Genomic DNA, 106,902 nt, shown 5'->3' on the forward strand with positions numbered 1-106,902 from the left:
ACCAATCGCTGCCGACCTACGGCGTGGGCGGGGAATACAGCCGCAACGAATGGCAGGCGGTGTTCCGGCAGATGATGGGCCATGACCTCGTGCGCCCGGATGCCGAGCGCCACGGCGCGCTGCGCATGACCGACGCGGCCCTGCCGATCCTGCGTGGCGAGGCCAGCATCAACCTGCGCCGCGACACGATCAAGGCGGCGGCGGCCAACCGGCGGCCTGCGGTCAAGGCGATGGTCAGCGACGAGGATGCGCCGCTCCTCTCGGCGCTCAAGGCCAAGCGCCGCGCACTAGCCGAGGCGGCGCGCGTGCCCGCCTATATCATCTTCACCGACCGGACATTGATCGAGATGGCCGAGGCGCGCCCGCAAAACCTCGACGCCATGGCGCGGATCGGCGGCGTGGGGGCCAAGAAGCTGGAAAATTACGGTGCGGCCTTCCTCGAAGTCATCAACGGCGAGGCGCAGCCGATGCATAAGGCGCGGCGCAAGCTGGCGGGGCGCGAGGCGGGCAATGTCTATGACCAGCTGTTGCAGGTGCAGGCCGATCTGGCGCGCGGCGAACAGGGGACCGAAAAGCCGCTGAGCTGTTCTGCCGCGATGCTTGCGAAAGTGGCCCAACTGCGCAGCGCCGACCCTTCGGCCATTGAACGATTGCTCGGCGATAAACGCGCTGAACGCTTTGGTCCGGCCTTTCTGGACGTTCTGCGCGACGCGGGCTAGATCACCCCGAAACGCCCCCAAGGAGACTGCCATGCTCGTCGTTATTTCCCCTGCCAAACGCCTTGATTGGGCCGCGCGCGATGTCGCCGTCACCCAGCCTGATTTTCAGGAAGACGCCGTGCGGCTGGCGACGACCGCGCGCAATCTCAGCTTGGGCGATCTCAAAAGCCTGATGGGGCTGAGCGACGATCTGGCGCGGCTCAACCGTGACCGCTTTCAGGCGTTTGAGGCGGAACCCACAGCCGAGGTCACCCGCCCCGCCGCGCTGGCCTTTGCGGGCGATACCTATCAGGGGTTGGAGGCCGCGAGCCTTGATGCCGATGAGATGACCTATGCCCAAGATCACCTGCGCATCCTTTCGGGTCTCTACGGTGTGCTGCGCCCGCTGGACGCGATCCAAGCCTACCGGCTAGAGATGGGCAGCAAGCTGAAAACCCGCCGCGGCGGCAACCTTTATGACTATTGGCGCGACAGCCTGTCAAAGGCGTTGAACGCACAGGCCGAGGCGACCGGCAGCGATGTTCTGGTGAACTGCGCCAGTCAGGAATACTTTGGCGCGGTGGACCTCAAGGCGCTGAAACTGCGGGTGATCACCCCGCAGTTCATGGAAGATAAGGGCGATGGCAAGGGGCCGAAGATCGTCAGCTTCTTCGCCAAGAAGGCGCGGGGTGCCATGGCCCGCTACATCGTGCAGCACCGGGTGAACGACCCGGAAAGCTTGCAGGATTTCGACAGCGGCGGCTATGCCTATCAGCCCGATGCCTCGACGCCCGAGCGTCCGGTCTTTGTCCGGCCCTACCCGTCGAACTGACCCACAGGCGGGGCGGCGATGCGCGCCTTCCCGCCTTGCGCCGCCCGCCGGGCGATTGCCGCGCTTGGCGAAGGGGCGTAGACCTAGCGCCATGAAATACCCGCTCGTCATCGCCGCTGTCATCGCCTGCGCCACGCCGCTTGGCGCGCATCCGCATATCTTCGTCGATACCGGGTTCGAAGTGATCGTCGATGCCGAGGGGCGGTTGACCCATCTGCGGATCACATGGGCCTATGACGAATTCTACTCTCTCTTGGTGACAGAGGATCGCGGCCTCGACCCCGATTACGATGGCGTGCTGACGCCGGCGGAAGTCGCCTCTCTCAACGGATTCGACATGCAGTGGATCGAAGGGTTCAACGGCGATACGGTCTTGCTGGAGGGGGGCGAAGAGGTCGCGCTCTCGGGTCCGCAGGACGTGGAAACCCGCTTTGCCGACGGTCGGATCATCACCAGCCATCTGCGCGCGGTCGAAGGCCCGGCGCAGGATGCCGATGGATTGGTCATCAAACCCTATGATCCGACCTATTACACCGCCTATGAGGTGACCCAGAAAGTGACCATCCAAGGCAGTGAAACCTGCCGCGCGCGGGTCAAGATGCCGGATATGAATGCCGATCTGCGCGCCCTTCAGCAGGACTTGAGCACGCTGGACGCCAATACCGATCCAAGCGATGTGGGTCTGCCGGAGATCGGCGAAGCCTTGGCCAATGAAGTGGTGATCACATGCGACGCATCATAGCGCTGGCGGCATTGGCGACCCTTTTGGCGCTTGCGGCACTGTGGTGGTCGGGCGGGTTCAACGCCCTTGCCCATTGGGCCGCGGGGCAGCAGCGCGGGTTTCAAAACAGCATCGCCAGCGGGCTGCGCGCCACGCGGGGCGGCGATGCGGCGGCGTTCTGGACGGTGCTTTTGGCGTCTTTTGCCTATGGCGTCGTCCATGCGGCGGGGCCGGGGCACGGCAAGATCGTGATCGGCGGCTACGGGCTGGCGCGCGCGGTGCCGGTGCTGCGGCTCTCGCTGATCGCGCTCGCGGCATCTTTGGGCCAAGCGGTGACCGCCGTGGTCTTGGTCTATGCGGGGATCCTGCTCTTGGGCCTTGGGCGGGAGGCGCTGGTCGGCGTGACCGAAGACATCATGGCCCCGGCAAGCTATGGCGCGATTGCCCTCATCGGGCTTTGGCTGATCTGGCGCGGGTTGCGCCATGCGCGGCAGGACAGATCGGCGCATTCCGGTGAAGTATGCAGCCATTGCGGCCATGCCCATGGGCCCAGTCTGGCGCAGGTTCAGCGCGCGGGCAGACTGCGAGATGCGCTGCTTTTGATCGGTGGGATCGCCATACGGCCCTGCACCGGCGCGCTTTTCGTGTTGGTGATCACTTGGCATATGGGGATCGGCGGGGTCGGCATCTTGGGGGCCTTTGCCATGGCGCTCGGCACCGGCTTGATCACCATCGCCACCGGCTTGGCCGCAACGGGGCTGCGCGCCGGGGTCTTGGGCGGGCTGGCCGGATCGCCGAGGCTGGCCCAAGCCGCAGCGGTGGCCGAGTTGACGGCGGGCTTGGTCGTGGTGACGCTGGCGGGCGGCTTGCTGCTGCGGGCGCTTTAGCGGCGGCCCTCGCGCAGCCATGCGGCGGTGATGAAGAGCGCCGAAAGCAAGAGCACCAGCCACCCCGGCAGCAGCGGCGTTTGTCGCACATCGCGCGTTTCGTAAGCGCCGCGCGGGGTCAGCCCCAGCCAGCCGCGCCCGGCGGCAGGGCGGCCAAGGCGCACGTCGCGCAGACGGGGGAGCCCATCCTCCACCCGTGCCACCCCACCGCGCAGGCTGTCGATCGCCGGGCGCAGGGCCGCGTCGCTGGCGATGGTCTCGACAAACTCGCGCGGGGCGGCGGGGCCGAGGCCGATGACGGTGACCTCATCGCCGTTCTCCAGCCGGTAGAGGCCGATCTCTTCGCCGGTATATTCCGCCTCGAACCGGCCCGGCCCGGCGGGGGCGAGGGGCAGTTCGGTCGTGCTGCCATCGGGGGCGGTGATCGTGACGGGGGGCACGGTCTCGTCCAAGGTGCGGCGGGTGATGCGCATGGTCCGGCCTTGGGCAGAGGCCATCAGCGCCTCTTCCTCAAGCTCGGGTTCCTTCATCATCCAATGGGCCAGACGACGCAGCAATTCCAACTGCGGGCCGCCGCCCTCATAGCCGCGGTTCCACAGCCATGCGTGGTCAGAGGCGAGCAGCGCCACGCGCCCCTCATCCATGCGGTCCAGCACCAGAAGCGGGCGGTCGTCCGCCCCGGTCATCACCACGTCGCCGCTGTCAGCAGTCACGTCGATCTGGCGCAGCCAGCGGCCCCAGTCGCCCTTGCCGGGCAGGTCTGAGGTGACGGGATGGCGCTGGCCGATGTCGGTGACGACCGGGGGGAAGGCTTCCTCCAACACCCGCGCGGTGGGGGTGGCGGGCAGCACCGTGCCGAGCGGCGACCGGTAGAGGCTGTCAGCACTGGCAAAATCCGGCCCGGCGGCGACCAGCACCGCACCGCCCTTGCGCACATATTGCGCCACATTATCAAGGTAAAGCGCAGGCAGGATGCCGCGCCGTTGGTAGCGGTCAAAGATGATGAGATCGAAGTCGTCGATCTTTTCCATGAACAATTCGCGCGTCGGAAAGGCGATGAGCGACAGTTCGTTCACCGGCACCCCGTCCTGTTTGTCGGGCGGGCGCAGAATGGTGAAATGCACCAGATCGACCGCGCTGTCGGACTTCAGCAGGTTGCGCCAGGTCCGCCCGCCGGGATGCGGCTCGCCTGAGACCAAGAGCACGCTGAGCCGGTCGCGCACGCCGTTCATCTGGATCAGCGCGGCATTGTTGCGGTCGGTCAACTCCCCCTCGGCTTCGGGCAGGGAGAAGCGGATCACGTTGCGCCCGCCGTGGGGCAGGGCGACGGGCAGTTCGAGGTCTTGGCCAATCGGTACGTTGAAGCTTTGCGGTTCTTCCCCGTCGACAGAGATATCAAGCTGGGTCAGCCCGCCGCCCTCGGGCGCGGCGCCCAGATCGTCGATGCGCAGGGTCAGGGTCACCGGCTCTCCGATGATGGCAAAGGCCGGGGCGTTGCGCACGGTCAGGCGGCGGTCCCAATCCTCGGCCCGGCCGGTTTGTAGCAGATGCAGCGGCGCGGGCAGGTCAAGCGGCAGATCGGCGTCATGCACCCGGCCATCGCTGAGCGCCAGAATGCCCGCGATCCGCGCGCGTGGCTCTTCGGCCAGCGCATCGGCCAGCGTGGTCATCAGCCGGGTGCCGGCATCCTCGGCCCCATCGGGGACGGTGATCCGGCGCAGTTCGGTATTGGGGCGGGCGGCGATGCGGGTAGAGAGCGCCTCTGCCGCCGCGTCGGTCTGTGCGGCGCGGTCGGAGAGCCGCTGGCTGGCGCTTTCGTCTTCCAAGAGCAACACGATGTCCGACAGCGGCGCGCGGTCTTCGGTCTGGTAGGACGGCCCGGCGAGCGCGGCCAGAACCACCGCCGCCGCCAAGCCCCGCAGGGCCCAGCCCGACAGGCCGCGCCACAGCGCCAGCAGAAGGCCGAGCGCGGCCAGCACCGCAAGGCCGATCAGCAGCGGCAGGGGGATTAGCGGGTCGAAAAGCACGGTTCCGGTCATTGGCCCAACCTATCCAGCAGCGCAGGCACATGGACCTGATCGGATTTGTAGTTGCCGGTCAGCACATGCATGACAAGGTTCACGCCAAAGCGATAGGCCAGTTCGCGCTGCCGCTCTCCGGCAAAGCCGCGCCCGATGGGCAAAAGCGGCGCGCCATCGCGGCGCACAGCCCAAGCCGCAGCCCAGTCGTTGCCCCCGATCACCACCGGCGTCACCCCGTCATTGAGGTTGCGAAAGGGCATCCCCTCAATCCGTTCGGCATCGGGCGGCGCGGCCTCGACCCAGACATCGCGGCTGCTGTAGCGGCCCGGGTAGTCTTGCAGCAGATAGAAGGTGCGCGTCAGCACATGGTCGCCGGGCAGCGGCTCAAGCGGTGGGATGTCGAGCGGCGCGGCCAGTTCCTGCAACTTGCGCCCATTCGGGCTGGCGGCACCGTAGCTGGCGATATCCGCGTCCCGCGTATCGAACAGGATCAGCCCGCCCGAGCGGAGGTAGTCGTTCAGCTTGCCATAAGCCTCGGACGAGGGCTGCGGTTGGTCGGGGGTCACCGGCCAATAGAGGATCGGAAAGAAGGCCAGTTCGTCCTGCTCAAGGTCGACGCCGGTGGGCAGGTCGGGCTCCACCGTGGTGCGGAAATAGAGCGTGTCCGACAGGCCGATCAGCCCGGCGCGGGCGATCTCGTCAACGTCGCTGTTGCCGGTCAGCACATGGGCCAGCGTCACCTCCGAGGCCGAGCGTATGGCAAAGCTTTCGGGGTCATTCTCTTGCGCGTCGCCCATTTGCGGGGCGATGGCCAGCCCCAAAGCCAGCGCCAAGCTGCCGGTGGAGCGGCGCAGCAGCAGCCCCGAAAGGGCGAGGGAAGCCAGTACATCGGCCACCAACAGCAGGATAGCGAGGCTCAGAAGCGCCCCGGCGAGTGGTTGTTCTGGTGGCAGAGCGAGACCGCGCAGTGGCACATCGGCGGGCCATGTGGCGGGGGTAAGGGCAGTCTCGGTGGTCAGCACATTGCGCGCAAGCCGCCGATCTTCGGCGCCGTAGATTCCGGGCGGCAGGGCGGGGCCTGCGGGGGCCGAGATCAGGTCAGGCCCCGCGACTCCGGGCAGATTGCCCGCGTCCGACAGGCTGCCGAAACCGTCCATCACCCGCAACGGGGTCCATGTGGTGCCCTCAAGGCTCTCGGCTTCGGGGGCGCTGGCGCCAGAGGAAACGGCCAGCCGTTCCATCATCTGCACGAAAAGACCCGAGAGCGGCAGGGTCGACCATTCCGCCGTGGCGGTGACGTGGAACAGTACGATCTGCCCCTGACCCACGGATTTGCGCGTGACCAGCGGGGTGCCATCGCTCAGCGCGGCGATCACCCGGTCGGCCAGTGTCGGGTCGGGCTGAGCCACGACCTGGGCGGAGACGGTCACGTCATCGGGCACCGTCAGCCCGAAGAAAGGCGACCCGTTGCGGAAGGAGGCAAGCGCCTTGGGCTCCCCCCAAGACATCGCGCCGCCGACGCTGCGGCCCCCGACGCGCAGGCGCACGGGCATCAGCGGGTCTTCGTCGATGCGGCTGACATCGCTCGCCGCCACGCGCGGCCCGGCGAAACGGATGAGCATGCCGCCAGCGTCGATCCACTCTTGCAGCGGCTCGGCCTCGGCGGGGGCGAGGGTGGCCACATCCGCCAGCACGATCACATCAGGGTTCGCGGGCAGCACCTCGGTCAGGGTGCCGTCGATCAGATCGGCGCTCGGGGCCAGCGCCTGTTCGATGTAATGCAGCGGCGAGAGCAGTTGCAGCCCCTCCTGCGCCCCGCGCCCCCGGATTAGCGCGACTTCGCGGCGGCGCAGCCCGTCATCGACCAAGCTGCGCGCCCCGGCGGAGCGTTGGCCCGCGATGTCGAAAGAGGTGAGCCGCGCGCGCATTTCGGCGGGCAGCGAGAGGGATGTGCCGGCCTCGGTTGCGCCCGCCTCGAACGTCGCATTGGCGGTGGCGAGCACGCGGGCGTTGCCCGCCGGATCGCGGCCATGGGCCTGCACCACCGCCGCGCGTTCCGGCCCGGGCGCGGCGCGGCGCAGGGTCAGGTCGATCGCGCCGTCTTGGTAGACTGCGGGCGCGATGCCGATGACATTGCCCGCGGATTGGTGCACCTCGACCGCGCCTTTGGATTGCAGCGCGGTCAAGAGGTCTGCGCGGCCCGGATAGTCCAGCCCGTCGCTGAACCACAGCGTATCAAAGGCGGGCAGCGCCTCCATGATCTCGGTCGCGCGGGCGATCTCTGCCGGGGCGGGTTGCCACGGGGCGGGGCTCAGCCCCGCCAAACGGCTGCGCCACGCATCGGCGGATTGGAAGGTCGGCACCTGCGGGTCGGTGAGGCTGAGGATACCCACCGTCCGCTCGGCCCGTCCGGCGCGGGTGAGTTGCGCGTCAACGGCGGCCATCTGTCCGTCCCAGCCGCTGGCCCCGGCCCATGAGCCGTCGAGCAGAATCAGCAAGGGGCCGCTGCCCTCTTCCGCCTCGGCCTGCGGGTTCAGCACCGGCCCGGCAAGGCCAATGATGATCGCGGCCACGGCCAGCATCCGCAGCAAAAGCAGCCACCACGGGGTGCGGTCGCTGGTGCTGTCGTCATCCGCCAACCCCAAGAGCAGTGCCACACCGGGAAAGCGGCGGCGGACCGGGGCGGGCGGCACGGCCCGCAGGATCAGCCAAAGGATCGGCAGCGCCAGAAGGGCCAGCAGCAGCCAAGGCGCGGTGAAACCGATGCCGCCGAAAACGCTCATGCCGCACTCCCCTGCCGCGCGTCCAAAGCGCCATAGAGCCAGAGCAGCGCCGACTGCGCCGTGGCGTCGGTGTGGTGCAGCCCATAGCGCCAGCCGGTCCGGGCGCAGAGTTGCTGCAAGGCGTCTTTGCGCGCCGCCAGCCGATCGAGGTAGCGGTCGCGCAGGTCATTCGCTTTGAGCGTCTCATGCCGCAGACTGCCGCCGACGCTTTCGAAAATGGTTCGACCCGCGAAGGGGAAAGCCTCCTCCGCCGGGTCTAGCAGGTGATAGAGCACGCCGCGCACGCCACGGTCGGCGGCCTTGGTCAGCGCGGTCTGTACCGGGTCGAGATCGCCCATGAAGTCCGAGATGAAAACCGCCCGCGCATGGGGGATCATGCCGCGATGTTCGGGCGGGGCGTAGTCTTGGCCATCGTCTTGGCAGAGCAATTCGGCCAGTCGCAGCACCTGCGGATTGCCGCGCCGTGGGGGCAGGGCGGTGCCGGTCAGGCCCACACGCTCCCCCCCGCGCAGCAGCAAGATCGCCAGCGCAAGGCCCAAAAGGCGGGCGCGGTCGGCCTTGTCAGGCAGCGCCTTGTCCGAGGCAAAGCGCATCGAGGCCCCCTGATCGACCCAGAGCATGACGGACTGCGCGATCTGCCATTCGCGCTCGCGCACGAACTCCTGATCGCCGCGGGCCGAGCGGCGGTGGTCGACCATGCGGCGGCTGTCACCGATCTGCGCCGGGCGGTATTGCCAGAAATCATCCCCCGTCCCTGCGCGGCGGCGGCCATGGGCACCGGGCAGAACGGCACCGGCCAAATGCTCGGCCCGCGCCAGCAGGGCGGGCAGCCGGGCCGCTTCGCCCTCGGCGCTGGCTCTGAGGGACAGGGGGCTATGGGTCACGCGGCGGCCTTTTTCCCGATCAATTGACCGGCGGTGGCGTCGATCAGCCCTTGCAGGCTTTCGCCGCGCGCGCGGGCGGCGAAGTTCAGCGCCATCCGGTGGCTCAGCACCGGGCGGGCCATGGCGAGCACATCTTCGGCAGAGGGGGCCAACCGCCCATCCAGCAGCGCACGGGCGCGCACGGTCAGCATCAACGCCTGCGCGGCACGGGGGCCGGGGCCCCAAGCGACGCTGTCGCGCACGGGCTGTGTGGCCTCAGGCTCATCGGGGCGGAAGGCGCGGACAAGATCAAGGATCAGTTCCACCACGCTGTCGCCCACCGGCATCCGCCGCAGCAGGGTCTGGGCAGAAAGCAGATCTTCGGTGGTGAAGACCGGGCGCACCGTGCCCTCTTCGACACCGGTGGTGGCCAGCAGAATGTCCCGCTCCGTCGCGCGGTCGGGGTAGGCCACGTCGATCTGCACGAGGAAACGGTCAAGCTGCGCTTCAGGCAGGGGGTAGGTGCCTTCTTGCTCAATCGGGTTTTGGGTGGCGAGAACATGGAAGGGCTGGCCAAGCGCGCGGTCCTGCCCCGCGACGGTCACGGTCTTCTCTTGCATCGCCTGCAACAAGGCGGATTGCGTGCGCGGGCTGGCGCGGTTGATCTCATCGGCCATCAGAAGTTGGCAAAAGATCGGCCCTTCGACAAAGCGAAAGGCGCGGCTGCCATCAGGCGCGGTATCAAGCACTTCGGAGCCCAAGATGTCAGCGGGCATCAGATCGGGGGTGAATTGCACGCGGTTGCCGTGCAGGCCCATGACCGTGCTCAATGTCTCAACCAGCCGCGTCTTGCCCAAGCCCGGCAGGCCGATCAGCAGGCCGTGCCCGCCGCAGAGCAGCGCTGTCAACGCAAGGTCGACGACCTGCTCTTGCCCGACGAACCGCCCGGTGATCGACTGTTTCGCCACGGCGAGCTTTTTGGTCAGCGCTTCGATTTGCGCGATCAGATCATCCGCTTCGGCCATGACATTTCTTTCCCCGGAGTTATATCTTTCAGGTGTAAGTGTATCGCGACCAAAAGGAATGGCAAAACCAATGAGCGGACAAAATACCGTGACCCCCACGGCAGAGAGTTTGATCGAAGCCGCCAAGGCCGCAAAGGCGCGCGGAACCCCGCCGCTTGAGAAGTGGAACCCGGAATTTTGCGGCGATCTGGACATGCAGATCAAACGCGACGGGACGTGGTTCTACCAAGGCACACCCATTGGTCGGATCGAAATGGTCAAATTGTTCGCATCGATTCTCTGGCGCGAGGGGGATGACTATTTCCTCAAAACTCCGGTGGAGAAGGTGGGCATCACCGTCGAAGACGTACCATTCGTCGCCGTGGATTTCGAGGCCGAGGGCGCAGGCGAGGCGCAGCAGTTGCGGTTTTTGACCAATCTGGGCGATGTGGCCGAGGCAGGCGCGGCGCATCCGATCCGCGTGGTCCGCGATGAAGAGACGGGCGAGCCTGCACCCTATGTGCTGGTGCGCCGCAATTTGGAGGCGTTGATCGACCGCAAGAGCTTTTACCGCTTGGTCGATCTGGGCCAGCACCGCGATGGTTGGTTTGGTGTCTGGTCGGGTGGGGAATTCTTTGGCATCATCCCTTCGGAAGACCTGCCGTAAGTTCACCGAAAGACCCGAATGCCGATCACCCCTGCCGCCAATCTGTCGCTGCTTTGGTCCGAACTGCCCTATCTGGACCGGTTCGATGCGGCGGCGGAGGCGGGGTTTGGCGCGGTCGAGGTCTTGTTCCCCTATGCCATGCCCGCGAAAGAGACGCAGCGCGCTTTGCTGCGCAATGGCTTAACGCTCGCCCTGATTAACGCGCCGCCGCCGAATTACACCGGCGGTCCGCCCGGTTTCGCCGCCCTGCCGGGAGGCGAGGCGCGTTTCGCCCATGATATGCGCCGGGTCTGGCGCTATGTAGAGGCGCTGCGGCCCAGAATGGTGCATGTCATGGCCGGGGAGGGCGAAGGGCGAGCGGCGGCAAAGGCTTTCGTGGCGAACCTGCGCCATGCCGCAGCAGAGGCGCCGCCAGGGGTCACGCTAATGATCGAACCGCTCTGCGCGCAGGCCAAACCGGGGTATTTCTTGAACGACTACGCGCAGGCGGCGGAACTGCTGGCGGCGGTGGATGCGCCCAATGTAGCGCTGCAATTCGACAGTTTTCACGCGCAGATGATCCATGGCGATGCCGTGGCGGTTTTCGAGGAATATCGCCCCCTGATCCGCCATGTGCAGCTAGGTGACACGCCAGAGCGCGGCGCGCCGGGCAGCGGTGATGTCGATTTCGACGGGCTCTTTGCCGCGCTGCGGGCGGGCTATGACGGTTTTGTCAGCGGGGAGTATATTCCGGGCGGCCCGACAGAGCAGTCCTTGGGGTGGGTGTCCGCCTTAGGGGAATGACACCGGCGCATCTCCGGGCTGCCACTGGGGGTATTTATCCATCACGCTTTCAAAGCGGGGCGACGCGAGGAAGCGGTCGAGCCAGCCGCGCAGCGCGGGCCAGTCCTGCGCGTCGAACCAAGCGCGGTCGATAAAGGCGAACTGCCGCACGAAGGGCAGGATCGCGTAATCCGCCAGCGTGGGACGGTCAAAGATCCAGACCCCCAGTTGCGCGTCGAGGTCATGGAGGAAGGTTGCCGCCTTGGCGCGTTGCTCTTCGGGGTCCGCCTCGGGGTAGCGGGTGGCGTATTTGGTGCGGTCCAGCGCGTCTTTGAACGGGCCGTCGGCGCGGGCGATCCAGTCGTGGCCTTCGGACGGCATGTCGCACCAACCTTCAGGATCGTTCTGGGCCAGCGCCCATTTCATGATGTCGAGGCTTTCGTCGATGGGGCCGGTTTCGGTGACGAGGCAGGGCACGGTGGCGGTAGGCGAGGCGTCAAGGAAGGCTTGCGGTTTGTCGCGCAGGACGACTTCGCGCAGGTGGACAGGTGTTTGCGCGGCCGCGAGGGCGAGACGCGCGCGCATGGCGTAGGGGCAGCGGCGGAAGGAGTAGAGGATCGGGGTCATGCTGCATGATCTAGCGCATGGGGGACGCGTGTACAAAGGGCCATCGCCCGAGAATGGGGCCAGCCCGGAATCAAGCCGCAGGCGCCGGGCCATCGCCTGCCCGCCCCACCGGGTAGGCGATTTGGTGGGGCTGGGCGTAACCTTGAGGCCGCACATCATGGCTGAGAGATAAAGTGGCAGGAACTGATCTTGGATCGCCGACCCGCGGGCAGGCGATGGCCCTCCACCCTACTGAAACGGCGTCGGCGGCAGCCCCTTACCCGCAAAGCGCGCCACGTCATCCACCCGCTTTGACCGCGCCGTCGTGGTCCGGGCCGCGTCAATCCAAGCCAGCGCATCGGTGCGCAATTCGGCACTGTAGCTGTCCCAACCCGCCTGCGCGCCGGTCTCTTCCAACGCTTGGGCAAGGTCTGCGGGAAGGGCCGCGTCTTCCATCAATGCGCCTCCGCCCAATTGGCACCCACACCGGCGTCGACGATCAGCTTCACGTCAAGCTTCACCACCGGATCATTGGCATTCTCCATCACCTCACGCGCGGCGGCGATCAGCGCGTCTTCGGCACCCTTTTCGACCTCGAAGAGCAGTTCATCGTGCACCTGCAACAGCATGGTCGCGGGTAGATCGGCGATCGCCTCGGGCATCCGCACCATGGCGCGGCGGATCACGTCGGCGGCGGTGCCTTGGATCGGCGCGTTGATCGCGGCGCGGGCGGCGAAACCGGCCTGCGGCCCCTTGGCGCCGATGTTGGGCGTGTTGATCTTGCGGCCAAACAGCGTCTGCACGTAGCCATGCTCTTTCGCAAAGGCCTTGGTCTCGTCCATGTAGGTCCGGATGCCGGGGAAACGCTCGAAATAGCGGTCGATGAAGCCCTGCGCCTCGGCCCGCGGGATGCGCAGGTTGCGCGCAAGGCCGAAGCCCGAGATGCCGTAGATTACGCCGAAGTTGATCGCCTTGGCGTTGCGGCGAATCTCAGGCGTCATCTGATCCATCGGCACGTCAAACATCTCGGACGCCGTCATGGCGTGGATGTCGTCGCCGCGGTGGAAGGCTTCCTTAAGCGCGTCGATCTGGGCGATATGCGCCAGAATCCGCAGCTCGATCTGGCTGTAGTCCAGCGCCACCAGCACCTTCCCCTCGGGGGCGACGAAAGCCTCGCGGATGCGGCGGCCCTCCTCGGAACGGATCGGGATGTTCTGCAAATTCGGATCGGTCGAGGCGAGCCGCCCGGTCGCCGCCCCGGCGATGGAATAGCAGGTGTGCACGCGGCCCGTCTCGGCGTTCACATGGTCTTGCAGCGCATCAGTATAAGTCGATTTCAGCTTGGACAGCTGCCGCCAGTCCAGCACCCGGCGGGCGAGGTCATGTTCGGTCGCCAAGTCTTCCAGCACATCCGCGCCGGTAGAGTATTTCCCGGTCTTGCCCTTCTTGCCGCCCGGCAGCCCCATTTTGCCAAAGAGGATTTCGCCAAGCTGGGCGGGGGAGCCGACGTTGAAACTCTCGCCCGCCAACTCGTGAATATCCGCCTCCAGCCCGGCCATTTTCTGGGCAAAGGCGTTGGACATTCGGCTGAGCGTATCGCGGTCGACCTCGATGCCAGACCGCTCCATCTGCGCCAAGACCGGCACCAGCGGGCGCTCTAGCGTTTCGTAGACCTTGGTGACCTCAGCGCGGTGCAGTTGTGGCTTGAAAAGCTGCCACAGGCGCAGGGTGACATCGGCATCTTCGGCGGCATAGGGGACGGCATCGGCCAGCGGTACCTTGTCGAAGGTCACGGCGGATTTGCCGCTGCCCAAAAGCGGTTTGATCGGCATCGGTGTGTGACCGAGGTAGCGTTCCGACAGCGTGTCCATCCCATGCCCGTGCAGACCCGCGTGCATCGCGTAGGACATCAGCATGGTGTCGTCGATGGGCGCGACCGCGATGCCCAGTTGAGCGAAAATCTTGCTGTCGTATTTCATGTTCTGCCCGATCTTGAGGATCGCGGGATCCTCAAGCATCGGGGTCAGCAGTTGCAGCGCCTCTTCGACCGGCATCTGACCGGGGGCCAGCCCCTCTCCGCCGAAGAGGTCATCGTCGCGGCTGGCTTTGTGGGTCAGCGGGATGTAGCAGGCCTGCCCGGGCTCCACGGCCAGCGAAACGCCGACCAGTTCCGCGGTCATCTCATTGAGGCCGGTGGTCTCGGTGTCCACCGCGACATAGCCCCGCTCGTAAATCCGGTTGAGCCAGACGCGCAGCGCCTCGGCGTCGCCGACCTGTTCGTATTTGCTGTGGTCAAAGGCCACATCGGCCACCTGCGGCGCATCGGCCACGGCGGGGGCGGGCGCTTCGGGGATGGCCGGGGCCTCGCGGCCCAGCACCTCGGCCACGCGTTTCGACAGGGTGCGGAACTCCATCTCGGACAGGAACCCCAGCAGGCGGTCCGCATCGGGGTCACGCACTTCGAGATCGTCGATGGTGAAGTCGAGCGGCGTGTTCTCATCCAGCAGGACAAGATTGCGGCTCAGGCGGATTTGCTCGGCATGGTCGATCAGGGTCTGGCGGCGCTTGGGCTGTTTGATCTCGCCCGCCCGTTCAAGCAGCGCATCCAGATCGCCGTATTCATTGATCAAAAGCGCCGCCGTCTTGATCCCGATACCGGGCGCGCCGGGCACGTTGTCGACCGAATCGCCCGCCAGCGCTTGCACGTCGACCACGCGTTCGGGGTAGACGCCGAACTTCTCGAACACCCCATCGCGGTCGATAGTCTTGTTCTTCATCGCGTCGAGCATTTCCACCCCGTCGCCCACAAGCTGCATCAGGTCCTTGTCGGAGCTGATGATGGTGCAACGCCCCCCGGCGGCGCGGGCCTGCACGGCGAGGGTGGCGATGATGTCATCGGCCTCATAGCCCTCAAGCTCTTTGCAGGCGATGTTGAAGGCTTCGGTCGCGGTGCGGGTCAGCGGGATCTGCGGGCGCAGGTCTTCGGGCATCGCATCGCGGTTGGCCTTGTACTGGTCGTACATGTCGTTGCGGAAGGTGTGGCTGCCCTTGTCGAAGATCACGGCGACATGGGTAGGCGCGTTGGGGCCGGTGTTGCCCTCTACATAGCGGTGCAGCATGTTGCAGAAGCCCGCCACGGCGCCGATGGGCAAGCCATCGGATTTGCGCGTCAGCGGCGGCAGGGCGTGATAGGCGCGAAAGATGAAGGCAGAGCCGTCGATCAGATGCAGGTGGTGGCCTTTGCCGAATGTCATAGGAATGCTCCGCTGGGTTGGCGACCCTTTTGCCACGAAGCATGGCCCACGGCCAGACGCCAATGCGCCGCGCGGGCAGGTTCGTGCCGTCGGTTCAGATGTTCAGATGGGGGCCGGGAAGGCTCAGACTTTGCCTTCGAAATCCGCATGGACGAATTTGCAGTCGCAATAGCCGCATTCGACCCAGCCGCGATCCTGGGGAATTTGCAGCCAGACGCGCGGGTGGCCAAGCGCGCCTTCGCTGCCGTCGCAGGCCACGCGCCAAGTGTTCACGATGCGGGTTTCGGGCGCTTGCAGGGTCATGGAGTTGGTCCTCGGCTCAGGCGAAAGTTGCCACTCGTTATGACCAAAGCAGCCGCGCGGGGCAAGGGCTCTGCGCGGGAATGGGGGGCTTGTGCACAAAGTGGTTCAAGTGCCAGCCCACAAGGGGTAAAAGGCGCTGAACAGCCACCAAGCCGGAGCAACAGTCTGATGAGCGCCCCCAAACCTGTCGTATTGTGCATCCTTGACGGTTGGGGCCTCAGCGAGGTGCCTGAGGGCAACGCGCCCCTGCTGGCCAAGACGCCGAATTTCGACCGGATCATGCAAGCAGGACCAAAGGCGCAGTTGATCACCCACGGCCCCGACGTGGGCCTGCCGCGCGGGCAGATGGGCAATTCCGAGGTTGGGCACACCAATATCGGCGCGGGCCGGGTGGTGGCGATGGATCTGGGGCAGATCGATCTGGCCATCGAAGAGGGCAGCTTTGCCGAGAATGAGCGCCTGCAAGATTTCATCGCCAAGCTCAAGGAAACCGGCGGCACGGCGCATCTGATGGGCGTCGTCTCGGACGGGGGGGTGCATGGCCATCTCAGCCATATGATCGCCGCCGCCCGCGCGCTGGATGCGGCGGGGCTGCCGGTGGTGATCCATGCGGTGACCGATGGGCGCGACGTGGCGCCGTCCTCAGCCCTTGGCTATTTCGAGACGCTGGAGGCGGCGCTGCCCGAGGCCGTGAAGATCGTCACCGTGACGGGGCGCTATTTCGCGATGGACCGCGACAACCGTTGGGACCGGGTCGGCAAGGCTTCGGCGGCGATCCTGCATGGCGAAGGGGAGGGGTACTCCGATCCCCGCGCGGCGGTACAGGCGGCCTATGGGCGGGGCGAGACGGATGAATTCATCACCGCCAGCGTGATCGAGGGCTACGCGGGGGCGGCTTCTGGCGACGGGTTCTTCTGCCTCAACTTCCGCGCCGACCGCGCGCGGGAAATCATGGCGGCTTTGGGCGATCCGGGCTTTGACGCCTATGACACCGGCCCGCGCCCCGAATGGGCGGCGCTGATGGGCATGGCGGAATATTCCAAGGACCACGCCGCCTATATGACCACGATGTATCCCAAGCCGGACATCAAGAACACGCTGGGCGATTGGGTGGCGCAGCAGGGGCTGCGGCAGTTCCGGCTGGCCGAGACCGAGAAATATCCCCATGTGACCTTCTTCCTCAACGGCGGGGTTGAGACTCCGGCCACCGGGGAGGACCGCAACATGCCCAAATCGCCCAATGTGGCGACCTATGACATGCAGCCCGAGATGTCTTCCGCCGAGGTGACGGATCAATTCGTGCAGGCGATCGAGGCGGGTTATGACCTGATCGTGGTGAACTACGCCAACCCCGATATGGTCGGCCATACCGGCGATCTTGAGGCGGCGATTGCTGCTTGTGAGGCGGTGGATGCGGGGCTGGGCCGGGTGCTCAAGGCGCTGGAGGCCGCAGGCGGCGCGATGATCGTCACCGCGGATCACGGCAATTGCGAGATGATGATCGACCCAGAGACCGGCGGCGCGCATACGGCCCATACGCTCAACCCCGTGCCGGTGGTGGCGGTGGGCGCGCCCGAAGGGGCGGTGCTGCGCGACGGGCGGTTGGCCGATCTGGCGCCCACGGTGCTTGATTTGATGGGCCTGCCGCAGCCCGAAGAAATGACCGGGAAAAGCCTGCTTTCATGAAACATCTTGCCGCGGCTGTCCTTTTTGCCTGTCTGCCCCTGATGGCACAGGCGCAGGCCGATGAGGCCGCCGCGGAGGCCCGCGCGGCCGCAACCGCCTTGGAGGCGGCATCGGCGCGGTTGGACCAAGCCGATGGCGCGCGCGACCGGGTGAAGGCGCTGACCGAGACGATTCAGGCGTTTGAGGCAGGTCTCGCGGCGATGCGGGCTGGGCTGCGCCAGGCCGCGATCAACGAGGCGCAGCTCAGCCGCAAGCTACAGGCGCGCGAGGGTGAGGTGGCGCAGTTCTTAGGCGTCTTGCAAAGCATCGGCGGCGATCCCTCGCCCGTGGTGCTGCTGCACCCCGACGGCCCGATGGGCACCGCCCGCGCAGGCATGTTGCTGGCTGAATTGACGCCTGCGCTCAACGCCCGCGCCGATGCGCTGCGGCAGGATTACGAAGACATCAAGACCTTACGCGCATTGCAAACCGATGCGGCGCAGCGTCTGCAAGACGGGCTGACCGAGCTTCAGGCCGCGCGCACCGCGCTCAATCAGGCCATGGCCAACCGTACCGATCTGCCCATGCGCTTTACCGAGGACCCGGTGCGCACCGCGATCCTCATCGCCTCGACCGAGACGCTGGACGGCTTTGCCAGCGGCCTGTCCGAGATCACCACCGGCGCGGTTGAGCCTGCGCCGGTGAACCTTGACGGGCAGGTGGGCGATCTGCCCTTGCCCGCGCAGGGGCTGGTGATCCGCAAGGCTGGCGAGACGGATTCGGCGGGCGTAACGCGACCGGGCATGATCCTTGCCACCCGCCCGCGTGCCATCGTGACCAGCCCCTCGGCGGCGACGATCCGCTATGTTGGGCCGCTGCTTGATCTGGGCAATGTCGTGATCCTTGAGCCGCAGGTCGACACGCTTTTCGTGCTGGCGGGGCTCGATGTGGTTTACGGCCAAGCCGGGCAGGTGATTGCCGGTGGCACCCCCATCGGGTTGATGGGCGGGCCGGAAAGCGGCACAACTTCACAGATGTCACCAAATGGTGAAGCCACTGGCACTGACCGGACGGAAACGCTCTATATAGAAGTCAGGCAAGACAACACACCTCAGGATCCAGCAGACTGGTTCCGCACCGACAAGGATGGATAGCAGATGAAGAAATTCGTGATGGCAGCCGTTGCAGGCACGGTGGCGGGGGTGGTCGCCACCACTCAGATCGCCGGGCCGCTGCTGGCGCAAGAGGCCGAGAAGACGACCAATGTTTACGAACAGCTTGATCTTTTCGGTGATATTTTCGAACGCATCCGCGCCCAATATGTCGAAGATGTCGATCCCGGCGACCTGATCGAAGCCGCGATCAACGGCATGCTCACCTCGCTTGATCCGCATTCGTCCTACCTCTCGCCGAAAGACGCCGAGAAGATGCGCGAACAGACGCGCGGTGAGTTTGGCGGACTTGGCATCGAAGTCACCCAAGAGGAGGGTTTTGTCAAAGTCGTCTCGCCCATCGACGGCACGCCTGCCGCCGAAGCGGGGATCGAAGCGGGGGATTTCATCACCCATGTCGATGGTGAAAGCCTGCTGGGGCTTGGCCTCGATGACGCGGTCGAGATGATGCGCGGGCCGGTGGGGTCCGAGATCCTGATCACCGTAGTGCGGGAAGGGGAGCCTGAGCCCTTTGATGTCTCCATCGTGCGCGACACGATCCAATTGACCGCTGTGCGGGCCCGCACTGTGGGCGATACCGCCGTGCTGCGCCTGACCACCTTCAATGAGCAGACCTATCCGAAGATGAAGGAAGGGCTCGAGCAGCAGATCGAAGAGGCGGGCGGCATCGAGAACCTTAACGGCATCGTCATCGACATGCGCAACAATCCCGGTGGTCTGCTCAATCAGGCGATTGCCGTGTCGGATGCCTTTCTTGAGGAAGGCGAGATCGTCAGTACCCGGGGCCGGGATATCGAAGACGGTGACCGGGTGAACGCCACGCCGGGTGATCTGGCAATGGGCAAGCCGATCGTCGTGCTAATCAACGGCGGTTCGGCCTCGGCTTCCGAGATTGTCGCCGGCGCTTTGCAGGACCACCGCCGCGCCATCGTCATCGGCACCAAGAGCTTTGGCAAAGGCTCGGTCCAGACCGTGATGCCGTTGCGCGGGGACGGGGCCATGCGCCTGACCACGGCGCGCTATTACACGCCCTCGGGCCGGTCGATCCAAGCGCTTGGCGTATCGCCCGATATCGTCGTGGCCCAGCCTCCGGTCACGCCAGAGACCGAGGAAGACGACGACGCATTGTCGGCACGCCCCCTCCGCTCCGAAGCCGATCTGCGGGGCCGGTTGAACAATGACAGCCTGACCGACGATCAGATCAAACAGATCGAAGACGACCGCGAAAAGGCCCGCAAAGCGGCAGAGCTGCGCGAAGAGGATTACCAACTGGCCTATGCCATCGACATCCTCAAAGGTCTGTCGGCTCTGGGTCCGAACGAGTGATCTCTTTCACATAGATGCACAAAGCCCCGCTGGAGACAGCGGGGCTTTTTGTTGGGCGCAGCCCTGCGGGACGGCGTTTCGCTTATTCCGTCTCGCGGCAATGCCGCCGAAAGGCGCGTTTCAGCATGTCGAGTTCGGCGCGCAGCAGGTCCATCTCAGCCCGTATGTCATCGCCGAGCGCTTCATCCGCGATCAGGGTCACATGACCCAAGAGCGCCCCGCCGGCCATTTCGGTGATGACGAGGGTCTGGACCCCATCGGCAATCGCCTCTGCCGGGACCGGGAAGGAGATATGCCAGCGCCCCCCGGACCCTTCGGTCTCCAGCGTAACTTCCGCTATGTCCTTGCCTTCATGGGTCACGTTGATCTGCGGCGTGTCTGCGCCCTCTTCGGCGGTCAGCACGCCGTGCCAGACGCCTTGGCGCAGCACGGTTTTTGTGAGGTCATATCGGCTCATCACGGGGTCCTAGATCTGGGCGCGGGGGGAGCGGGAAAAAGTGAGGTCGCGCAGCACGACTTGGTTCATCTCCGGCCCTTCAAAGATCAGGTCGACCCATGCCGCCTCGATCCGCTTCTCGTTGAGCTTGCTATAGGCCAGATCGAATTCGACGCTAATGCTTTCCTGACCGATAGGCAGTTCGCGGACGATCTGTTCGGTGTTCGGCCCGTGGCGGATGTTGAGCCGGGCAAAGATCTCTAGCGGGTGCTCCAATTCCACAATCGTGTCCATGCGGAACAGGTGGCGGCGTTTCAATCCGGTGATGGACTGGGTCGGCAGATCGACCACCAGCGACAGGAATGACCCGTCGAATTTGAACACGTCGAGTTGCAGGCCAAAGGGGGCTAGGTCGGCCTCGCGCAGGTTGCGCGATTGGCGCAGGGTCAGTTCCGACTGCGCGCAATCGTGGAACAGGGTCACCTCTTCGCCCAGTTTGGATTTGGTCGCGACCGAGGACAGCCCCGGCGTGGCAAGCGGGCCGCGCCACAACTCGGGCCGCCATGCCCAATCGGCGTTATGTGGTTTCGGGAAGCCGCTGGCCCCGATGGCAGGCAGGGCAAGGCGGTCTTCGGCGCGGTGGATCAGCCGGTTTAGTTCGGCACGCAGCAGCCGGGCGCGGCTGCGTTGGCGGCGCAGGGTGGCAAGGTCAGCCGTGGCCGCTTTGCGGGCCGCAACCGCCCAGCGTTGCAGCGCGCGGGCAAAGAGCTTGCCCTCAAGATAACCGCTGCGGAAGTTGACCATGGACCTGCGCCTCTCGTTTGCTCGCAGTCTATGCAAGGCGGGGATTTCGTTCAAATGAATAGCCCCCGTGATTGTTTCCGGCCCCGGGCAGTGTTGCCGATTTGGAAACAAAGGCCGGTCAGCTGCCGGGGGCGGCGGGCGTTGCGCTTTTGCTGCGGCTTTGCTGGATCAGCTCTGCCACCAGCGCGCGGCCCTCTTCGGAAATGGCGCGGCTTTGCGGCGCGCCGTAGAGGGTGACGCTGGCCACATGGCCGCCGATCCGCGCCATGCCGCGCCAGTGGCGGGGCGACATGCCTTCGGCGGGCGCCGGCCCTTGGGCGACAAAGATCGACGCGCCCTCGACGCTACCGGCCTCTTGCAACTGGCTCAGCCCTGCCGCTTCGGCCACCTGTTGCGGCGTGGGCAGGGGCGCGTCGGCCTCGGCTTCGATCAGCGCGAGGGTGAGAATGCCGCGCGGCGCGGCGCTGACCACACCAGGCAAGCCAAGCGCATCGCAACGCGCCATCAGCGCAAAGCGACGTTTGAGGCTTTTGGGGTCGATGCAATAGCCTTGCGGCGGCACAACCTGCACCGCGCCCCCGGCCAAAGCGGTTTGCAGGAGCGGTTTCTCGGGCGTGGCGGGCCTGCCGCCAAAGGAAAAACCCTGACCGCCTTCGCAGGCGGACAGGGTGAGCATCGCAAGCGCCGCAATCGGGCTTTTAGAGGTCCATGTAATCATGGGTCTCCGCCTTGGCGCCGGGATGTGTTACCGCGCCAAGGTAGGTGGGGCCGACGAGTTTCGCGTATTTCCACAGCGCGCCGCTTTCGTAGTTGGTGGCACGCGGGCCAGCCCAAGCCTTGCGGCGCTCGGCCAGCTCCTCGTCCGACAGATCCACGGTGATGCTGCCCTTGACCGCGTCGAGGGTGATCATGTCGCCGTTCTTCAGCAGCGCGATCGGGCCGCCATGCGCCGCTTCGGGGCCGACGTGGCCAACGCAGAAACCGCGGGTCGCGCCGGAGAAGCGCCCGTCGGTGATCAGCGCCACCTTCTTGCCCATGCCCTGACCCGAGAGCGCCGCCGTTGTCGCCAGCATCTCGCGCATGCCGGGGCCGCCCGCGGGGCCTTCGTTGCGGATCACGAAGACATCGCCTTCCTTATAGGCGCGGTTCTGCACCGCCTCGAAGGCGTCCTGTTCGCATTCGAACACCAGCGCCGGCCCGGTGAAGACGATGTCTTCCTCGGCCATGCCCGCGATTTTCACGATGGCGCCTTCAGGGGCGAGGTTGCCTTTCAGGCCCACGACGCCGCCGGTCTTGCTGATCGGGGTGGCGACCGAGTGGATCACCTTGCCGTCGGCCTCGCGGTCGATGCGGTCCAGTTCTTCGCCGATGGAGCGACCGGTGGCGGTCAGACAGTCGGTGTGCAGCAGGCCCGCCTTGCGCAGCTCCTTCATCACCACCGGCACGCCGCCCGCGTCATAGAGGTCTTTGGCCACATAGGCGCCGCCCGGTTTCATGTCGACGAAGTACGGCGTGTCGCGGAAGATTTCGCAAACGTCTTCGAGGAAGAAGTCGATCCCGGCCTCATGGGCCATCGCCGGAAGGTGCAGGCCCGCGTTGGTCGACCCGCCGGTGCAGGCCACGATGCGCGCGGCGTTCTCGAAGGCTTCGCGGGTGCAGATGTCGCGCGCGCGGATGTTCTTCTCGATCAGGTTCATCACCGCAGCGCCCGAGGCCTCGGCATAGGCGTCGCGGCTTTCGTAGGGCGCGGGCATGCCCGAGGAGTTCGGCAGCGCGAGGCCGATGGCTTCGGAGACGCAGGCCATGGTGTTGGCGGTGAACTGGCCGCCGCAGGCCCCGGCAGAGGGGCAAGCGACGCGCTCGAGCACGTCGAGTGCTGCCTGCGACATGGAGCCGTTCTGGAAGCGGCCCACGGCCTCGAACATGTCCTGCACGGTCAGGTCGCGGGTGGCGAAATCTTCCGGCACATCGGCGCCCGCAGGCGCCTTGCCCGGCAGGATCGACCCGCCGTAGAGGAAGACCGACGGCACGTTCAGCCGCAACATCGCCATCATCATCCCCGGCAGCGACTTGTCGCAGCCCGCCAGCCCGACAATGGCGTCATAGCAATGGCCGCGCATGGTCAGTTCCACCGTGTCGGCAATCGCCTCACGCGAGGCCAGCGAGGAGCGCATGCCCTCATGCCCCATGGCGATGCCGTCTGTGACGGTGATGGTGGTGAACTCGCGCGGGGTGCCCTGTTCGGAATGCACGCCGACCTTCACCGCCTGCGCCTGACGGTTCAGCGCGATGTTGCAGGGGGCAGCTTCGTTCCAGCAGGTGGCGACGCCCACCAGCGGCTGGTGAATCTCTTCTTCGGTCATGCCCATGGCATAGTAGTAGGACCGGTGCGGCGCGCGGGCCGGGCCTTCGGTCACATGGCGGCTGGGCAGCCGGGATTTGTCGAAGCGGGGCGTGGTGGACATCGGTGGGCTCCTTGAAACGTCGTGAATGGAATAGTCGGGCGGCGGCTATGCTGCAAGGCTTTGGCGCGTATGAGGCGGGGGAACTGTTGTATTGCAGCGTGTTAGGGCATAGGTTCTGACCTTCTGGCGCGGTCGGTTGGACCGGCCCGGTAAGCGTGAAGGCCCGGCATATGCTCTGCAAGCACCACCTCCGATTTGAACGGCGCCGCTGATGAACTGGCGGCCCGATTACAGCGCCCACGCGGCCTTTGTCGCGCCCGCGCGCAGCACCTCGGCACTGTGGCGGTTTTTTCTGGGGCTGTTCGTGGCGGTGGTGGCCTATGTCGCGCTGAACGAGCTTTACTTTCAAACGGTCTATGGGTTGGCGGGATCGGCGGCCCCGTCGCTGCATGGCGATCTTCTGAAAGGGGCCACGCCGCAGGCGATGTATCTGCTGCTGTTCAGCTTTGGCACCATGGCGATGGCCGTCGCCGTGACCGTGCGGATCGTGCACCGGCGCAGCGCGGGGAGCCTTTTTGGCCTGCCGGGGCGGCTCTGGCCCAGTTTTCGCGCGGTTTCCGGGGCGATGTTGCTGCTGGGCGTTGCGCTTGCGGTCCTGCCGCCGTGGAGCATGGGCGGTGAGTTGACGCCGAACCTGCCCCTAAGCCGTTGGTTGCTGCTTCTGCCGCTGTCGCTGCTGGCCGTGCTGGTGCAGGTCAGCGCCGAAGAGATCGTCTTTCGCGGCTATGTGCAGCAGCAACTCGCGGCGCGGTTCAACGCGCCGCTGATCTGGATGGTGCTGCCGTCGGCGCTGTTCGCAGCGGGGCACTACCTGCCTGCCGAGGCGGGGGAAAACGCGCTGATGGTGGCGCTTTGGGCTGGGGTTTTCGGTATCCTGATGGCGGACCTCACCGCGCGCTCCGGCTCGCTTGGGCCTGCCATCGCGGTGCATCTGTGGAACAACGTCTCGGCCATTCTCATTGTCTCTCTGCCGGATGATCTTTCGGGGCTGGCGCTCTATCTTACGCCCTTTTCGATGGATGACGCGGCGGCGTTGCGCTCATGGTTGCCGGTTGATTTCGCCTTGATGCTGGTCTCATGGCTGGCGGCGCGGCTGGCGATACGCCGCTGATTGCAATTTCCCCATGCGGGGATTATCTGGGACGGAACCACAGCAGAGGCCTGCCAATGAACTGGATCACGAACTACGTCCGCCCGCGAATCAACTCGATCTTCTCGCGCCGCGAGACGCCGGACAATCTGTGGACCAAGTGCAACGAATGCGGCACCATGCTGTTTCACCGCGAATTGGCGGACAATCTGAACGTCTGTACCAACTGCGGCCATCACATGCACATCAGCCCCCGCGCGCGCTTCAAAGCGCTGTTCGACGGTGGCATCTTTACCGAGGTGAAGGTCCCGGCGCCCACGCCCGACCCGCTGCATTTCAAAGACCAGAAGCGCTATCCCGACCGGATGAAGGCCGCGCAAAAGCAGACCGGTGAGCATGAGGCGATGCTGGTCGTGACCGGCGATATTGGTCGCACGCCGATCGTCGCCTGCGCGCAGGACTTCTCTTTCATGGGCGGCTCCATGGGCATGTATGTTGGCAATGCGATCATTGCCGCCGCGGAGGAAGCCGTGAAGCTGAAGCGCCCGCTGGTGCTGTTCTCCGCCGCCGGTGGCGCGCGCATGCAGGAGGGCATCCTGAGCCTGATGCAGATGCCGCGCACCACCGTCGCCGTGCAAATGCTGAAAGAGGCGGGGCTTCCTTACATCGTCGTGCTGACCCATCCCACCACCGGGGGCGTCACCGCGTCCTACGCAATGCTGGGCGATGTGCAGATCGCCGAGCCGAACGCGCTGATCTGTTTTGCCGGGCCGCGCGTGATCGAACAGACCATCCGTGAGAAACTGCCCGAAGGGTTCCAGCGGGCGGAATATCTGCTCGACCACGGGATGCTTGACCGGGTGACCAAGCGGACCGAGATGCGCGATGAGCTGATCACCATCATCCGTATGCTGATGGGCCTGCCGCCTGCCGTGCGCGGTGATCTGCCCGCCCCGGAAGAGGCCGAGGTGGCCGAGGCCGCTGCCGCCGTTCAGGCAGCGGCGGACCTGCCCGCCGACACGCCAGAGAAAAAATGAGCACGCCGTCATCCGACGTCATCCTTGAACGGATGATGGCGCTGCATCCCAAGATCATCGATCTTACGCTCGACCGGATGTGGCGGCTGCTGGCGGCTTTGGGCAATCCGCAAAACGACCTGCCGCCGGTGATCCATATTGCGGGCACCAATGGCAAAGGCTCGACCCAAGCGATGATCCGCGCAGGCCTGGAGGCTGCGGGCAAAACGGTGCACGCTTATACCTCGCCGCATTTGGCGCGGTTTCATGAGCGCATCCGGGTCGCGGGGGCGTTGATCTCGGAGCCCGACCTCGCTGCCGTGCTGGACGAATGCTATGCCGCTAATGGCGGCGAAGAGATCACCTATTTTGAGATCACGACCTGCGCCGCGATCCTCGCCTTTTCCCGGGTGCCTGCCGATTACACGCTTCTTGAGGTGGGGCTTGGCGGACGGCTTGATGCGACGAATGTGGTCGATCCCGCCCTGACCGTGATCACCCCGGTGTCGGTCGATCATCAGCAATATCTGGGCGAAACACTGGCCGAGATCGCAGGGGAAAAGGCGGGTATCATCAAGCGGCTTGTCTCTTGCGTGGTCGGCCCGCAGGAAGAGCCTGCGCTTGAGGTGATCGAAGACCGCGCTGCGAAACTTGGCGCACCGCTCTTGGCCTATGGTCAGCAGTGGCATGTCGCACCCGAAGCCGGGCGCATGGTCTATCAGGATGAGCGCGGCCTGCTTGATCTGCCGCGTCCCAATCTGCCCGGCGACCACCAGATCATGAACGCCGGGGCCGCGTTGGCCGCGCTGCGCCAACTTGGCGTCGATGCAGAGGCCTGTGAGGCTGCTGTAACGCAGGCGCAATGGCCCGCGCGGATGCAGCGGCTGTCAGATGGGCCGCTTGCCCGGATGGCGCCCGAAGGCGAGTTGTGGCTTGATGGCGGTCATAACCCGGCGGCGGGGTCGGCATTGGCGGCCACACTGGCCACCCTGCCGAAGCGCCCCACGCATCTGATATGCGGCATGTTGAACACCAAGGACATCGCCGGATACCTGCGCCCGTTGGCGGCAGAGGCGGCTAGCCTCACCGCCGTGTCGATCCCCGGCGAGGCGGCGACCCTGCCTGCCGAGGCGACAGCGAAGGTGGCGCGCGATGTAGGGTTCGAGACCGCCGAGGCCGAGACCGTCACCGCGGCGCTCAAGACGATCATCGCCCGCGAACCCCATGCGCGTGTGCTGATCTGCGGCTCGCTCTACCTTGCCGGTAGCGTGTTGCGTGAAAACGTCTGATTAACCATATTTGGGTGTACCGCTGCTGCGAGGTGCAGATGTGGTATATCTTGGTCCATGGAAGTCTCCCCTTTCGAATTTGACCGAGGTGTCCCCATGCGCAATTTCAGCCGGTCCGCGCGTCACGATCAGGACGATGCACGGAAATATCAATTTATCTTCATGGCCGTAGGTCTCGCCATTATCGCGGGCGGCCTGTGGTGGCTTTATGAGGTCGAACGGCCCTACCACCCTTTCCTGCAGGGCAATGACCTGCATATGCAGCCGGTCAGTGATTCCTGATCGGTTGGCCGGGGGCGTTCAGCGCCCCCAGTCTTCCCCCTGCATCTCCCGCAGGCGGGAGGCTGTACGCTCAAATTCGAAAGTGCCTTCACCTTCGAGATAGAGCATTTCCGGGGCGGCGGCGGCGGAACAGATCAGCCGCACCTTCGCCTCATAAAGCGCGTCGATCAGGGTGACGAAACGCTTCGCCTCGTTAAAATTCGACCGGCCAAGGGTGGGGATGTTGTCCAGCAGCAGCACGCGCACAGCCTGCGCCAGCGCGAGGTAATCCGCCGCGCCCAAGGGCTGGCCGCAAAGCGCGTGAAAACCGGCGCGGGCCATGCCGTTGTGATATCGCGGAATGGTCACTTCGCGGCCCTTGACGTGTAGGGTCAGCGGTTCGCCCTCGGCCCCTGCAAGATCGTCCCAGACCGCGTCCATCGCGGCGCGGCTTTCGGCGTTGACGGGGGTGAAATAGACCTGCGACCCTGCCAGCCGGTCTTGGCGGTAATCGGTCGGGCTGGCCAGTTCATGGACCACCATCCGCTCTTTGATGAGGTCGATGAAGGGCACGAAAACCTCGCGGTTGATGCCGTTTTTGTAGAGGTCATCGGGCAGGCGGTTCGAGGTGGTGACCACCACGACGCCCGCGGCGAAGAGTGCTTCGAACAGGCGGCCTACGATCATCGCGTCGGTGATGTCGGTGATCTGCATTTCGTCGAAGGCGAGCAGGCGGACGCTTTCCGCCACGTCGCGGGCCACGGGCGCAATGGCGTCATCCACGCCGGTCTTGCGGACCTCATGCATGGCGTTGTGGATTTCCTGCATGAAGGCGTGGAAATGCACGCGCCGCGCAGGCACGTCTGGCAGATGCGCCACGAACATGTCCATCAGCATGGACTTGCCGCGCCCGACACCACCCCAGAGGTACAGACCCTTAGGCGGCTCGGGGGCTTTGCGGAAAAAGCTTTTCTTCGGCGGGTTGGTCAGCGCATCGCGGATGCGGTCGAACTCGGCCATGACGGTTTCTTGGGCCGGGTCGGCCTGTAGTTTGCCCTCGGCGACAAGCCGGGCGTAGGTTTCGCGCATGTTGCTCATGGCGGGAGAGATAGCGTGCTGGTGGGGGAGAGGAAAGGTGGTCTTGTGAGAGTGCCAGCGCCTGCCCGCGGGTCGGCGATCAGACGGTATGGCGTTGCCGCTTTATGGCTCAACCATGATGTTTGTTCGCAAGTTCGTACCCAGCCTCGCCCAATCGCCTACCCGAGGGCGGGCAGGCGATGGCCCGGCGCCTACGGCTTGATTCCGGGCCAGGTGGCAGTCGCGACTGTTACCAGTCCGCCGGCCCCTTCTCGGCAAACTCATGCACCAGAAAGTCGATGAACGCCCGCACTTTGGGCTGGGTGAACCGGCCCGGCGGATAGACGGCATAGATGCCCTGCGTCTCCAGCGGCAGGTCGGGGATCGCGTCCTCGACCAGACCTTTCTCCATCGCCTCGGCGTAGAGGAAGCTTGGCAGATAGGCGATGCCCAGCCCCGAGATCGCGGCGTTCAAAAGGCTCTGCCCGTCATTGACCGAAAGCCAACCGGCGGTGCGCACCTGCCGTTTCTCGCCCGAGGGGGCGGTCAGTTTCCACACGTTGCCTGACGACTGGTTCGAGTAATGCAGCAGCTTGTGATTGTTCAGGTCGTCGATCTTTTCCGGCCGCCCGTATTGCTCGAAATACTTCGGGCTGGCGATCATGCGTTTGGTGGTCTCGGTCAATTTGCGCGCGCGCAGGGTGCTGTCTTCCAGCTCCCCGATCCGCACGGCCATGTCGAAGCCTTCCGAGATCAGCTCGACGTAGCGGTTGTTTAGCACCATGTTCACGGTGATATCGGGAAAATCCTGCAGGAATTCCGACAGGGCGGGCGAGAGATGGTTCACCCCAAAGTCCGTCGCGACCGAGATCCGCAGCAGCCCCGAAGGCGCCGATTGCATCGAGGTGACCAAGGCATCGGCCTCGCCCGCGTCGTTCAGCACGCGACGGGCGCGGTCGTAGTAAGCAAGGCCAATCTCGGTGGGCGAGACGCGGCGGGTGGTGCGGTTCAGCAATCGTGCGCCCAAGCGCGCCTCAAGCGAGGAGACATGCTTTGAAACGGCGGATTTCGAGATCCCCATCTTCTTGGCAGCATCTGTAAAGCCGCCTTGATCCACCACAGTGGCAAACGCTTCCATTTCCGTAAGGCGGTCCATTGCCTGTCCCTTCGCATTGATCTTGTTGGGGTCAGGTATGGGCGGCAATTCGGGCAGGATCGGGGCGGAGGCAAGACAGTCCCGTGGTCTTTGCGGGGATCGTTCATGGCATGGAAACGGCAGAACAATCCGTTTCCCCGCCTGTCACAGCCAGCGCAGCCATTTCAGCACGGCCAGCATGATGGCGGCGAGGCCGACCATGGCAAGGCAAAGGATCGCGAAGGCGCGCGGATCATCCACGCCCGGCATCCCGCCCACGTTCACGCCGAAAAGCCCCGTCAGGAACCCTAGCGGCAAGAAGACCGCGGCGGCGATGGACAGCATGTAGCTGTGCCGCGCCTGTCGCTGCGCGACCTGGTTGTCGTGTTCGTCCTGCACCGTGACGATGCGTTCCTGTAGGGCGTCCAATTCCTCGACCACGATGGCGGTCCGGTTGGCCAGTTCGCGCAGCTTCATCGCGTCCACGTCCGGCACCAGCGGCAGGTCCAGCGTGGCCAGCCGCTCCAGCGCGTGGCGCTGCGGGGCGAGGTAGCGCTCCAGCCGGATCGCGCTGCGGCGGGTCACCGGCAGTTCCTTCGGCGGCGGTGTGCTGTGGTCTTCTAGATCGGCCTCGTAGAAGGCCGTCCGATCCGCCAGCCGCGCCACTTCGACCTGCACCCGCGCGGTCAGCCGAGACACCAGCGCCTCGACAAAGGCCGAAGGCCGGGGTGGCGCGTTGTTCTCGGCAGCCAGCGCGCGCAGCTCATCTATGGCAAAGACCCGGCGCATCCGCACGGTGATCACCACCGCATCCGTCACCCACATCCGGACCGAAACCATTTGGTCGGCCTGTTGACCTTCGTTGAGGTTGATGCCGCGCAGGTTCAGGATCAGCCCGTCGTCATATTCGTCACAGCGCGGGCGGGTTTCGGGCTGTAGCAATGCGCCCGCCGGGATCTCGGGCAGGTGTTTGGCCAGCCACGGCGCCAGCGCCGGATCGGCCATGTCGTAGTGCCACCAGCGGTAGCGCCCCGGCCCGGTGAGGTTGTCGTCGGAGGGCACCTGCGCGGTGCCGTCCTCATAGATGTCGAAGACGCAGAGGGGCATGGAGACCTTGGACCGTTTTGGCAATCCTGCGGCGATCTAGGGCGGGGCGCAAGGGGGCCAAGCGCCCGCCCGTCACTTACAGCCCGGCGGCCAGACGTGTGCCTTGGTTGATGGCACGTTTCGCGTCCAGTTCCGCCGCCACATCCGCGCCGCCGATCACGTGGCAGGTCTGCCCCCGCGCCTCCAGTGCATCGGCGAGGCTGCGCTCGGACAATTGCCCGGCGCAGAGCACGATGGTGTCGGCCTCGATCACCGTGGGGTTCTCGCGCGCTTCGCCAAAGGAGATATGCAGGCCCGCGTCGTCGATCTGCTCGTAGTTCACCCCCGCAATCATCTTCACGTCGCGCATGGTGAGCGAGGCGCGGTGAATCCAGCCCGTGGTCTTGCCCAAACCCTTACCGGGCTTGCTCGTCTTGCGTTGCAGCATGGTGATCTGGCGCGCGGGCGCCGGGGGCTGCGGGCCTTCTGGGGCGAGGCCGCTGCGGTGTTCGCCCGGATCCGTGACGCCCCATTCGCGCATCCATTCGGGCAGGTTCATCGTGCTGCTCTCGCCATCGTGGACCAGATGCTCCGACACGTCGAAGCCGATGCCGCCCGCGCCGATCACGGCGACCCGATGGCCGACCTTCGCGCTGCCGTTCAGCACGTCGATGTAGCTCACCACGTTGTCGCGTTTCTGGCCGGGAATCTCCGGGTCGCGCGGCACGACGCCGGTGGCGATGATGACCTCGTCGAAGCCTGAAAGCGCCTCGCTCGTGGCTTCGGTCTCAAGCTGCACGGTCACGCCGTGCACGTCCAGCATGGTGCGGTACCAGTCGACGAGGCCCCAGAACTCCTCCTTGCCGGCTACCTGTTTGGCGAGGTTGAGTTGCCCGCCGATCTCGCTTGCGCGGTCCATGAGCGTCACCTTGTGGCCGCGCTCCGCCGCCGTGATGGCCGCCGAGAGACCGGCGGGCCCCGCGCCGACAACGGCAATTGTTTTCGGGCTTGCGGCGGGTTCGATCCGCAATTCCGTCTCGTAGCAGGCGCGCGGGTTCACGAGGCAGGTGGAGATCTTGCCGCCGAAGGTATGGTCGAGGCAGGCTTGGTTGCAGGCGATACAGGGGGCGATGCGCTCGGTCTGACCGGCCTTGGCCTTGGCGAGGAAATCGGCATCTGCCAGCATTGGACGCGCGAGGCTGACCATGTCGGCGCAGCCCTCCGCCAGCACCTCTTCGGCCACTTGCGGCGTGTTGATCCGGTTCGAGGTGATCAGAGGGATACCCACCTTGCCCATCAGCTTTTTCGTGACCCATGCAAAGGCCGCGCGCGGCACCGAGGTGGCGATCGTGGGGATGCGCGCCTCGTGCCAGCCGATGCCGGTGTTAATGATATTTGCACCCGCCTTCTCGACCTCTTGCGCCAGTTGCACGACCTCTTCGAAGGTCGAGCCGTTGGGCACGAGGTCGATCATCGACAGGCGGTAGATCAGGATGAAATCCTCGCCCACCGTTTCGCGCACGCGGCGCACGACCTCTAGCGGCAGGCGCATGCGGTTTTCGTAAGACCCGCCCCAGCGGTCTTCGCGCTTGTTGGTGTGGGTGACGAGGAACTGATTCAGGAAATACCCCTCCGACCCCATGATCTCGACCCCGTCATAGCCCGCCTCGCGGGCGCGCAGGGCGCAGGCGGCGATGTCACTGATCTGTTTCTCGATGCCTTCCTCGTCCAACTCCTTGGGCGCGAACATCGAGATCGGGGATTTCACCGCGCTCGGGGCCACGCATTCCGGGGTGAAAGCATAGCGGCCCGCGTGCAGGATCTGCATGGCGATCTTGCCGCCCGCCTCATGCACCCGCTGGGTGATGATGCTGTGGTTGTCCACGTCCTTCTGGCTGACCATCATCGCCGCGCCATGGGCCACGGCGCCCTCGCGGTTCGGCCCGATGCCGCCCGTGACCATCAGCCCCACGTCGCCCCGCGCCCGTGCCGCATAGAACTCCGCCACGCGGTTCCAGTCGCCTGTCTCCTCCAACCCGGTGTGCATCGAGCCCATCAGCAGCCGGTTCTTCAGCGTAGTGAAACCAAGGTCGAGCGGGGCAAGCAGGTGGGGATAGTCGGACATGGCTTTACCTTTCTGGGTGGGCTGGGTCACTGTGACACCATCGGAAACGGCAGGGCAAGTCACGCGAAACGCCGCGTCATCTGCCCGGCTCACGGCAGGTCAAGACGGGGTGCGGGATGGCGCGGGCAGAGGTGGCGTTGCGTGATGCGGTGATGGCGGATCATGATGCTTTGGGGCGGGTGATGTTCGACGCGATCCACCATGGGACAAGCGCCTATAGCGCGGCGGAGCGTGCCGCGTGGCTCCCTGCTCCACTACGGGGGCCGCAGTGGACGGCCAAGTTGGGCAGGCAGCAGGTGGTGCTGGCCGAACGGGCGGGGCAGGTGATCGGTTTCATGACGCGGGAGCGGGGCTATATCGATCTGGCCTTCATCGCCGCGGCGGCGCAGGGGCAGGGTGTCTTTCGCGCGCTTTATGAGCGGGTCGAACAGGCAGCGGTCGCCGCAGGCGAGAGCCGGTTGCACACCGATGCCAGCGTGATGGCGCGGGCCGCCTTTGAGGCTATGGGCTTTCGTGTTATCGCGACAGAGCGCATCGCACGGTCGGGTGAATATCTGGACCGCTTTGAAATGGAGAAGATACTGACATGACCCCCGAAGAGATTGCCAAACTGCCCTACCGCCCTTGCGTCGGCGTGATGCTGGTGAATGCCGAGGGCGAGGTCTTTGTCGGCCAGCGGCGCGACCGGGATCAGGACGCTTGGCAGATGCCCCAAGGCGGGGTTGACAAGGGCGAGGCCGCCCGCGATGCGGCCCTGCGCGAGTTGGAGGAGGAAACCGGCATCCCCAGCAATCTGGTGCGGATTGAAGCCGAGACGACAAGCTGGCTGCCCTATGATCTGCCCCATGAACTGGTGCCCAACATCTGGAAGGGCCGCTACCGGGGGCAGGAACAGAAGTGGTTCCTCATGCGTTTTCTGGGGCAGGACGATCAGGTCAACATCCAGACGGCTGAGCCTGAATTCTCGGAATGGCGCTGGATGCCCGCAGATCAACTGGTCGCGCATATCGTGCCGTTCAAACGCGCGGTCTATGCGGCGGTTCTTGAAGAGTTTGAGGAGAAGTTATGACACGGATCATCGCCTGCGCTCTCGCCACTTTGGCCCCGCTGCCCGCGCTTGCGCTCAGTTGCCTGCCCCATTCGGTTGAGGCGACTTATCAACGCGCGGCCAAGGCCGAGGAAAGTTATGTCGTGGTGCAGGGGCGTCTGACCTTTGACGCCAGCGCCCTGCCGAAGGGTGGCACCATCGGGATCAACCCACCCGAAGAGACGCCGATCCGGGCGCAGATCAGCGGCAAGGCGCTATCCGAAGGGGGCTTTGACGTGCCCTTTGACCAGCCCTTGACGCTCAACGTTCAGTGTTTCGGCCCTTGGTGCGGCTCCGCCGAAGAGGGGGATGTTCTGGCCTTCCTCGAACGCAAACCGGATGGGGCCTATGCGCTGGAAAGCAACCCCTGCGGGGGCGACCTCTTCGGCTCTCCGAAGCCTGCCATGGTCGATAAAGTAATCGCCTGTTTCCAAGGGGCGGAGTGCACGCCGGTTCGATGATCCGGCGGCGGTCCTATGCCTCGATAAGCGGCACTTGCGGTGCCGCATCGCGCGGCAGCAGCCCTGTGAGACGCGGATCGTCGTCGATCTCGACCTGACGGCGCACCGGGATGAAGCCTGACCGCACATAAAAGCCAAGCGCCTGTGGGCTGTCGTTGGTGCAGGTATGCAGATGCAGCCGGGTGATTGGCTTTTCCCATGCCAGCGTGATCGCTTGGTTGATCAGATACCGCCCCGAACCGCTGCCGATCAGCGCAGAGGTCAGCCCGAAATAGGCCAGCTCGCAGCTGCCATCTTCGGGGAAGTTCAACTCAAGCAGCGCCTCGTCCTTGCCATCGCGGGTCAGCGTATAAAAGTCCCGCGCCGGGTCTTGCAGCAGCGCAGAGAGGGCCGCGCCCTCCAGTTTGAGCCGCCCGTACCAGAGCCAATCCATCCCGACACGCCGGAAAATGTCCCGAAACCAGTCGGGCGTCGGTGTGACCTTCCGAAAGGTGACACCCTCGGGCAGGGGCACCTCCCGCAAGCTGGGTTTGGCGTCCATCTCAAGGTGGGTTACCACCACAGCCAGTTTGCCGGGCGGAACATCGTGAAAACCGTTTTCGATCATGCTCAGACCAGCCCTTCGGCCTTGAACAGTGCCATGATGTCGGTCTGGGGGCGGGGGCCGATGTGACGGATCACTTCGCCCGCGCAGATGTTGCCCATGCGGCCACAGGTCTCCAGATCGCGGCCCGTGGCAAGACCATAAAGGAAGCCCGCCGCGAATTGATCGCCCGCGCCCGTGGCATCCACCGGCACGACCTTTTCGACCGGCACGTCGACCCGTTCCGCACCCCGGACCAGCGTGACCCCGTCGCCCGAGCGGGTGCAGACCACCAGCGGGCAAATCTCAGCGGTTTTGGCCAGTGCGGCTTCGGTGTCGTCGGTTTCCCAAAGGGCGCGAATCTCGGCCTCATTGCCGATGACATAGCCCAGATCGTTTTCGATCAGCGCAAGGAAGTCATCGCGGTGGCGCTCCACGCAGAAGGGGTCGGAAATGGCGATGCCTGCCATGCCGCCGCCCGCCGTCGCCGCCCGCGCCGCCTCGCGAAAGGCGGTTTTGCCGGCGTCATGGTCAAAGAGGTAGCCCTCAAGGAACATCAGCTTGGCCTTCTCCGTCACCGCCTGCGGCACGTCAGCCGAGGTCAGCCCGGTCGAAATGCCGAGGTATGTGTTCAGCGACCGTTCCCCATCCGGGGTGACGAAGATCATGCAACGCGAGGTCGGGTTCTCTCCCTCCGCCACGGGGGCGTTGACAAAATCGATGCCGATATCGGTCATCGCTTTGGCATAGAACTGGCCCAGTTCATCATCGCGCACCCGCCCGATAAAGGCGGTCTTGAGGCCCAGCGCGCCCGCGCCCGCGACGGTATTGGCGACCGAGCCACCCGGCGTCTGCACCCGGTCTTGCATTGCGGCATAGAGGTCTTCGGCGCGGTCACGCTCGATCAACTGCATGATGCCTTTCTCGATACCGTTGTCGGCAAGGAAACTGTCATCGGCATGGGAGATCACGTCGACGACGGCGTTGCCGATGCCAACCACTTCGTATTGGGTCATTCTGTCTTGTCCTCGTATTGGCACAGGTCACGGATGATGCAGGTGCGGCACAGGGGTTTGCGGGCTTTGCAGTGATAGCGGCCATGCAGGATAAGCCAGTGATGGGCATGGCGCTGGAAATCGGCGGGAATGTTGTCTTCGATGGCGCGCTCTACCGCGTCGACCGTCTTGCCCGGTGCGATGCCAGTGCGGTTGCCGACGCGGAAGATATGCGTGTCCACCGCCTGCGCAGGCTGGCCCCACCACATATTGAGCACCACATTCGCGGTCTTGCGCCCCACCCCCGGCAGCGATTGCAGCGCGGCGCGGGAATTGGGCACCTCGCCGTCGTAATCGTCGACAAGGATTTGGCTCAGCTTGATGACGTTCTTGGCCTTCTGACGGTAGAGGCCGATGGTCTTGATATGGTCGATCAGCCCTTCAAGCCCCAGATCGAGCATCTTTTGCGGCGTGTCGGCGATCTTGAACAGCTCGCGCGTTGCCTTATTGACGCCCGCGTCGGTCGATTGCGCGCTCAGCGCCACGGCGACGACAAGCGTATAGACATTCACATGCTCCAACTCGCCCTCGGGCTCAGGCTCTGCCTGTTGGAAGCGGGCGAAGATCTCGCGGATGGTATGATAATCAAGTTGGCGGGCCATGGCTCAGGGTATGCGATGAATGGCGCGGCAGGGCAAGCGGGGGCGGGGCGTGGGGTGCGATGGCGCAAGAAACGGGTCGCACGGGGGCAAGGGCGCGGCTAATCTGGTGGCATGACACAGATCGCACAGCTCTCTCCCGCGCCCGAAGATCAGGGGTACCACTATCAGGTGATGCGCCGCGCCATCGCCCTGATTGACGAGGCCGAAGACCCCAAGCAATTGGATTGGATCGCGGGCGAGATGGGCATGTCCGCCGCGCATTTCCAGCGGCTGTTCTCACGCTGGGTGGGGGTCTCGCCGAAGCGATACCAGCAGTATCTGATGCTGGATCAGGCCAAGGTCATGCTGCGCGATCGTTTCACCACGCTGGCGGCGGCGCATGAATTGGGGCTGTCGGGCAGCGGACGGTTGCATGACCTTTTCCTGCGCTGGGAGGCGATGAGCCCCGGTGAGTTTGCCCGCAAGGGCGCGGGGCTGACGATCTACTGGGGTTGGTTTGACAGCCCCTTCGGCCCGACACTGGTGATGGGCACCGACAAGGGCATCTGCGGGCTCGCCCTGTCGTCGGAAGTGGGGGAGGATGCGGCGATGGCGGATCTTTGTGGCCGCTGGCCGCTCGCCGATTTCGTGGAGGCCCCCGCGCGGTTGCAGGCATGGGTCGACGCGGCCTTTGGGAGACGGAAGGAGCCCGAGGCGAAGGCGCCGCTCTACCTCATCGGTGCGCCCTTTCAGATCAAGGTCTGGGAGGCGCTGCTGAGCATCCCTTCGGGGCAGGTGACCACCTATTCCGAAATCGCACAGAGCATCGGCAGCCCCCGTGCCGTGCGTGCCGTGGGCACAGCAGTAGGGCGCAATCCGGTGAGTTGGCTGATCCCCTGTCACCGGGCGCTGCGCAAAAGCGGGGGCTTGGGCGGCTACCACTGGGGGCTGCCGGTGAAACGCGCAATGCTCGCCTTCGAGGCGGCACGGGCAGAGGCGCAAACAGCCCCCTCTGGGCGGGTTTCTGCCGAATAGCGGTTATATGTAATGTTTTTGGGAACTTTGCGTGCCTATATTGCGTTCACGTCAAGATGCCCCGCCCGAACGGGGCCGCAAACATGAAGGCAGTAGACATGATTTCTTCGAAGATGACTTTGGCCGCCGCTCTGGCCGGCGCGATGACACTGGGTGCCTGTACGCAGCCGATGCAGCCGGGCAATGGCGATCCCAACCAACGGACCAAGAATGGCGCTTTGATCGGTGCGGGCGTCGGGGCCCTTGCCGGTGCGATTTCCGAAGGTGACGGCAAAGGCGCGCTGAAAGGCGCTTTGATCGGCGGCACGATTGGCGCGGGCGTCGGCTATTCGCTCGATAAGCAAGAGGCCGAGCTGCGCGCCGCGATGGACAGCCGTGTGGTGATCACCAACACCGGCGACCGTCTGATCGTGACACTGCCGCAAGACATCCTCTTTGCGACCGACAGCACCAGCGTATCGCCCGCCCTGCGTGACGATCTGGCCGCGCTGGCGCAGAACGTGAACATCTATCAGAACTCCACCCTGCAAGTCGTGGGCCACACCGACAGCGATGGCGAAGCGGCCTATAACCAGCAGCTTTCCGAGCGTCGCGCGCAGGCCGTGGGCAACATCCTTCTGTCCAACGGTGTGCCGCAGCAGCGTTTGCAGACATTCGGCCGTGGCGAAAGCCAGCCTGTGGCAAGCAACCTGAGCGCCGCTGGCAAAGCGCAGAACCGCCGGGTCGAGATCGTGATCCTGCCCAACGCGCGCTAAACGGCAGGTTGAAAGTGACAGAGAACCCCGGCCAGTGGCCGGGGTTTTTTGTTGGTCTAGAGGTTGTCCTCGACCCTGAAACCCTTGGGGATGGCATCGCGGCCTTCGAGCAGAAGATCGGTCATGACCTCTGCCACTTTGGGGGCCATGCCGAAGCCGATTTTGAAGCCGCCGTTGGCGATGTAATGCCCCGGTCTGCCCGGCCACGGGCCCAGCATCGGCGCGCGGCTACGGCTGCGCGGACGCAGCCCGGCCCAGCGTTCGACGACCGGCGCGTATTGCAATGCGGCCACCGCCGCGCGGGCCTTGGCGATCACCGCGTCGAGCTGTGCATCGGTGCTGTCGGGGCTGTCATATTCTCGCTCAGTGGTGCCGCCCACAGCCACCGTGCCATCCAGATGCGGGATCACATGGACCCCATCGGCAAAAAGCTGCGCTGCGCCGCCCCGGTCCAACCGCAAGAGCGCGGCCTGCCCTTTGATGCCCGCGCCAACCAAACGCGGATGGCCCGCATTCAGCGCCTCCAGCCCCGCAACCCCAGTGGCCCAGAGGGTCAGACCCATATCGGGGGCCTCGGCCACGATCTCAACGCCTTTGGCCGCCAGCGCTGCGACCAGTGCCGCGCAGGCGTGGCGCGGGTGGACGAGGGCGCTTAGCGTGTCGCGGATCAGCCAGCCGGTGGGGCTCTGCGGGGCCCAATCGCGGCTCTCGGCGCGGATCAACTCCCACCGGGCGCGGCCTTGCCAAAGCGCGGCTGCCGTGTCCTGCCGTTGCCGCGCCAGCGCGAGGGCCGCGTCATCCGCGACCGGCTGCAACCGCCCGCTGCGGATATAACCGGGCGCGCGACCGCCCGCAGCCTCGACCTCGGCCCAGAAGGCTTCGGCGCTGAGCAGGCTCTCAAGCTGAAAGGCTTTCTTGGCGTTCCAATTCTCTGGCACATGCGGCGCCAGCGCGCCCACGATCCCGCCCGAAGCCCCCGCCGCCGGTCCTGCCGGATCGACCACACGGACCACCGCCCCGCGCCGGACGCAGGCCCAAGCCACCGACAGGCCAAAAATCCCGGCCCCTCTTACGGTTACATCCACCATTGCCATTCCCCGCCAGCTTGCGCAGTGTCTGCGCGACTTCTTTCCCCCTCTAGCAGGACGTGCCGTGCCAGACCAGAATGCCCAGATCACTTGGCGCGCGGGCCAAGTGCCCGTCTCGACCCAGTTCGATGACCCCTACTTCAGCTTGGAGGATGGCGCGGCTGAGACGGCCTATGTCTTTCTGGCGGGCAATGACCTGCCCGAGAGGTTCCGCCCCGGCTTTCACATCGCCGAGCTTGGCTTTGGCACCGGGCTGAACCTGTTGCTGGCATGGGATGCTTGGATGCGGGTGGGCCATGACGGGCCGCTGCATTTCACCAGTTTCGAAGCCTACCCGATGCACCCCGAGGATATGGCGCAGGCCCATGCGGCCTTTCCCGCGCTCGACGGGCGGCGCGATGCGCTGACAGCGGCGTGGGATGGCGCGGGTGGCGTGTTGGAACTGCCCGGCCTGCGGGCGGAGATCATCATTGGGGACGCGCGCGAAACCCTGCCCGCATGGCAGGGGCAGGCCGATGCTTGGTTTCTCGATGGGTTTTCACCGGCCAAGAACCCCGAGCTTTGGGGCGATGATCTGATGGCCGAGGTGGCACGCCATACCGCACCGGGCGGCAGTGCTGCGACCTATACCGCCGCGGGCTTCGTGCGCCGTGCGCTTGCCGCGGGCGGTTTCGAGGTTGCCCGCATCCCCGGCTATGGCCGCAAACGCCATATGACCCGCGCGCGGATGCCCGCATGAGCCAGTCCAACAACATCCCGCTCGGCATCATGCTGATGATCGCCACGACGATGGTCTTTGCCGCCCAAGACGGGCTGTCGCGCCATCTGGCCGAGAACTACAATGTGCTGATGGTGGTGATGATCCGCTATTGGTTTTTCGCGGCCTTCGTGATTGCGCTGGCATTGCGCAAGGCGGGCGGCATCCGCCGCGCCGCCGCCACGACACAGCCCGCGGTGCAAATCCTGCGGGGCGTGCTGCTCTCGGCGCAGATTTGCACGATGGTGCTGGGCTTCACCATTCTGGGGTTGGTGGAGAGCCATGCGGTCTTTACCTGCTACCCGCTTTTGGTGGCAGCGCTCTCCGGTCCGATCTTGGGTGAGAAAGTCGGCTGGCGGCGGTGGGCCGCGATTGGTGTGGGCTTTGTCGGGGTGCTGGTGATCTTGCAACCCGGGCTTCGCGTGGTGGACCCTGCCGCCGCGATCCCGCTGGCAGGGGCGGCGATGTTTGCGGTCTATGGCCTGCTGACCCGCTATGTCGCGCGGCGCGACACGACGGCGACGAGTTTCTTTTGGACGGGCGTGACCGGTGCGGTTGTCATGACGGCGGTCGGCGTCTGGTTTTGGGAGCCTATGACGCCGGGCAACTGGCTGCTGATGGGCACGCTCTGCATCACCGGGGTTACGGGCCACTGGCTGTTGATCCGCTGTTACGAGGTCGCCGAGGCGAGCGCGGTGCAGCCCTTTGCCTATACCCAGTTGATCTTTACCGTGATCATCGGCCTGTCGGTCTTTAACGAGGTGCTGCGCCCCAGCGTGGTGCTGGGCGCGGGCATGATCGTGGCGGCGGGGCTGTTCACCCTATGGCGCGAACGCCTTCAACGTCGACCCGGTTAACTCTTCGCTAAAGGGGATTGGCAGCGGGTCTTTTCCCAGACGGGCGCGATAGACGGGCAGGCTTTCGGTCACCCGCATGACGTAGTTCTGCGTCTCACGAAAGGGGATCATCTCGATCCAATCGACGATGTCGATCTCGCCCTTGCGCGGGTCGCCATAGGTCGCCATCCAGCGCCGCGGTCGGCTGGGGCCCGCGTTATAGGCCGCCGACATCATGGAGACATTGCCGTCGAAAAGCCCCGCCATTTGTGACAGATAGGTCGCGCCAAGCCGCGCGTTGTAATCGGGGTCGGCGGTCAGGCGGTCCGTCGTGTGTTGGCCTGAGATGCCCAGATCGCGCGCCACGTCCCGCGCCGTGGCGGGCATGATCTGCATCAAGCCCCGCGCGCCGACGCCGCTTTGCACATTGGGGTCAAACTCGCTTTCACGCCGCGCGATGGCGAGGGTCATCTCGGTCGCCATCGGCAGGTCTTTTTCCACCAGACTGTGCAGCGCGTAATAGGGGGCGGGCACCTCCAGCCCCCGCTGCGCCGCGCGTTTGCCGATCATCACCGCGATATGCGGCTGGCCCACGTCGATGGCGGCTTGCCCCAGCAGGGCGATGTCTTCGGGGACGAGCTGTTCGGCCAAATGGGTCCAGAACCGCTCGGCGGTGGAAAGCTCGCCCGAGGCTTGCAGCAGCAACCCGGCCTCGAACAGCGGCGCACGGGCCAGTGGAGAGCTGCGCCAGTCTTGCTCAGGTGCCGCGCCTGCGAGCTTTTCGTCAAAGGGGAGGCCGCCCCGTTCGGCGGCCAGCAGCCCGTAGAAGGAGGTTTGGTATTCCGCCCCCATGGCATAGGCTTTCGCCGCGCTTTCGGCATCGCCCATCGCCTCTAACGCGCGGCCTTGCCAATAGCCCGCGCGGCCTTGGCTGATGGGGGATTCCACGGCGTTGTCATGGTTCTGGAAATGGCCCAAAGCGGTGGTGGGATCGTCCAAGAACCGCAGCGCGATATAGCCCGAAAGCCATTCGAGATCGGCATAGTTCGAGCCATCGGTCAGAAAATGCTGCGACGCCAGCCGGTAGGCCCTTTGCGCGTCACCATTGCGCATTTCATCCCGCGCCAAGGCGCGACGGCGGTTGGCCCATCTGGGGGCCTGGCCGAGAGCCACAGCCGAGGTTGAGCGCGCCAGCATCAAATCCTTGGCATCCTCGCGCAGCCCCTTGCGGATACGCCATTCAAAGCGGTCATGCGCCAGCCCCGGCGCATCGGATTTGGAGGCGGGGAGTGCGTCGATCTTGGCGTTCACGTCGCTTTCCAGCTTTTGCAGGGCGATGCGGGTTTCCGCCAGCGCCCTATCGGCGCTTGAGACCAGATCGAACATCTGCCGCGCTTCGGAATGTTCGCGCTGCCAGAGCATCTCTTCCAGCCGGGCCGCGTGATGCGGGGCCAGAAGGTTCCCATGGGCTTCGGTGAAAAGGGCCTGACTGCTGGCGTTCATCGGCATGGTGCGCCACGCCAGAACGAGGTTTGCCTCAGCCTCACCGCGCTGGCCGCTGTTGATCAGCGCCTCGGCATGGGCCAGCACGCCGCGTGGGGTCTGCGGGGCCATGGCCGAGAAGAAATCCAGTATCTCGCTCTCACCCTGTTTGATGACCGCCGCTTCGCTCTGCCTGCGCAGATACGCCTCACCGGGCCAGTCGGGTCTGCGGTTCAGGAAATCGCGCGTGTCGGCATAGGAGCCGCGCCCGGCGCGCAGCCGGTGCCATTCGATCACATCGGCGGCGACCTGCCCGTCGCGGGCAGCCAGCGCCGCGGCGGCGTCCCAATTGCCGCTGCGCATCGCATCCATCGCCCAGCCCAAAGGCCGTGGCCGCTGCGCCTCCGCAGGCACGGTCAGGACAAAAACACTCATGAGGATCGCCATCAGGCGCGTCATCGCTTGCATTTCCCACGTCTCCGAGGCTAGAGCCTTGCAACATATGGCTCGGGCACCGTTTATCAAACCGTAGCGCCCGCAAAAGCCCTCATCCAGTCCGGTTTTCCGCCGGCCAGCACTTAAGGAGCGTGCACATGTTCAAAGGCTCTCTGCCTGCCCTCGTCACGCCGTTTCGCAACGGCGCGCTGGATCTGGATACGCTTAAGAAACTTATCGAATGGCACATCGGCGAAGGGTCGAGCGGGCTCGTCCCCGTCGGCACCACTGGCGAATCCCCCACGCTGAGCCATGCCGAGCATGAGACCGTCGTCGAAGAGGTGGTCAAAGCCGTCGCGGGCCGCATCCCGGTCATCGCGGGCGCCGGGTCGAACAACACGGTCGAAAGCATCCGCCTCGCCCGTCACGCCGAAAAGGTCGGCGCGGATGCGCTGCTGGTGGTGACACCCTATTACAACAAGCCCACGCAGCGCGGGCTGGTGGCGCATTTCACCGCCGTGCATGACTGCTGTGAGTTGCCGATCATCATCTACAACATCCCCGGCCGTTCGGTGGTGGATATGATGCCCGAAACGATGGGCGAACTGGCCGAGCTGCCGCGCATCGTCGGCGTCAAGGACGCCACCGGCGATCTGGCGCGCGTCTGCGATCAGCGCATTACCTGCGGACCGGATTTCTGCCAGCTCTCCGGCGAAGACGCCACGGCGCATGGGTTCAACGCTCAAGGCGGCGTCGGCTGTATCTCGGTCACCGCCAATGTCGCGCCGCGCCTTGTGGCGCAGATGCAGGCCGCCTGTCTTGAGGGCGATTATGCCAAGGCGCTGGAGTTGCAGGACCGTTTGATGCCTCTGCACAAGGCGATCTTTACCGAACCGGGGCTTGTGGGTGTGAAATACGCCATGTCGCGGCTCGACCTCTGCTCGGACGAGGTGCGTCTGCCGCTCACGGAACTGACCGACCCGACCAAAGAACTGGTCGATGCGGCCCTGCGCCATGCGGGCCTGATGAACTAAGCCTACTGTAAACAGGTTGGCCGATACGAAGAGGGGGTGGAGACACCCCCTCTTTTGCGTTCAGCGTTTGCCGTAATAGAGGCCGACCACATGTTCGGCTTGGGCAAAGAACAGCCAGCGCGCGGTCAGCACCCCTGCCGCATGGCTGAGCACCGCGAGACCGGCGGCAAGGTGGTGGAACACGGGCGACAAGAGCAACAGCAGCGGCAGCAGCACTATCAGCGCAATCGCGATCACCCGCAGTTTCAGCGCATGTTTGCGCCCGATCTGATAGACGAATTCCCGTAGCAGATAGTTGCTGCCAGTATGGGGCGGCTCAAAGGCGCGGACGCTGCCCTGCGGCCCCAACCGCGTCGCGCTCGCGATATCGCTGCTTGAGGCGGCAAGCGCCCGATCCCCGCGCCACCATGTGGCGATCTGCACCGCCCCGGCCAGCGCCAGCAGGATCATCGCCGCCGTCACCTGCCCCGCCAGTAGGGCACCGCCAGCGATGCTGAGCGACAGGAAATTCAGCGGCGTCATCACGCTGTGCCAGCGCGGCACGGTTTTCATCTGGGTATAGATCATCGCCGTGGTCAGCACCGTGAGCAGCGACAGCGCCGCACCGATCACCCCCAAGGGCCAAAGCCGCGTGTCGTAAAACACCAACCCCGCGCCATAGGCGGCCATGACCAGCAGCGCCGCAACCGAGGCCCAAGCCTCCCGGCTGAGCCAAGAGCTGCGCCATTGGGTGAAGGCTTTGAGCGCACGCTCCGGGTGGCCGAGGTGGAAGGTCGAGGCGATGAGCCCGCCCACGGCCAAGAGATAGGCCAGCGCGAAGAAGACGAAAGCGACCCAGCCGGTCACCGCAGGCAGGCCGATCCCGAGCCATGCAAGCAGGCCAAATCCCATGCCCGACAGGCTGCTGAACAGAATAACGGAAGGCGCCGGATGCATCAGAGCTTCTCCAAAGTGCGGTCGAGCCAGCCGAGAAAGCCCTTCGGGCCCTCGTCCACCGGAGCGAGGAAGGGGGCCAGCACGTCGATCTCGCCCTCGGGAGGACCAAGCGTGTCGCGCGGGCGCGGCGGCAGGTATTTGTTGACCGGTTTGGTGCCCTGTTCGGGCATCAGGTCCACGCCGCCACGCTCGGCCACAAGTTGGCTGACCGCGCTGTCGGGATCGCCCAGATCGCCGAAATGACGCGCGCCCGCGGGGCAGGTGCGCACGCAGGCGGGCTGGCGGTCCTCTTCGGGCAGGTTCTCGTTGTAGATCCGGTCGACGCAGAGGGTGCATTTCTTCATCACGCCGGCCGCCTGATCCATCTCGCGCGCGCCGTAGGGACAGGCCCAAGCGCAGAGGCCGCAGCCGATGCAGTCGCTTTCGTTGACCAGCACGATGCCGTCCTCGACCCGCTTGTAGCTCGCCCCCGTCGGACAGACGGTGACGCAGGGCGCGTCTTCGCAATGCAGGCAGGATTTGGGGAAATGGACCAGTTGCGCCGCGCCCGCCTCGGGCTGGACCTCGTAGCTGTGCACCCGGTTGAGGAAGGTGCCCGACGGGTCGCCGCCATAGGCGTCTTGGTCCGACAGCGGCGCGCCGTAGTTCTCGGTGTTCCAGCCCTTGCAGGAGATCACGCAGGCATGGCAGCCGACGCAGGTGTCGAGGTCGATCACGAGGCCGAGTTTGCGCTCGGTTTGGTCGGGAAGGGTGGTCATGTCTGGCGGTCCTGAAGGGTCGTTCTCGCGGCGCGGGGGGCGAAGGGGGTCATTTGCCCACCTTCCACGCGATGTCGCGCGGCGCGGGCGGGATAGGCGAGCGTTGCGGCGGGATCTCCGGTTGTGCCTCGGCAGGGGCCGCGGTCTTTTCGATATGGACCTTGAGGTCGAACCAGGCAGCCTGTCCGGTGATCGGGTCGGAGTTGGACCAGCGCAGGCCGTCGCCCTTGGGCGGCAGAAGCTCGTGGATCAGGTGGTTCAGCAGAAAACCCTTCGTCGCCTCCGGGGCATCCTTGTCCAGCGCCCATGCGCCTTTGCGTTTGCCGATGGCGTTCCACGTCCAGACGGTATGGGGGTTTAGCGCGGCCATCTCCATCACCGGCACGGTAATCCCGCCATGGGGCGAGGTCACGCGCGCCCAATCGCCGTCCTTCAGACCCTTTGCCCGCATGATCGCGGTGGGCAGGTAGAGCGGGTTGTGCCCGTGCAACTGCCGCAGCCAAGCGTTCTGGCTTCCCCAAGAATGGTACATCGCCATCGGACGTTGGGTGAGGGCGTGAACATCGTAGCCCTGCCCGCCCTCGGGGTCGCTTTCGTACCAATGCGGCAGCGGCGTCATGAACTGCTTGATGCGCTCGCGCAGATGGTCCGGGGGCTGGCGGTCGCCGTGGCCCTCGGCGGCCAGTTGGAAGCGGCGCAGCGGCTCCACGTAGAGCGAGAAGAGATAGGGTTGGGGCGCGTCGTAAATCCCCATGCCCACGGCCCAGTCCTGATAGGCGGCGTTCCACGGCTTGTAGTATTGCGCCTCGGCGGGAATGTGATGGGCCGAGAAGCCGCCGTTTTCAATGTAGCGGTCGATCTGGTCAGGGTTCGGGGCGCCGCGGCCGCTTTGGGTGCCGTCTTCACCGCGAAAACCGGCCAGCGGGCCGATGCCGGGGCGGCGTTCGTGGTTGATGATGTAATCGGCGTAGTCGCGGTACTTTTGACTGCCATCCTCGTTCACGAACCCGGGCAGGTCCAGCCGCGCGCCGAGATCGCAGAGCACCGATTGGAAGCCGCGCACGTCGCGGTTGGGCTCCACCACAGGCCAGCGGATCGCGTCGGCGGCGGCGTCGGCCTCGCTGATCGGACGGTCGAGGAGCGAGATGCAATCGTGACGCTCCAGATAGGTCGTATCGGGCAGGATCAGATCGGCATAGGCCACCATCTCCGAGGAATAGGCGTCGGAGTAGATGATACGCGGGATGACATAGTCGCCGTTCTCGTCGGTGTCGGTCAGCATCTCCATCACCCCGCTGGGGTTCATGGAGGAGTTCCACGACATGTTGGCCATATAAAGAAACAGCGTGTCGATCTTGTAGGGATCGCCCGCATGGGCGTTTGAGATCACCATATGCATCAGCCCATGGGCCGACATCGGGTTTTCCCAAGTAAACGCCTTGTCGATCCGCGCGGGGCTGCCATCGGGGCACAGCGCCAGATCGTCGGGGCCTTGCACGAAACCCAGATGCGGCCCGTCGAGCGGCCCGCCGGGCGTGGCCTTGCAATGCGGTTTGGGATGCGCCGTGGCGGGCTTGGGGTAGGGTGGTTTGAAGCGGAAGCCCCCCGGCACCTCCACGGTGCCGAGGATGATCTGCAACACATGCAGCGCGCGGCAGGTCTGGAAGCCGTTGGCATGGGCCGAGATGCCGCGCATGGCGTGGAAGGACACCGGGCGGCCGGTCATCTTCTCGTGACGCTCGCCGCGGAAATCGGTCCAAGGCTGGTCGATCTCAAATGCCTCGTCGAAGGCCACGCGCGCCAGTTCGGCGGCGATGGCGCGGATGCGCGGCGCCGAGATGCCGCAGCGTTCCGCCACGGCCTCGGGGGTGTAGTCCTCGCCAAGGTACTCTTCGGCCATCTTGTGGAACACCGGGCGGTGTGTGATCCCGCCCGCGCGGTAGGTCGCGGAGAGGTCGGGGCGGACGCCGGGTTGGTCGAAGGGGGTGAGCTTGCGGGTCTTGCGGTCGATCACCAGCGCCTTGCCGTCCGCGTCGCGCAGTTGCAGGCCGAATTCGGGCGACTTCGGGTCGCCGTTCAGCAGCACCGGCGCGTCGGTATAGCGCGCGAGGTAGTCGAGATCGATGCGTCCGGCCTTCATCAGGCAGTGAATCAGCGACAGGATGAACAGCCCGTCGGTGCCCGGCGTGATGCCGACCCAATCGTCGGCGATGGCATTGTAGCCGGTGCGAATGGGGTTCACCCCGATCACCCGCGCGCCGCGTTTCTTAAGCTTGCCCAGCCCCATCTTGATCGGGTTGCTGTCATGATCCTCGGCCACGCCGAAAAGCATGAAGAGCTTGGTGTGGTCCCAGTCGGGCTGGCCGAACTCCCAGAACGCGCCGCCCATGGTATAGATCCCCGCCGTCGCCATGTTGACCGAGCAGAAGCCGCCATGCGCCGCATAATTCGGCGTGCCAAAGGCCTGCGCCCAGAGCGAGGTGAAGCTCTGCGACTGGTCGCGCCCGGTGAAAAAGGCGAGTTTCTCTGGCGCCTCATTGCGTAGCGGCTCCAGCCAGCCGGTGGCGATCTGGAGCGCCTCGGCCCAGCTGATGTCCTCGAACTCGCCCGAGCCGCGGGGGCCCACGCGTTTCATCGGGTTGCGCAGACGCGCGGGGGAATTGTGCTGCATGATCCCCGCCGAGCCCTTGGCGCAGAGCACGCCGCGATTCACCGGGTGGTCGCGGTTGCCCTCGATATAGGCGACCTTGCCTTTCTTCATGTGCACGTTGATGCCGCAGCGGCAGGCGCACATGTAGCAGGTCGTGCGGCGGACCTCGTCCGAGACCTTGGGCGACAGATCAAGCGGCGGCTGGGAATGCGTCATGAGGGGGCGGGGGCTTTCAGCAGGGCAAGCGCTTGGCGCGCGATATGTTTCTCTTCGGCGGCGGGGATGACCCACGAGGGAATATTTCCCGCCCAGCGGAGGTTTGCAAGAACCTTTTCCCTCACCTCGGAATCGTTCTCGCCAATCCCGCCGGTGAAGGCGATGCCGTCGATCCCGCCCATCGCGGCGATCATCGACCCGGCCTGACGGGTGATCCAGTAGCAAAAGTGGACGCGGGCAAAGCGGGCGCTCTCGCTATCGCTTTCCGCCAATTGCCGCATATCGGCGGTCTGACCCGACAGGCCGAGCAACCCGCTTTCGTGGTGCAGCAATCTCTGCGCGGCTTCCAGTCCAAGATCGCCCACAAGATGCAGCACCGCGCCTGCGTCGATCTCTCCCGCGCGGGTGCCCATCGTCAGCCCGCCCAAGGGTGAGAATCCCATGGTGGTGGCGACCGAGCGGCCCTCGCGGATCGCGCAGAGGGAGGCGCCGTTGCCCAGATGCAGCGCCAAGAGGCGCGGGGGCAGGTCCGCGCCGGTTTGGGCGGTGAAATTCCGCACGAGGCTCTCGTAGCTGATCCCGTGGAAACCGTAGCGGCGGAGGGCGGCGGTCTGGGGCTTTTCGGGCAGCGCGTAGCGGCGCGCTACGTCCGGGTTGGTGCGGTGAAAGCCGGTGTCGAAAGCGGCGAATTGCGGCAGCTCCGGCATCAGTGCGACAAGGGCTTCGATGGCGCTGAGGTGATGCGGATTGTGCAGCGGGGCCAACGGTTGCGCCGCGGCGATGGCGGCGCGCACGGCGGGGGTGACTTCCGTTGTCTCGGCTAAATCCGGGCCGCCGTGCACCACGCGATGCGCCGCGGCGCTGAGGTCAGCGGTCGCGATCCCCGCGTCATGCAGCCCCGCCAGAATGGCGGTGAAGGCGGTGCGGTGGTCTGGCAGGGCTAGGGGCCGTGCCGGAGCCTTTCCTACACGCAGGGCGCCAGTCTGGCCGATGCCCTGCGCCTCAATCCGCAGGGTTTCAGACAGCCCGCCGTCAAAGACCGCCGCCTTGATCGACGACGAGCCTGCGTTGACGACGAGCACCAGCGGCATGGCTCAGGCCCGTTGCGGGCGCATGTCATCCCGGCTGATCCCGGCAACGGAGACCGGTTTCTTCATCGCGTCGCGGCGGAAGGGCTCGCCCAGTTCCTGATTGAGCAGCACCTCGATGAAGGTGGTCTTACCGTCATTCATCTGCGCCTTGATCGCGCGGTCCAACGCCTCGGTCAGTTCCTCCATGGTCGAGACCTGCACCCCCTCGACGCCGCAGGCTTTTGCGATCCCGGCGTAGCTTACTTCCTGCGCCAGTTCGGTCCCGACGAAGTTGTCGTCGAACCAAAGCGTCGTGTTGCGCTTTTCCGCGCCCCATTGGTAGTTGCGGAAGATTACCATGGTCACGGCGGGCCAGTCGTCGCGGTTCACGCTCACCATCTCATTCATGGAAATGCCGAAGGCGCCGTCGCCGGCGAAACCCACGACGGGCGTGTCCGAGCAGGCGATCTTAGCGCCGCAGATCGCCGGGAAGCCGTAACCGCAGGGGCCGAAAAGGCCGGGGGCGAGGTATTTGCGCCCCGCCTCGAACGTCGGGTAGGCATTGCCGATGGCGCAGTTATTGCCAATGTCGGAACTGATGATCGCCTCAGTGGGCAGCGCCTTCTGGATCGCGCGCCATGCCATGCGCGGCGACATTTTTTCCGGCTCGCGGCTGCGGGCGCGCTCGTTCCACGTGGTGCCGGGGTCGTCGTCTTCGTGGTCCATCGAGGTCAGTTCCTGCGCCCATGCCGATTTGGTCTGGGCGATCAGGTTGCGGCGTTCCTCGCGGCCCGCGTCACCGGCGCTCTCGCTCAGCCGGTCGAGGAGGCTGCGCGCCACCTTGCCCGCATCGCCCACGATGCCGACGCTCACCGGTTTGGTCAGGCCGATGCGGTCGGGGTTGATGTCGACCTGAATGATCTTGGCCTCTCGCGGCCAATAGTCGATGCCGTAGCCCGGCAGGGTCGAGAAGGGGTTGAGCCGCGTGCCGAGCGCCAGCACCACATCGGCCTTGGCGATCAGCTCCATCGCCGCCTTGGAGCCGTTGTAACCCAGCGGCCCGACCGAAAGCGGGTGTGAGCCGGGGAAGGCGTCATTGTGCTGATAACCGCAGCAGACCGGCGCATCGAGTCGCTCGGCCAGTTGGCGCGCGTCGTCGATGGCGCCACCGATCACCACGCCTGCGCCGTTCAGGATCACCGGGAATTTCGCGTTTGAAAGCAACTCAGCCGCTTCGGCGATGGCCGTCTCGCCGCCCGAGGGGCGCTCGAACTCGACGATGGCGGGCAGGTCGATGTCGATTTCCTGTGTCCAGAAATCGCGGGGGATGTTGATCTGCGCCGGGGCGGAGTGGCGCTTGGCCTGAAGGATCACGCGGTTCAGCGTCTCGGCGATGCGCGTGGGATCGCGGACCTCTTCTTGATAGGCGACCATATCGCGAAAGAGCGCCATCTGCTCGACTTCCTGAAAACCGCCCTGGCCGATGGTCTTGTTCGCCGCCTGCGGGGTTACCAGCAAAAGCGGCGTGTGGTTCCAGTAGGCGGTCTTTACCGGCGTCACGAAATTGGTGATGCCCGGCCCGTTCTGGGCCACCATCATCGACATCCGCCCCGAGGCGCGGGTGTAGCCATCGGCCATCATGCCCGAATTGCACTCATGCGCGCCGTCATAAAAGGTGATCCCGGCAGCGGGGAAGAGGTCGGAAATCGGCATCATGGCCGAGCCGATAATGCCAAAGGCCGTGTCGATCCCATGCATCTGAAGGGTTTTGACGAAGGCTTCTTCGGTGGTCATTTTCATCGCGCGATCCTTTGGGCATGGGGCAAAGCTATCGGCAAATTACGGGCAGGTGCAGGTCGGGGTTAGGGCCAGAAATGCGCCAGCCCTAAGGCCAGATCAGCGCAGGTGGTCAATCTCTTGCGCGATCAGCCCGACGCCCTCTTCGATCCGCGCGGCGGGGATCGAAGAATAGGCCAGCCGGTAGTAATTCGTGGCCTTCTCAGCCCCGGCGAAAAAGGCATGTCCCGGCTCCAGCAGCACATCCTTCGCGCGCAGGTTTTCGGCCAGTTCCGCCGTCTCCACGCCCTCCGGCGCGCGCATCCAAAAGGACGACCCGCCATAGGCCCCCCGGCCCGACACGCGCAGGCCATGGGTCTCTAGCGCCTCGTCCATGACGCGGCGGCGTTCGTGCAGCGCCAGCCCCATCCGGCGGATCTGGGCGTCGTAATGGCCAAGCGACAGGAAATAGGCGGCGGTGCGCTGGATATGCCCCGGCGGGTGCCGCAGGACCGAGGCGCGCAGCGCGCGGGCCTCACGGATGAAGGGTTCGGACCCCACCAGATACCCCAGCCGCAGCCCTGGAAAGAGCGATTTGGAAAAGCTGCCGACATAGATCACCCGCCCCTCGTCATCGAGCGATTTGAGCGCGGGCGAGGCGGGTTTGAGAAAGGACATCTCGAACTCATAGTCGTCCTCGACGATCAGCGCCTCCAGCGCGCGGGCGCGGGACAGCAGCGCGCGGCGGCGGTCCATCGGCATGGTGGCGTTGGTCGGGCATTGGTGGCTGGGGGTTGCGAAAATCACATCCGTATCGGGGGGGATCGCCTCGGGCGGGAGGCCGTCTTGATCCACCCGCACGGGCGTGATGTGGCAGCGGGATTGGCTGAGAATGCCGCTCAGCGCCGGATAGCACGGGTCTTCGAGCACGGCGCGGCGACGTTGGGTCAGCAGCACCTGCGCGGTCAGCCAAAGCGCGTTCTGCGCGCCAAGGGTGATGAGGATCTGCTCGGGCCGGGCCGAGACGCCGCGCCGGGGCAGGATATGGCGGGCAATGAACTCGATCAGTTGCGGGTCGTCCTGATCGTAGTAATCGGTCGTCATCGAGGTGAAATCGCGCTGGCCAAGGGCTTGCAGGGCGCAAAGCCGCCAGTTGGCATGATCAAAGAGCGTCGGGTCGGCTTGGCCATAGATGAACGGGTAGCGGTAGCTGGCCCAATCCTGCGGTTTGGCGGCCAGCCCATTGGCGCTGAACCGCTGCCCGATGGCACGGGTCCAGTCGATGGCGTCATCCGCCTCGGCCCGGGGGGCGAAAGCGGGCGGGGCGGGCGCGTTGTCCGAGACGAAATACCCCGACCGCCCGCGCGAGGTGAGATAGTCATTCGCCAAAAGCTCGGTATAGGCGATGGTCACGGTGATCCGGCTGACGCCGAGATGCGCGGCGAGTCTGCGGGTCGAGGGCAGCTTCTCCCCCCGCTGGAACCGGCCTGAGAGGATGCCTTGGGCGATCATCTGCTGGATCTGCTGTTGCAGGGTGCCTTGCGCATCGGGGCGCAGGAAAAAGGTTTCGACGGGCAGGGCCATGGGGCGAAGGTTAGGCTGGCCCTAGGGGGAGTTCAATCTGGCATTACGGCTGGCCGAATTTATCCTCGGGGCCGCGCCCGCACTTCCGTTCGCCCGGCCCCTCGCCTAGAACGATCGCATGAGCATTACCGCCCCCCTTTTGATCGCCGTGGACGGCGGTGGCACCGGCTGCCGCGCGGCCATTGGCACGCAGCGTGATGGTATCCTTGGTCAGGCTTCCGGCGGGCGGGCGAATATCGGCAGTGATCCCGACCGGGCGCTTGTGAATATCCGCGCCGCGGTCGAAGCGGCGGCGGCCTCGGCTGGGCTGCCGGCCGCCGCGCTTGCCGGTGCCACTGCCTTTCTCGGCCTCGCCGGTATGAACGTCGTCCGCGACGCAGCGCGGCTGCGCGCGGCGCTGCCCTATGGCCGGATCATCGCGGAGGATGACCGCCCCGCCTGCGTGGTCGGCGCGCTTGGCGAAGGCGCGACGGGCTGGGTCTTGGCCATCGGCACCGGCACGATCGTGGCCGCCACGGATGGCGCGGCGTTCCGCTATGTCGGCAGTTGGGGGTTCCATCTGGCGGATCAGGGATCGGGCGCTTGGCTGGGGCGCGGGGCACTGGATCTGGCGTTGCAATGTCATGATGGGGTGTTGCCCCACAGTGACCTGACCCGCGCTTTGTTGGCGGATTTCGGAGCCGATCCTGAGGCTTTCGTGGCCTTCAGCCTGACGGCGCAGCCGGGGGATTACGCGGCATTCGCGCCCAAGGTCATCGCAGCGGCTGAGGCCGGGGACCATCACGGGCAGGCGTTGATGCGGGAGGGCGCGGCCTATTACACCCGCGCGTTGAAGGCGCTGGATTTCGCGCCCGGCGATCCGCTCTGTCTGCTCGGCGGGATCGGCCCGCATTATGCGCCGTACCTGCCAGAAGACCATCTGGCAGGCCGGATCGTGGCGCGGGGCACGGCGCTGGACGGGGCGTTTCATCTGGCCTGCAAGGCCGCGGCGGAAGAGGTTCTGTGATGAGCGAGATCGCGAAGGTTTTCGTCGGGGCGCAGATCCACGACGGCACGCGGTTGCACCGCGGCATGGTGCTGGCGCAGATGCAGGACGGCAGCCGCTGCATCCTCACCGCCGAAGAGGTGCCGCAGGGCATCGTGGCGGAGCCTATGGCGGGCGGCGTGCTTTGCCCCGGTTTCGTCGATCTTCAGGTCAACGGTGGCGGCGGGGTGATGTTCAACGACAGCCCCGATGTGGCGACCCTGCGGCGCATGGCTGAGGCGCATCGCAGCACCGGTGTCGCGGCGCTGCTGCCCACATTGATCACCGACACGCCCGAGAAGACCGAAGCCGCCATCGAGGCCGCTGTCGACGCCATCGCCGAAGGGGTGCCGGGCATCATCGGGCTGCATCTGGAAGGCCCGCATCTGGCGCTTTCGCGCAAGGGCGCGCATGACGGGGCGCTGATCCGCCCGATGCGTGAGGCGGACCTCGCCCTGATCCTACGCGCCGCCGGGCGTCTGCCGAATCTCATGGTCACCGTCGCGCCAGAGAACACCAGCACCGCCCAGATCGCCGCGATGGCCGAGGCGGGGGTCGTGGTCTCGCTCGGCCATAGCGATGCGGATTACGAGACCTGTATGGCGGCCTTCGACGCGGGCGCGACCTGCGTCACCCATTTGTTCAACGCGATGAGCCAGATGGGCAACCGCGCGCCGGGGCTGGTCGGAGCGACGTTGGCGCGAGAGGGGGTGCATGCCGGGCTGATCGCCGATGGCATCCATGTGCATCCCGCCTCTATGCGCAACGCGCTGGCGGCCAAGCCCGAGGGTATCTTCCTCGTGAGCGATGCCATGGCGACGGCGGGGTCGGATATCACGGGCTTCACCCTCAACGGGCGGAAGGTTTACCGCGCCGAGGGGCGGTTGACCTTGGCGGATGGCACGCTGGCGGGGGCGGATCTGGAAATGGGCCGCGCGGTGCATACGCTGACCCATGCGGTGGGGGAGCGGCTGGAGGTGGCCCTCGCGCGGGCGATCTCGGGGCCGGTTGCGCTGTTGCGCGAGGACATGGGGCTGGGCCGGATCGAAAGCGCGGACCACCCCTTGGTGCATTTCGATCCTGAAACCGGCGCGGCGCGGGTGGTGGACTAGCCCGCCACGAGCCGCCAGAAAAACACCGCGCTCATGCCGAAACCGATGGCGGCGATCAGCCAGCGTACGGTCTCTTTCGGCAAGGCTCGCGCCAAGGGCGCCCCGGCATAGCCGCCCGCCGTGGCCGCCAGCATCATCAACAGCGCCTGCGGCCATGCGACCAGACCGGCCAAGGCAAAGACCGCTACGGAGATTGAGGAAAGCACGAAGCTCAGCCCGTTCTTGAGGCCGTTCATCCCGTGCAGGTCGGTCATCCCCCAAAGCGCGAATAGGGCCAGCAGAACGATGCCCAAGCCCCCATTGAAATAGCCACCATAAACGCTGACCGCAAAGAGGCCGAGCGCGCCTTGGGGCGTCACGGCGCGGGCATGGGAGGCGGCGAAGGCACGGATACGGTCGCCGAGTAAAAACGCCAGCGTCGCCGCGAGCAGCAGGAAGGGCACCACGATGGAAAACGCCGCGTTGGAAGAGATCAGAAGCAAACCCGAACCGACCACACCGCCCGCCAGCGTGATAAGGCACAGCCGCAGCAAGGCGCGGCGGTCGAAGCGGCCAAGCTCGTTGTGAAAGCCAAGAACGCCTGCAAGGTAGCCCGGAAACACCGCCACGGCGCTGGTCGCATTGGCGGCCACGGGGGGCATGCCGGTAAAGACCAACGCGGGAAAGGTCAGAAAGGTGCCGCCCCCGGCGATGGTGTTCAACACCCCCGCGCCGAAGGCCGCGATCAGCAAGATCGCGATATCGCTTATTGTGGTCATGGTTCCTCCCCGCGCCCTTGGGGCGCTTGATCCCTGTTAGGATCAAATCATGTCGGTGCCAAGGTGAGGGGAGAAGCGGAAACGAAAAAGGGCTCCGACCGATGGTCGAAGCTCCGATAACGCGAAATCGCGCGATGTCAGCCGTTTACGGGCAAGCCGCGACGTAGCGCTGGCCGTTGGCGTTCTGGTACACGCATTTGCCGGACTGGGTCTGGCCGATGTAGTTGCCAGCCGCCGCACCTGCGAGACCGCCAATGATTGCGCCTTGAACCTTGTCGTCACCGCCTGAAACGGCAGCACCGGTGGCAGCTCCGAGAGCCGCGCCAGTCAGAGCACCTTGGTTGGAGGTGGTGCCGTCACAAGCGGCGAGGCCGGCGATCATCGGAATTGCGATAAGAAACTTCTTCATGTCTTTCTCCCAGTTTACTCATTTGCCAACGCGGGGGGATTGGAAGAGGTTCCCGCGAAGGCGCTACATTTTCAGAAAAATCCCGCGGGTTTCGATCTGCGGCGATCTTTCGGTGCGATGTCATGTTCGGGCAAGACAGGGGTTTAGATAGACGAAGGCGGCACCGGGTCAACCGATGCCGCCTGTCGCATGCCGCAAGACGCGGTTTTACGCCGACGTGAAGACCCGGCCCAAGGCACCATCGACCGTCGTGATGATCTCATCAATATCATCGCGGGTGGCGATCAGTGCGGGCGAGAAACACAGCGTGTTGTTCTTGCCGGGCAGGGAGCGGTTGGTGGCGCCGATGATCACCCCTTGGGCCATGCAATCGCCCACCACGGCCTGAATGCGCTTTTCCTCAACAGGGGCGCGGCTGTCGCGGTCGGTCACCAGTTCGGCCCCCAGAAACAGCCCCTTGCCGCGCACATCACCGATCACCTTGTGCTTGTCGGCCAGCGCGTGAAGCTGCTCTAGCATGTAGTGGCCCATGTTGGTGGTGTTCTCCAACAGGTTCTCACGCTCGATGATGTTCATGTTTTCGATGCCCGCGGTCGGCCCCGCGGTGCAGCCGCCAAAAGTCGAGATGTCGCGGAAATAGTTCAGCGGATCGCTGGCATCGTCCTTGAACATGTCAAAGACTGCATCGGTCGTGACCAGACAGGCGATTGCGGCATAGCCCGAGGCGACGCCCTTGGCCATGGTCACCATGTCGGGCTGGATGCCGTAGTGCTGATAGCCGAACCATGTGCCGGTGCGGCCCACGCCGCAGACGACCTCATCGATGTGCAGCAGGATGTCGTATTTGCGGCAAATCTCTTGCACGCGCTCCCAATAGCCCTCGGGCGGGCAGATCACGCCGCCGCCCGCTGTGACCGGTTCGAGGCAGAGCGCGCCCACGGTTTCGGGGCCTTCGGCGAGGATCACCTTTTCGATCTGGTCGGCGGCCCAGACACCGTAGTTCTCCTGCGGCGCGCCGTCCTGTTCGAAGCTGCGGTATTCAAGGCAATGCGGTACCCGCACGAAGCCCGGTGCGAAGGGGCCGTATTGCGCGTTGCGCTCGTCCTGACCGCCCGCCGAGAGGCAGCCAAGCGTGGTGCCATGGTAGTCGCGGTCGCGGTAGAGGATCTTGTGCTTTTTGCCGCCGTAGCGCTTGTGCGCGATCTGGCGGACCATTTTGAAGGCTTTCTCATTCGCCTCGGAGCCGGAGTTGCAATAGTAGACGCGGTCGAGCCCGGGCATCTTGTCGAGCAGTTTCTCGGCGAAATGGGAGCCGGGGATCGAGCCTGCGGAGCCTGCGAAATAGTTCAGCTTGATCAATTGGTCGCGCACCGCATTGGCGATGCTTTCGCGGCCATAGCCAACGTTGACAGTCCAGACACCGCCCGAGACGGCGTCGAGGTGCTCTTTGCCCTTTTGGTCCCAGACCCGGATTCCCTTGCCTTCGACGATGATGCGCGGGTCGGTGGTTTCATAGGGTTTGTGCTGGCTCAGGTGGTGCCAGATATGCGCGCGGTCGGCTTCGACAACGCGGGAGATGTCGTTCTCGTTGAAATTGCCGTCCATGGGGCAAACCTTTCTTTACGGGTGGGCGAGCCCACGAATGAAGCCCGCGCAAAGGCGGGATAAACTGTTCCAAGAACACCGCGAATAGGCAAGATCCAGTAGTGCCAGTTTATCCCCTTCGGTGAGGCCAGAGGGGGCGATTTCATTAAAGAAATGGCGCCGGATGCAAAAACGCCGGGGTGAGGCCCCGGCGTTTGGTCTTACTTCGATTTCGGGCCACCCTTGCCGCCCTGTTTGCCGATCTTATTCGGCGGGGTGAAGCGTTTGGACGGGTCGGAGGCCCGTTTGTAGGACTTCTCTCCGCCCGGCGTGGTGGCCGAGGTGGTTGGTTTGCCCTTGCCCTTGCGCGGGGCGTCGCCCGCGGGCTTTTCCTTTTTCCAAACGGCCTTTGCCTTGGGCTTGCCGCTCGTGTCGCCGCCCGATTTGGGCTTGGGCGTCGCGCCGGGTTTCATTGGGCTACGCTCGGTCTTATGCGACTTCGGCGGGCGCTCGCCCTTGGGCGCGCGGGGTTTGTCGAATTTCGGCTTGTCGAAAGACGCAGCACCGGGGCCGTCGCTGGATTTCGCGCGGGGTTTGCGCGGGGCAGGGGCGGCATCCGGGTCGTAATCGCCGCGCGGTTTGCGCGGGCCGCGGTCGCCTTTGAAACCGCCGGGTTTCGGGCCACGTTTGCCGCCGGGCTTGGGGCCGCGCGGCAGGTCCGGGGCCTTGTCCAACTTGGTCAGCACCACGCCGTCTTCCAGCGTCATTTCGCCGCCGAGCGTGTCGAGCAGGCCGGGCACCGAGGCTTCGGCCACCTCCACGAAACTATGGCTATCTTGCACGCGGATCGCGCCGATGTCGTCCTTGGTCAGGTCGCCGCGGCGGCAGAGCATCGGCAATAGCATGCGCGGCTCGGCCCCGTCTTTGCGCCCGGTGGAGACCGAGAACCAGACCGATGGGCCAAAGTCGCGGCGCGGCTTGTCCTCGCCCGGCGCGCCGGGGTCGCTCAGCTCTTCCGGGGCGGACTGGCGCTTGCGGTAGAGGTTGACGAAAGCGGTGGCCAATTGCTCGGCGCTGAATTTCTCGACCAGCGAGGTGACGAATTCCGCCGCATCCTCGGGCGCAGGCTCCACCCATGCGGAATCGGCCAGCAGGCGGGCCTCATCGGCGGCGTTGACCTCGGCGGCGGAGGGCGGTGCGGCCCATTCCACTTTCAGCTTGGCCCAGCCCAGAAGCCGGTTTGCCTTGCTGCGCATCTTGGGCGGCACGATCAGCGCCGAGACCCCCTTGCGCCCGGCGCGGCCCGTGCGGCCCGAACGGTGCAGCAGCGTGTCGGAGTTGCTGGGCAGGTCGGCGTGGATCACCAGTTCGAGGTTCGGCAGGTCGATGCCGCGTGCGGCCACATCCGTCGCGATACAGACCCGCGCGCGCCCGTCGCGCAGCGCCTGCAGCGCGTTGGTGCGCTCGGATTGCGTCAGCTCACCCGAAAGCGCCACGACCGAAAAGCCGCGGTTGGTGAACCGCGTGGTTAGCCGCGCCACGGCGGCGCGGGTGTTGCAGAAGACGATGGCGTTCTTGGCCTCATAGAAACGCAGCACGTTGATGATCGCGTTCTCGGTGTCGCGCGGATGCACGTTCAGCGCGCGGTATTCGATGTCGCTGTGCTGCTTGGCCTCGCCCACAGTGGTGATGCGCTGCGCATCGCGCTGGTAGGATTGCGCGAGCTTGGCGATGGCCGCGGGTACGGTGGCCGAGAACAAGAGCGTGCGGCGTTCCTCGGGGGATTCCGACAGGATGAACTCAAGATCTTCGCGAAAGCCGAGGTCGAGCATCTCGTCAGCCTCGTCCAGCACCACGGCGCGCAGGGAATCTAGGTCGATGTTGTTGCGCTTGATGTGGTCACACAGACGCCCCGGCGTGGCGACGACGATATGCGCGCCCCGGTCCAGCGCCCGGCGCTCGGTCCGGGTGTCCATGCCGCCGACGCAGGTGGTGACCACCGCGCCCGCTTTGCCGTAAAGCCAGGTCAACTCGCGGCTGACCTGCATGGCCAATTCGCGCGTCGGCGCGATGATCAGCGCCAGCGGAGCGCCCGCTTGGCCGAAATGCGTGTCCTCGCCCAGAAGCGTCGGCGCGATGGCAAGGCCGAAGCCCACCGTCTTGCCCGACCCGGTTTGGGCCGAAACCAGAAGGTCTTGATCGTTCAGCGCAGGGTCTGTGACGGCCTCCTGTACGGCGGTAAGTGTTTCATAACCCTGTTGGGCAAGGGCATCGGCAATAGTCTGGATCACGAAGGCTGTCCTGTCTTGAACGTTGTGCGGGGGGCGGGCACGTGGGGTGCTACCAGCCACGGCAAAGGAATCCGACCGTCGGTAGAGGGTCGGGGATGGAATGTACATGGGGGTTTTGTGGCGAATTGTCACCCTTTTTACCGGTTTGGCGGCTTTCCGGGCCTGAATGGGCGGGGAAGCGCCATTTCCGCTCTGATCCGGCCCGCTCACATCTCGGTCAGGCCGATGGCGCGGGCGGGCGGCTTGGGGTAGCTATGACCCAAAGCGGAAAGAGAGAGTGAGGCAATCTGGTGCAAAGCGATCTGCCCCTGACGCGGGATCTGGTGCTGGTGGGGGGCGGGCACGCCCATGCGCTGGTGCTGCGCAAATGGGGGATGGGCCCACTGCCCGGCGCACGGCTGACAGTGATCAACCCCGGCCCCACCGCGCCCTATACCGGCATGCTGCCCGGTCATATCGCCGGGCATTACGACCGCGATGCATTGGAGATCGACCTGATGCGCCTTTGCCGCCACACCGGGGCGCGGTTGATCCTTGGGGCGGCGACGGGGATCGACCGCGCGGCGCGGGAAATCACGGTCGCAGGGCGCGGGGCCGTGGCCTATGATGTGGCGTCAATCGACATAGGCATCACGGCCAAGATGGATCTCCCGGGGTTTGCCGAGCACGCGGTCGGGGCCAAGCCGCTCGATCTCTATGCCGCGCGTTGGCGGGAGTTTCTCGCGGCGGTCAAGGCGGGGGCGCAGCCGCCCGAGGTGGCGGTGATCGGTGGCGGTGTGGCGGGCTGCGAGCTTGCCATGGCGATGGCCTTTGCCCTGCGCGACGCGGGGGGGCAGCCAGCGGTGACGGTGGTGGAACATGGGCCGCAGCTTTCCGGCATGTCCCCCCGGACCGAGACGGTGGTGCGGCGGCAGATGGCGGAGCTTGGGGTGACCGTGGCGCTTGATGCTAAGGTCACGCAGATCACCGACCGGCAGGTGCTCTTGGCGGATGGTGCGCCGATCTCTGCGGCGCTTTGCGTGGGGGCGGTGGGGGCGGTGCCGCAGGGCTGGCTTGCCCAGACCGATCTGCCGCTGCACGCGGGGTTCATCCGCGTCGGGGCCGATCTGGGGGTGGTAGATGATGACAGGCTCTTCGCCGTTGGTGATTGCGCGCATATGGAGGCCAGCCCGCGCCCCAAGGCCGGTGTCTTTGCCGTGCGGGCGGCGCCGGTGCTGCACGACAACCTGCGCGCGGCGCTCAGCGGCGGGGCACGGCGGGCGTTCAAACCGCAGCGGCATTATCTCAAGCTGATCTCACTCGGTGGGAAATCTGCCGTGGCGGAGCGGAATGGGCTGGCCCTTGGCGGTGCGCTGCTGTGGCGGTGGAAGGATCGGATCGACCGGAAGTTCATGGACGGGCTCGATGACCTGCCCGCGATGAAGACCGACGCGCCGACGGGCCCGGTGGCCTCGGGCGTGCAGGAGGCGCTGGCGGGCAAACCGCTTTGTGGTGGATGCGGGGCCAAGGTGGGCGGCGCGGTGCTGGCCGATCTCTTGGCCGAGGTGCAGCCGCCCGTCTCGGGCGATGTGCTCACCGGGGCGGGCGATGATGCGGCGGTGCTGCGCCAACCCGGTGGCGGCTTTCAGGTGATGAGCACGGATCATTTGCGCGGCTTCATCGAAGACCCGTCCCTGATGACGCGGGTCGCGGCGGTGCATGCTTTGGGCGACATCTGGGCGATGGGGGCCAAACCGCAGGCGGCACTGAGTTCGATCATCCTGCCGCGCATGTCGCCCGAATTGCAGGCCCGGACGCTGCGAGAGATCGCGGCGGCCGCACAAGACGTGATGGGGGCAGCAGGGGCGCAGATCGTGGGCGGCCATACGACCATGGGTGCGGAACTGACAATCGGCTTTACGGTGACCGGCACGCGCGACGACATGCCGATTGGCGTCGGCGGCGCGCAGCCGGGGGATGTTTTGATGTTGACCCGGCCCATCGGATCGGGGGTGATCCTTGCAGGACATATGGCAGGGACCGCGCCGGGGCGGGTGGTGGCCGAAGCGCTCGACGTCATGGCCACCCCGCAGGCGCGGGAGGCTGAGATTTTGAGCAAGGCCCATGCGATGACGGATGTAACGGGCTTTGGCCTTGCCGGACATGTGCAAGCGATTTGCCGCGCCTCGGGATTGGCGGCGGAGCTTTGGGGGGAGGCGGTGCCGATTTACCCCGGCGCGCAGACGCTGTCGGATCAGGGGGTGGCCTCTTCTCTGCTGGCGGTCAATCAGGCGGATGCTCCGATTGCGGCGGCAGGCCCGGTGAACCCGCTCTTCCACGATCCGCAAACCGCCGGGGGGCTGCTGGCAGCCCTGCCCGAGGATGCGGCGAAAGCGGCGCAGGCGCGGTTAAAGGCCGAAGGCTTGGCGGGCCATATCATCGGGCGGCTTGAGGCGGGGGTGCCCTCTATCCGCCTGCGGTGAAACGGCTGTGCAGCGTGGCGGCGGTCTCGGCCAATGTGCTGTCATCAAGCCGGTCGAGCGTCAGCCGGGCGCGCGGGGCGGGGTTGCGGCTGGCGGCCTTGGCATAGCGCGGATCGTAGTGTTGGCCGATCAGCCCTTCGGCGAGGCTGGCCCAATCACCCGCGCGGGCTTGGGTCTGCCACTGGGTGATCGTCTCTCCGCTATGATAGGGCCGCAGCTTGTCGATGCGGTTTTCGAGCATGGCGGGGTCGGTGGTCAGGTCATCATAGGCCCGGCACAGAAAATCCGCCCGCGCGGCCAAGGGGGCGGCGATCTCAACCCGCGCGGCGTCGCGCATCGCGGCCCAAAGCGCAGGCGGAAGGGTGATGTCGCCGATCTTGCTGCTCTCGGCTTCGACCCATGTCACCTGCGCGGGGTCGAACGGCAATAGCGCTCGGGCAAGCCGGGATTCGAACATCTTTTGATGCGGCTGCCCGCCGTCCACCGCACCGAAAAGCGAGCCGCGGTGCTGCGCCAGCCCTTCGAGGTCAAGCACCTGCGCGCCTGCCTTGGCCAGATGGTGCAACAGCCGTGTCTTGGCCGTGCCGGTGCCGCCTTCGATCAGCATCAGCCGATGCGGCAGGGGCGTGTCGTAGAGCGCCGCGACCACCAAGCGCCGGTAGCTGCGATAGCCGCCGCGCAGCAGTTGCACGCGCCAACCGACCTGATCGAGGATCGTCGAGAACGCCCCCGACCGCTGCCCGCCGCGCCAGCAATAGACCAGCGGTTGCCAGCTGCCGTCTTTATCCGCCAGTGCCGTTTGCAAATGGTGGCCCGTGTTCTGCGCCACCAGCGCCCCGCCGATCTTGCGCGCGTCGAAGGGGCTGACCTGCTTGTAGATCGTGCCCACTTCGGCGCGCTCCGCGTCCGACAGCACGGGCAGGTTAATGGCACCGGGCAGATGATCCTCGGCAAACTCCATTGGCGCGCGCACGTCGATGATCGTATCGACGCGGAGCTGGGCGAGGTCCGACAGGGCGGTGAGGGTGCAGGGGGTCATCTGGGGTTCCGGCAAAGCCCCGCGCCCCGTGACAGGGCGCGAGGGCAATGGCTCAGGCTTTGGCGGCAATCACCAGCACTTCGACCAGATACTCCGGCGTGGCCAGTTTGGATTCGCCGCAGGCGCGGGCGGGGGCGTGGCCCTCGGGCACCCATGCGTCCCAGACGGCGTTCATCGCGGCGAAATCGGCCATGTCGGCCAGCCAGATTGTCGATTGCAGGATGCGGGTCTTGTCGCTGCCGACCTCGGCCAGCAGGGCGTCGACCTTATCAAGGCAATCTTGGGTCTGTTGGGCCACATCCGCCCCCGCCGTACCGACCTGACCGGCAAGGTAGATCACATCGCCATGCTCGACGATCTGGCTCATACGGGTGTTGGTGTGGTGGCGTTTGATCTCGGTCATTCTGTCTCTCCTTTGACGTTGCAAAACTTGTGGCAGCTTTACGTGGGGGAGGCCAGATCAAAGCCTGCGCTTCAGGACCTCTCGATCGGGCCGCCCGCTTTTTCCCAGCCGCCGAAACCGTCCTTCAGATGGGCCGCGTCAAACCCCATGTCTTGCAGCGTCGCGACCGAGATGGCCGAGCGCCAGCCAGAGGCGCAGTGAAAGACGAACTTCTTGTCTTGGGCAAAGACCTCTTTGAAATAGGGGCTCTCGGGGTCGACCCAGAACTCCAACATACCGCGTGGGCAGTGGAAGGCACCGGGGATGAACCCGGTGCGTTCGCGTTCGCGGGGGTCACGCAGGTCGACGAATTGCACGTTTTCGTCCTCCAGCATGGCGATGGCCTCAGTGCTGTCGATCTCTTCGATCCGGGCGCGGGCTTCGGCGACCATTTGCGCAGCGGTTTTCTTGAGGGCCATCGGTCTTCTCCTTACAGTTTGTTCAGCAACTCAGGCGTGGGCCAGCCATCGACGGGCATGCCGAGACGTTCTTGTTCGGCCCGCACCGCACCGCGGGTGCCAGAGCCGAGGATGCCATCCACATCGCCCACGTCATAGCCCTTGGCTTGGAGTTTGCGTTGCAGCGTTTTCATCGCCTCGCCGCCCAGACCGGGGGCCGGGTTGCCCGCGTCATAGACCTGCGCGCCTTCCAGCCGTGTGGCGAAATAGGCGGCGGTCATGACGTAGGTAAAGCTCTGGTTCCACTCGAAATAAACGCGGAAGTTCGGATAGGCGATGAAAGCAGGCCCGCCGCGCCCCTGCGGCAGCAGGACGGAGGCGGTCAGCCCCTCGGCCAACGGGCCGTTGCGGGGGGAGACACCCATCGCCTGCCATTCGCTGACGGGTTTTGTGGTCTCCAGCCCGGTTTGCGACCAGTCGAAATCCTGCGGCAGGGTGACCTCGGCCAACCAAGGCTCGCCCGCGCGCCAGCCGAGGCTTTGCAGCATCTTGGCACCCGACAGCAGCGCATCGGGGGCGGAGGTCTTGAGCGAGACCGCGCCGTCGCCGTCGCCATCCACCCCGTTCTCAAGGATGTCGCGCGGCAGCATTTGCACCATGCCGATCTCACCAGCCCAAGCGCCAGTGGTGGTGGCCGGGTCGAACTCACCGCGCTCGAAAAGCTCCAGCGCCGCGAAAAGCTGCGGGCGGAACAGTTCGGGGCGGCGGCAGTCATGGGAAAGGGTCGCCAGCGCGTTGGCGGTGTTGAAGTCGCCTTGGATTGCGCCGTAATCCGTCTCGAACGCCCAGAAAGCCAAGAGCACCCCACGGCTGACGCCGTATTCCGCCTCGATCCGGTCGAAGATGGTGTCGTATTTCTCGGCCATGGCGCGGCCCCGGTTGATCCGGTTTTCCGAGATCAGGCGGCGCGAGAATTCGATGAAGGGCTTTTGAAACACCCCTTGCGCCTGATCGGCGCGCAGCACGGCGGGGTCTTGGCGCAGGCCGGCAAAGAAACGCTCGGCCTTGGCGGGATCGGCGCCGTTCGCCACGGCCTCGGCCTTGGCATCGGCGACGAAACTGGAGAAATCCCCGCCGCAGGTGGCTTGCGCAAAGGCGCTGGCGGGAAGGGTGAGCGCCGCGAGTGCGGCGGCGAGAAACGTGGGGCGCATGGATACCTCTTTGTCACAGACAGGCCAGAACTAGGGCGATTGCCCACATCACCAACCATGCCTGCCAGAGGCGGGTGATGGCCGCATCGATCTCCAAAGGTCCGATGACGCGCGCCCCCGCGCCATGCACCCAAGGAAACTGCTGCACCTGCCCATTATAACTGCGCGGACCGGCGAGGGCCACACCTATGGCCCGCGCCATGGCGGCTTCCGGCCAACCGGCATTGGGCGAGCGGTGCAGCGCCGCGTCGGCTTTGATGTCGCGCCAGCGGTGCAGCACCCCACCGGGCAGGGCGATCAGCAGGGCGGTGAGCCGTGCGGGGGCGAGGTTCAGAAGGTCATCCATCCGCGCCGCGGCCCAGCCGAAATCGGCATAGCGCGGGGTGCGGTAGCCGATCATACTGTCGGCGGTATTGACGATTTTATAGACCAGCAGCCCCGGCAGACCGCCCAGCAGGAACCAAAAGGCGGGGGCGATGATCCCGTCGCTGAGGTTCTCCGCCCCGCTTTCGATGGCGGAGCGGGCGACGGCGTCTGCGGGCATCGCGGCAGTGTCGCGGCTGACGATCATCGCCACGGCGCGGCGCCCTGCGGGCAGGGACTGGCGCAGGCCATCTGCCACGGCGCGCAGGTGCTCAACGAGGGAACGTTGCGCCAGCAGGATGGCGGCGAGGATGATCTCGATGAGGGGGCCAAACAGGTTGAGCGCCCAGCCGAGCAGCGCGGCCCCGATCATCAGGGCCAGCAGCAACGCCACGCCCTTGGCGCGGCGGGCTTGGCCGCGGTTCAACCGACGGTCCCCCCAGCCGATCACCCGCCCCATCAGCACCGCCGGATGCGGCAGGCGACGCCAGAGCCAATCCGGCTCTCCAAGCGCGGCGTCCAGCAGCATGGCCAGCGCGAGGATCGCCGCCATGCTCATGCCAGGGCCTGCTCCAACCGCGCCCAACCTATCGAGGGCGGCAGGCCAAGGCGCAGCCAGCGCGGGTTGTAGGGGAAGACGCGGCTCCAGATCTGGTGCTGGGCGAGGCGGGTTTGCCAAGCCTGCGCGTCTTCGACCTCATAGAGCCGGAAAAGCGGGGTGCCGCCGACGATCTCTGCGCCTGCTGTGGTCATTAGCCCGTCGAGGCGCGTGGCCTCGGCCCCCAGCCGCGCCCGCGTGGCCTCGGCCCATGGTTGATCCCGCAGCGCCGCTGCGCCGATATGCAGCGCGGGGCCGCTGACCGGCCACGGCCCAAGCATCTGGTCAAGCCGCGCCAGTAAGTCCGGATCGCCGATCACGAACCCCAGCCGCAGCCCGGCCAGCCCCCAGAATTTGCCAAAGCTCTTGAGGATCAGCGTGCCGGGCACCGTGGCCTGCGCCATCAGGGTGGCGTCGGGCGTGATGTCGCAAAAGCTCTCATCAATGATGCTAAGCGGGGCTGTGGTCTCTGCCAAGGGCCACAGGCGCCCGTCGGGGTTGTTGGGATGGACGTGAACGGCGGCTTCGGCCTCGCCCGTCTCGACCACTTGCCAGCCGTTCTCGGCGAAGCTGGCGGCATGTTCGTTGTAGGTCGGCCCGGGGATGCGCACGCGGCCTTTCGGGGCCAGCGCCGGGATTCGCGCGATGGCCGAGGAGGCCCCCGGCACGGCGAGGATCGCGGCCCCTTCGGGCACCTTCCAAAAGCCGCGGGCGGCGGCCAGCAGCGCGTCTTGCGCCGCGGCGTCGGGGAGGGCAGACCATGCGCCCGCAGGCAGGGCAGGTATTGGGTAGGGCGCGGGGTTGATCCCAGTGGAAAGGTCGATCCAATCCGACCGCTCTCCGCCGAAACGCGCCGCTGCCGCATCGACACCGCCGCCGTGGTCGCGCTGGTCTGGCTTTTGCATGATCGTCCCCCTGCCGTCGTCGCTGCGGTGAAAGCGCAAAAGCGCTGCACGATCAAGCGTCTTCCACGGGGCAGGGGGAGGAGAGGTCAGCCGCGCCCGTGCGGCGCGTCGAAGTCCAGCACCGGATTGATCGGGATGATGCGGTGCGGGTTAATCGTATCATGGCTGTAGTGATAGTGCCGCACGATATGGTCGAAGTTCACCGTCTCGGCCACGCCCGGCACCTGATAGAGCTCGCGCGTATAGGCCCAGATGTTCGGGTAATCGACGATCCGGTGGCGGTTACATTTGAAGTGCAGGTGATAAACCTTGTCGAAGCGCACCAACGTGGTGAAAAGCCGCCAGTCCGCCTCGGTCATCCGGTCGCCCGCGAGGTAGCGGTTCTGCGACAGGATGTCTTCGATCCAATCCAGCGTGTCGAAGAGCGGATGCACAGCGGCGTCATAGGCCTCTTGCGTGGTGGCGAAGCCAGCTTTGTAGACGCCATTGTTCAGCGTGTCATAAACGCGGGCGTTCACCTTTTCGATGCGGTCGTGCAGCTGCGCGGGGTAATAGTCATCGTTGATGCCGGTGATCGCGTTGAAGGCGCTGTTGAACATGCGGATGATCTCGGCGCTCTCATTGCTGACGATGGTCTCGCGCTCTTTGTCCCAGAGGATCGGCACGGTGACGCGGCCTGTGAAATTGGGATTGGCACGGGTGTAGATGTCGCGGGCATAGGGCAGGCCGAAAAGCGTGTCGCCCGTGGCACCGGGGAAATCCGTGTCAAAGGTCCAGCCCTCGCCCAGCATATCGGGATGTACGACAGAGACGCCGATGTGATCCTCAAGCCCCTTCAACTGGCGGAAGATCAGCGCGCGATGCGCCCATGGGCAGGCATAGCTGACGTAGAGGTGGTAGCGGCCCGATTCTGCCTTGAACCCGCCTTCGCCGCTTGGTCCGGCGCTGCCATCGGCGGTCACCCAGTTGCGAAACTTGGCCTCGCTGCGCTCAAACTTGCCGCCCGAGGATTTGGTGTCATACCATTTGTCTTGCCATTTACCGTCGACCAATAGGCCCATCTTGTTCTCCTTTCCGCGTTTGAGGGTATATCTAGGGCAGGGCGCGGGGGCCGCCCATCTTCATAGGCGCGCAGCCGCTCTGCGCTGATGCAGACTGCCCAAACGTCACCAATTCTTAACTTGAATTTTCTACGCTTTCCGCCAGCTTAGAGGCATCAGCGGGGGGATTGCGCATGGAAGAATTTCTGTCGAAAGAAATACAGGCGGGGCTGGATGCCGCGCGTATGGCAAGCCTGCGCAAGGGCGCGCGCCTACGGCTTGAGGCGGGCGGTGATGTCTACCGCGTACTGCGCATGTGGAAGACCGGTTTCTCCGTCGATGCACAGGATGCGCCGAAGCTGCGCGGGCTGGTCGATCTCTATGACGGCAGCCTGCATCTGTTCCAATGTCTGATCGTGGCGAGTGAGGAAGAAGCGGGCGAGATGCGCTATGAGTTCAAACGCGCGACTGCCGTGGCAGACCGTCCGCCGCTTGATTTCGAACGCCCCGCCGATGCGCCGCTGGGTCTGATCGAAGACGGCCGCGCCTGAAAGGGCGGCACGGCGGGGCTGCCCCGCCGCGCCGTTTCGTTACTGCAAATCACTGAATGCTTTGGTGAGCCGCTCGCAGGCTTCCTCGACCCGTGCGCGCGGGGTGGCGAGGTTGAAGCGCATGAAGCTTTCGCCCCCCGTGCCAAAGGTGGCGCCGTGGTTGGCGGCAATGGCGGCGCTTTTCTCGACACGGTCCTGAAACTCTGCAGGCGCCATGCCGGTGCCCGAAAAGTCCACCCAAGCCAGATAGGTCGATTCCAGCGGCATCGAGCTTAGCCCCGGGATCGCGTTCACCGCCTCGTCGAAGAGCTGCCGGTTGCCGTCGAGATAGGCGGTCAACTCATCCACCCAAGCGGCCCCTTCGGGCGAATAGGCGGCGGTCGCCATGATCAGCCCGAAGGAGTTTGCCGAAACGCCCAAGGCCGCCATGCGCCGGGCAAAGCGCTCGCGCAGCTTAGGATCGTGGATGATGACGTTTCCGGTATGGCCGCCCGCGATGTTGAAGGTCTTGGTCGTGGCGGTCATCATCACCAGTCGGTCTTCGATCCCGTCGATCTGGGCCATGGGGATATGCTTGTGCCCCGGCATCACCAGATCGTGGTGGATCTCATCCGAGACCAGCACCAGATCGTGCCGCTTGGCGAAGTCGGCCACGCCTTGCAGTTCTTCACGGCTCCAGACCCGCCCGCCGGGGTTATGCGGCGAGCAGAGGATCACCATCTTCTCATCCCCGGTCATCAGGGCGTCATAGGCATCGAAATCCATCTCGTAACGGCCTGAGGCATTGGTCAGCGGGCATTCCACTACCCGACGCTCGGCGGCGTTAATCACGCGGGCGAAGGCGTGATAGACCGGCGTGAACAGCACAACGCCATCGCCGGGCTGGGTAAAGGCGTCGACGCACATGGCGGTGCCGTTCACCAAACCATGCGTGGTAAAGATCGCCTCGGCGTCGACCTTCCAGCCGTGGCGGTTTTCCATCCACCATTGGATCGCGGCAAGGTATTTGCTGTCATCGCCGAAATACCCGTGCACCCCGTGATCAATCTGGGCCTGAAGCGCGTCCTGCACCACTTGCGGGGGGCGGAAATCCATGTCGGCCACCCACATGGCGATGCCGGTATCCGCGGGCACGCCATAGATCGCTTCCATCTTGTCCCATTTCGCACAATGGGTGCCGCGCCGGTCGATGATGTCGTCAAAGCTCATGCTGGTCTCTCCTGATATTGCGGCCAAGCTAACGGCTGCCGCAGGCGCTGCAAGCCCCCGGTTGCGCGATGCACGGGCATGGCCTAAATGAGCGGGATGAAACGCCCGATCCTTTTGCACCCCGATCCACGGCTCAAGAAAGCCGCAGCCCCCGTCGCCGATCTCAGCGACGAGCTGCGCGTGCTGGGCGATGATATGTTGACCACCATGTATGATGCGCCCGGCATCGGCCTTGCCGCGCCGCAGATCGGCGTGTCGAGCCGGGTGATCGTGCTGGATTGCGTCAAGGAAGAGGGCGAAGCGCCCCGGCCCTTGCTGATGTTCAACCCCGAAATCGTGGCCTCTTCGGACGCGCTCAACACCTATGAAGAAGGCTGTCTCAGCATCCCCGACCAATATTCCGAGGTGACCCGCCCGGCGGAGGTTGAGGTGCGCTGGCTCGACCGCGACGGAAACGAGCAGCAGGAGGCCTTTGACGGGCTTTGGGCGACCTGCGTCCAGCATGAGATCGACCACCTCGACGGCAAGCTTTTCATCGACTACCTCAAGCCGCTGAAACGCCAGATGATCACCCGCAAGATGGTCAAGCTCAAACGCGAGCTGGCGCGCGGATGAGCGTGCTGGAGGTTCTCTGCTGGCCCGACCCGCGTCTGGCCGAGATCTGCGCCCCGGTCGAAGAGATCACGCCGGAGATCGAACGCCTCGCCGCCGATATGTTGGAAACGATGTATGCCGCCCCGGGGCGTGGCCTTGCCGGGCCGCAGGTGGGCGCGATGCTGCGGATCTTCGTGATGGATGCGGGCTGGAAAGAGGATAAGTCCGACCCGCTGGTCTGCATCAACCCGATGTTTCAAGAGATCGGCGAAGAGCGGGTGACCAATACCGAAGGCTGTCTTAGCATCCCCGGCATCAGCACCGACATCTCGCGCCCTGCGCAGGTGCAGATGGTCTGGACCGGTCTGAACGGGGGCCGCTATGTGCAGAGCATGGAAGGCGCCGCCGCGCTGATCGCGCAGCATGAGATGGATCACCTTGATGGCGTGGTGACCTTCGATCACCTCGACGCGGAGACCCGTGCGGCCAAGATTGCGGAGTTCAACGTACAATGACCCTACGCCGCTATGTTCCATGGCCTGACAAACGCCTGCGCAGCCCCGCCGAACCGATTGAGGCGGTGACGGATGAAATCCGGACCCTCTGGGACGACATGATCGAGACGATGGACGCCATGCCCGGCGTCGGCCTTGCCGCGCCGCAGATCGGGGTGATGTTGCAGGTGGCGGTGGTCGATGCCTCGGAAGCGCGCAACAAACGCATCCGGCTGGCGAACCCGGTGATCGTCGATGCCTCTGCCGTGTTGCATCCTTACGAGGAGGCCAGCCCGAACCTGCCCGGTCTCAGCGCCGTGATCCGCCGCCCGCGTGGGGTGAAGGTACGGTTCCTTGACGAGACGGGAGCCGAGGTGGAGCGTGATTTCGTCGGGCTGGAAGCGGTGAGCGTGCAGCACCAGATCGACCATCTGGCGGGCAAGATGTATTTCGACAACCTCAGCAAAACCAAGCGCGACATGCTGTTGCGCAAGGCACGCAAACTGAACGGCTGACGGCGCTCTCCAAGGCGCTGTCCGGCAGGAGTGAACAGATGCGACTGATCTTCATGGGCACGCCCGATTTCTCGGTGCCGATCCTCGATGCGCTGGTGCAGGCCGGGCATGAGATCTCTGCGGTCTATTGCCAGCCGCCCCGCCCCGCCGGGCGCGGCAAGAAACCCCGCCCCAGCCCGGTACAGCAACGCGCCGAAGCGCTTGGTCTGCTGGTGCGGCATCCGGTCTCGCTCAAACATCCCGAGCCGCAGGAAGAATTCGCGGCGCTTGAGGCCGATGCGGCGGTGGTCGTGGCCTACGGTCTGATCCTGCCGCAGCCCATTCTCGACGCGCCGAAACATGGCTGCCTCAACATCCACGCCAGCCTGCTGCCGCGCTGGCGCGGCGCGGCGCCCATTCACCGTGCGATCATGGCGGGCGACGAGAAGACCGGCGTGTGCATCATGCAGATGGAAGCGGGGCTGGATACCGGGCCGGTGCTGCTGTGCGAAGAGACCGAGATCGGCAGCGATGAGACGACGGCACAATTGCATGACCGGCTGAGCGCCATGGGCGCGGTGGCGATCAACAAGGCGCTGTCGCAACTCACCGATCTGACGCCGCAGCCCCAGCCCGAAGAGGGCGCCACCTATGCCGCCAAGATCGACAAGGCCGAAGCGCGCATCGACTGGACCCGCCCCGCGGTTGAGGTGGACCGGCTGATCCGGGGCTTGTCGCCTTTCCCCGGCGCGTGGTTCGAGATTGACGGCCAGCGGGTGAAAGTCCTCGGCTCGGTGCTGGACGAGGGTACCGGCGCGCCGGGTGAGGTGCTGTCGGACGTGCTGCGCATCGCCTGTGGCGACGGAGCGGTGCGGCTGACGCGGCTACAGCGCGCGGGCAAAGGTGTGCAGGAGGCGGATGTGTTTCAACGCGGTGCGCAGATCGCAATGGGTGCGCGTCTTAGCTGAGGCTGAGCGTTCAGCTTTTGGGCGGGGTGCTTTTGTAGACCGGCAGGTGCCAGCCGAAATAAAGCGACCCGGCACGCAGCACCCAAGTCGTCACGGCGCAGGCCAGCAGCGGGTAGAGCGTGCCATCGAAATAGGGCGCCAGCAGCACGGCAACGGCGGCACCTGAGAGCGCTGCGGTGGCGTAAAGCTCGCCTTGGGTCAGCACCAGCGGCAGCTGCCCGACCACCACATCACGCATCAGCCCGCCCATACAGCCGGTGATCATGCCCATGACGATGATGATTGGCGCGGATTGCTCTTGCGCCATCGCCACACCAACCCCTGCCGCGACCGCGACGGCAAGCGCCAGACTGTCGAGCCAGATCAGAGTGCGAAAGCGGCTTTCCAGCAGGTGGGCTGTGAAAAACACCACCAAAGCGGCCAGGATGGCCACGCCCAACATGCTGGGGGTCTCGATCCAGAAGATCGGGTTGCGGTCGAGCAGAAGGTCACGGATCGTGCCGCCGCCCACGGCGGTCAGGCAGGCGATAAATGCAAAGCCCACGATATCAAGCTGCGCCCGGCTGGCGACAAGCGCGCCGGTGATGGCAAAGACCAGCACGGCGGCATAGTCTAGCAGGGCCAGCAGGGTCACTTCTTGCCGCCCGTTTTGAAGGGGGCCATGCCCGCGCGGGCCAGTTCATCGGCGCGCTCGTTCTCGGGGTGGCCGGCGTGGCCCTTGACCCATTTCCACGTTACATTGTGCCGCGCATTCGCGGCGTCCAGCCGTTGCCAAAGCTCGGCATTCTTGACCGGCTTTTTGGCCGCGTTCTTCCAACCGTTCTTTTTCCAGCCGAAGATCCAACCGGTGATGCCGTTCTTGACGTAGTTGCTATCAGTCACCAGCGTGATCTCGGTCGGGCGGCTGAGTGATTCCAAGGCCGAGATCGCGGCCATCAACTCCATGCGGTTGTTGGTGGTCTGCGCCTCGCCGCCTTTCAACTCGCGTTCCTTGACGATTTTGTCGCCGTCCATCGCGCGCATCAGCACGCCCCAGCCGCCGGGGCCGGGATTGCCCGAACAGGCACCGTCAGTATAGGCGTAGAGGTCAGGCATGGGTATCTCCGGCAGTTTCCAGCGCGGTTTAGGCGGCTGGCGCGCGGCGGTCAATCAGGCGGGTTGGCGCAGAACGCGCGGCACTTTGAATTCCACGTTCTCCTGCGCGGTTTCGACCAGATCGGTGGTCACGTCATAGCGCGCTTTGAAGGCGTCGATCACCTCATTGATCAGCACTTCGGGGGCCGATGCGCCCGCCGTGATGCCGATGCTGCCGATGCCCTCTAGCGCGCGCCAGTCGATGTCATCGGCGCGCTGCACCAGTTGCGCATAGGCGCAGCCCGCGCGGGCGCCGACTTCGACCAGCCGTTTGGAGTTCGAGGAATTCGGCGCGCCCACCACCAGCATCGCGTCGCATTTCGGCGCCATGGCTTTGACCGCTTCCTGACGGTTGGTCGTGGCATAGCAAATGTCTTCTTTATGCGGGCCGATGATGGCGGGGAAGCGCGCCTGTAGGGCGGCCACGATATCGGCGGTGTCATCGACGCTGAGCGTGGTCTGGGTGACATAGGCCAAATGCGCGTCATCGCGCACGGCGACCTCGGCCACATCTTCGGGCGTTTCAACGAGCAGCACACCGCCTTCGGGCAATTGACCCATGGTGCCGATCGTTTCAGGGTGGCCCGCATGGCCGATCATAATGATCTGAAGGCCCGCATCCGCATGGCGCTGCGCCTCGATATGCACCTTGGAGACCAGCGGGCAGGTGGCATCGACATAGATCATGTTGCGCGCCTGCGCCGCCGAGGGCACGGATTTCGGCACGCCATGGGCGGAAAAGATCACCGGGCGGTCGTCGGGGCATTCGGAGAGTTCCTCGACAAAGACCGCGCCCTTGTCGCGCAGCCCGTCGACGACGAATTTATTGTGCACGATCTCATGGCGCACATAGACCGGCGCGCCCCATTTCTCGATCGCCATTTCGACGATCTTGATCGCCCGGTCCACGCCCGCACAGAATCCGCGCGGCGCGGCGAGGTAGAGGGTAAGAGGCGGTTTGGTCATGGCGAAATCTCCGGACGGTTGGCGCAGAGGTAAGGGCTTGGGCCCGCTTCGTCCAGCCCGTCAGTCCGACTTGGGCGCAGGCTCGCCCGCCGTGGCGTGCACCAGCGCAGCCGCCTGCGCCCGGTTCCGGATGCCGAGCTTGCGGTAGCCGGATTTCGCATAGTCCGACACGGTATGGATAGAGAGGTTGCAGCGGTGCGCGGTCTGCTGGCGGGTATAGCCGTGGGCCAGCAGGTTCACCACTTCGGCTTCGCGCGGGCTGAGTTTGTCGAAAGCCGAAGGGTTTTCGGGCAGGGGCAGCGGCGCGGTGCCGGTCAGGTCTTCGATCCGGCGGTGCATCAGCAGGCAGAAGAGGCGCAGATCCTCGGCGATGTCACTGAAGGCGCGCTCGAACTCTTCGGCCTCCATCCCGTTGCCGACGATGAAACCGCCAAAACGTTCGGAGCCCTTCAGCCGCATCGGCACGGCAAAGGCAGCATGCAGACCTTCGCGCCCCGCGCGGGCGATCAGCGAATGCTCGGACGGGGTGACATCGGGGTAGAGGTGTACGAAGGCTTGGCCGATCGTCAGCACATCATAACTGTTGCACGAGTGGTGCAGGAATGGGTCATCCTCGGGCGGGAGGTCATCGTAAAGGTCGGGTATGGTCGACAGAAACTGAGCGTCTTTGAAATCCGCACCCACGCTGATGTGGATGGCGTGGGTAAAGCCGGTCTTTCGAAATGTCTTTACAATCCCATCCCAAAGCGCGCTAACATCTTGCAGCTTTTCCAAACGTACAGCGGCATCGAACAGCATCTTCCCTCACTTTTACCCCCCTTTTTCGGGGGGTCGTCTACTTCTACGGGAGCAGGTAGTGTGGGATCAAGGGGAACGCATGGGTTCATGTGCTGTATTGTATCTTCCCTGGGGTATTTTAGAAATTTCACAGGCCAGTGACGCCACAGTCGCTGGCCTGGTATTCGTTTGCCCATCATCCAGGCGCCACGCGCAGTAAGGCCGCTGCCGCACGGGGCGGCATGGTTCTGCGCGAAACGGAGATGCGTCTTTTATTCGTGCGGTGCGGGGTCGCGCGGCGGGCGGCCGATAACGTCACGCAGGTCATCAAGCTCGATAAAGTTGTCGGCTTGGCGGCGCAGATCGTCCGAGATCATCGGCGGCTGGCTGCGGATCGTGGAGACGACGGAGACGCGCACGCCTTGGCGCTGCAGGCTTTCCACCAGCGGGCGGAAATCACCATCGCCAGAGAAGATCACGATATGATCGACACGCGGGGCCAGTTCCATCGCATCGACGGCCAGCTCGATGTCCATGTCGCCTTTGACTTTGCGGCGGCCCATGCTGTCGGTGTATTCCTTGGCCGGTTTGGTGACCATGGAAAAGCCGTTGTAGTTCAACCAGTCGACAAGCGGGCGGATCGGCGAATATTCATCGTTTTCCAAAAGCGCGGTATAGTAGAAGGCGCGCAGCAGCTTGCCGCGGCGCATGAACTCTTGCCGCAGCAGCTTGTAGTCGATGTCGAAGCCCAGCGTCTTTGCCGCGGCGTAGAGGTTGGAGCCATCTATAAAAAGCGCCAACCGCTCATCTTTGTAGAACATTAAACTATCCTTTCGGCAGGCTTCGCCGTATTCCCGGTTTGAACTGTAATCGCCGCGGATTAATAAATCCGTGACCTCTGGCGATGCCCCCACATCAGGGTGCATAACTAAGGCTTTTTAACGATGTCGCAAGACCCCGAGGGTATGGAATTAAGCAGTAGAGGCCCTATACGAAAGTATAGTCTTCTGGTTGCGCTCGGCGGTAACCTTGCATCTTCTGTGGGTAAGCCTCAGGAAACGCTAAAATCGGCTTTAAAGCTATTGCAGACGTCCGGCGCGGTGATTCGCGCCACAAGTGCATTCTATCACACTCCGGCCTTTCCCGCAGGGGCAGGGCCAGACTATGTAAATGCCGCCGCCTGGCTCGAAGCGCCGTGGGATCCGCAGACCGCTCTTGGCGTCTTGCACCGGATCGAGGCGCAGATGGGCCGCGAGCGGGTGCAACGCTGGGGGCAGCGGACCTTAGATTTGGATCTTTTGGCCTGTGATGATATCGTGTTGCCAGACCGCCAGACCCACAAGATATGGCGCGAGTTGCCTTTGGAAGCACAGATTGGGCGCACGCCGGAGCAATTGATCCTGCCGCATCCCCGGCTACAGGATCGCGCCTTCGTCTTGGTGCCGCTGGCCGATGTGGCCCCCAATTGGGTGCATCCGCTGATTGGAAAGCCCGTGCGCGCCCTGCTCGAAGCCCTGCCTGAGCGGGATCGTGCCGAGGTGCGGCGGCTGCAATAACGGCTTGTAAATCTGCCCGAGGCGGCTTAAATACGGCACTTCTGGCAGCAAATGAGATATTGGAGGCTTCATGGCCCGCGTCACCGTCGAAGATTGTGTGGATAAGGTTCCGAACCGTTTCGAACTCGTCATGCTGGCCGCACATCGTGCCCGCGAGATCTCTGCCGGATCGCAGTTGACCGTTGACCGTGACAACGACAAGAACCCCGTCGTGTCCTTGCGTGAAATCGCCGAAGAGACACAGTCGGCCGATGATCTGCGCGAGCGTCTGATCGAAAGCAACCAGAGCCAGATCGAAGTCGACGAGCCCGAAGAAGACGCCATGGCGCTTTTGATGGGTGCCGAAGAGGACAAGCCCGAAGAAGACAGCATGTCCGAAGAAATGTTGCTGCGCCAGTTGATGGCCGCACAGGGGCAGGGCTAACCCCCGCGCCCCGGCCGGGGCTATGAGGCAGATGGCATGAACAGCGCCGACATCACTGCCGACGACCTGATCGCTCTCGTTCAAGGCTACAATCCGCGTACCAACGAACCCCTGATCCGCACCGCTTTCGACTATGGGGCGCGGATGCATGAGGGGCAGTTTCGCCATTCCGGTGAGCCATATTTCACCCACCCCGTCGCCGTCGCTGCGATCCTCACGGAGCAGCAGCTTGACGACGCGACGATCATCACCGCCCTTCTGCACGACACGATCGAAGACACCAAAGCGTCTTATGCCGAGGTGCAAAGCCTCTTTGGCGGAGAAGTCGCGGAATTGGTCGATGGTGTTACCAAGCTGACCAACCTTCAGCTGAACTCGACCGAGACCAAACAGGCCGAGAATTTCCGCAAGCTTTTCATGGCGATGTCCAAGGACTTGCGCGTCATCCTCGTCAAGCTCGCCGACCGTCTGCACAACATGCGCACGATTAAATCCATGCGCCCGGACAAGCAGATCAAAAAAGCGCGAGAGACGATGGATATCTACGCGCCTCTGGCGGGCCGCATGGGCATGCAGTGGATGCGCGAAGAGCTTGAAGACCTCGCCTTTCGGGTCCTCAACCCCGAGGCGCGCGCCTCGATCATTCGCCGCTTCATCACCCTGCAACGCGACACTGGCGATGTGATCCAGCGCATCACCGGCGATATGCGGGTAGAGTTGGAAAAGGCGGATATCGAAGCCGAAGTCTTTGGCCGGGCCAAGAAACCCTATTCGATCTGGCGCAAGATGGAGGAGAAGGAGCAAAGCTTCTCCCGCCTGTCCGACATCTACGGCTTTCGCGTCATCACCGCCTCTGAGGAAGACTGCTACCGCACCCTCGGGGCGATCCATCGCCGCTGGCGCGCGGTGCCGGGGCGGTTCAAGGATTACATCAGCCAGCCCAAGACCAACGGTTACCGGTCAATCCACACAACCGTCTCGGGCCGCGATGGCAAACGGGTGGAGGTGCAGATCCGCACCCGTCAGATGCATGACGTGGCCGAGACCGGCGTTGCCGCCCATTGGTCCTACCGCGACGGCGTGCGCAGCCGGAACCCCTTTGCCGTTGATCCCGCCAAATGGATCAGCCAGTTGACCGAACAGTTCGACGCTGAGACTGACCACGAAGATTTCCTCGAAGCGGTGAAGCTCGAGATGTACGCCGATCAGGTCTTTTGCTTCACGCCCAAAGGCGATGTGGTGAAGCTGCCGCGCGGGGCGACGCCGATTGATTTTGCCTATGCGATCCACACCCGGATCGGCAATGCCTGCGTTGGCGCCAAGGTCGACGGGATGCGTGTGCCGCTCTGGACGCGGATCAAAAACGGTCAGTCGATTGAGATCACCACCGCGCAGGGGCAAACACCGCAGGTCACATGGCTCGATATCGCCACCACTGGCAAGGCCAAGTCGGCAATCCGGCGGTCCCTGCGGGAGGTCGACCGCGAGCGCTTTATCAAACTGGGCCGCGAATTGGCCCGCTCGGCCTTTGCGCAGGTGGGCAAAAAGGCCACCGACAAGGTGCTGCATACCGTGGCCAAGAACATGCGGCTGAATGGCCCCGATGAGGTGCTCGCCCGGCTTGGCAGTTCGGAGCTCACGGGCCGCGAAGTGGTGGAATGCGTCTATCCCGACCTTGCCCCGCAAAAGGGCGAACAGATCGACGTGCGCCGCGCGGTCGTGGGGCTAGAGCCGGGGCAGAGCTTTGACCGCGCGCCCTGCTGCACCCCGCTGCCCGGTGAGCGGATCGTCGGCATCACCTTCCGGGGCAAGGGCGTGACTGTCCATGCCATCGACTGTGACCGCCTCTCGGAATATGAGGATCAGCCCGAACGCTGGCTCGATCTGCGTTGGCATGACGGCAGCCATCCAGCGGTCTATACCTGCGCGCTGGACATCACCATCGGCAATGGCGCGGGCGTTCTGGGGCGGGTCTGCACCTTGATCGGCGAAGCCTCGGCCAATATTTCGGATCTGGAGTTTGTGGAGCGCAAGCCTGACTTTTACCGGCTGGTGGTCTATGTGGATCTCCGAGACGTGAGTCACCTGCATTCGCTGATGTCCACGCTCGAAGCCGAAAGTGAGGTCGCCGATGTCAGCAGGCACCGCAATATGAGCATGGGAAAGACCGTCGAAAAGACCACCTGACCCCGCGCAGACGAAACGCCGATACTGGACCTGAGACTTGATTTTCAAACGCCGCGATCCGAAACCGACCCTGCGCGCGCTGGCCGAGTTTCTGTGGCCGCGCGGTGGTTGGACGCGTGCGTTTCACTATGTCAAACACCGGATGCGGCGGCTGCCCGACAGCCCCGAGCGCATCGCGCGCGGCATTTGGGCCGGGGTCTTTACCACCTTTACGCCCTTCTATGGTCTGCATTTCATCGTGGCCGCGCTGATCGGGCGGGTGATGCGGGCGAATATCCTTGCTGCGCTGATGGCGACCTTCTTTGGCAATCCGCTGACCTATGTGCCCATCGGCATCGCGGCCCTGCAAACCGGGCATTGGATCCTCGGCGCGCCCGTGGCGCCGACGGCGCACCGCTCTTTCGGGGGTAAGTTTCTCGACGCTGGGCGCGATCTGAAAGAGAATTTCGTCGCGATCTTTACCGATACCCAGATGGATTGGACCGGGCTGACGGTGTTTTTCCATCAGGTCTTCTACCCCTATCTGATCGGGGGCATCCTGCCTGGGATGATCTGCGCCTCTATCGCCTATTACATCTCGGTCCCGGTGCTGCGCGCCTATCAAAAGCGGCGGCGCGGCATGATCAAAGCCAAGTTCGAGGCGCTCAAACATAAGGCGGCGCAAAAGGCCGACGCCAAGCGCCACGCAGACTGATCCTGTCGCGCCATCAATTTTCGGGAAAAATCGCTTCTCCCTATGGGGTTGGCGAAAGTTCCGACCTATGGTCGGGGCAAGTGATGCAAGGGGAATCGAGATGGCGGATCAACCAAAGCTGAGATTGGGCGTGAACATTGACCATGTGGCGACGGTGCGCAACGCACGGGGCGGCGCCTATCCCGACCCGCTGCGCGCGGCCAAGATCGCGGAAAAGGCCGGGGCCGATGGCATCACCGCGCATCTGCGCGAAGACCGGCGGCATATCTCGGATGCCGATATCGAAGGGTTGATGGAGGTGCTGTCGGTCCCGCTCAACTTCGAGATGGCCGCGACGGATGAGATGCAAAAGATCGCACTGCGCCACAAGCCCCACGCGGTCTGCATTGTGCCCGAAAAGCGTGAAGAGCGGACCACCGAAGGCGGGCTGGAAGTCGCGAGGGAAGAGAACAAATTGGCCCATTTCATCGCGCCCCTGCGCGAGGCGGGCAGCCGGGTGTCGATCTTCATCGCGGCAGAACGCGCACAGATCGAAGCCGCCAACCGCATCGGCGCAGAGGTGATCGAATTGCACACCGGTGCCTATTGCGATGCCTTCGCCGAGGGCCGTTGGGATGAGGCGGATGTCGAACTCAACAAGCTGCGCGAGATGTCGCGTTTCGCCGACACTCTCGGGCTTGAGGTGCACGCGGGCCACGGGCTGACCTATGACACCGTCACCCCGATCGCCGCTTTCCCCGAGGTGCGGGAACTTAACATCGGGCACTTCCTGATTGGAGAGGCGATCTTCCTCGGGTTGGAACCCGCGATTGCCGAGATGCGCCGCCTGATGGATGAGGCCCGCGAGGGCTGAACCTGCCGCCCGCCGGTGGCGGAAAATCTCTCAAAGCGTGCCTCCCTCCGGACCTAAAGCGGCCTTGGCCGCGTTGGGTCGCCAGACTGGTTAACAAACCTAAGGAGGCACCAATGAGCGACCATATCGACACGCTGAAGAAACTGCACACCCGCCTGATCGACAGCCGCGACGGCTATCGTGAATCCCGCAAGCAGGTCTCGGATGAAGCGGCATTTGTCGGCTTCTTCGACCAGCGCATCGCGGAACGTGAGAAGTTCCACACAGAACTGCACCGCCAGCTTGGCGTCGACGGCGTGGATGTATCCGAAGAAGGCTCTGCCGCCGCATCGGCTCACCGCGGTTGGCTGAAGCTGCGCGACGCGGTGACCGGCGACAACGAAGCTGTCTATGACGAGATCATCAACGGCGAATCCGCATTGGTCGAAAACTACGACGATGCGATCAAAGCCACTGCTGGCCACCCCGGCTATGAATTCCTGACCGAACAACGCGCCGCCGTTCAGCGCGCCATCGACGAGGCGAAAGCCGAGAAGGCCCGCCACGTCGCAGCCTAAGCGCCGCGCCCTGTGGTAAATTCAACGCCGTCCCGTTCCCGCGGGGCGGCGTTTTCGGGTCGGATTGCCGCTTTTCCTCGCTTTCGCCGCGTGATCTATTGAGGGCAAAGGGCCACCGGCCCCGTCACGCGGCAAGAATGGCACTCAATGATCCTCGGCATCGGCACTGATCTGGCAAATATCGAGCGTATCCAAGGCACGCTCGACCGTTTCGGCGACCGGTTTCGCAACCGGGTGTTCACCGAGGTCGAGCAACGCAAGGCCGAGCGGCGCCATGACGTGGCGGGCACCTATGCCAAACGTTGGGCCGCGAAAGAGGCTTGTTCAAAGGCGCTTGGCACCGGGCTGCGCATGGGCATCGCTTGGCGCGACATGGCGGTGAGCAATCTGCGCAGCGGTCAGCCGGTGATGGAGGTGACGGGCTGGGCCGCCGACCGGTTGGCCGCGATGACCCCGCCGGGGCATGAGGCGATCATCCATGTGACCCTGACCGACGATCACCCTTGGGCGCAGGCTTTCGTGGTGATCGAAGCGCGCCCTCTTGCCGATTAGGCTGCATAGGCTGGCGCGCCCCGCCGTTTCGCGTCATATGCACGCGGGGCAGGCCGATCCGGCTTCGCTTTACTTGACTTGGCCCGCACGGCCCCGCATGTAACCCCAAACCGATATGTCAGGAGCGCCGCATGGCCGCTAAGGAAAAAACCGGCAACGCCTTTGTCGAAACCATCAAGACAATCTTTTGGGCGCTGCTGATCGCCGGTGTCTTTCGGACTCTCTTCTTCCAGCCCTTCTGGATCCCCTCCGGCTCCATGAAAGAGACGCTGCTGATTGGTGATTTCCTCTTCGTGAACAAGATGGCCTACGGCTATTCCTATGCGTCCTGCCCCAGCTTGATGCTGCCCGGTGTCGGGATCGAGATTGACGCCAAGGATGTCTGCGGCGTCTTTGACGGCGATAACGAGCGTCTTTTCGGCTCCGAGCCTGAGCGCGGCGATGTGGTCGTCTTCCGTCATCCTGTCTCGGGCCGCGACTATATCAAGCGCCTGATTGGCCTGCCGGGGGACAAGGTGCAGATCAAAAACGGTGTCATCAGCCTGAACGGCACCCCGGTCGAGGTCGAAGATGCGGGCACTTTTGAAGAGGTCATGGCCCCCCAAGGCCCGCAACAACTGCGCCCGCGCTGCGAAAACGGCCCCGTGGGCCAAGGGGCGACCTGCGAAAAGAGCCGCCAGATCGAAACCCTGCCCAATGGCGTGTCCTACCCGACTCTGAACATCACCAATCAGCAGTCGGACAACACGGGCGTCTATACCGTGCCCGAGGGGCATTACTTCTTCATGGGCGACAACCGCGACAACTCTGCCGACAGCCGTCTGGCGCAGCGCGCCGGGGGCGTGGGGTTCGTGCCCTTTGAAAACCTCATTGGCCGCGCGGATCGCATCATGTTCAGCTCTGCCGGGCGTTCGATGCTGTTCTTCTGGACATGGCGCGGCGACCGCTTCTTCGAAGCTGTCAGATGAAACTAAGCGGAGACCTCAAAGCCTTCGAGACCCGGATTGGCCATCACTTTGCCAAGCCGGAGCTGCTGGTGCGCGCGGTGACCCATGCCTCCATGTCCTCGGCCAACCGCGATGACAACCAGCGGTTGGAGTTTCTGGGCGACCGGGTGCTGGGCCTTGTCATGGCCGAAGCGCTGCTGGCGCTTGATCCCGGCGCCAGCGAAGGCCAGTTGGCCCCGCGCTTCAACGCATTGGTGCGCAAGGAAACCTGCGCCGATGTGGCGCGTGAGATTGATCTGGGCAAGGTGCTCAAGCTCGGTCGGTCCGAGATGATCTCGGGCGGGCGGCGCAAGCAGGCGCTTTTGGGCGATGCGATCGAGGCGGTGATCGCCGCGGTCTATCTGGACGGTGGTTTTGACGCCGCCAAAGACCTCGTGCTGCGGCTTTGGGGCGACCGCCTCAAAACCGTCAAGGAAGACGCCCGCGACGCCAAGACCGCTTTGCAGGAATGGGCGCAGGCGCGCGGGTTGAACCCGCCGCGCTATGTGCAGACAGGCCGCAGCGGCCCGGATCACGCGCCCGTCTTTACCATTACAGCGCGGCTCGACAACGGTGCCGAAGCCGCTGCCACCGCACCCTCGAAACGCGCCGCCGAACAGGCCGCCGCCACCACGTTGCTGCGGCAATTGGAGAGTAACTCATGACCACCCGCGCCGGATTCGTCGCCCTGATCGGAGAGCCCAATGCGGGCAAATCCACCCTGCTAAACCGCATGGTCGGGGCCAAGGTCTCGATCGTGACGCACAAGGTTCAGACCACCCGTGCCCGCATTCGCGGCGTGGCGATGGAGGGCGATGCGCAACTGGTCTTCGTCGACACGCCGGGGCTCTTCCAGCCGCGCCGTAGGCTGGACCGCGCCATGGTCGCCGCCGCTTGGGGCGGGGCCGCGGATGCTGATGTGATCGTGCTGCTGATCGAGGCGCACCGCGGCGTGACCGAGGGCGTGGAACGCATCCTCGAAGAGCTCGGCAACATCGCCAAGGGCCGCCGCGTGGCGCTGGCGATCAACAAGATCGACCGCGTCGAGGCGCCGGTGCTGCTGGGGCTGGCCGAGAAGATGAACGAGCGGTTCGCGTTTGCCGAGACTTTCATGATCTCCGCCGAACGCGGCCACGGCACCGACACCCTGCGCGAATGGCTGGCGGGCGAGGTGCCGGAAGGCCCGTGGCTCTATCCCGAAGACCAGATCGCCGACCTGCCGATGCGCAACATCGCGGCCGAGATCACCCGCGAGAAATTGACCCTGCGCCTGCATCAGGAACTGCCCTACCAGCTGACGGTCGAGACCGAGAACTGGGAAGAGCGCAAGGACGGTTCCGCCCGGATCGACCAGTTGGTCTATGTCGTGCGTGACGGCCACAAGGGCATCGTGCTGGGCAACAAGGGCGAGACGATCAAGGCCGTGGGCAAGGCCGCGCGCGAGGAACTCGAAGAGTTCCTTGGCCGCAAGGTGCATTTGTTCTTGCAGGTAAAAGTCCGCGCCAACTGGCTGGAAGAGGCCGAGCGCTATTCCGAGATGGGCCTGGATTTCAAAGATGGCAATGACTGACGCCAGAGGTCTGCCATGGCCCGCCTGACCGCGCGCTTCTGGGTCGATGCCTATCTCGCGCGGTTGCGCCTGCAGGACATTCCGGCTTTCGTTGTGGCCCATGGCGATGACACCGGCGGCGCGGTGCTGGTGAAGCTGGCAACGCTCGATGGCCGCGCGGTGCTGTTCCAGCGTTCCTTCGATCTGATGAGCGGCGAACGTAAGTGGGTCGAACTGGCCGCGGGCGACGAGGGGGAGGTCGATGCCACCGTCTCGCGCCAGCGTAGCTTCGATCCCGACCTCTGGGTGATCGAGGTCGAGGACCGCGCCGGGCGGCACCTTTTGGACGAGCCGGGGTTGGCCTGATGGAATGGCGCGATCAGGGCATCCTGCTGAGCGCGCGGCGACATGGCGAGACCTCCGCCATCATTGAGGTCTTCACCCCCGCCCAAGGCCGCCACGCCGGCATCGTTCGCGGCGGCACCAGCCGCAAGATCGCGCCCAGCCTGCAGCCCGGTGCGCAGCTTGACGTGGCATGGCGCGCGCGGCTTGAAGACCATATCGGCGCTTTCACCGTCGAGCCGCTGCGCAGCCGCGCCGCCGTGGCCATGCAGGACCGTCTGGCGCTGGCGGGGCTGAACGCGGTCACCGGGCTCTTGGCCTTCTGCCTGCCCGAACGCGAGCCGCATCCGGCGCTTTACCAGCGGACTGAGGCGCTACTGGATATGCTGGGGCAGGGCGATGTCTGGCCGCTGGCTTACCTCAAATGGGAACTGCGCCTTTTGGAGGAAATGGGCTATGCGCTCGACCTCGACGCCTGCGCGGTGACCGGCGCGACCGAAGGGCTGATCTATGTCTCCCCCAAGACTGGGCGCGCAGTCTCGGCCAAGGGGGCGGGGGAGTGGGCGGATCGGCTCCTGCCCCTGCCGCCCGTGCTGCGCGGCGGCGCGGGCAATGATGCTGAGGTGGCGCAGGGGCTGCGGACGACGGGGCATTTCCTGACCGTGCATCTGGCGCGGGACTTGGGCGGCAAACCCCTGCCGGAAGCCCGCGCGCGCTTTGTCGATGCCTTTAGTCGGCGGCTTTGAAAACCAAACGTTCGCCGCTGTCGTCCGATAGGATCAGCGTGTCGCCCAGCACGTCTGAGATGGTCACCTCTGTCAGCGCATCCAGGAACGCCGTCTCGCCCGCAAGGTCGGGGCAAGCGCGGCGGGTGACGGCGATATGGCCGGTGTCGAACCACGGGTAGGGCACCGTCATCGCGGCGCTATAGGCGTTGCAGGGGGCCTGCCCGGCGATCTTGCCGGTCTCTGGGAAGGTTAGGGTCGCGCGAGCATCGAAGGGCTCGCCGTCCAACTCCACCAGATGCCAGGTCTTGTCGCCCGCGCCATAGGCTCGGACGGTTTCATCGCCTTGGCATTGCGGCAGGGCGCTGAGGGCGGCGAGGATCAGAAAGCTGCGCATGGGCTGTCCTTTGGGTTGAAGCGCCGCCTATGTCTCTGACATCGGCAGCGCTTGCAACCCCGGTGGATCACCCCAGAAGGCGGCGGGCGATAACCTGCGCCTGAATCTCGGCAGCGCCCTCAAAAATGTTGAGGATTCGCGCATCGCAAAGCACCCGGCTGATCTTGTACTCCAGCGCGAAACCGTTGCCGCCGTGGATTTGCAAGCCATTGTCGGCTGCCGCCCAAGCGACACGGGCGCCGAGCAGTTTTGCCATCCCCGCCTCCACGTCACAGCGGCGTCCCGCGTCCTTCTCGAAAGCGCTGTAGTAGGTCAGTTGCCGCGCTACCATCAGCTCCACCGCCATCATCGCCAGCTTGCCCGAGACGCGGGGGAAGTTGATCAGTGATTTGCCGAACTGCTTGCGGTCTTGGGCGTATTGCATCGAGATATCGAGCGCCGATTGCGCCACGCCGATGGCGCGGGCGGCGGTCTGGATGCGGGCGCTCTCGAAGGTCTCCATCAGCTGTTTAAAGCCGCGCCCCTCTTCGCCGCCGAGGAGGTTCTCGCCCTTCACCTCAAAACCGTCGAAGCCAAGCTCGTATTCCTTCATCCCGCGGTAGCCCAGTACCTCGATCTCACCGCCAGTCATGCCGGGGGTGGGGAAGGGATTGGCATCATCACCGGGCGTTTTCTCGGCGAGGAACATCGACAACCCGCGGTGATCGCTGGTTTCGGGATCAGTGCGCGCCAGCAGGGTCATCACATGGGTGCGCGCGGCATGGGTGATCCATGTCTTGTTGCCGGTCACCTTGTAGTCATCCCCGTCCTTAACAGCGCGGGTGCGCAGACTGCCGAGGTCGGAGCCGGTGTTCGGCTCGGTAAAGACCGCCGTCGGCAGGGTCTCGGCGCTGGCGATGCGGGGCAGCCATTTCTCTTTCTGCGCCTCGGTGCCGCCGCAGAGGATCAGTTCGGCGGCGATTTCCGAGCGGGTGCCCAGCGAGCCGACCCCGATGTAGCCGCGCGACAGCTCTTCGCTGACCACGCACATCGACGCTTTGGTCAGGCCCAGCCCGCCGTATTCTTCGGGGATGGTCAGGCCGAAAACGCCCATCTCGGCCAGTTCCTCGATCACCTCCATCGGGATCAGCTCATCCTTGAGGTGCCAGTCATGGGCGTGCGGCTCGACCTTTTCCACCGCGTAGCGGCGGAATTGGTCGCGGATCATCTCAAGCTCTTCGTCCAGACCGCTGACGCCAAAGGTCACATCGGCGCTACGTTCTTGCATCAGTTCGACCAGCCGGCTGCGCGCGGCTTGGGTGTTGCCCGCGCGGGTAAGACTGGTGATCGCGGGGTCGTTGAGCGCGGCCTCATCCTCGGCGCTCAACCCCAGATCTTGCAGGCGCAGCATTTCGCCTTGGTTCATCTGGATGCCGCCGCTGATCTGGCAAAGGTATTCGCCAAAGGCGATCTGGTGCAGCAGCTGCTCCACCTCGCCAAAGCGGCCTTCGCCTTGCAGACGTTCGGCCCAAAGCTGCATTTGCCGCAGGGCTTGGACATAGGTGGCGAGCCAAGCAAGCCCGTGGGCGGCGGTCTGATTGGCCTCGATCAGCTTGGCCGAAACCCGGTCGCCATCGCTCACCTGCGCGCGGACCGCGGCGGTGGCGGTTTCGAGCAACTGGTCGAGCGGCGGCAGGGCCGCGCCGGTCTGCCCGATCAGATCGTCGAGAATTACGCGATGCATCGTCATGTCCTGACCGTCATGTGCCATGGGCTGTCCTTTCTTGCTTGGGACAGGCATAGACCCTTCGCAGTCGCAGCACAACAAAGATACGTTTTGCTGCGGCATTTTGTTCTAATCTTGCGCAGTCATTTTTGACGTGCGGCCCCGGAGGAGGGTGCTATGTAACGGTATGAACAGTATTTTCCCCTTTCTCACCCCGTTCGAATTTTATGCTGCACTTGCAATCGGTCTTTGCGGTGGCTTCGTCAAAGGCGTGGTGGGCTTTGCCCTGCCGCTGGTGCTGATTTCCGGTCTCACGACCTTCATGGCGCCCGATCTGGCCTTGGCGGGGTTGATTCTGCCCACGGTGCTGGCCAACGCTTTCCAAGCGCTGCGGCAGGGGCCGCAGGCCGCGCTGCGGTCGATCAAGCTGTTTTGGGTGTTTCTGCTCTGCGGTGGCGTGATGCTGGTGCTCTCCGCCCAGATGGTGCGGCTGGTGCCGGCGACCGTGATGCTGCTGATGATCGGCGTGCCGGTGGTGCTCTTTGCGCTGCTGCAACTGTCGAAACATCAGTTTCATCTGGCCCAGCGGTCGACGAAGGTCGAGGCGCTGGTGGGCGGGTTTGCCGGGGCCGTCGGGGGGATTTCCGGCATCTGGGGGCCGCCTACGGTGGCCTATCTCACCGCGCTCGGGACCGCGAAACATGATCAGATGCGGATCCAAGGGGTGATCTACGGGCTGGGCGCGGTGGCGCTTCTCGTCGCGCATATCGGCTCGGGCGTTCTGAACGCGCAGACCTGGCCCTTCTCGGCGCTGTTGATTCTGCCGGTGATGCTGGGGGTTTGGCTCGGCAGCAAGGTGATGGACCGTGTTGATCCGGTGCTGTTTCGCAAGATGACTTTGGTGGTCTTGATGGTGGCGGGGTTGAACCTGATCCGGCGGGCGATTTTTTAATCGGTTGAAGTTGCCCCCCGGGCCCGGAAGCCGGCCGCAGGCACCGGGCCATCGCTTGCACGCGGGAAGGCGATGACCCTCAGGAAACGATCGCGACGCATCGTATGCAGCTAGGCGCTAGCATTGTCCGATTTTGAGTAGGGTGGGTTTGCGCTCTCATCGCTTCTTCGAAGCGACTGCCGCGCGTCACACCTTACTTCGTAAGGTGTTTGGTGGAGCCTAGCGGGATCGAACCGCTGACTCAGAGTAGCCGCGCAGCGGATGCGCGTCAGTCAGCCCATCTATCGGGCGACGCATAGCAAAATCGAAGCGGAGGGTGATGGTGGAGCCTAGCGGGATCGAACCGCTGACCTCCTGCATGCCATGCAGGCGCTCTCCCAGCTGAGCTAAGGCCCCATCGTGGATCGTGATCGTGTGATCCGGGTCGTTCTGTGGCGCTGTCTAGGCGCTGGCGGAGGCGGGATCAAGCGGAAAATTGACCCCGCCGCCGATTAATTAATCTTCGTCGTCCGACGCCACATCGGCGAGGTCGTCGAGCGGTACTGTATCGTCATCATCGTCGTCATCGTCGAGGATGTCGTCGTCCAGATCCACATCGACCGCGTCATCGTCATCCACCAGGGATTCTTCATCAGCCTTGTCGCCCTTCTTGGCTTTGGCTGTGACTGCATCCTCGGCGTCCGCCGCGATCATGCGCGACTTGGAATTGTCGACCTCGACCTCTTCGCCCGTGTAGGGGCTGATGATCGGATTCTTGTTGAGGTCATAGAAGCGCTTGCCCGTAGTGGGGCACAGGCGCTTGGTTCCCCATTCTTCGTTGGGCATGAAACACCCCTTTATAATATTGCTGTTGCGTGTAGATGATTCCGGCCAAGTGCCATATGAGGGGGGCACTGTCAAAGGCTTTGGCCTCTATCTAGGGACGTTGCTCCGGTAATGAAAGACCCTGTGCTGCCCGGCAACCCGCCGATTCCGCTGATCCTGCGCCGTTCGGCGCGCGCGCGGCGCATCTCACTGCGCATCTCGCAACTGGACGGGCGGGTGACCCTGACGATGCCGAAACGGCTGGCGGAGCGTGAGGCGCTGGCCTTTGCCGAAAGCAAGCAAGACTGGATTCGCCAACACCTCGCCGCGCGGGGTGAGGATGTGATCGTGGCCCCCGGGGCAGAGCTTCCGGTGGGCGGCAAGCTGCTGCGCGTCCGCGGCGGGCAGGGGAGGGGTGTGCGGATTGGCCCCGAAGAGATCCTCGTGCCCGGCCCGGAGGAAAGCCTGGGCAAACGTCTGGCCGCACACCTGCGCGAGGTGGCGCGGGACCGCCTCGCTGGGGCCTGCGATGATTACGCCGCGCTACTGGGCAAGCCCTATGCCCGCATCACCCTGCGCGATACGCGCTCCCGCTGGGGGTCTTGTTCCAGCGACGGGGCGCTGATGTTCTCTTGGCGGCTGATCATGACCCCGCCCGAGGTGCTGGACTATGTCGCCGCGCATGAGGTCGCGCATCTGGCACAGATGAACCACTCCCCCGCCTTCTGGGCCGCGGTCACGCGGATCTACGGCGATTATCAGGCGCCGCGCCAATGGCTGCGCGACCACGGCGGCGGGCTGCACCGCTATCGCTTCTAGGCCAGCGTGGCGAAACGCGCCTTCAGCAGCGCTTCGGCATATTCATCCTCGGCCGTGCTGTCGTGCACCACGCCGCCGCCCACGTTCAGCCGCAGCCGCCCCTCTGGGTGACAGGTCGCCGTGCGGATCGCCACGTTGAACTGCATCGCACCCGTGGGGGCGACCCAGCCCACTGCCCCGCAATAGGCATCGCGCGGGGCCGGCTCCAAGGCGCGCAGGATCTGCATCGCCCGGATCTTGGGGGCGCCGGTGATCGAGCCGCAGGGAAAAAGCGCGTGAAAAAGGTCGGTCAACCGCTTTCCCGGCAAGACCTGCGCCGTGATGCGCGAGGTCATCTGATGCAGGGTCTCATAGGTCTCGATCTCGAACAGTTTCGGCACCTCGACACTGCCCGCCTCGGCGATCCGGCTGATGTCGTTGCGCAAAAGGTCCACGATCATCAGGTTCTCGGCCATGTTCTTTTCCGAAGCCGCAAGGTCGGCGCACAGCTTCGCGTCCTCCGCAGCATCCCGCCCGCGCCGCGCCGTGCCCTTCATCGGACGGGCGGTGAGCTGTCCCTCGGCGGTGAGCGCAAAGAACAACTCCGGCGAGCGTGACAAAAGCACAGGGCCGCCAAGATCGACGAAAGCCCCATGTGCCACGCTTTGCCGCTGGCGCAGCCGGGCATAAAGCGCCGCTGGCGTCCCGGTATAGCGCCCCTCCATCCCGAAGGTCAGATTGGCCTGATAGATGTCCCCCGCGCTGATGAAGTCCTGCACCTCGGCAAAGGCGGCCTGATACTGCGCAAAATCCCAATCCGGCGTGAGCGCCGATAGGCTGGCATCACCCGCATCTTCGGCAAAACCATAAGCCTCAGGCGCATCAAAAACGCCGAAGCGCAGCAGGGGCAGCCCGCGCGCCGCGGTCATCAACTCACGTAGCTTGTGCGAGCCGAGATAGCCCAATTCATAACTCGCATAGCCCGCCAACCACGCGCCGCTTTCCTGCGCCGCTTCAAGTGCTGCAAAGGCCGCAGGCACCTCAGCCGGGGTATCGGCACTGATGATCCGCCGCGGCGCGGTGAAGGCCGTGCCGTGCCCCAGCGGGCCAGTGTCGAAAAGAACGCAAGGGCCAGCCATGGCGCGCCTTAAAAGTCCGCAGGCACGCGCATATCGCGCAGGGGCCGCACGATATCGATGGATTCTTGGTAAATCGGATGCGCCTTATAGGCGGCCAGCGCCTCGGCATCCGGGAATTCGGCATAGACGACCACATCCACATCCCCCGACAGCGCATCAACACGGGTGTTTTCGCAGATCTCGAAAGTCGTCGAATGCGGAATGTCGGCCAATTTCCAAAGCCCCGCCACGATCGTCGGAATGTCCTTGGGGTCTTTGGCCGAGAAAAAGACCACATGACGGATGAAGTTTCGTTTGGTCACGGCGCGTCTCCTTAAGGCAGTTTGACCTCCGATAAATCGCCGCAAGGCCCGCGACAACGGGTGATCGCGTCTTGGCTGCAAAATGCCGCGCTTGACGGGTGGCTGGTTTGTGATCACAACCGCATCATGAACCTGACCCCACGCCCTGTCGAGGCCACGCCGCTGGCCCATGATCGTGTCTACCGCCGCCTGCGCGCGCGGATCATGCATGGCGATCTGCCGCCCGGCCACGCGCTGACCCTGCGCGGCATCGGTAAGGAATATGAGGTCTCGATGACCCCGGCCCGCGAAGCGGTGCGGCGGCTGGCGGCAGAGGGGGCGCTGACCATGTCGACCTCCGGGCGCATCTCCACCCCCGAGCTCAGTAACGAGCGGATCGAGGAATTGGCCGCCCTCCGCGCGCTCTTGGAGGTCGAGCTTGCCTCACGCGCCCTGCCACGCGCCCATATGGCGCTGATCGAGCGGATGCAGACGATCAACACCAATATCGCCGAGGCCGTGGCCCATCGCGATGCCGTCAGCTACATCCGCACCAATCTCGAATTTCACCGCACGCTCTACCTGCGTGCCCAAGCGCCCGCTATGCTCGCCATGGCAGAAACGGTCTGGCTGCAACTCGGCCCCACCATGCGCGCGCTCTATGGCCGCCTGCGCCGGACCGAGCCGCCGCATTTCCACCGTCTGATCATCGCCGCCCTGCGCGCGGGCGATGAGCCGGGGCTGCGGCTGGCGGTGCGTTCGGATGTGACCCAAGGGCTGCGCATGCTGGCCAGCTGATCCCGCCCATGGCTTGACAGCCGGGCAGCAGCGGCGCATCAAAGGCATATGGAAAAGACCAGCTTCACATCTGTCTATTACCCCCGCTCCTGACCGGCGCGGCACCCTTTCCATATCCACAAGCCGCCACAGCGCGGCTTATCCTGTCTCCCTGTGGCCTCACAGAAAGAGACGACATGCCCCCCATTCGACCCGCCGCAAAATCCGACCTGCCGATGGTGCTCGATCTGGCCCACGCGCTGGCCGCCTACCACGGTGACACCGCCACCGTGACGCGCGCCGCGTTGGAACGTGACTGCTTCGGCCCCACACCCTGGGTGACCCTTCTGGTGGCCGAAGGCGCCACCGGCCTGCATGGCTATGCCGCGCTCTGCCCGCAGATGCAGTTGCAATTCGGCGCAAGAGGGATGGACCTGCACCACCTCTTCGTCTGCGACACGGCCCGCGGTCGCGGCATTGGCCGCGCGCTGGTCGAAGCGGCGCTGGACCACGCCCAGAGCCAAGGATGCAGCTATGTAACCGTGGGCACGGATACAAAAAGCCGGCGCGCGCAGGGTTTCTACCGCGCCGCCGGTTTCGATCAAATCACGCCCGATCCGCGTTTTCGGCGGCGGCTGGCTTAGGCTGCCAGCCCCTTGCGCCCCATCTCAAGGAACTTGGTCCGGCGTTCCTGAACCAGCGTCTTGCCGTCCTTGCCGTCAAGCTCCTTGAGCATCGCTTCGATCGACTTGCCCACGGCCTTGATCGATTCCTCGGCATGGCGATGCGCACCCCCCATCGGCTCAGGGATGATCTGGTCGATCACGCCAAGCGTCTTGAGCTCATCCGCTGTTAGACGCATCTGCTCGGCGGCCTCGCGCATCTTCTCGCTGTCTTTCCACAGGATCGAGGCACAGCCTTCGGGCGTAATCACCGAATAAACCGAATGCTCCAACATCGCGACACGGTTCGCCGTGGCGAATGCCACCGCCCCGCCAGAGCCGCCTTCGCCTACAATCACGCTGACCAAAGGCACGCCGATCTGCAGACATTTCTCGGTCGAACGGGCAATCGCCTCGGACTGGCCGCGCTCTTCGGCACCCTTGCCGGGATAGGCGCCGGGCGTGTCGACGATGGTAACCACCGGCAGGTTGAACTTGTCGGCCAGTTCCATCAAGCGCACCGCCTTGCGATAGCCCTCAGGCCGCGCCATGCCGAAATTACGCTCAATCCGGCTCTTGGTGTCATTGCCCTTCTCATGGCCAATCACCACGACAGGCGTATCATTGAACCGCGCCAACCCGCCCATGACGGCCAGATCATCGGCAAAGTTCCGATCCCCCGCCAAAGGCGTAAACTCGGTGAACAGCGCCTCGATATAATCCTTGCAATGGGGCCGCTCCGGATGACGCGCCACCTGACATTTCCGCCAAGGCGTCAAAGAGCCATAAAGGTCTTCGAGCATCCCGGCGGCTTTCTTATCCAGCGCGCGGGCCTCATCGGTGATGTCCATCTCTTCATTGGACCGGGCCAACGCCCGCAGCTCTTCCGCCTTGCCTTCGATCTCGGCCAGGGGTTTTTCGAAATCCAGATATTGGGTCATTGCATGCTCCGGCTTGTTGCCTGTGTATATGGAGCGCCGCGCGCCGGTTTGCAACGCGGGTTTGCAAGGCAGGCAAGCCCACGCCCCTCCCTCTTCATCCTTTTTCAAATACCCTCGGGGGTCCGGGGGCAGGGCCCCCGGCGGCTCGCCAAAAGCGCTTAGCTCCCGGCGATCATCTCGGACTGGCGTACGATCACCTCCGCCTGTTTGATGCTGGCGATATCCACCAAACGCCCCTTATAAACGGTGGCCCCTTCGCCCTTGGCCTTGGCCTCTTCCATCGCCGCGAGGATTTCGCGCGCCTCGGCCACGGCCTCTTGCGATGGGGTGAACACCTCGTTGCTCAGCGCCACCTGCTTGGGGTGGATCGCCCATTTGCCGACCATGCCCAAGGTGGCCGAGCGGCGCGCCTGTGCGCGGAAACCCTCGTCGTCCGAGAAATCGCCGAAAGGCCCATCAACTGGCAGCACACCATGGGTCCGACATGCCGCGACGATCGCCGCCTGTGCCCAATGCCACGGGTCCGACCAATGCTTCTGGTCGCCGCGCTGCATATAATAGTTCTCCTGCGTGCCCCCGATGCCGGTGGTCTGCATGCCCATCGACGCAGCGAAATCCGCGGCCCCGAGCGACATCGCCTGCAATCGCGGCGAAGAGGCGGCAATTTCTTCGACATGGGCGATGCCTGCCGCGCTTTCGATGATGACCTCGAAACTGATCTTCTTGCTGCGCCCCTTGGCTGTCTCGATCGCCGTTACCAGCGCGTCGACGGCATAGACGTCCGCCGCGCAGCCGACTTTCGGGATCATGATCTGGTCAAGCCGTTCGCCGGCCTGTTCCAGCAATTCCACCATGTCCCGGTACCAATAGGGCGTGTCGAGCCCGTTGATCCGCACCGACAGCGTCTTGTTGCCCCAGTCGACGTCAGAGATCGCGGCAATCACATTCGCGCGCGCACTGTCCTTGTCCGACGGCGCCACGCTGTCTTCAAGGTCGAGGTTGATCACATCGGCATCCGACGCTGCCATCTTTTCAAAGATCGCCGGGCGGGAGCCGGGGCCGAACAATTGGCAGCGGTTCGGGCGGGCAGGGGCGGCAGGCTGAATGCGGAAGCTCATGGGGCACCTATGGGTAATATTGTTTCATCGCGTGTCTTCATTCTGGTATGAAATTACGTCGCCAATCGCAAGGAGGTTTTCGCAGTTGCAGCATTACGAGAGGTTCGCCCCTCGGCGAATGCCGCGCACGAATTTTGCGCAGCCAAGGGTAATTTGCGGGAAATACAGCGCATTTGCATGCAGATGCGTCGACAACGCCACGCACTTGCGTATTCTCGCGCGCAATATGCGGACAAATTCAATGCCGGAGGCTTGCCATGATCAAAACCCCCTATCTGCTCTTTCTGGGCGACGCGCCTGACTCTCTGTCCGCCAAGGTCGCACAAGGCATCAAGGATTGGCGGCCCGACAATGCGGTCGGCCAGTTCCGCATGGCGGGCTGCAAGGCCGATCTCGGTCTGCAAGACATGACGCTGGCCGAAGCGCGTGAGGCGGGGGCCGAGACATTGGTCATCGGTGTCGCCAACCGTGGCGGTAAAATCAGCGCGGCATGGAAAGAGGTGCTGATTGAGGCGCTGAACATGGGCTTTGACATCGCCTCGGGCCTGCACAATCTGTTGCGCAACGAAGCCGATCTGGTGACGGCTGCCGAGGCCAACGGCACCACATTGCATGACGTGCGCGTGCCCAGCGTCGAATACCCCATTGCCGACGGCAAGAAACGCAGCGGCAAGCGGGTTCTGGCCGTGGGCACCGATTGCTCGGTCGGGAAAATGTACACCGCCCTCGCGCTGGACGAGGCAATGCGCGAGAAGGGCATGAAAAGCACCTTCCGCGCCACCGGCCAGACCGGCATCCTGATCACCGGCGAAGGCGTGCCGCTGGATGCGGTGATCGCCGATTTCATGGCCGGATCGGTGGAATATCTCACCCCCGCCAATGACGATGACCATTGGGACATCATCGAAGGGCAGGGCAGCCTGTTCCACGTCTCTTATTCCGGGGTGACTATGGCGCTGATCCACGGCGGCCAGCCCGATGCGCTGATCCTGTGCCATGAGCCGACCCGGACCCATATGCGCGGCCTGCCGGAATACAGCCTGCCCAGTCTCGAAGCGGTGCGCGACATGGCGCTGACGCTGGCGCAGGTGCCGAACCCCAACTGCAAAGTCGTCGGTATCTCAGTCAACACCTACCACATGTCCGAGGCCGAGGCGGATGCCTATCTGGCCGAGGTTGAAGAGCGTCTTGGCCTGCCTGCGGTCGATCCCTTCCGCCAAGGGGCGGCGCGACTGGCCGATGCGCTGGCGGCGCTGTGACCATGCAGATCGACGTTACCGCAGATACGTTCAAACTGGCGCAGGTCTTTACCATCAGCCGCGGCTCGCGGACCGAGGCCAAAGTGCTGACCGTCCGCGTGACCGAAGGCGGCGTGACCGGCTGGGGCGAATGCGTGCCCTACGCGCGCTATGACGAGACCCTCGAATCGGTCACGGCTGAGATCAACGGCCTGCCGGGCGATATCACCCGCCAAGCGCTCTATGATCTGCTGCCTGCCGGGGCCGCACGCAACGCGGTCGACTGCGCGCTATGGGATCTAGAGGCCAAACGCGCAGGCAAGCGGGTGTGGGAACTGGCCGGGCTGACCGCGCCGGGGCCAGAGATCACGGCCTATACCCTTTCGCTGGACGAACCCGAGGCAATGCGCGCGCAGGCGGCGAAACACAGCTACCGGCCACTGCTGAAGATCAAGCTCGGCACGCCTGACGACATGCCGCGGCTCGAAGCGGTGCGCGCCGGGGCGCCCGATGCCACCATCATCATCGACGCCAATGAGGGCTGGTCGGCTGAGGTCTATGCCGACCTCGCCCCGCATCTGGTCCGTCTGGGTGTGGCGCTGGTCGAGCAACCTCTGCCCGCTGGCGAAGACGACGCGCTTTTGGGAATGGAGCGCCCGGTGCCGGTCTGCGCGGATGAAAGCTGCCATGACCGCGCCAGCCTGCCCGGCCTCAAGGGCAAATACGATGTGGTGAACATCAAACTCGACAAGACCGGCGGGCTGACCGAAGCGCTTTCCTTGCGCGATGCGGCGCGGGCGGAAGGCTTCGAGGTCATGGTCGGCTGTATGGTCGGCTCGTCGCTGGCCATGGCCCCGGCGACACTGGTCGCGCAAGGGGCAAAGGTGGTGGACCTTGACGGCCCGCTGCTTCTGGCAGAAGACCGCGACAATGCTTTGAAATTCGACGGCGCGGGCGTGCATCCCCCCGCCGCAGCGCTCTGGGGGTGACCATGCGAACTGTCTATGTAAACGGTGAATATCTGCCCGAGGATCAGGCCAAGGTCTCGATCTTTGACCGGGGTTTCCTGATGGCCGATGGGGTCTATGAGGTGACGAGCGTGCTGGATGGCAAGCTCATCGCCTTTGACGGCCATGCCGAGCGTCTGACCCGCTCGATGAACGAGCTTGACATGCGCGCGCCTGCGACCACCGAAGAACTGCTGGAAATCCACCGCGAGTTGGTGCGGCTGAACGACATCAAAGACGGGTTGATCTATCTTCAGGTCACGCGCGGGTCGGATGGCGACCGCGATTTCGCCTTCCCCGACCCCGAGACCACCGCGCCCTCGCTGGTGCTGTTCACGCAATCCAAGCCGGGGTTGGTCGACAACCCCGCCGCCCGTGACGGCATCCGCGTGATCAGCATCGAAGACATCCGTTGGGGCCGCCGCGATATCAAAACGGTGCAGCTGCTCTACCCGTCGATGGGCAAGATGATGGCCAAGAAAGCCGGTGTCGAAGACGCCTGGATGGTCGAAGAGGGTTTCGTGACCGAAGGCACGTCGAACAACGCCTATATCGTCAAGGACGGCAAGATCGTCACCCGCGAAACCTCCAGTGACATTCTGCACGGGATCACCCGTAAGGCGGTGCTGGAACTGGCCCGCGAGGCGCAGATGCAGGTGGAGGAGCGCAACTTCACCATCGAAGAGGCGCAGCAGGCGGATGAGGCTTTCGTCACCTCGGCCAGCGCTTTCGTGACGCCGGTGGTTGAGATCGACGGCGCCAAGATCGGCAGCGGCACGCCGGGCAAGCTTGCGCCCCGTTTGCGTGAAATCTATCTCGAAGAGATGCGCAAAACCGCGATCTGAGTTTCAGAACCGCGATAGAACCAGCCCCGCCGCCACCAGCGCGGCGGCGGCAATGCGGGTGGGGGTGATGGCCTGCACCGACAGCCCCAAGAGCCCCGTGGCATCGATCACCAGCGCCGCGCTCAACTGGCCAAGGATCAGCGCCGAGATCACTGTCAGCGCCCCCAGCGTTGGGATCGCCCAAAGCACCGACCAGACGTAGAAGGCCCCCAACACCCCGCCCAGCAGCAAAACGGGCGAGGCCGAGGCCGCGCGGGGCAGGGCGCTCAACTCGCCCCGCAGCAGCAAGACCCCCAACAGGATCGCAAAGCCGACGCCAAAGGACACCGCCGCCGCAGCGACTCCGCTGCCGATGTTGCGGCCTAAGGCAGCGTTGATCGGGGTTTGCAGGGCCACGGCGGCCCCGGCGATGGCGACGGTGATAAGGGCGAGGATGGGGGTGTTCATGGCGGCTCCGCTCTGTTTGGCCCCAGCATGAGAGATGTCCCGCCGGGTGCAAGGGCTTTCGCAGCGAGCGCCCGCGCGGCTAGACTGGCGCAAAGAGGAGGCCGCGATGCGCAGAGAGATTGACCGGGCAGAGATGGAAGCCGCCGTGGGCCGTGAATTGGGCGTCTCGCCGTGGTTCATGATGGATCAGGCGCGGATCGACGCCTTTGCCGATGTGACCGAGGACCACCAGTTCATCCATGTCGACCCGCTCCGCGCGGCCAAGACGGATTTCGGCGGCACCGTGGCCCATGGGATGCTCACCCTATCGATGATGTCGGGCATGGCTTACGGCGCGCTGCCGGTGGTGGCGGGCACGAAGGCGTCGATCAACTACGGGTTCGACAGCGTGCGCTTCATCGCACCTGTGCATTCCGGCAAGCGGATTCGGGGGCGGTTCACGCTGGCCGAGGCACAGAGGCGCGGGCGGGGTGACCTGATGACCCGCTTTGCCGCAACGGTAGAGATCGAAGGCGCCGCGCGGCCTGCGCTCAAGGCGGATTGGCTTGTGCTCTATCAGTTCTAGGCGAAGCCTTTGAGCACGCTTGGCCAAGGCAAAGGCGGGCGCACAGGGATGCACGCCCGCTTTGTGGGTTCATTCAAGCGGGTTGCTCAACCCTTTCCGACATTCTCTTCAAAAGCGGTTTTAAACGCCTCTTTCTGGCTGTCGTTCGCATCGGTCTGATAGTTGGCTTTCCATTCGTCCATCGTCATCCCGTAGAACAACTCGCGCGCCTCGTCCTTGCCCATCTCGATCCCGCGTTCGTTGGCGGCCTCTTGATACCAGCGCGACAGGCAGTTGCGGCAAAAACCGGCGAGGTTCATCATGTCGATGTTCTGCACATCCGTCCGATCTTCCATCAGGTGTTTCTGCAACCGGCGAAAGGCGGCAGCTTGCAGTTCGATCTCTTGTTGGCTGGGCATGACAGCTTCCTTCTCATATCACTGGACGGGACCGCGATGGACCGTCATTCTGATGAAACCTTTGACAGGCACTCATGGGGGCGCTAGGCCACCGGACAGGCGATGTTATCGTTAACATTCGCTCTGGGGACATAGGACACGAAGGAACAGATATGAGACGTTTGCGCAATGTAAAGATCGTGGCCACGCTTGGGCCAGCCTCTGAAACCCGAGAGGTGATCGCGGCATTGCACAACGCCGGGGCGGATGTTTTCCGCCTGAACATGAGCCACGGAAGCCACGAAGAGATCCGGGAAAAACACCGGATCATCCGCGATATCGAGAAAGAGACCGGCGGCGCGATCGGCATTCTGGCGGACCTTCAGGGGCCGAAGCTGCGCGTTGGTGTGTTCGAGGGCGATGGGCCAACCTTGGAAGAGGGGGCGTCTTTCCGGCTTGATCTTGACGAGACGCCGGGCGATGCGACCCGCGTCTGCCTGCCCCATCCTGAGATTTTCGCGGCGCTTGAGCCGGGCGCGAGCCTGTTGGTCAATGACGGCAAGATCCGCCTCAAGGTGCGCGACTGCGGCCCGGATTTCGCCGATTGCGAAGTGGTCACAGGCGGTGTCATCTCAAACCGCAAGGGCGTGAACGTGCCCGATGTGCTGCTGCCGCTGGCCGCGCTTTCCGAGAAAGACCGCGCCGATCTGGAGTTCGTCTGCGAATTGGGGGTCGACTGGCTCGCCCTCAGCTTTGTCCAGCGGCCCGAGGATGTGACCGAGGCGCGCGATCTGGTCAGAGGCCGGGCGGCGGTGCTGTCGAAGATCGAGAAGCCCGCGGCGGTGGAGCGGTTCGAAGCGATCTTGGATGTCAGCGATGGCATCATGGTGGCGCGGGGCGATCTGGGCGTGGAGCTGCCGGTGCAGAATGTGCCGCCGATTCAGAAACGTCTGGTGCGCAAATGCCGCGCGGCGGCCAAGCCGGTGATCGTGGCGACACAGATGCTCGAATCGATGATCGAAAGCCCGATGCCGACCCGCGCCGAAGTCTCGGACGTGGCGACCGCGATTTACGAAGGTGCCGACGCCGTGATGCTAAGCGCCGAATCTGCCGCCGGGGATTACCCGCTGCAGGCCGTGGCGACGATGGATAACGTGGCTCAAGAGGTCGAAGCCGATGCGACCTATACGCAGATCATCGAATCCTCGCGCACGGCGGATCGCACCACCGTGGCCGATGGCATCGTCGCCGCCGCGCGTGAGATTGCCGAGACGACGGACATCAAGGCGATCTGCTGCTTTACCCAATCGGGCACCACCGCCCTGCTGACCGCCCGCGAACGGCCCCGCGTGCCGATTATCGCCCTGTCGCCGCTGGTCAACACCGCGCGGCGTCTGGCGCTGAGCTGGGGCACGAATTGCATCATCACAGATGGACATGACCGGTTTAAGCTCGCCGTCTTGAGCGCCGCGCGGGCCGCCTTGTCAGAGGGTTACGCCGGACCGGAGGATCATATCGTGGTGACCGCAGGCGTGCCGTTCAACGTGCCGGGCAGCACCAATATTCTGCGCGTCGCGCCCTGTGACGAACGTTTGATTTACGCCTCCGATCCAGAGTAGCCTTTCCCCAGATAGGGGGATGTTGCGTGAACTCTGACTTGGCAATGGTGATGGGCATCGTTCTGGCGGTGCTGTCGATCCCCTCGATCCTGTCCGCGGTGACCGACCGTCGGTCGCCGCGCGCCTCGGCCATCACGATCTTGATCGCGGGCGGACTGATCGTCTTTGCGCTGCGCGAAAACCCGGGGCGCTATTCCTTTGAGAACCTGCCGGAGGTCTTCGTCTCGGTCGCGGCGGACTTCTTGCCCTGAGGGGCCGTGCGAAACCTCTTGCATCCCTGACCGACCGCGCCTATACGGCGCATCTTAGCCTGCACGACCGGCCTCAAGTGGCATGCCGAGTCGTGTTTATACCGAACTCAAAAGACGGAGACGGAAATGCCCAAGATGAAGACGAAATCGAGCGCCAAGAAGCGCTTCAAGGTCTCGGCGACCGGCAAGGTCATCGCCAGCCAAGCCGGCAAACAGCACGGTATGATCAAGCGGACCAACAAGTTCATCCGTAACGCACGCGGCACGACAACCCTGTCGGAAGCCGATGCAAAGATCGTCAAGGGCTTCATGCCCTACGCCCGCTGATTAAGGAGAGCCGAGATGTCCCGAGTTAAAGGTGGTACAGTCACCCACGCGCGTCACAAGAAGATCATCAAAGCCGCGAAAGGCTACTATGGTCGGCGCAAGAACGTCTTCAAGGTCGCCACGCAGGCGGTCGACAAGGCCAACCAATATGCAACGCGTGACCGCAAGAATCGCAAGCGCAACTTCCGCGCCCTGTGGATCCAGCGGATCAACGCCGCCGTGCGCAGCCACGACGAGGCGCTGACATACAGCCGCTTCATCAACGGCCTGACGCTGGCCGGCATCGAAGTGGATCGGAAGGTTCTGGCCGATCTGGCCGTGCACGAGCCCGAAGCCTTCGGTGCGATCGTCAAGCAAGCGCAGGACGCGCTGGCGGCCTAAGCCAAGATTGCTTTGAATTTGCGAAAGCCCTGCCGGATGGTGGGGCTTTTTGCGTTTGGGGGATCTGCGTTTCGGGCCGGCGTGCGGGCCTTGCCACAATCTTGCCCCGATAATCCCTTGCCACGGCCTTGCCTGCTCCTCACCCCCATGGACAATGTGCCCCAACGACAGGTCACTGTGCAGCCTATCTGCACCGGTGCCGCAGCAATTGGCGCTGTTCGTCGGCAAGTTATTTATAAATGGTGGGGACGTTTATGCCCGGAATTGTGATCAATAGGTTGGACGAAGACCCCCATGAGACGGTCTATGGTATTCGCGATGATACCAGTTCGCGCGGCGTCGATCTGGAGGGCGCGCGGATCACGCTGACCTATGCCGACGGCTCGGTCGAGACGCTGACGTGGCACGCAACAGATCCCTATACGAATGGCGCGGCGGTGGGGGAGGATACCCATATGTCCTTCGGCTATGACTGGCACCATCTGGAGACGACCAAACCGCTCGCCACGATGGAGATTGACCTCCAGCCCGCCAGTTCCGTCTTCGACACCACCACCACGTCGGATGACGATCCAAACGGTGGCTCGACCCCCACCTCGCTTGAGGGGTATCCCTTCCGCGTGGAGTCCGGCTCGCGGGATTTGGCCGGTGATCTTGAGGTGACCTATTCCGGCATCGTCAATCTGGCGGGCAGCCCGGCTGCGGGGGATCTTTTCACCACCATGACAGTCGATTTCTCAGACCTGCCCGAGGGCGGGTTATTGGGAAATTTGGCATGGAAGTCCGACATCGACACGATGCGCGAGGAGGGCGATCTGGTCTCGACCGGTGTGGCCTGTTTCGCGCGCGGCACGCTGATCACCACCGAGGCGGGCGATCTCCCGGTCGAGGCTTTGGCCCCCGGCGTGCGCGTGCTGACCCAAGGCCACGGCTATCAGGAGCTTGTCGCGGCGCTGCGCCGTTCGGTCGGGGCGGGGGAGTTGGCGAAGAACCCCAAGCTTTACCCCATCCGTATCCGTGCCGGAGCCTTGGGCGCAGGGCTGCCGAAGCGTGACCTCATGGTCTCAAGGCAGCATCGCATGGTCGCGCGTTCAGGCATCGTCAAGCGGATCTGCGGCGCGATGGCCGTGCTCGTCGCCGCGATCCGGTTGACCGAACTGCCGGGGGTGCATGTGGATGAGGGCATCTCACAGGTAGAGTATTTCCACTTGGTCTTTGAAAAACACCAGATCGTTTATGCCGAGGGCGCGCCGAGCGAGAGCTTTTTGCTGAATGCCGACACCGTGAAGACCCTCGGTCAGGCGCAGCGCGAGGAGTTCGCGACGCTCTTCCCCGCTTTGGTTGAGGGTGACGGCTTCGGCACCCCCGCGCATCAGATCCCAGCGGGGCCCGTGCAAAAGCGATTGGTCGCAAAGCACAAGAAAAACGGGCGCGCCCTGTTATCGGTTTAGGGTGTCGGGGTCATAGGGATTGTGGCTGGCGGCGGACAGGTTGATCCCGTCCTGTGACGCGCGGTGCGCAATCGCCTCTTCGCTGCGGTTCAGTTGCACCGCGATGAAGCTGGTCGCCGTGCCCTCTGCCGCAAGAATGCGAAGCTGTTCGAGGTCTTCGGCGCTCCATGGGGCGCCGGTGCTGCGGTCATAATCTGCCATGTCGGAGGCTCCTTTCACGGGCAAAACACGGCGCGGCCTGTGGCGGTTCCTCCCATGGGGAGAGGGGGCGCGGTCTTGCGCCCCCTCCTGCCGTCACTTCAAAAGCGCCAGCATCTCTTTCGCCGCTTCCTCGGACGAGGCGGGGTTCTGGCCGGTGACCAGCTTGCCGTCGACCAGCACATAAGACGCCCAATCGTCGCCTTTGCTGTAGTCGCCGCCGTTTTCCTTCAGCATGTCTTCGACCAAGAAGGGCACCACCTCGGTCAGACCAACGCCTTCTTCCTCGGTGTTGGTAAAACCGGTCACGCGCTTGCCCGAGACCAGCGGCTTGCCGTCGGCTTGGGTATCTTTGAACACGGCAGGCGCGTGGCACACGGCCCCCACGGGGCGGTCGGAGGCCCAGAAGGTTTCGATCAGGCGCTTGCTGTCGGCATCATTGGCCAGATCCCACAGGGGGCCGTGGCCGCCGGGGTAGAAGATCGCATCGAAACCGTCGGCGTCCACATCGCCCAGCACTTTGGTCGAGGCCAGCGCCTGCTGCGCGGCGTCATCGTCTTTGAACCGGCGGGTGGCATCGGTCTGCGCGTCTTCGCTGTCGCTATTGGGGTCGAGCGGCGGCTGCCCGCCCTTGGGTGAGGCCAGCGTCACATCCGCGCCCGCGTCTTTGAAAACGTAATAGGGGGCTGCGAATTCTTCGAGCCAGAAACCGGTCTTATTGCCGGTGTCGCCCAATTCGTCATGCGATGTCAGAACCATCAGGATTTTCATAGGTCTCTCCTTTCGGGGGAGGTTGGGCGCGCCGCTGAAGCAGGGCGCGCCGAGGGGATGCGGCCTAACGCTTTGCGGAGGTGGTGGTTCCCCCATGGCGCCACAACCCCTACGGCTTGCATTCGAGGGGCGAGAGGGCTAGCAGGACGGGGTATTATTCCAAGGGCCTGTCATGGACGATCTGAAGCAAAAGTACCTGAGCCAAATCGCCGATGCTGGCGACGAATCCGCGCTGGAAGACATCCGGCTGGCCGCCGTGGGCAAAAAGGGCGAAGTGGCGCTGAAAATGCGCGAGCTTGGCAAGATGACCCCCGAAGAGCGGCAGGTCGCTGGCCCCGCGCTGAACGCGCTGAAGGATGAGATCAACTCGGCCCTCGCCGCCAAGAAGGCCGGCCTTGCCGATGCCGCGCTGGACGAGCGCCTGCGCAGCGAATGGCTCGACGTGACCCTGCCCACGCGGCACCAGCGTCAGGGCAGTATCCATCCGGTCAGCCAAGTGACCGAAGAACTGACCGCGATCTTTGCCGAAATGGGCTTTTCCGTCGCCGAAGGCCCGCGCATCGACACCGATTGGTACAACTTCGACGCGCTGAACATCCCCGGCCACCACCCCGCGCGGGCCGAGATGGACACCTTCTATATGGCGCGTGCCGAGGGTGACGAGCGCGCCCCCCATGTGCTGCGCACCCATACCTCGCCTGTGCAGATCCGCACGATGGAGGCCGAAGGCGCGCCCCTGCGCATCATCTGCCCCGGCGGTGTGTATCGTGCCGATTACGACCAGACCCACACGCCGATGTTCCATCAGGTCGAAGGTCTCGCGATCGACAAGGATATCTCGATGGCGAACCTCAAGTGGACGCTTGAGGAATTCTTTGCCGCGTTCTTCGAGATCGACGGCATCAAGACCCGCTTCCGCGCCTCGCACTTTCCGTTCACCGAGCCTTCGGCCGAGGTCGACATCCAGTGTTCTTGGGTCGACGGCCAGCTGCGCATCGGCGAGGGTGATGGCTGGTTGGAGGTGCTCGGCTCCGGCATGGTGCACCCCAAGGTGTTGCAGGCGGGCGGGATCGATCCGAACGAGTGGCAGGGCTTTGCCTTTGGCATGGGGATCGACCGGATCGCGATGCTGAAATACGGTATTCCGGATCTGCGGGCGTTCTTTGATTCAGACCTGCGCTGGCTGCGGCATTATGGGTTCGCGAGCTTGGATCAGCCGAATTTGCATGGTGGGTTGTCGCGCTAAACTGCGCATGGAGCCTGCGACGACCGCCGCAGAAACATCAAAATGCACCGCGTGAGGCATGTCTGATATGAAACTCTTTCGACACGAGAACCGCGAGAACAACGCCCGATCTCGCGCGCTTTATGCGAAGTTCGAGATCGCCTACACGCTTATCGATTTCTGCGCGGCTGTCTGTTTCGTTGTCGGCTCCGTGCTGTTTTTCTTCGAAAGCACGCAGACCAGCGCGACATGGCTCTTTTTGATCGGGTCGATCTTCTTTGCGGCCAAGCCTTGTCTGCGGGTGGTCCGCGAAATCAAACTTTATCGGATGGGCGACATGGCCGATCTGGCCAAACGTTACGAGAATTAGGGAACGATCATGAAATTCACCCTCTCCTGGCTCAAGGACCATCTCGACACCACGGCGTCGATTGATGAGATCACCTATGCCCTGACCGACCTCGGCCTCGAAGTCGAAGGCGTCGAAAACCCGGCGGCGAAGCTTGCCGAGTTCACCCTCGGCTATGTGCAATCGGCCGAGAAACACCCCGATGCGGACCGGCTGAACGTCTGTCAGGTGGAAACCGACGAAGGCGTCATGCAGATCATCTGCGGCGCGCCCAATGCCCGCGCGGGCATCACCGTCGTCGTGGCCAAGCCGGGCGTCTATGTGCCGGGGATCGACACAACCATCGGCGTGGGCAAAATTCGCGGCGTCGAAAGCTTCGGTATGATGGCCTCCGAACGCGAGATGGAGCTGAGCGAAGAGCACGACGGCATTATCGAACTGCCCTCGGGCAAGCCCGGCGACCGGTTCATCGACTGGCTGGCCGAGAATGATCCCGCGAAGG

The 106,902-nt window shown here is 64.5% G+C and carries 112 protein-coding genes and 1 tRNA gene (2 of these 113 running past the window's edge); 57 read left to right on the forward strand and 56 right to left on the reverse strand.

Annotation, left to right across the window (positions count from 1 at the left end):
• The 4 genes from recQ to ACGYK9_RS12130 all read left to right on the forward strand — a co-directional run.
• Positions 1-719, forward strand: partial view of a DNA helicase RecQ gene (recQ, locus tag ACGYK9_RS12115; RefSeq protein WP_394410947.1) — the 3' portion only. The gene continues 1,327 nt to the left of window position 1, outside the view; only the last 719 of its 2,046 coding nucleotides appear in the window; the start codon falls outside the window, past its left edge; its stop codon occupies positions 717-719.
• Positions 720-750: 31 nt separating this feature from the next.
• Complete coding sequence (gene yaaA / locus ACGYK9_RS12120) at positions 751-1,530, forward strand: peroxide stress protein YaaA (RefSeq protein ID WP_394410950.1); 780 nt, start codon at positions 751-753, stop codon at positions 1,528-1,530.
• 91 nt (positions 1,531-1,621) lie between these two features.
• Positions 1,622-2,272: a DUF1007 family protein gene (locus ACGYK9_RS12125; RefSeq protein ID WP_394410953.1), complete on the forward strand. Its 651-nt coding sequence runs from the start codon at positions 1,622-1,624 to the stop codon at positions 2,270-2,272.
• On the forward strand, positions 2,257-3,138 hold the full coding sequence (locus ACGYK9_RS12130) for a nickel/cobalt transporter (protein ID WP_394410956.1): 882 nt from the start codon (positions 2,257-2,259) through the stop codon (positions 3,136-3,138). Before ACGYK9_RS12125 ends, ACGYK9_RS12130 begins: the two co-directional genes overlap by 16 nt.
• Here the strand turns inward: ACGYK9_RS12130 and ACGYK9_RS12135 are convergent.
• Genes ACGYK9_RS12135 through ACGYK9_RS12150 form a run of 4 tightly spaced genes read right to left on the reverse strand, consistent with a single transcriptional unit; the run spans position 3,135 to position 9,830 of the window.
• Positions 3,135-5,177 (reverse strand): hypothetical protein, encoded by a 2,043-nt coding sequence (locus tag ACGYK9_RS12135; protein WP_394410959.1) that lies wholly within the window; start codon positions 5,175-5,177, stop codon positions 3,135-3,137. The genes ACGYK9_RS12130 and ACGYK9_RS12135 overlap by 4 nt on opposite strands.
• On the reverse strand, positions 5,174-7,942 hold the full coding sequence (locus ACGYK9_RS12140) for a DUF4159 domain-containing protein (protein ID WP_394410962.1): 2,769 nt from the start codon (positions 7,940-7,942) through the stop codon (positions 5,174-5,176). Before ACGYK9_RS12140 ends, ACGYK9_RS12135 begins: the two co-directional genes overlap by 4 nt.
• Entirely contained in the window at positions 7,939-8,826 is an 888-nt protein-coding gene (locus tag ACGYK9_RS12145; protein WP_394410965.1) for a DUF58 domain-containing protein, read from the reverse strand. Before ACGYK9_RS12145 ends, ACGYK9_RS12140 begins: the two co-directional genes overlap by 4 nt.
• Positions 8,823-9,830, reverse strand: coding sequence for an AAA family ATPase (locus tag ACGYK9_RS12150; RefSeq protein ID WP_394410968.1), 1,008 nt, complete (start codon positions 9,828-9,830; stop codon positions 8,823-8,825). The genes ACGYK9_RS12145 and ACGYK9_RS12150 overlap by 4 nt, the downstream gene beginning before the upstream one ends.
• A gap of 70 nt (positions 9,831-9,900) precedes the next feature.
• Here ACGYK9_RS12150 and ACGYK9_RS12155 point away from each other — a divergent pair, with 70 nt between their 5' ends.
• Together ACGYK9_RS12155 and ACGYK9_RS12160 are read left to right on the forward strand one after the other, a co-directional pair.
• On the forward strand, positions 9,901-10,476 hold the full coding sequence (locus ACGYK9_RS12155; RefSeq protein ID WP_394410971.1) for a DUF1285 domain-containing protein: 576 nt from the start codon (positions 9,901-9,903) through the stop codon (positions 10,474-10,476).
• A gap of 18 nt (positions 10,477-10,494) precedes the next feature.
• A complete protein-coding gene (locus tag ACGYK9_RS12160) occupies positions 10,495-11,259 on the forward strand; it encodes a hydroxypyruvate isomerase family protein (RefSeq protein ID WP_394410974.1) in 765 nt (254 codons plus the stop codon).
• Here the strand turns inward: ACGYK9_RS12160 and ACGYK9_RS12165 are convergent.
• The 4 genes from ACGYK9_RS12165 to ACGYK9_RS12180 all read right to left on the reverse strand — a co-directional run bounded on the left by ACGYK9_RS12165 (position 11,248) and on the right by ACGYK9_RS12180 (position 15,401).
• Positions 11,248-11,865 carry a glutathione S-transferase gene (locus tag ACGYK9_RS12165; protein WP_394410977.1) on the reverse strand — a complete coding sequence of 206 codons (618 nt, stop codon included), beginning with the start codon at positions 11,863-11,865 and terminating at the stop codon, positions 11,248-11,250. The two genes, ACGYK9_RS12160 and ACGYK9_RS12165, sit on opposite strands and share 12 nt — an antisense overlap.
• A 228-nt stretch (positions 11,866-12,093) precedes the next feature.
• Positions 12,094-12,300 (reverse strand): YdeI/OmpD-associated family protein, encoded by a 207-nt coding sequence (locus ACGYK9_RS12170; RefSeq protein WP_394410980.1) that lies wholly within the window; start codon positions 12,298-12,300, stop codon positions 12,094-12,096.
• Positions 12,300-15,098, reverse strand: coding sequence for a DNA polymerase I (gene polA, locus ACGYK9_RS12175; protein WP_394410983.1), 2,799 nt, complete (start codon positions 15,096-15,098; stop codon positions 12,300-12,302). Before polA ends, ACGYK9_RS12170 begins: the two co-directional genes overlap by 1 nt.
• Positions 15,099-15,221: 123 nt before the next feature.
• Positions 15,222-15,401, reverse strand: coding sequence for a zinc-finger domain-containing protein (locus ACGYK9_RS12180; protein ID WP_067263007.1), 180 nt, complete (start codon positions 15,399-15,401; stop codon positions 15,222-15,224).
• A 168-nt stretch (positions 15,402-15,569) separates the two neighbouring features.
• Between ACGYK9_RS12180 and gpmI the strand changes: the two genes are divergently transcribed.
• From gpmI to ACGYK9_RS12195, 3 genes are read left to right on the forward strand one after another with little or no spacing between them, the layout of a single operon-like run.
• Positions 15,570-17,087, forward strand: coding sequence for a 2,3-bisphosphoglycerate-independent phosphoglycerate mutase (gpmI, locus tag ACGYK9_RS12185; protein WP_394410986.1), 1,518 nt, complete (start codon positions 15,570-15,572; stop codon positions 17,085-17,087).
• Complete coding sequence (locus ACGYK9_RS12190) at positions 17,084-18,220, forward strand: murein hydrolase activator EnvC (protein ID WP_209216699.1); 1,137 nt, start codon at positions 17,084-17,086, stop codon at positions 18,218-18,220. The genes gpmI and ACGYK9_RS12190 overlap by 4 nt, the downstream gene beginning before the upstream one ends.
• A 3-nt stretch (positions 18,221-18,223) precedes the next feature.
• Complete coding sequence (locus ACGYK9_RS12195) at positions 18,224-19,564, forward strand: S41 family peptidase (RefSeq protein ID WP_067268037.1); 1,341 nt, start codon at positions 18,224-18,226, stop codon at positions 19,562-19,564.
• Between the two features lie 82 nt (positions 19,565-19,646).
• Here ACGYK9_RS12195 and ACGYK9_RS12200 read toward each other — a convergent pair whose 3' ends face one another.
• From ACGYK9_RS12200 to ilvD, 4 genes are all read right to left on the reverse strand, one after another.
• On the reverse strand, positions 19,647-20,021 hold the full coding sequence (locus ACGYK9_RS12200) for a hypothetical protein (RefSeq protein WP_394410990.1): 375 nt from the start codon (positions 20,019-20,021) through the stop codon (positions 19,647-19,649).
• A gap of 9 nt (positions 20,022-20,030) precedes the next feature.
• A complete protein-coding gene (locus tag ACGYK9_RS12205) occupies positions 20,031-20,804 on the reverse strand; it encodes a DUF6478 family protein (protein WP_394410993.1) in 774 nt (257 codons plus the stop codon).
• A 118-nt stretch (positions 20,805-20,922) separates the two neighbouring features.
• On the reverse strand, positions 20,923-21,522 hold the full coding sequence (locus ACGYK9_RS12210) for a hypothetical protein (protein WP_394410996.1): 600 nt from the start codon (positions 21,520-21,522) through the stop codon (positions 20,923-20,925).
• Complete coding sequence (gene ilvD, locus ACGYK9_RS12215) at positions 21,503-23,269, reverse strand: dihydroxy-acid dehydratase (protein WP_394410999.1); 1,767 nt, start codon at positions 23,267-23,269, stop codon at positions 21,503-21,505. The genes ACGYK9_RS12210 and ilvD overlap by 20 nt, the downstream gene beginning before the upstream one ends.
• A gap of 211 nt (positions 23,270-23,480) precedes the next feature.
• On the opposite strand from ilvD, the gene ACGYK9_RS12220 reads away from it, so the two are divergent.
• The 4 genes from ACGYK9_RS12220 to ACGYK9_RS12235 all read left to right on the forward strand — a co-directional run bounded on the left by ACGYK9_RS12220 (position 23,481) and on the right by ACGYK9_RS12235 (position 26,946).
• Complete coding sequence (locus ACGYK9_RS12220; RefSeq protein WP_394411002.1) at positions 23,481-24,380, forward strand: CPBP family intramembrane glutamic endopeptidase; 900 nt, start codon at positions 23,481-23,483, stop codon at positions 24,378-24,380.
• A gap of 56 nt (positions 24,381-24,436) precedes the next feature.
• Positions 24,437-25,396 (forward strand): acetyl-CoA carboxylase, carboxyltransferase subunit beta, encoded by a 960-nt coding sequence (gene accD / locus ACGYK9_RS12225; RefSeq protein ID WP_394411005.1) that lies wholly within the window; start codon positions 24,437-24,439, stop codon positions 25,394-25,396.
• Positions 25,393-26,664 (forward strand): bifunctional folylpolyglutamate synthase/dihydrofolate synthase, encoded by a 1,272-nt coding sequence (locus ACGYK9_RS12230; protein ID WP_394411008.1) that lies wholly within the window; start codon positions 25,393-25,395, stop codon positions 26,662-26,664. The genes accD and ACGYK9_RS12230 overlap by 4 nt, the downstream gene beginning before the upstream one ends.
• Positions 26,665-26,760: 96 nt before the next feature.
• Positions 26,761-26,946, forward strand: a complete 186-nt coding sequence (locus tag ACGYK9_RS12235) for a hypothetical protein (RefSeq protein WP_394411011.1) — start codon at positions 26,761-26,763, stop codon at positions 26,944-26,946.
• A gap of 18 nt (positions 26,947-26,964) precedes the next feature.
• On the opposite strand, the gene zapE is transcribed toward ACGYK9_RS12235, so the two are convergent.
• The 4 genes from zapE to ACGYK9_RS12255 all read right to left on the reverse strand — a co-directional run bounded on the left by zapE (position 26,965) and on the right by ACGYK9_RS12255 (position 32,348).
• A complete protein-coding gene (gene zapE / locus ACGYK9_RS12240) occupies positions 26,965-28,023 on the reverse strand; it encodes a cell division protein ZapE (RefSeq protein ID WP_394411014.1) in 1,059 nt (352 codons plus the stop codon).
• 229 nt (positions 28,024-28,252) lie between these two features.
• Complete coding sequence (locus tag ACGYK9_RS12245) at positions 28,253-29,158, reverse strand: LysR family transcriptional regulator (protein WP_067261147.1); 906 nt, start codon at positions 29,156-29,158, stop codon at positions 28,253-28,255.
• 144 nt (positions 29,159-29,302) lie between these two features.
• The gene (locus ACGYK9_RS12250; RefSeq protein WP_394411017.1) at positions 29,303-30,244 is read right to left on the reverse strand and encodes a zinc transporter ZntB; all 942 of its coding nucleotides are present in this window, start codon (positions 30,242-30,244) and stop codon (positions 29,303-29,305) included.
• Between the two features lie 76 nt (positions 30,245-30,320).
• On the reverse strand, positions 30,321-32,348 hold the full coding sequence (locus ACGYK9_RS12255; RefSeq protein ID WP_394411020.1) for an FAD-dependent oxidoreductase: 2,028 nt from the start codon (positions 32,346-32,348) through the stop codon (positions 30,321-30,323).
• A gap of 116 nt (positions 32,349-32,464) precedes the next feature.
• On the opposite strand from ACGYK9_RS12255, the gene ACGYK9_RS12260 reads away from it, so the two are divergent.
• From ACGYK9_RS12260 to ACGYK9_RS12270, 3 genes are read left to right on the forward strand one after another with little or no spacing between them, the layout of a single operon-like run.
• Positions 32,465-32,938, forward strand: a complete 474-nt coding sequence (locus tag ACGYK9_RS12260) for a GNAT family N-acetyltransferase (RefSeq protein ID WP_394411023.1) — start codon at positions 32,465-32,467, stop codon at positions 32,936-32,938.
• Positions 32,935-33,417 (forward strand): RNA pyrophosphohydrolase, encoded by a 483-nt coding sequence (locus ACGYK9_RS12265; RefSeq protein ID WP_322328814.1) that lies wholly within the window; start codon positions 32,935-32,937, stop codon positions 33,415-33,417. Before ACGYK9_RS12260 ends, ACGYK9_RS12265 begins: the two co-directional genes overlap by 4 nt.
• Positions 33,414-33,896: a hypothetical protein gene (locus tag ACGYK9_RS12270; protein WP_067261152.1), complete on the forward strand. Its 483-nt coding sequence runs from the start codon at positions 33,414-33,416 to the stop codon at positions 33,894-33,896. The genes ACGYK9_RS12265 and ACGYK9_RS12270 overlap by 4 nt, the downstream gene beginning before the upstream one ends.
• Positions 33,897-33,909: 13 nt before the next feature.
• On the opposite strand, the gene ACGYK9_RS12275 is transcribed toward ACGYK9_RS12270, so the two are convergent.
• The 3 genes from ACGYK9_RS12275 to nth are packed head-to-tail and all read right to left on the reverse strand — an operon-like array spanning position 33,910 to position 36,136.
• Positions 33,910-34,503 carry a GNAT family N-acetyltransferase gene (locus tag ACGYK9_RS12275; RefSeq protein WP_394411028.1) on the reverse strand — a complete coding sequence of 198 codons (594 nt, stop codon included), beginning with the start codon at positions 34,501-34,503 and terminating at the stop codon, positions 33,910-33,912.
• Between the two features lie 2 nt (positions 34,504-34,505).
• Positions 34,506-35,495 (reverse strand): adenosine kinase, encoded by a 990-nt coding sequence (locus tag ACGYK9_RS12280; RefSeq protein WP_394411031.1) that lies wholly within the window; start codon positions 35,493-35,495, stop codon positions 34,506-34,508.
• Positions 35,492-36,136, reverse strand: coding sequence for an endonuclease III (gene nth / locus ACGYK9_RS12285; protein WP_209216671.1), 645 nt, complete (start codon positions 36,134-36,136; stop codon positions 35,492-35,494). The genes ACGYK9_RS12280 and nth overlap by 4 nt, the downstream gene beginning before the upstream one ends.
• 111 nt (positions 36,137-36,247) lie before the next feature.
• On the opposite strand from nth, the gene ACGYK9_RS12290 reads away from it, so the two are divergent.
• Both ACGYK9_RS12290 and ACGYK9_RS12295 read left to right on the forward strand, forming a co-directional pair.
• Positions 36,248-37,150, forward strand: a complete 903-nt coding sequence (locus ACGYK9_RS12290) for a methylated-DNA--[protein]-cysteine S-methyltransferase (protein ID WP_394411034.1) — start codon at positions 36,248-36,250, stop codon at positions 37,148-37,150.
• Positions 37,151-37,248: 98 nt separating this feature from the next.
• Positions 37,249-37,905 carry an OmpA family protein gene (locus tag ACGYK9_RS12295; RefSeq protein ID WP_067265672.1) on the forward strand — a complete coding sequence of 219 codons (657 nt, stop codon included), beginning with the start codon at positions 37,249-37,251 and terminating at the stop codon, positions 37,903-37,905.
• 56 nt (positions 37,906-37,961) lie between these two features.
• On the opposite strand, the gene ACGYK9_RS12300 is transcribed toward ACGYK9_RS12295, so the two are convergent.
• Positions 37,962-38,999 (reverse strand): NAD(P)/FAD-dependent oxidoreductase, encoded by a 1,038-nt coding sequence (locus ACGYK9_RS12300; protein ID WP_394411037.1) that lies wholly within the window; start codon positions 38,997-38,999, stop codon positions 37,962-37,964.
• 58 nt (positions 39,000-39,057) lie between these two features.
• Here ACGYK9_RS12300 and mnmD point away from each other — a divergent pair, with 58 nt between their 5' ends.
• Positions 39,058-39,732, forward strand: coding sequence for a tRNA (5-methylaminomethyl-2-thiouridine)(34)-methyltransferase MnmD (mnmD, locus tag ACGYK9_RS12305; RefSeq protein WP_394411040.1), 675 nt, complete (start codon positions 39,058-39,060; stop codon positions 39,730-39,732).
• The gene (locus ACGYK9_RS12310; protein WP_394411043.1) at positions 39,729-40,607 is read left to right on the forward strand and encodes a DMT family transporter; all 879 of its coding nucleotides are present in this window, start codon (positions 39,729-39,731) and stop codon (positions 40,605-40,607) included. The genes mnmD and ACGYK9_RS12310 overlap by 4 nt, the downstream gene beginning before the upstream one ends.
• Here ACGYK9_RS12310 and ACGYK9_RS12315 read toward each other — a convergent pair.
• Positions 40,572-42,536: a transglycosylase SLT domain-containing protein gene (locus ACGYK9_RS12315; RefSeq protein WP_394411046.1), complete on the reverse strand. Its 1,965-nt coding sequence runs from the start codon at positions 42,534-42,536 to the stop codon at positions 40,572-40,574. The genes ACGYK9_RS12310 and ACGYK9_RS12315 overlap by 36 nt on opposite strands.
• Positions 42,537-42,661: 125 nt before the next feature.
• Here ACGYK9_RS12315 and dapA point away from each other — a divergent pair, with 125 nt between their 5' ends.
• Positions 42,662-43,537, forward strand: a complete 876-nt coding sequence (gene dapA / locus ACGYK9_RS12320) for a 4-hydroxy-tetrahydrodipicolinate synthase (protein WP_209216660.1) — start codon at positions 42,662-42,664, stop codon at positions 43,535-43,537.
• A 60-nt stretch (positions 43,538-43,597) separates the two neighbouring features.
• Here the strand turns inward: dapA and ACGYK9_RS12325 are convergent, their stop codons facing one another.
• The 6 genes from ACGYK9_RS12325 to ACGYK9_RS12350 all read right to left on the reverse strand — a co-directional run bounded on the left by ACGYK9_RS12325 (position 43,598) and on the right by ACGYK9_RS12350 (position 52,527).
• Positions 43,598-44,473, reverse strand: a complete 876-nt coding sequence (locus ACGYK9_RS12325; RefSeq protein WP_394411051.1) for a dimethyl sulfoxide reductase anchor subunit family protein — start codon at positions 44,471-44,473, stop codon at positions 43,598-43,600.
• Positions 44,473-45,231, reverse strand: coding sequence for a 4Fe-4S dicluster domain-containing protein (locus ACGYK9_RS12330; protein WP_394411054.1), 759 nt, complete (start codon positions 45,229-45,231; stop codon positions 44,473-44,475). The genes ACGYK9_RS12325 and ACGYK9_RS12330 overlap by 1 nt, the downstream gene beginning before the upstream one ends.
• Before the next feature lie 49 nt (positions 45,232-45,280).
• Complete coding sequence (locus tag ACGYK9_RS12335; RefSeq protein WP_394411057.1) at positions 45,281-48,097, reverse strand: molybdopterin oxidoreductase family protein; 2,817 nt, start codon at positions 48,095-48,097, stop codon at positions 45,281-45,283.
• On the reverse strand, positions 48,094-49,188 hold the full coding sequence (locus ACGYK9_RS12340) for an acetate/propionate family kinase (RefSeq protein ID WP_394411060.1): 1,095 nt from the start codon (positions 49,186-49,188) through the stop codon (positions 48,094-48,096). Before ACGYK9_RS12340 ends, ACGYK9_RS12335 begins: the two co-directional genes overlap by 4 nt.
• A gap of 3 nt (positions 49,189-49,191) precedes the next feature.
• Positions 49,192-50,967 carry a sulfoacetaldehyde acetyltransferase gene (xsc, locus tag ACGYK9_RS12345; RefSeq protein WP_394411063.1) on the reverse strand — a complete coding sequence of 592 codons (1,776 nt, stop codon included), beginning with the start codon at positions 50,965-50,967 and terminating at the stop codon, positions 49,192-49,194.
• A gap of 96 nt (positions 50,968-51,063) precedes the next feature.
• Positions 51,064-52,527, reverse strand: coding sequence for a PLP-dependent aminotransferase family protein (locus ACGYK9_RS12350; RefSeq protein ID WP_394411066.1), 1,464 nt, complete (start codon positions 52,525-52,527; stop codon positions 51,064-51,066).
• Between the two features lie 118 nt (positions 52,528-52,645).
• Between ACGYK9_RS12350 and ACGYK9_RS12355 the strand changes: the two genes are divergently transcribed.
• Both ACGYK9_RS12355 and nagA read left to right on the forward strand, forming a co-directional pair.
• Positions 52,646-53,533 (forward strand): BadF/BadG/BcrA/BcrD ATPase family protein, encoded by an 888-nt coding sequence (locus ACGYK9_RS12355; RefSeq protein ID WP_394411068.1) that lies wholly within the window; start codon positions 52,646-52,648, stop codon positions 53,531-53,533.
• Positions 53,533-54,663: an N-acetylglucosamine-6-phosphate deacetylase gene (nagA, locus tag ACGYK9_RS12360; RefSeq protein WP_394411071.1), complete on the forward strand. Its 1,131-nt coding sequence runs from the start codon at positions 53,533-53,535 to the stop codon at positions 54,661-54,663. Before ACGYK9_RS12355 ends, nagA begins: the two co-directional genes overlap by 1 nt.
• Here nagA and ACGYK9_RS12365 read toward each other — a convergent pair.
• From ACGYK9_RS12365 to ACGYK9_RS12380, 4 genes are all read right to left on the reverse strand, one after another.
• On the reverse strand, positions 54,660-55,421 hold the full coding sequence (locus tag ACGYK9_RS12365) for a sulfite exporter TauE/SafE family protein (RefSeq protein ID WP_394411074.1): 762 nt from the start codon (positions 55,419-55,421) through the stop codon (positions 54,660-54,662). The two genes, nagA and ACGYK9_RS12365, sit on opposite strands and share 4 nt — an antisense overlap.
• A gap of 145 nt (positions 55,422-55,566) precedes the next feature.
• The gene (locus tag ACGYK9_RS12370; protein WP_209216644.1) at positions 55,567-55,830 is read right to left on the reverse strand and encodes a glycine zipper 2TM domain-containing protein; all 264 of its coding nucleotides are present in this window, start codon (positions 55,828-55,830) and stop codon (positions 55,567-55,569) included.
• Positions 55,831-56,037: 207 nt separating this feature from the next.
• Entirely contained in the window at positions 56,038-57,435 is a 1,398-nt protein-coding gene (locus ACGYK9_RS12375) for an aspartate aminotransferase family protein (RefSeq protein WP_394411077.1), read from the reverse strand.
• Between the two features lie 200 nt (positions 57,436-57,635).
• Positions 57,636-59,705 (reverse strand): DEAD/DEAH box helicase, encoded by a 2,070-nt coding sequence (locus tag ACGYK9_RS12380; protein WP_394411080.1) that lies wholly within the window; start codon positions 59,703-59,705, stop codon positions 57,636-57,638.
• Between the two features lie 290 nt (positions 59,706-59,995).
• Here ACGYK9_RS12380 and selD point away from each other — a divergent pair, with 290 nt between their 5' ends.
• Positions 59,996-62,167, forward strand: coding sequence for a selenide, water dikinase SelD (selD, locus tag ACGYK9_RS12385; RefSeq protein WP_394411083.1), 2,172 nt, complete (start codon positions 59,996-59,998; stop codon positions 62,165-62,167).
• Here selD and mnmH read toward each other — a convergent pair.
• The 7 genes from mnmH to ACGYK9_RS12420 all read right to left on the reverse strand — a co-directional run bounded on the left by mnmH (position 62,151) and on the right by ACGYK9_RS12420 (position 68,184).
• Positions 62,151-63,206, reverse strand: a complete 1,056-nt coding sequence (gene mnmH / locus ACGYK9_RS12390) for a tRNA 2-selenouridine(34) synthase MnmH (RefSeq protein WP_394411086.1) — start codon at positions 63,204-63,206, stop codon at positions 62,151-62,153. The two genes, selD and mnmH, sit on opposite strands and share 17 nt — an antisense overlap.
• Positions 63,207-63,258: 52 nt before the next feature.
• Positions 63,259-63,609 carry a RidA family protein gene (locus ACGYK9_RS12395; RefSeq protein ID WP_394411089.1) on the reverse strand — a complete coding sequence of 117 codons (351 nt, stop codon included), beginning with the start codon at positions 63,607-63,609 and terminating at the stop codon, positions 63,259-63,261.
• A gap of 71 nt (positions 63,610-63,680) precedes the next feature.
• Positions 63,681-64,067: a rhodanese-like domain-containing protein gene (locus tag ACGYK9_RS12400; RefSeq protein ID WP_067265622.1), complete on the reverse strand. Its 387-nt coding sequence runs from the start codon at positions 64,065-64,067 to the stop codon at positions 63,681-63,683.
• Positions 64,068-64,078: 11 nt separating this feature from the next.
• A complete protein-coding gene (locus ACGYK9_RS12405) occupies positions 64,079-65,257 on the reverse strand; it encodes a lytic murein transglycosylase (RefSeq protein ID WP_394411093.1) in 1,179 nt (392 codons plus the stop codon).
• 13 nt (positions 65,258-65,270) lie between these two features.
• The gene (cbiB, locus tag ACGYK9_RS12410; RefSeq protein WP_394411096.1) at positions 65,271-66,179 is read right to left on the reverse strand and encodes an adenosylcobinamide-phosphate synthase CbiB; all 909 of its coding nucleotides are present in this window, start codon (positions 66,177-66,179) and stop codon (positions 65,271-65,273) included.
• Positions 66,176-67,123, reverse strand: a complete 948-nt coding sequence (gene cobD / locus ACGYK9_RS12415; protein WP_394411099.1) for a threonine-phosphate decarboxylase CobD — start codon at positions 67,121-67,123, stop codon at positions 66,176-66,178. Before cobD ends, cbiB begins: the two co-directional genes overlap by 4 nt.
• A gap of 86 nt (positions 67,124-67,209) precedes the next feature.
• Positions 67,210-68,184 carry a glutathione S-transferase family protein gene (locus ACGYK9_RS12420; RefSeq protein ID WP_394411102.1) on the reverse strand — a complete coding sequence of 325 codons (975 nt, stop codon included), beginning with the start codon at positions 68,182-68,184 and terminating at the stop codon, positions 67,210-67,212.
• A 173-nt stretch (positions 68,185-68,357) separates the two neighbouring features.
• Between ACGYK9_RS12420 and ACGYK9_RS12425 the strand changes: the two genes are divergently transcribed.
• The gene (locus ACGYK9_RS12425) at positions 68,358-68,714 is read left to right on the forward strand and encodes a hypothetical protein (RefSeq protein WP_209216633.1); all 357 of its coding nucleotides are present in this window, start codon (positions 68,358-68,360) and stop codon (positions 68,712-68,714) included.
• Positions 68,715-68,753: 39 nt separating this feature from the next.
• Here the strand turns inward: ACGYK9_RS12425 and ACGYK9_RS12430 are convergent, their stop codons facing one another.
• Positions 68,754-69,923, reverse strand: coding sequence for a MalY/PatB family protein (locus ACGYK9_RS12430; RefSeq protein ID WP_394411105.1), 1,170 nt, complete (start codon positions 69,921-69,923; stop codon positions 68,754-68,756).
• Between the two features lie 96 nt (positions 69,924-70,019).
• Between ACGYK9_RS12430 and def (ACGYK9_RS12435) the strand changes: the two genes are divergently transcribed.
• From def (ACGYK9_RS12435) to fmt, 4 genes are read left to right on the forward strand one after another with little or no spacing between them, the layout of a single operon-like run.
• The gene (def, locus tag ACGYK9_RS12435) at positions 70,020-70,538 is read left to right on the forward strand and encodes a peptide deformylase (RefSeq protein WP_394411108.1); all 519 of its coding nucleotides are present in this window, start codon (positions 70,020-70,022) and stop codon (positions 70,536-70,538) included.
• A complete protein-coding gene (def, locus tag ACGYK9_RS12440) occupies positions 70,535-71,032 on the forward strand; it encodes a peptide deformylase (protein WP_394411111.1) in 498 nt (165 codons plus the stop codon). Before def (ACGYK9_RS12435) ends, def (ACGYK9_RS12440) begins: the two co-directional genes overlap by 4 nt.
• On the forward strand, positions 71,029-71,526 hold the full coding sequence (def, locus tag ACGYK9_RS12445; RefSeq protein WP_394411114.1) for a peptide deformylase: 498 nt from the start codon (positions 71,029-71,031) through the stop codon (positions 71,524-71,526). The genes def (ACGYK9_RS12440) and def (ACGYK9_RS12445) overlap by 4 nt, the downstream gene beginning before the upstream one ends.
• A 38-nt stretch (positions 71,527-71,564) precedes the next feature.
• Positions 71,565-72,473, forward strand: coding sequence for a methionyl-tRNA formyltransferase (gene fmt / locus ACGYK9_RS12450; protein ID WP_394411116.1), 909 nt, complete (start codon positions 71,565-71,567; stop codon positions 72,471-72,473).
• A gap of 10 nt (positions 72,474-72,483) precedes the next feature.
• Here the strand turns inward: fmt and ACGYK9_RS12455 are convergent, their stop codons facing one another.
• The 5 genes from ACGYK9_RS12455 to ACGYK9_RS12475 form a co-directional block, all read right to left on the reverse strand.
• On the reverse strand, positions 72,484-73,107 hold the full coding sequence (locus tag ACGYK9_RS12455; RefSeq protein ID WP_394411119.1) for a trimeric intracellular cation channel family protein: 624 nt from the start codon (positions 73,105-73,107) through the stop codon (positions 72,484-72,486).
• A complete protein-coding gene (rnhA, locus tag ACGYK9_RS12460) occupies positions 73,104-73,568 on the reverse strand; it encodes a ribonuclease HI (protein WP_394411122.1) in 465 nt (154 codons plus the stop codon). The genes ACGYK9_RS12455 and rnhA overlap by 4 nt, the downstream gene beginning before the upstream one ends.
• A gap of 54 nt (positions 73,569-73,622) precedes the next feature.
• Positions 73,623-74,573 (reverse strand): 4-hydroxy-3-methylbut-2-enyl diphosphate reductase, encoded by a 951-nt coding sequence (gene ispH, locus ACGYK9_RS12465; RefSeq protein ID WP_394411125.1) that lies wholly within the window; start codon positions 74,571-74,573, stop codon positions 73,623-73,625.
• A gap of 60 nt (positions 74,574-74,633) precedes the next feature.
• On the reverse strand, positions 74,634-75,371 hold the full coding sequence (locus ACGYK9_RS12470; protein WP_209216623.1) for a LuxR family transcriptional regulator: 738 nt from the start codon (positions 75,369-75,371) through the stop codon (positions 74,634-74,636).
• Between the two features lie 251 nt (positions 75,372-75,622).
• Positions 75,623-76,171: an NYN domain-containing protein gene (locus tag ACGYK9_RS12475; protein WP_394403362.1), complete on the reverse strand. Its 549-nt coding sequence runs from the start codon at positions 76,169-76,171 to the stop codon at positions 75,623-75,625.
• A 144-nt stretch (positions 76,172-76,315) separates the two neighbouring features.
• Between ACGYK9_RS12475 and folK the strand changes: the two genes are divergently transcribed.
• From folK to recO, 12 genes are all read left to right on the forward strand, one after another.
• Positions 76,316-76,906 carry a 2-amino-4-hydroxy-6-hydroxymethyldihydropteridine diphosphokinase gene (gene folK, locus ACGYK9_RS12480; protein WP_394411387.1) on the forward strand — a complete coding sequence of 197 codons (591 nt, stop codon included), beginning with the start codon at positions 76,316-76,318 and terminating at the stop codon, positions 76,904-76,906.
• A gap of 70 nt (positions 76,907-76,976) precedes the next feature.
• Positions 76,977-77,330 carry a DNA-directed RNA polymerase subunit omega gene (rpoZ, locus tag ACGYK9_RS12485; protein ID WP_067264606.1) on the forward strand — a complete coding sequence of 118 codons (354 nt, stop codon included), beginning with the start codon at positions 76,977-76,979 and terminating at the stop codon, positions 77,328-77,330.
• Positions 77,331-77,366: 36 nt separating this feature from the next.
• A complete protein-coding gene (locus ACGYK9_RS12490; protein ID WP_394411128.1) occupies positions 77,367-79,517 on the forward strand; it encodes a RelA/SpoT family protein in 2,151 nt (716 codons plus the stop codon).
• Between the two features lie 37 nt (positions 79,518-79,554).
• On the forward strand, positions 79,555-80,211 hold the full coding sequence (locus ACGYK9_RS12495; RefSeq protein WP_067264597.1) for a DUF2062 domain-containing protein: 657 nt from the start codon (positions 79,555-79,557) through the stop codon (positions 80,209-80,211).
• Between the two features lie 100 nt (positions 80,212-80,311).
• Entirely contained in the window at positions 80,312-81,064 is a 753-nt protein-coding gene (locus ACGYK9_RS12500) for a pyridoxine 5'-phosphate synthase (protein WP_322328845.1), read from the forward strand.
• Between the two features lie 113 nt (positions 81,065-81,177).
• The gene (locus tag ACGYK9_RS12505; RefSeq protein ID WP_394411132.1) at positions 81,178-81,621 is read left to right on the forward strand and encodes a PA2169 family four-helix-bundle protein; all 444 of its coding nucleotides are present in this window, start codon (positions 81,178-81,180) and stop codon (positions 81,619-81,621) included.
• 147 nt (positions 81,622-81,768) lie between these two features.
• Entirely contained in the window at positions 81,769-82,173 is a 405-nt protein-coding gene (gene acpS, locus ACGYK9_RS12510; protein ID WP_067264589.1) for a holo-ACP synthase, read from the forward strand.
• A 131-nt stretch (positions 82,174-82,304) separates the two neighbouring features.
• Entirely contained in the window at positions 82,305-83,141 is an 837-nt protein-coding gene (gene lepB / locus ACGYK9_RS12515; RefSeq protein ID WP_067264586.1) for a signal peptidase I, read from the forward strand.
• Complete coding sequence (gene rnc / locus ACGYK9_RS12520) at positions 83,138-83,824, forward strand: ribonuclease III (protein ID WP_394411137.1); 687 nt, start codon at positions 83,138-83,140, stop codon at positions 83,822-83,824. Before lepB ends, rnc begins: the two co-directional genes overlap by 4 nt.
• Positions 83,821-84,729: a GTPase Era gene (gene era / locus ACGYK9_RS12525; protein ID WP_168612646.1), complete on the forward strand. Its 909-nt coding sequence runs from the start codon at positions 83,821-83,823 to the stop codon at positions 84,727-84,729. Before rnc ends, era begins: the two co-directional genes overlap by 4 nt.
• Before the next feature lie 15 nt (positions 84,730-84,744).
• Positions 84,745-85,074, forward strand: coding sequence for a DUF1491 family protein (locus ACGYK9_RS12530; protein WP_394411140.1), 330 nt, complete (start codon positions 84,745-84,747; stop codon positions 85,072-85,074).
• Positions 85,074-85,796 carry a DNA repair protein RecO gene (recO, locus tag ACGYK9_RS12535; protein WP_394411143.1) on the forward strand — a complete coding sequence of 241 codons (723 nt, stop codon included), beginning with the start codon at positions 85,074-85,076 and terminating at the stop codon, positions 85,794-85,796. The genes ACGYK9_RS12530 and recO overlap by 1 nt, the downstream gene beginning before the upstream one ends.
• On the opposite strand, the gene ACGYK9_RS12540 is transcribed toward recO, so the two are convergent.
• Together ACGYK9_RS12540 and ACGYK9_RS12545 are read right to left on the reverse strand one after the other, a co-directional pair.
• The gene (locus ACGYK9_RS12540) at positions 85,780-86,172 is read right to left on the reverse strand and encodes an META domain-containing protein (protein WP_394411146.1); all 393 of its coding nucleotides are present in this window, start codon (positions 86,170-86,172) and stop codon (positions 85,780-85,782) included. The genes recO and ACGYK9_RS12540 overlap by 17 nt on opposite strands.
• A 67-nt stretch (positions 86,173-86,239) precedes the next feature.
• The gene (locus tag ACGYK9_RS12545; protein WP_394411149.1) at positions 86,240-87,922 is read right to left on the reverse strand and encodes an acyl-CoA dehydrogenase family protein; all 1,683 of its coding nucleotides are present in this window, start codon (positions 87,920-87,922) and stop codon (positions 86,240-86,242) included.
• A 142-nt stretch (positions 87,923-88,064) separates the two neighbouring features.
• Between ACGYK9_RS12545 and ACGYK9_RS12550 the strand changes: the two genes are divergently transcribed.
• Positions 88,065-88,829, forward strand: coding sequence for a sulfite exporter TauE/SafE family protein (locus tag ACGYK9_RS12550; RefSeq protein WP_271688395.1), 765 nt, complete (start codon positions 88,065-88,067; stop codon positions 88,827-88,829).
• A gap of 320 nt (positions 88,830-89,149) precedes the next feature.
• Here ACGYK9_RS12550 and ACGYK9_RS12555 read toward each other — a convergent pair.
• Both ACGYK9_RS12555 and ACGYK9_RS12560 read right to left on the reverse strand, forming a co-directional pair.
• Positions 89,150-89,225: transfer RNA gene (locus tag ACGYK9_RS12555), tRNA-Ala, on the reverse strand.
• A gap of 99 nt (positions 89,226-89,324) precedes the next feature.
• The gene (locus tag ACGYK9_RS12560; RefSeq protein ID WP_168613575.1) at positions 89,325-89,654 is read right to left on the reverse strand and encodes a TIGR02300 family protein; all 330 of its coding nucleotides are present in this window, start codon (positions 89,652-89,654) and stop codon (positions 89,325-89,327) included.
• A gap of 111 nt (positions 89,655-89,765) precedes the next feature.
• Between ACGYK9_RS12560 and ACGYK9_RS12565 the strand changes: the two genes are divergently transcribed.
• The gene (locus tag ACGYK9_RS12565) at positions 89,766-90,452 is read left to right on the forward strand and encodes a M48 family metallopeptidase (protein WP_394411153.1); all 687 of its coding nucleotides are present in this window, start codon (positions 89,766-89,768) and stop codon (positions 90,450-90,452) included.
• Here ACGYK9_RS12565 and ACGYK9_RS12570 read toward each other — a convergent pair.
• Both ACGYK9_RS12570 and ACGYK9_RS12575 read right to left on the reverse strand, forming a co-directional pair.
• Positions 90,449-91,570 (reverse strand): aminodeoxychorismate synthase component I, encoded by a 1,122-nt coding sequence (locus ACGYK9_RS12570; RefSeq protein WP_394411156.1) that lies wholly within the window; start codon positions 91,568-91,570, stop codon positions 90,449-90,451. The two genes, ACGYK9_RS12565 and ACGYK9_RS12570, sit on opposite strands and share 4 nt — an antisense overlap.
• Before the next feature lie 8 nt (positions 91,571-91,578).
• A complete protein-coding gene (locus tag ACGYK9_RS12575; protein ID WP_007118141.1) occupies positions 91,579-91,872 on the reverse strand; it encodes a Dabb family protein in 294 nt (97 codons plus the stop codon).
• A 126-nt stretch (positions 91,873-91,998) separates the two neighbouring features.
• On the opposite strand from ACGYK9_RS12575, the gene ACGYK9_RS12580 reads away from it, so the two are divergent.
• Both ACGYK9_RS12580 and ACGYK9_RS12585 read left to right on the forward strand, forming a co-directional pair.
• Positions 91,999-92,649, forward strand: coding sequence for a GntR family transcriptional regulator (locus ACGYK9_RS12580; protein ID WP_067264652.1), 651 nt, complete (start codon positions 91,999-92,001; stop codon positions 92,647-92,649).
• Positions 92,650-92,825: 176 nt separating this feature from the next.
• Positions 92,826-93,272: a GNAT family N-acetyltransferase gene (locus tag ACGYK9_RS12585; RefSeq protein WP_394411159.1), complete on the forward strand. Its 447-nt coding sequence runs from the start codon at positions 92,826-92,828 to the stop codon at positions 93,270-93,272.
• On the opposite strand, the gene ACGYK9_RS12590 is transcribed toward ACGYK9_RS12585, so the two are convergent.
• Positions 93,269-94,231: an acetyl-CoA carboxylase carboxyltransferase subunit alpha gene (locus ACGYK9_RS12590; protein WP_394411162.1), complete on the reverse strand. Its 963-nt coding sequence runs from the start codon at positions 94,229-94,231 to the stop codon at positions 93,269-93,271. The genes ACGYK9_RS12585 and ACGYK9_RS12590 overlap by 4 nt on opposite strands.
• Positions 94,232-94,389: 158 nt before the next feature.
• Entirely contained in the window at positions 94,390-95,349 is a 960-nt protein-coding gene (locus ACGYK9_RS12595) for an L-malyl-CoA/beta-methylmalyl-CoA lyase (RefSeq protein ID WP_394411164.1), read from the reverse strand.
• Positions 95,350-95,606: 257 nt separating this feature from the next.
• On the opposite strand from ACGYK9_RS12595, the gene dgcN reads away from it, so the two are divergent.
• Genes dgcN through ACGYK9_RS12610 form a run of 3 tightly spaced genes read left to right on the forward strand, consistent with a single transcriptional unit; the run spans position 95,607 to position 98,439 of the window.
• Entirely contained in the window at positions 95,607-96,608 is a 1,002-nt protein-coding gene (gene dgcN / locus ACGYK9_RS12600; RefSeq protein WP_394411166.1) for an N-acetyltransferase DgcN, read from the forward strand.
• A gap of 2 nt (positions 96,609-96,610) precedes the next feature.
• Entirely contained in the window at positions 96,611-97,576 is a 966-nt protein-coding gene (gene dgcA, locus ACGYK9_RS12605; RefSeq protein WP_394411169.1) for an N-acetyl-D-Glu racemase DgcA, read from the forward strand.
• Positions 97,577-97,578: 2 nt separating this feature from the next.
• Positions 97,579-98,439 carry a D-amino-acid transaminase gene (locus ACGYK9_RS12610; protein WP_394411172.1) on the forward strand — a complete coding sequence of 287 codons (861 nt, stop codon included), beginning with the start codon at positions 97,579-97,581 and terminating at the stop codon, positions 98,437-98,439.
• Between the two features lie 3 nt (positions 98,440-98,442).
• Here the strand turns inward: ACGYK9_RS12610 and ACGYK9_RS12615 are convergent, their stop codons facing one another.
• Complete coding sequence (locus ACGYK9_RS12615; protein ID WP_209216582.1) at positions 98,443-98,886, reverse strand: DMT family transporter; 444 nt, start codon at positions 98,884-98,886, stop codon at positions 98,443-98,445.
• A gap of 106 nt (positions 98,887-98,992) precedes the next feature.
• Here ACGYK9_RS12615 and ACGYK9_RS12620 point away from each other — a divergent pair, with 106 nt between their 5' ends.
• The gene (locus ACGYK9_RS12620; protein WP_394411175.1) at positions 98,993-99,451 is read left to right on the forward strand and encodes a MaoC family dehydratase; all 459 of its coding nucleotides are present in this window, start codon (positions 98,993-98,995) and stop codon (positions 99,449-99,451) included.
• 86 nt (positions 99,452-99,537) lie between these two features.
• On the opposite strand, the gene ACGYK9_RS12625 is transcribed toward ACGYK9_RS12620, so the two are convergent.
• Positions 99,538-99,849 (reverse strand): DUF1244 domain-containing protein, encoded by a 312-nt coding sequence (locus tag ACGYK9_RS12625; protein ID WP_067264526.1) that lies wholly within the window; start codon positions 99,847-99,849, stop codon positions 99,538-99,540.
• Positions 99,850-100,001: 152 nt separating this feature from the next.
• On the opposite strand from ACGYK9_RS12625, the gene pyk reads away from it, so the two are divergent.
• From pyk to ACGYK9_RS12650, 5 genes are all read left to right on the forward strand, one after another.
• Positions 100,002-101,447, forward strand: coding sequence for a pyruvate kinase (pyk, locus tag ACGYK9_RS12630; protein ID WP_271692464.1), 1,446 nt, complete (start codon positions 100,002-100,004; stop codon positions 101,445-101,447).
• Between the two features lie 26 nt (positions 101,448-101,473).
• Complete coding sequence (locus ACGYK9_RS12635) at positions 101,474-101,698, forward strand: hypothetical protein (protein ID WP_394411178.1); 225 nt, start codon at positions 101,474-101,476, stop codon at positions 101,696-101,698.
• A 126-nt stretch (positions 101,699-101,824) separates the two neighbouring features.
• Positions 101,825-102,025 carry a 50S ribosomal protein L35 gene (rpmI, locus tag ACGYK9_RS12640; protein ID WP_067264506.1) on the forward strand — a complete coding sequence of 67 codons (201 nt, stop codon included), beginning with the start codon at positions 101,825-101,827 and terminating at the stop codon, positions 102,023-102,025.
• Positions 102,026-102,040: 15 nt separating this feature from the next.
• A complete protein-coding gene (gene rplT, locus ACGYK9_RS12645) occupies positions 102,041-102,406 on the forward strand; it encodes a 50S ribosomal protein L20 (RefSeq protein WP_067264504.1) in 366 nt (121 codons plus the stop codon).
• 254 nt (positions 102,407-102,660) lie between these two features.
• Positions 102,661-103,857, forward strand: coding sequence for a Hint domain-containing protein (locus tag ACGYK9_RS12650; protein ID WP_394422545.1), 1,197 nt, complete (start codon positions 102,661-102,663; stop codon positions 103,855-103,857).
• Here ACGYK9_RS12650 and ACGYK9_RS12655 read toward each other — a convergent pair.
• Entirely contained in the window at positions 103,846-104,058 is a 213-nt protein-coding gene (locus tag ACGYK9_RS12655) for a hypothetical protein (RefSeq protein ID WP_394411184.1), read from the reverse strand. The genes ACGYK9_RS12650 and ACGYK9_RS12655 overlap by 12 nt on opposite strands.
• Before the next feature lie 93 nt (positions 104,059-104,151).
• On the reverse strand, positions 104,152-104,826 hold the full coding sequence (locus tag ACGYK9_RS12660; protein WP_394411188.1) for a type 1 glutamine amidotransferase domain-containing protein: 675 nt from the start codon (positions 104,824-104,826) through the stop codon (positions 104,152-104,154).
• A 172-nt stretch (positions 104,827-104,998) separates the two neighbouring features.
• On the opposite strand from ACGYK9_RS12660, the gene pheS reads away from it, so the two are divergent.
• The 3 genes from pheS to pheT all read left to right on the forward strand — a co-directional run.
• On the forward strand, positions 104,999-106,072 hold the full coding sequence (gene pheS, locus ACGYK9_RS12665) for a phenylalanine--tRNA ligase subunit alpha (RefSeq protein ID WP_394411191.1): 1,074 nt from the start codon (positions 104,999-105,001) through the stop codon (positions 106,070-106,072).
• Between the two features lie 67 nt (positions 106,073-106,139).
• A complete protein-coding gene (locus ACGYK9_RS12670; protein WP_271693862.1) occupies positions 106,140-106,421 on the forward strand; it encodes a YrhK family protein in 282 nt (93 codons plus the stop codon).
• A gap of 9 nt (positions 106,422-106,430) precedes the next feature.
• On the forward strand, positions 106,431-106,902 hold the 5' end (the start) of the coding sequence (pheT, locus tag ACGYK9_RS12675; RefSeq protein WP_394411194.1) for a phenylalanine--tRNA ligase subunit beta. It continues 1,925 nt past the right edge of the window; the window shows 472 of its 2,397 coding nt (coding positions 1-472); the start codon lies at positions 106,431-106,433; its stop codon lies beyond the right edge, outside the window.

It is taken from the genome of Sulfitobacter sp. 1A15258, assembly GCF_043557045.1.
GTDB classification, from domain to species: Bacteria; Pseudomonadota; Alphaproteobacteria; order Rhodobacterales; family Rhodobacteraceae; genus Sulfitobacter; species Sulfitobacter faviae.

What these genes read in the sequence shown, in the direction of transcription:
- nagA (WP_394411071.1), top strand. Translation starts at nt 53,533, where the DNA reads ATGAGCGAGATCGCGAAGGTTTTCGTCGGGGCGCAGATCCACGACGGC.
- dgcA (WP_394411169.1), top strand. Translation starts at nt 96,611, where the DNA reads ATGCAGATCGACGTTACCGCAGATACGTTCAAACTGGCGCAGGTCTTT.
- ACGYK9_RS12155 (WP_394410971.1), top strand. Translation starts at nt 9,901, where the DNA reads ATGAGCGGACAAAATACCGTGACCCCCACGGCAGAGAGTTTGATCGAA.
- recO (WP_394411143.1), top strand. Translation starts at nt 85,074, where the DNA reads ATGGAATGGCGCGATCAGGGCATCCTGCTGAGCGCGCGGCGACATGGC.
- rnhA (WP_394411122.1), bottom strand. Translation starts at nt 73,568, where the DNA reads ATGCCTGACCTCTACGCCTATACTGACGGTGCCTGTTCGGGCAATCCC.
- ACGYK9_RS12670 (WP_271693862.1), top strand. Translation starts at nt 106,140, where the DNA reads ATGAAACTCTTTCGACACGAGAACCGCGAGAACAACGCCCGATCTCGC.
- ACGYK9_RS12195 (WP_067268037.1), top strand. Translation starts at nt 18,224, where the DNA reads ATGAAGAAATTCGTGATGGCAGCCGTTGCAGGCACGGTGGCGGGGGTG.
- ACGYK9_RS12340 (WP_394411060.1), bottom strand. Translation starts at nt 49,188, where the DNA reads ATGCCGCTGGTGCTCGTCGTCAACGCAGGCTCGTCGTCGATCAAGGCG.
- ACGYK9_RS12650 (WP_394422545.1), top strand. Translation starts at nt 102,661, where the DNA reads ATGCCCGGAATTGTGATCAATAGGTTGGACGAAGACCCCCATGAGACG.
- ilvD (WP_394410999.1), bottom strand. Translation starts at nt 23,269, where the DNA reads ATGTCCACCACGCCCCGCTTCGACAAATCCCGGCTGCCCAGCCGCCAT.
- cobD (WP_394411099.1), bottom strand. Translation starts at nt 67,123, where the DNA reads ATGCAAAAGCCAGACCAGCGCGACCACGGCGGCGGTGTCGATGCGGCA.
- ACGYK9_RS12260 (WP_394411023.1), top strand. Translation starts at nt 32,465, where the DNA reads ATGGCGCGGGCAGAGGTGGCGTTGCGTGATGCGGTGATGGCGGATCAT.
- dgcN (WP_394411166.1), top strand. Translation starts at nt 95,607, where the DNA reads ATGATCAAAACCCCCTATCTGCTCTTTCTGGGCGACGCGCCTGACTCT.
- polA (WP_394410983.1), bottom strand. Translation starts at nt 15,098, where the DNA reads ATGACATTCGGCAAAGGCCACCACCTGCATCTGATCGACGGCTCTGCC.
- ACGYK9_RS12190 (WP_209216699.1), top strand. Translation starts at nt 17,084, where the DNA reads ATGAAACATCTTGCCGCGGCTGTCCTTTTTGCCTGTCTGCCCCTGATG.
- ACGYK9_RS12475 (WP_394403362.1), bottom strand. Translation starts at nt 76,171, where the DNA reads ATGTTCTACAAAGATGAGCGGTTGGCGCTTTTTATAGATGGCTCCAAC.
- folK (WP_394411387.1), top strand. Translation starts at nt 76,316, where the DNA reads ATGGAATTAAGCAGTAGAGGCCCTATACGAAAGTATAGTCTTCTGGTT.
- ACGYK9_RS12280 (WP_394411031.1), bottom strand. Translation starts at nt 35,495, where the DNA reads ATGACCCAATACGAAGTGGTTGGCATCGGCAACGCCGTCGTCGACGTG.
- ACGYK9_RS12315 (WP_394411046.1), bottom strand. Translation starts at nt 42,536, where the DNA reads ATGCAAGCGATGACGCGCCTGATGGCGATCCTCATGAGTGTTTTTGTC.
- ACGYK9_RS12370 (WP_209216644.1), bottom strand. Translation starts at nt 55,830, where the DNA reads ATGAAGAAGTTTCTTATCGCAATTCCGATGATCGCCGGCCTCGCCGCT.
- xsc (WP_394411063.1), bottom strand. Translation starts at nt 50,967, where the DNA reads ATGAAAATGACCACCGAAGAAGCCTTCGTCAAAACCCTTCAGATGCAT.
- ACGYK9_RS12470 (WP_209216623.1), bottom strand. Translation starts at nt 75,371, where the DNA reads ATGCTGTTCGATGCCGCTGTACGTTTGGAAAAGCTGCAAGATGTTAGC.
- ACGYK9_RS12625 (WP_067264526.1), bottom strand. Translation starts at nt 99,849, where the DNA reads ATGCCCAGCCAACAAGAGATCGAACTGCAAGCTGCCGCCTTTCGCCGG.
- ACGYK9_RS12125 (WP_394410953.1), top strand. Translation starts at nt 1,622, where the DNA reads ATGAAATACCCGCTCGTCATCGCCGCTGTCATCGCCTGCGCCACGCCG.
- ACGYK9_RS12270 (WP_067261152.1), top strand. Translation starts at nt 33,414, where the DNA reads ATGACACGGATCATCGCCTGCGCTCTCGCCACTTTGGCCCCGCTGCCC.
- ACGYK9_RS12590 (WP_394411162.1), bottom strand. Translation starts at nt 94,231, where the DNA reads ATGACCCAATATCTGGATTTCGAAAAACCCCTGGCCGAGATCGAAGGC.
- ACGYK9_RS12610 (WP_394411172.1), top strand. Translation starts at nt 97,579, where the DNA reads ATGCGAACTGTCTATGTAAACGGTGAATATCTGCCCGAGGATCAGGCC.
- def (WP_394411108.1), top strand. Translation starts at nt 70,020, where the DNA reads ATGAAACGCCCGATCCTTTTGCACCCCGATCCACGGCTCAAGAAAGCC.
- ispH (WP_394411125.1), bottom strand. Translation starts at nt 74,573, where the DNA reads ATGACCAAACCGCCTCTTACCCTCTACCTCGCCGCGCCGCGCGGATTC.
- ACGYK9_RS12400 (WP_067265622.1), bottom strand. Translation starts at nt 64,067, where the DNA reads ATGGCCCTCAAGAAAACCGCTGCGCAAATGGTCGCCGAAGCCCGCGCC.
- ACGYK9_RS12585 (WP_394411159.1), top strand. Translation starts at nt 92,826, where the DNA reads ATGCCCCCCATTCGACCCGCCGCAAAATCCGACCTGCCGATGGTGCTC.
- rpmI (WP_067264506.1), top strand. Translation starts at nt 101,825, where the DNA reads ATGCCCAAGATGAAGACGAAATCGAGCGCCAAGAAGCGCTTCAAGGTC.
- rpoZ (WP_067264606.1), top strand. Translation starts at nt 76,977, where the DNA reads ATGGCCCGCGTCACCGTCGAAGATTGTGTGGATAAGGTTCCGAACCGT.
- ACGYK9_RS12500 (WP_322328845.1), top strand. Translation starts at nt 80,312, where the DNA reads ATGGCGGATCAACCAAAGCTGAGATTGGGCGTGAACATTGACCATGTG.
- era (WP_168612646.1), top strand. Translation starts at nt 83,821, where the DNA reads ATGACCACCCGCGCCGGATTCGTCGCCCTGATCGGAGAGCCCAATGCG.
- ACGYK9_RS12560 (WP_168613575.1), bottom strand. Translation starts at nt 89,654, where the DNA reads ATGCCCAACGAAGAATGGGGAACCAAGCGCCTGTGCCCCACTACGGGC.
- zapE (WP_394411014.1), bottom strand. Translation starts at nt 28,023, where the DNA reads ATGAGCAACATGCGCGAAACCTACGCCCGGCTTGTCGCCGAGGGCAAA.
- ACGYK9_RS12295 (WP_067265672.1), top strand. Translation starts at nt 37,249, where the DNA reads ATGATTTCTTCGAAGATGACTTTGGCCGCCGCTCTGGCCGGCGCGATG.
- ACGYK9_RS12170 (WP_394410980.1), bottom strand. Translation starts at nt 12,300, where the DNA reads ATGGAAGACGCGGCCCTTCCCGCAGACCTTGCCCAAGCGTTGGAAGAG.
- ACGYK9_RS12245 (WP_067261147.1), bottom strand. Translation starts at nt 29,158, where the DNA reads ATGGACCGCCTTACGGAAATGGAAGCGTTTGCCACTGTGGTGGATCAA.
- ACGYK9_RS12210 (WP_394410996.1), bottom strand. Translation starts at nt 21,522, where the DNA reads ATGATTACATGGACCTCTAAAAGCCCGATTGCGGCGCTTGCGATGCTC.
- ACGYK9_RS12595 (WP_394411164.1), bottom strand. Translation starts at nt 95,349, where the DNA reads ATGAGCTTCCGCATTCAGCCTGCCGCCCCTGCCCGCCCGAACCGCTGC.
- gpmI (WP_394410986.1), top strand. Translation starts at nt 15,570, where the DNA reads ATGAGCGCCCCCAAACCTGTCGTATTGTGCATCCTTGACGGTTGGGGC.
- yaaA (WP_394410950.1), top strand. Translation starts at nt 751, where the DNA reads ATGCTCGTCGTTATTTCCCCTGCCAAACGCCTTGATTGGGCCGCGCGC.
- ACGYK9_RS12205 (WP_394410993.1), bottom strand. Translation starts at nt 20,804, where the DNA reads ATGGTCAACTTCCGCAGCGGTTATCTTGAGGGCAAGCTCTTTGCCCGC.
- ACGYK9_RS12550 (WP_271688395.1), top strand. Translation starts at nt 88,065, where the DNA reads ATGAACAGTATTTTCCCCTTTCTCACCCCGTTCGAATTTTATGCTGCA.
- ACGYK9_RS12220 (WP_394411002.1), top strand. Translation starts at nt 23,481, where the DNA reads ATGAACTGGCGGCCCGATTACAGCGCCCACGCGGCCTTTGTCGCGCCC.
- dapA (WP_209216660.1), top strand. Translation starts at nt 42,662, where the DNA reads ATGTTCAAAGGCTCTCTGCCTGCCCTCGTCACGCCGTTTCGCAACGGC.
- ACGYK9_RS12230 (WP_394411008.1), top strand. Translation starts at nt 25,393, where the DNA reads ATGAGCACGCCGTCATCCGACGTCATCCTTGAACGGATGATGGCGCTG.
- ACGYK9_RS12570 (WP_394411156.1), bottom strand. Translation starts at nt 91,570, where the DNA reads ATGGCTGGCCCTTGCGTTCTTTTCGACACTGGCCCGCTGGGGCACGGC.
- ACGYK9_RS12150 (WP_394410968.1), bottom strand. Translation starts at nt 9,830, where the DNA reads ATGGCCGAAGCGGATGATCTGATCGCGCAAATCGAAGCGCTGACCAAA.
- mnmH (WP_394411086.1), bottom strand. Translation starts at nt 63,206, where the DNA reads ATGACCCCCTGCACCCTCACCGCCCTGTCGGACCTCGCCCAGCTCCGC.
- ACGYK9_RS12580 (WP_067264652.1), top strand. Translation starts at nt 91,999, where the DNA reads ATGAACCTGACCCCACGCCCTGTCGAGGCCACGCCGCTGGCCCATGAT.
- nth (WP_209216671.1), bottom strand. Translation starts at nt 36,136, where the DNA reads ATGGCCCGCCAACTTGATTATCATACCATCCGCGAGATCTTCGCCCGC.
- ACGYK9_RS12200 (WP_394410990.1), bottom strand. Translation starts at nt 20,021, where the DNA reads ATGAGCCGATATGACCTCACAAAAACCGTGCTGCGCCAAGGCGTCTGG.
- ACGYK9_RS12325 (WP_394411051.1), bottom strand. Translation starts at nt 44,473, where the DNA reads ATGCATCCGGCGCCTTCCGTTATTCTGTTCAGCAGCCTGTCGGGCATG.
- ACGYK9_RS12330 (WP_394411054.1), bottom strand. Translation starts at nt 45,231, where the DNA reads ATGACCACCCTTCCCGACCAAACCGAGCGCAAACTCGGCCTCGTGATC.
- rnc (WP_394411137.1), top strand. Translation starts at nt 83,138, where the DNA reads ATGAAACTAAGCGGAGACCTCAAAGCCTTCGAGACCCGGATTGGCCAT.
- ACGYK9_RS12540 (WP_394411146.1), bottom strand. Translation starts at nt 86,172, where the DNA reads ATGCGCAGCTTTCTGATCCTCGCCGCCCTCAGCGCCCTGCCGCAATGC.
- accD (WP_394411005.1), top strand. Translation starts at nt 24,437, where the DNA reads ATGAACTGGATCACGAACTACGTCCGCCCGCGAATCAACTCGATCTTC.
- ACGYK9_RS12290 (WP_394411034.1), top strand. Translation starts at nt 36,248, where the DNA reads ATGACACAGATCGCACAGCTCTCTCCCGCGCCCGAAGATCAGGGGTAC.
- ACGYK9_RS12160 (WP_394410974.1), top strand. Translation starts at nt 10,495, where the DNA reads ATGCCGATCACCCCTGCCGCCAATCTGTCGCTGCTTTGGTCCGAACTG.
- ACGYK9_RS12250 (WP_394411017.1), bottom strand. Translation starts at nt 30,244, where the DNA reads ATGCCCCTCTGCGTCTTCGACATCTATGAGGACGGCACCGCGCAGGTG.
- ACGYK9_RS12660 (WP_394411188.1), bottom strand. Translation starts at nt 104,826, where the DNA reads ATGAAAATCCTGATGGTTCTGACATCGCATGACGAATTGGGCGACACC.
- pheS (WP_394411191.1), top strand. Translation starts at nt 104,999, where the DNA reads ATGGACGATCTGAAGCAAAAGTACCTGAGCCAAATCGCCGATGCTGGC.
- ACGYK9_RS12300 (WP_394411037.1), bottom strand. Translation starts at nt 38,999, where the DNA reads ATGGCAATGGTGGATGTAACCGTAAGAGGGGCCGGGATTTTTGGCCTG.
- def (WP_394411111.1), top strand. Translation starts at nt 70,535, where the DNA reads ATGAGCGTGCTGGAGGTTCTCTGCTGGCCCGACCCGCGTCTGGCCGAG.
- ACGYK9_RS12395 (WP_394411089.1), bottom strand. Translation starts at nt 63,609, where the DNA reads ATGACCGAGATCAAACGCCACCACACCAACACCCGTATGAGCCAGATC.
- ACGYK9_RS12350 (WP_394411066.1), bottom strand. Translation starts at nt 52,527, where the DNA reads ATGGCCCTGCCCGTCGAAACCTTTTTCCTGCGCCCCGATGCGCAAGGC.
- ACGYK9_RS12135 (WP_394410959.1), bottom strand. Translation starts at nt 5,177, where the DNA reads ATGACCGGAACCGTGCTTTTCGACCCGCTAATCCCCCTGCCGCTGCTG.
- ACGYK9_RS12335 (WP_394411057.1), bottom strand. Translation starts at nt 48,097, where the DNA reads ATGACGCATTCCCAGCCGCCGCTTGATCTGTCGCCCAAGGTCTCGGAC.
- pyk (WP_271692464.1), top strand. Translation starts at nt 100,002, where the DNA reads ATGAGACGTTTGCGCAATGTAAAGATCGTGGCCACGCTTGGGCCAGCC.
- ACGYK9_RS12505 (WP_394411132.1), top strand. Translation starts at nt 81,178, where the DNA reads ATGAGCGACCATATCGACACGCTGAAGAAACTGCACACCCGCCTGATC.
- ACGYK9_RS12235 (WP_394411011.1), top strand. Translation starts at nt 26,761, where the DNA reads ATGCGCAATTTCAGCCGGTCCGCGCGTCACGATCAGGACGATGCACGG.
- ACGYK9_RS12165 (WP_394410977.1), bottom strand. Translation starts at nt 11,865, where the DNA reads ATGACCCCGATCCTCTACTCCTTCCGCCGCTGCCCCTACGCCATGCGC.
- ACGYK9_RS12620 (WP_394411175.1), top strand. Translation starts at nt 98,993, where the DNA reads ATGCGCAGAGAGATTGACCGGGCAGAGATGGAAGCCGCCGTGGGCCGT.
- rplT (WP_067264504.1), top strand. Translation starts at nt 102,041, where the DNA reads ATGTCCCGAGTTAAAGGTGGTACAGTCACCCACGCGCGTCACAAGAAG.
- ACGYK9_RS12275 (WP_394411028.1), bottom strand. Translation starts at nt 34,503, where the DNA reads ATGATCGAAAACGGTTTTCACGATGTTCCGCCCGGCAAACTGGCTGTG.
- ACGYK9_RS12265 (WP_322328814.1), top strand. Translation starts at nt 32,935, where the DNA reads ATGACCCCCGAAGAGATTGCCAAACTGCCCTACCGCCCTTGCGTCGGC.
- ACGYK9_RS12420 (WP_394411102.1), bottom strand. Translation starts at nt 68,184, where the DNA reads ATGGGCCTATTGGTCGACGGTAAATGGCAAGACAAATGGTATGACACC.
- ACGYK9_RS12255 (WP_394411020.1), bottom strand. Translation starts at nt 32,348, where the DNA reads ATGTCCGACTATCCCCACCTGCTTGCCCCGCTCGACCTTGGTTTCACT.
- def (WP_394411114.1), top strand. Translation starts at nt 71,029, where the DNA reads ATGACCCTACGCCGCTATGTTCCATGGCCTGACAAACGCCTGCGCAGC.
- ACGYK9_RS12365 (WP_394411074.1), bottom strand. Translation starts at nt 55,421, where the DNA reads ATGACCACAATAAGCGATATCGCGATCTTGCTGATCGCGGCCTTCGGC.
- cbiB (WP_394411096.1), bottom strand. Translation starts at nt 66,179, where the DNA reads ATGAGCATGGCGGCGATCCTCGCGCTGGCCATGCTGCTGGACGCCGCG.
- lepB (WP_067264586.1), top strand. Translation starts at nt 82,305, where the DNA reads ATGGCCGCTAAGGAAAAAACCGGCAACGCCTTTGTCGAAACCATCAAG.
- ACGYK9_RS12615 (WP_209216582.1), bottom strand. Translation starts at nt 98,886, where the DNA reads ATGAACACCCCCATCCTCGCCCTTATCACCGTCGCCATCGCCGGGGCC.
- ACGYK9_RS12565 (WP_394411153.1), top strand. Translation starts at nt 89,766, where the DNA reads ATGAAAGACCCTGTGCTGCCCGGCAACCCGCCGATTCCGCTGATCCTG.
- ACGYK9_RS12310 (WP_394411043.1), top strand. Translation starts at nt 39,729, where the DNA reads ATGAGCCAGTCCAACAACATCCCGCTCGGCATCATGCTGATGATCGCC.
- ACGYK9_RS12405 (WP_394411093.1), bottom strand. Translation starts at nt 65,257, where the DNA reads ATGCGCCCCACGTTTCTCGCCGCCGCACTCGCGGCGCTCACCCTTCCC.
- ACGYK9_RS12130 (WP_394410956.1), top strand. Translation starts at nt 2,257, where the DNA reads ATGCGACGCATCATAGCGCTGGCGGCATTGGCGACCCTTTTGGCGCTT.
- ACGYK9_RS12545 (WP_394411149.1), bottom strand. Translation starts at nt 87,922, where the DNA reads ATGGCACATGACGGTCAGGACATGACGATGCATCGCGTAATTCTCGAC.
- ACGYK9_RS12180 (WP_067263007.1), bottom strand. Translation starts at nt 15,401, where the DNA reads ATGACCCTGCAAGCGCCCGAAACCCGCATCGTGAACACTTGGCGCGTG.
- ACGYK9_RS12655 (WP_394411184.1), bottom strand. Translation starts at nt 104,058, where the DNA reads ATGGCAGATTATGACCGCAGCACCGGCGCCCCATGGAGCGCCGAAGAC.
- ACGYK9_RS12375 (WP_394411077.1), bottom strand. Translation starts at nt 57,435, where the DNA reads ATGGACGGCAATTTCAACGAGAACGACATCTCCCGCGTTGTCGAAGCC.
- acpS (WP_067264589.1), top strand. Translation starts at nt 81,769, where the DNA reads ATGATCCTCGGCATCGGCACTGATCTGGCAAATATCGAGCGTATCCAA.
- ACGYK9_RS12425 (WP_209216633.1), top strand. Translation starts at nt 68,358, where the DNA reads ATGGAAGAATTTCTGTCGAAAGAAATACAGGCGGGGCTGGATGCCGCG.
- ACGYK9_RS12490 (WP_394411128.1), top strand. Translation starts at nt 77,367, where the DNA reads ATGAACAGCGCCGACATCACTGCCGACGACCTGATCGCTCTCGTTCAA.
- ACGYK9_RS12430 (WP_394411105.1), bottom strand. Translation starts at nt 69,923, where the DNA reads ATGAGCTTTGACGACATCATCGACCGGCGCGGCACCCATTGTGCGAAA.
- ACGYK9_RS12140 (WP_394410962.1), bottom strand. Translation starts at nt 7,942, where the DNA reads ATGAGCGTTTTCGGCGGCATCGGTTTCACCGCGCCTTGGCTGCTGCTG.
- ACGYK9_RS12530 (WP_394411140.1), top strand. Translation starts at nt 84,745, where the DNA reads ATGGCCCGCCTGACCGCGCGCTTCTGGGTCGATGCCTATCTCGCGCGG.
- ACGYK9_RS12355 (WP_394411068.1), top strand. Translation starts at nt 52,646, where the DNA reads ATGAGCATTACCGCCCCCCTTTTGATCGCCGTGGACGGCGGTGGCACC.
- fmt (WP_394411116.1), top strand. Translation starts at nt 71,565, where the DNA reads ATGCGACTGATCTTCATGGGCACGCCCGATTTCTCGGTGCCGATCCTC.